Consider the following 112,606-nt stretch of genomic DNA (forward strand, 5'->3'; position numbering starts at 1 on the left):
CCGGGAAGACGATCTTGGCGACGTCGCCCGGGACGCCGGCGAGGTTGACCTTGATCGCCTCGTCGTCGCCCTCGCCCTCACCGGTGGTGTTGTCACCGGTGTGCTCGACCGAGCCGTCGGGGCTCTTGAGGTTGTTGAAGAAGACGAAGTTCGCGTCGCTGGCGACCTTGCCCTGGTCGTTGGTCAGGATCGCGCTGGCGTCGAGGTCGAAGTCGACACCGGTGGTGGTGCGAGCGTCCCAGCCCAGACCGACGATGACCGCCGTCAGGTTCGGTGCGGCCTTGGTCAGCGAGACGTTGCCGCCCTTGCTGAGGCTGACTCCCACGGGTCCTCCATTGGGTTCTGTGTGGGGCGGTGCCCCGTCGTGCGGTTGCTACCGGATCAACGTTTCGATCCTAGTGACGGGTTCCCGCCTGTAAACGGTTTTCGCAGGGAACTGCACGTATCGGACCGTGCAGAGGCCCTCAGAGGCTGTCGAGCGCCTTGATGTACTCGTTCAGGTCACGCGCGTCGGGCAGTCCGTTGACGACAGTCCAGCGCACGATGCCGTCCTTGTCGATGATGAAGGTGCCGCGGACCGCGCAGCCCTTGCCCTCGTCGAAGACGCCGTAGGCGCGCGAGGTCTCGCCGTGCGGCCAGAAGTCCGACAGCAGCGGGTACTCCAGGCCCTCCTGCTCGCCGAAGACCCGCAGGGTCGGCACGGAGTCGTTGGAGACGGCGAGGAGCTGGACGTCGTCGTTCTGGAAGCGCGGGAGCCGGTCGCGCAGCTCGCACAGCTCGCCGGTGCAGACACCGGTGAACGCGAACGGGTAGAAGAGCAGCACCACGGCCTTCTCCCCCCGGAAGTCGGAGAGCCGCACGGTGGCGCCGTGGTTGTCCTTGAGCTCGAAGTCCGGGGCCTTGTCGCCGACCTCGATCGCCATCTCTCGCATCCCTTCGTTCCCGCATCCCCGCGTTGGGCTGTTCGGGTGAGTCACAGCCTAGATCCTGACCGGGCGTACCCGGGTCCGTGAAACGCACGGAACGCACACACCCCGCCGACCGGGGTCACCTGGTCGGCGGGGTGTGGAAGCGTGTCCGCTCGGCAGCGGGCGCGGCTCAGCGCTTGGACTTGGCGGCGGTCTTGGGCGTCACCAGCTTGGTGGCGGCCCATTCCTTGCCGACGCTGACGCTCCTGGTCTGCGAGAGGCCGGCGGTCTCGGCGGCCTCGCTGATGTCGCTGGCCTCGACGTAGCCGTCACGGCCCGTCTTGGGGGTCAGCAGCAGGATCAGTGCGCCGTCCTCGACCAGCTCGGTGGCATCGACCAGCGCGTCCGTCAGATCGCCGTCGTCCTCGCGGAACCACAGCAGAACCGCGTCGGCGACATCGTCGTACTCCTCGTCGACGAGTTCGCCGACGAGTTCCTCGACGAGGTCACGGAATTGCTGATCGACGTCGTCGTCGTAGCCGATCTCCTGGACCACCTGTTCGGACTGGAAACCCAGCCGGGCGGCCAGGCTCTCCGCGTGGTCCGCGGTCGCGCTCACGGGGTGCCTCCTGCTCATGTTCGGTGAATGTCTTCGGCGGCGCGCGTACGCGCAGCATTGGGCGTAGTCCACACGGGCGCGGCGGATCGCGCAAGTACCCGGCCGCCGAGACCGTCGAAACGGTGACGATTACGGCCGTCTCGCCGCAACTTTCAGCGTGCCCGTGTGCACCTCTGGTGATTCATCCCACACCATTCCAGCTCATTCGCATCGCATGAGGACTTTCCTACCTGTTTGAGGGACGAACGGCCTCCCGGGGCCGGTGACCGGCCTGGGCGTAAGGTTGCGATTTGGTCGCACCCGCCACCCCGCACCGCGGACCGGACCCCTTCCGCACCTTGCCGGGTCTCCCCGCCGATCGCAGGGATTACCCAGTGGTACGGATGACGATTACGGCCGAGCGTAAGACCATGGGAGGCGGCGCCCCCCAGTTACGGCCTCAGTACGACGCCCCCGACAGCGAAGGAACAGCGTGGCTTCCGCATCCGATCGCAATCCGATCATCATTGGCGGCCTGCCGAGTCAGGTCCCGGACTTCGATCCGGAGGAGACGCAGGAGTGGCTCGACTCCCTGGACGCAGCGGTCGACGAGCGGGGCCGTGAGCGGGCCCGCTACCTCATGCTGCGGCTGATCGAGCGGGCGCGCGAGAAGCGCGTGGCCGTGCCCGAGATGCGCAGCACGGACTACGTCAACACGATCGCCACCAAGGACGAGCCGTTCTTCCCCGGCAACGAGGAGATCGAGCGCAAGGTCCTGAACGCCACCCGGTGGAACGCGGCCGTCATGGTCTCGCGCGCCCAGCGTCCCGGGATCGGCGTCGGCGGCCACATCGCCACGTTCGCCTCCTCCGCATCCCTCTACGACGTGGGCTTCAACCACTTCTTCCGGGGCAAGGACGAGGGCGACGGCGGCGACCAGATCTTCTTCCAGGGCCACGCCTCCCCCGGTATCTACGCCCGCGCCTACCTCCTGGACCGGCTCACCGAGCAGCAGCTCGACGCGTTCCGCCAGGAGAAGTCGAAGGCGCCGTACGGCCTCTCCAGCTACCCGCACCCGCGGCTGATGCCGGACTTCTGGGAGTTCCCGACCGTCTCGATGGGCCTCGGCCCGCTGGGGGCGATCTACCAGGCCCGGATGAACCGGTACATGGAGGCGCGCGGGATCGCGGACACCTCCAAGTCCCACGTTTGGGCGTATCTCGGCGACGGCGAGATGGACGAGCCGGAGTCGCTCGGCCAGCTGTCGATCGCCGCCCGCGAGGGCCTGGACAACCTGACCTTCGTCGTGAACTGCAACCTGCAGCGCCTCGACGGCCCGGTCCGCGGCAACGGCAAGATCATCCAGGAGCTGGAGTCGCAGTTCCGGGGCGCCGGCTGGAACGTCATCAAGCTGATCTGGGACCGCTCCTGGGACCCGCTGCTGGCCCAGGACCGCGACGGCATCCTGGTCAACAAGATGAACTCCACCCCCGACGGGCAGTTCCAGACGTACGCCACCGAGTCGGGCGCGTACATCCGTGAGCACTTCTTCGGCGGTGACCAGCGGCTGCGCGCGATGGTCGAGAACATGACCGACTACCAGATCCAGCACCTGGGCCGCGGCGGTCACGACCACAAGAAGGTCTATGCGGCGTACGCGGCGGCCAAGGCGCACAAGGGCCAGCCGACGGTGATCCTGGCCCAGACGGTGAAGGGCTGGACGCTCGGCCCGAACTTCGAGGGCCGCAACGCCACGCACCAGATGAAGAAGCTGACGGTCGACGACCTCAAGCGCTTCCGCGACCGCCTGCACATCCCGATCACGGACGCGCAGCTGGAGAGCGGCGCCCCGCCGTACTACCACCCGGGCCGCAATTCGCCCGAGATCCAGTACATGCACGACCAGCGCAACGCGCACGGCGGCTACGTGCCGACCCGTGTGGTGCGCGCCAAGCCGCTGCAGCTGCCGGACGAGAAGACCTACGCGGCGGCCAAGAAGGGCTCGGGCCAGCAGTCGATCGCCACCACGATGGCCTTCGTCCGCATCCTGAAGGACCTGATGCGGGACAAGGAGATCGGCAAGCGCTTCGTGCTGATCGCGCCCGACGAGTACCGCACCTTCGGTATGGACGCCTTCTTCCCGAGCGCCAAGATCTACAACCCGCTGGGCCAGCAGTACGAGGCGGTCGACCGCGACCTGCTGCTCGCGTACAAGGAGTCCCCGACGGGCCAGATGCTGCACGACGGCATCTCGGAGGCCGGCTGCACGGCCTCGCTGATCGCCGCGGGTTCGGCGTACGCGACGCACGGCGAGCCGCTGATCCCGGTCTACGTCTTCTACTCGATGTTCGGTTTCCAGCGCACGGGTGACCAGTTCTGGCAGATGGCCGACCAGCTCGCGCGCGGTTTCGTACTGGGTGCGACCGCCGGCCGGACCACCCTGACGGGTGAGGGCCTGCAGCACGCGGACGGTCACTCCCAGCTCCTGGCCTCGACCAACCCGGGCTGTGTGGCGTACGACCCGGCCTACGGGTACGAGATCGCGCACATCGTCCAGGACGGTCTGCGCCGGATGTACGGCCCCGAGGCCGAGGACGTCTTCTACTACCTGACGGTCTACAACGAGCCGATCCAGCACCCGGCGGAGCCGGAGGGCGTCGACGCTGACGGCATCCTCAAGGGCATCCACCGGGTCTCGCAGGGCACCTCGGGGACCATCGGGGCGCAGCTCATGGCGTCCGGCGTGGCGGTGCCGTGGGCGCTGGAGGCCCAGCGCATCCTCGCCGAGGAGTGGAACGTCCGGGCGGACGTGTGGTCGGCGACCTCCTGGAACGAGCTGCGGCGCGAGGCCGTGGAGGTGGAGGAGTACAACCTGCTCCACCCGGAGGAGGAGCAGCGCGTCCCGTACGTGACGCGGAAGCTCTCGGGTGCGGAGGGGCCGTTCGTGGCGGTCTCGGACTGGATGAGGTCCGTTCCGGACCAGATCTCGCGGTGGGTGCCCGGCGCGTACACCTCGCTGGGCGCGGACGGCTTCGGCTTCGCGGACACGCGCGGTGCGGCCCGGCGCTTCTTCCACATCGACGCCCAGTCGGTGGTGCTGGCGACGCTGACCGAGCTGGCCAAGGCGGGGAAGGTGGACCGCTCGCTGCTGAAGCAGGCCGTCGACAAGTACCAGCTGCTCGACGTGGCGGCGGCGGACCCGGGCGCGGCCGGCGGCGACGCCTGACCCCTGCCGGGGCCGGGTGGACGCCGCGTACGCGGTCCTGGGCGCGGGTCCCGGCTTCGGCCGGGGCCCGCCCCTCTTTATGCGTTGCCTACGATGCTCCGCATGAAGGAACCTTCCCGCCAGCTGCTGTGGGAGCGGCGGAGCCAGACCCCGCTGCTCGTCCTCGCCGTGGCCTTCGCCGTGGCGTACGCCGTGCCCATCGTCGCTCCGGACGCGAGCGCGCGGGTGCACGGCGCCTGCACCTACGTGGAGTGGACCGTGTGGGGGGCCTTCGCCGCCGACTACCTGGTGCGCCTGGTCCTCTCGGCGGACCGCGGGCGGTTCGTGCGGACCCACTGGCTGGACCTGGCGGCCGTGGTGCTGCCGCTCGTGCAGCCGCTGCGGCTGCTGCGGCTCGTGGCCACCTTGATGCTGGTGGGCCGGCGGGCCCGGATGGCCCCGCAGATCCAGCTGACGACCTACGTGGCCGGGGCGGTCGTCGGGCTGCTGATGTTCGGCTCGCTGGCCGTGCTGAGCGTGGAGCGGGACGCCCCCGACGGGAACATCAAGAACCTGGGCGACGCCGTGTGGTGGTCCTTCACCACGATGACGACGGTCGGGTACGGCGACCACTCCCCCACCACCGGTCTCGGCCGTGTCCTGGCGGTCGGGCTGATGCTGTCGGGGATCGCCCTGCTCGGTGTGGTGACCGCCAACATCGCCGCGTGGTTCATCTCCCGCTTCGAGCGCGACGACCAGGCGGAACGGCTCCAGCTGGCGGCGATCCGGGAGCTCCAGGCGGAGGTACGGGCGCTGCGCGGCGAGGTCGCCCGGCTGGGCGGCGCGGCGGAGCCGGCCGCCCCGCCGGTCTCCGCACCGCCGGCCTCCACCCAGCCGGCCGCCGCCGGGCCGGGCGCCCCGGCGCAGCGGGAAGCTACCGCTCCCACACCTTGAAGGCCCTTACCTGGTAGGGGGACTGGGGCAGCCAGACCCCGTCGCCCGGGTAGGTCTGGAACTCGCCGGTCTCCGCGCACTCCGCCGACTGGTAGGTGGTGACCGGGCGCCCGGTGCGGTTGACCAGTGACTGGGCGCTGGTGCCGGCGGGCAGGGCGGTGCAGCTGTTGATGTCGAGGGTGCTCAGCTCATGGGTCTGCCGGGCACCCTTGAAGTCCGGTTTCGCCCACAGGCACAGCTGTCCGCTCGCGCAGGCCCCGAGACCCGGCGGGCCCGCGGCGTGCGCCGTGCCGGCGGTGGTCGGGATCAGGGCGGTGAGGGCGAGGGCGGTCGCGGCGAGGACGGTGGTGAGGCGCGTGGTTCCACACGTACGCATGACGGGTCAACTCCTTGTGGACGGCGGGCGCCCGGACCGCTTCCGGTGCTCCGCCGACACCACGCTGACCTGCGGTGACGCTCGGGCGGAAGGGGCGCCGGGCGGGTCCACCCTGATAGGCGACAGCCTCGGCGGAACCGTCCGGCGGGCCTTCGGCACGTACGGAGTTGACCCGTCCGGGAGCCTTCGCGGCGGGCCCGTACCCGCCCCCGTGCGGCTGCGGCCGCCCCGCGCGGACGACCCGAACGTGTGATCCGGGGCCGGTCCGGCGCCCCTTCGCAAACGGCCCGGCACGGCTCGGCCAATCGGCCTCCGGGCCGTCGGCCACGGGTACTCTGACCGCCCACTCGGCGTCAGAAAGGAGCCCGGCGGTGGCGATCGACGAGCGGACGGCGCCGGCCGCGCCGGTGGCCGGACTGCGCGAACGCAAGAAGCGGCGCACCCGCAGCGCGCTCCTGCGCGCCGCGCTCGTGCTCTTCGTGTCCCGGGGGTACGAGCGCACCACCGTCGACGAGATCACCGCGGCGGTGGGCGTCTCCCAGCGCACCTTCTTCCGCTACTTCGCGAACAAGGAAGAGGTCGTCTTCGCCGTCCAGGACCTGGTGGAGTCGCACTTCGTCGGCGAGCTGCACGCACGGCCGGCGGCCGAGGGGCCCCTGGAGGCGCTCCGGGGCGCCGTGCTCGCCGCGTGGGACACGGTCGACGGCGCGCTCCGCGAGGTGGTCCCGGTCGACCTCTACATGCGCAGCTACCAGCTGATCGAATCCACCCCGGCCCTGCTCGCGGTGCACCTACGGCGTTCCACGGAGCTGGAGGAGCGGATCTCCCGGCTGATCGCCGCCCGCGAGGGCCTGGACGTGGACGCCGACCCGCGGCCACGGGTGGCCGTCGCCGCGGTCTTCGGAGTGATGAGGGTCACGGGGCGGCTCTGGGGGCGGGGGGACGACACGAGCGTGGAGGCGATCCGCCGGCTGACGGACACTTACCTCGACGGCATCGGCCCAGCTCTGGCGGGGCGCTGGGGCTGAGCCGCCCACAGAAGGCGACATTTGGGATCTTTCGCCCGGGGCTCGGCGACCGGCGGCCGGCCGCTCGCGTTGTCCCACGGTCGGGCGTGAACCCCGTCACCCGGCGCGCCACGCCCGGAATCGGTCTCCTACGCTGGTCCCAGTGAATCTGCCCGGCCTCGCCCACACCACCGCTCCAGGCGCCGACCCGCGCCCGGCCGCCCTGCGCACCCTGCTCGCGCTGGCGGTCGTCTTCATCATGCTGGCGACGACCGGCTGGACGGCTGTGCACCGCCCCGAGGGGGGCACGCCGCTGCGCGTCACCGCCCTCGACGCCTGGTCCAAGGCGCGGTTGGACGGCCGCCCGGTGCCGGCCGCGGACGCCCCGGTACGGACGGTGGCCCGCTTCTTCGCCGGCCTCGACGGCGCCCAGCGGGCCCGTCTCGCCGACGGCTACCCGCTCGTCGTCGGCAACCTCGACGGGGCGCCCGTCGCCACGCGCTACCGGGCCAACCAACACGGCCTGGAAAAGGCCCGCCTGGTCGAGGAGGCCCGCAGCCGCGACGTCGCACTGACCCCGGCCGACCGGGCCGAGGCCACCCGGCGGTCCCACCGCTTCGCCTCGCTCGCCGAACCCGGCCGGCAGATCCTCGCGTTCGACCCCACGGCCGGCGGCCGGGTGGCCGAGGTCTTCGGCGACCTCGACGGCGCCGAGCGGGTCTCGGTGATCGTTCCCGGCGTGGACACCGATCTCCTCACCTTCGAGCGCACCCAGCGCCGGCTGACCTCCCCGGTGGGCATGGCCGAGGCCCTGTACGAGGCCGAGCGGACGGCCGCGCCGAAGAGCCGGACGGCGGTCATCGCCTGGGCCGGCTACACCGCCCCCACCGGGGTCGGCATGGACGCCGCCACGGGCCGGATGGCCTTCGACGGCGCCGTCCGGCTGAAGGCCCTGACGGTGTCCCTGCCCGGGAACTCGAGCGTGGCGCTGTTCTGCCACAGCTACGGATCGGTGGTGTGCGGGGTCGCCGCGCACGAGCTGCCCCGGCGGGTGACGGACGTGGTGGTGGCGGGCAGCCCCGGCATGCGGGCGGAGAACGTCGCCGGTCTGCACACCACGGCGCGGGTCTGGGCGACGCGCGACGAGGGCGACTGGATCGCGGACGTACCGCACCTGGAGGTCGGGGGCGTGGGCCACGGTGCCGATCCGGTGTCCCCGGAGTTCGGCGCGCGACTGCTGTCCTCGGCCAGGGCGAAGAACCACACCGGCTATTTCGCGCCAGGTACGGATTCGATGACCAACTTCGCCAAGATCGGAACCGGTGCGTTCGGTTCCGTTGTGTGCGCGACCGGCGACGACGTGTGCCGACGGGGAATTTCCGGGACAGAGCAGGACTGACGCGCGTAGAGGCTCGGAAATCGGCCACCGCTTCGAGGGGGACGCACGGGGGTGGCTCCCTTTACGATGTGGCGCATGGGTGACGTACTGGCCGGAAACCATGCCGTCTGGGAGTTCGACTCGGACTCGGTGCTCATCCGCTTCGCACGGGGGATGCGAACGCCAAGACTGTGGCAAGCGCTGGGTTCGCGCCGGATCCCTCTGGAAGCGGTGTCCGCTGTGACCGTGACCGCCGGAAGGCGGGACACGGTGGTTCTGCGTGCCGTCCCGCGCCCGGGCGCGGATCCGCTGATGGAGGCCGCCGCCGGGCAGCTGAAGGAGGCGTGCGACCCGTACCGGATGGTGCTGCCGGGCGACCGGGCGACGTCCGCCGCCGCGTTCGCCGCCGCCGTGCGCGCGCAGCTCGGGCCGGACGCCGCCGAGCCGGCCCCGCGCTTCCTGGTCGACGTACCGCAGCCGCCGCTCCAGCTGAAGGCGCACGACGCGCGGGTGGGATTCGACGGCTCCTCGGTCGCCTTCCACTGGTCGCGCACCGGCGCCACCGGCACGAAGTGGAAGGCGGGCGACCAGCGCTACCCGCTGGCCGAGCTCACCGGCGTCGAGTGGCGCTCACCGGGCGGCACCGGCGGCCACCTGCGGCTGCTGCTGCGCGAGCCCCGGCAGACCCCGGCGGACCCCCGACCGGACCACGACCTCGCGACGGCCGTCTTCGGCGTGGGCTACGGGGCGGTGCACGAGTCGCTGCCGTTCGCCGCGGCCGTCCTCGCCGCCACGCGCACCCGCACCCCGGTCGCCGCCGCCCGCGGCCGCTCCGGCGACGAACGGCTGCGGCACCTGAGCGAGCTCTACGCGGCCGGCCTCCTGACCGACGGCGAGTACGCCGCCCTGAGGGATCGTTTCACCGCCGAGCCCGGGTAGCTCGGGCCGGTCGTGCGGGTCGGGCAGGTCGGGCAGGTCCTGCCGTGGACGGCTACCCCTCCCGGGCCGCCGACGTGGAGGTCATGTCCGGGTAGCGGTCCCCGGCGACCTGCGCGGCGATCGGCTCCAGCAGCGCCAGCTCCGCCGCGGTCAGGGTGATCCGGGTGGCCGCGGTGTTCTCGCGCAAACGCTCCGCCCGGCGGGTGCCCGGGATCGGGACCACGGTCAGCCCGTGCACCGCCGCACGCTGCTGCACCCAGGCGAGGGCGATCTGCGCGGGGCTCGCGCCCCGCTGCGCCGCGATCTCCCGGACCGGGGCCAGCAGCGCCGCGTTGGTCCTCGCGTTGTCGCCGGTGAACCGCGGCTGGTGGCGCCGGAAGTCGCTCTGCGACAGCTCCGCGGACGCGTCCGCGAAGGCCCCGGTCAGGAAGCCCCGGCCGAGCGGGGAGTACGGGACGAAGGCCACGTCCAGCTCCGCCGCCGCGGCCACGGCGCTGCGCTCCACGTCCCGGCTGAAGAGCGACCACTCCGACTGGAGCGCCGCGATCGGGTGCACGGCGTACGCCTCGCGCAGCTCCGCTCCGGTGACCTCGCTCAGCCCGAGGTGGCGCACCTTGCCCTCCCGCACCAGCTCCGCCATGGCGCCCACCGACTCGGCGAGCGGCACGGCCGGGTCGCGCCGGTGCATGTAATAAAGGTCGATGACATCCACGCCGAGCCGGCGCAGGCTGCCCTCGACTGCGGCGCGGACGTACGCGGGGTCGTTGCGGATGCCCCGGTACGCGGGGTCGTCGTTGCGCTCTATGGCGAACTTCGTCGCCAGCGTGATCTCGTCGCGGTGCGCGGCCACGAACGGGGCCAGGAACTCCTCGTTGCGGCCGCGGCCGTAGACGTCCGCCGTGTCGAAGAGGGTCACCCCGGCGGCCAGCGCCGCCTCCAGGGTCTCCCGGGCGGCCGCCTCGTCGGTGTCCCCGTAGAACTCGCTCATGCCCATGCAGCCCAGGCCCTGGATGCCGACCACCGGGCCGCCCTTGCCGAGCTCTGCCTGCTCCAGGGTCTCGCGGTACTCCGTCACGGCTGTCCCCTCCGGACCGTCTTCATCGTGTACATGTCGATCTTGTAATCCAGTACCGCCAGTGCGTCCGTCAGCTCCCCGATCCGCGCCCGCACCTCGCGCCGCGTCCGTTCCAGCAGCTCACGGCGTTCCTCGACGGTGTGTTCGCCCTCGCGGACCAGCTCGGCGTAGCGGACCATGTCGGCCACCGACATCCCCGTGGCGCGCAGCTTGCCCACGAAGCCCAGCCATTCGAGGTCCTTGTCGGTGAAGCGGCGCTGGCCCGAGTGGGAGCGGTCCACGTGCGGCATCAGACCGATCCGCTCGTACCAGCGCAGGGTGTGCTGGCTCAGACCGGTCCGGGCCTCCACCTCGCTGATCGTGTACCGCGTCTGCGTCAGGCTCAGGCTGTGGCTCTGGCTCTGGCTCATGGCCCCACGCTAAATCCCTTGAGTGCACTCCAAGCAAGTAGGCTCGGCCGCATGGACAGCAAGGAGGCCCTGAGCGGCATGGAAAGCCTGCGGATCATCGAGACCTGGCCCGTGGACACCGCCGCGGCGGCCGTCGTACGCGCCGACGGGAGCCTCGCCGGCTCGCACGGACCCGTCGACCACCGCTTCGCGCTGGCGTCGGTCACCAAGCCGCTGGCCGCGTACGCCGCCCTCGTCGCCCACGAGGAAGGGGCGGTCGAGCTGGACGAGCCGGCCGGGCCCGAGGGGTCGACGGTCCGTCACCTGCTCGCGCACACCAGCGGCCTGGCGTTCGACGAGCACCGCGCGATGGCCGCGCCCGGTACCCGCCGGCTGTACTCGAACGCCGGTTTCGAGGTGCTCGGCGACCACATCGCCAAGGCCACCGGCATCCCCTTCGCGGAGTACGTGCACCAGGCCGTCTTCGAGCCGCTGGGCATGGCGTCGACCACCCTGGACGGGTCGCCCGCCAAGGACGGCGTCTCCACCGTCTCCGACCTGCTGCGCTTCGCCGCCGAACTGCAGGCGCCCCGGCTGCTCGACGTGCGCACGGTCGCCGAGGCCACCTCGGTCGTCCACCCCGGGCTCAAGGGCGTCCTGCCGGGGTACGGGAGCCAGTCCCCCAACGACTGGGGCCTCGGCATGGAGATCCGCGACGGCAAGTCCCCGCACTGGACGGGCCTGACCTCCTCCCCGCGCGCCTTCGGCCACTTCGGCCAGGCCGGCACCTTCCTGTGGGTGGACCCGGACGCGCGCGCGGCCTGCGTGGCGCTGACCGATCGGCCCTTCGGCCCGTGGGCGGTCGAGGCCTGGACCCCCTTCACCGACGCGGTCCTGGCCGAACTCCGCTCGGTCTAGGTCGTCTCTTTCGGATCTTGTCGGTCGGGCCCGCGTCGTCCGGTGCCGTGGCCGGCAAGGCGGAGGGGCGCCCGTGTACTGGACGTACTCGGGCGCCTCGACAACGCGGCCGGGTGCGGTGCCGGGCGGCGCGGGCCCGGCAAGATCCGGAAGAGACGGCCTAGCGGACACGGCCTAGCCGGGCAGCTCCCAGATCAGCAGCTCCCCCGGGGACCCGGCGACGATCTCCAGTCCCTTCTCGGCGGTGATCCGCGCCGAGTCCCCCGGGCCCAGCTCGGCCCCGTCCAGGCGCAGGTCCCCGCGCACCACGTGCAGGTACACCCGCTCGGCGGCCGGTACGGCGACCCGCTCGCCCGCGCCGGGGCGCCGTACGTGCAGGGCCGCGCCGGCCGCGGAGACCTCGTAGGGCGTGCCGTCGGGGACGCCGCGCCGCACCTCGTACGAGGGATCGCCGCCCGCGGCGAGCGGCGAGAGCCACATCTGCACGAAGCGCAGCGGCCGGTCGCCGTCGTTGCGCTCCACGTGGCGCGCCCCGGATCCGGCGCTGAGCCGCTGCACGTCACCGGGCCGGACGAGGCTCGTCTCGCCGGTGCTGTCCTGGTGGGTGAGTTCGCCGTCGATCACCCAGGTCACGATCTCGGTGTGGCTGTGCGGGTGCTCGTCGAAGCCCGCGCCGGCCGCGAGGGTCTCCTCGTTGCAGGCCAGGACGGGACCGAAGCGCAGGTTGTCCGGGTCGTAGAAGGACCCGAAGGAGAAGGCGTGCCGGGTGCTGATCCCGGCCGCCGGGTCTCCTCCCTCGTACCGGTCGGCGCCGCGGCGTACATCAATCATGAGGGCCACGGTAGCCCCAGCCGTGGGACGGAGCCGGGCCCGGACACGGGACCGGACTCGGCGCAGCCTTCCCGATAAGGCAGTCTTGTCCCGTGCCTCAACCCGAACGTGAGCATTCGCCCGCCACACACGCCGCGCATCCCGCTCCCGCCCATCCGCACACCGCGACGCTGCGCCGCCTGGAGAAGTCCTCCGGCCGGCTCGCCGCCAACGCGATCGCGCGCATGGACGAGACCCTGCCGTGGTACCGGGCGATGCCACCCGAGAACCGCTCGTGGATCGGCCTGGTCGCGCAGGCCGGTATCGCCGCGTTCACCGAGTGGTTCCGGCATCCGGAGACTCCGCAGGCGATCTCCACCGACGTCTTCGGCACGGCTCCGCGCGAGCTGACGAGGGCGATCACCCTGCGTCAGACCGTCGAGATGGTCCGCACCACGATCGAGGTCATGGAGACCGCGATCGAGGAGGTGGCCGCCCCCGGGGACGAGTCGATCCTGCGCGAGGCGCTGCTGGTGTACGCCCGGGAGATCGCCTTCGCGACCGCCCAGGTGTACGCGCAGGCCGCGGAGGCCCGCGGGGCGTGGGACGCCCGGCTGGAGTCCCTGGTCGTCAACGCGGTGCTGTCCGGCGAGGCCGACGAGGGCGCGCTGTCGCGGGCCGCGGCGCTGGGCTGGAACTCCCCGGAGCACGTGTGCGTGGTGCTCGGCACCGCGCCGGAGGGCGACAGCGAGCTCACGGTCGAGGCCATCCGGCGGGCGGCGCGCCACCACAAGCTCCAGGTCCTCACCGGTGTGCTCGGGGACCGCCTGGTCGTCATCGCGGGCGGCAGCGACAACCCGATGCAGGTGGCGAAGTCCCTGATCGGGCCGTTCGCGGCGGGTCCGGTGGTGGCCGGCCCGGTGGTGCCCGACCTGCTGAACGCCACGAAGTCGGCGCAGGCCGCGGCGGCCGGACTGAAGGCCTGTACGGCGTGGCAGGACGCGCCGCGGCCGGTCCTGGCGGATGATCTCCTGCCGGAACGCGCGATCGCCTCCGATCCGGCTGCCAGGGAACAGCTGGTGGAGGAGATCTACAGACCGCTAGAGGAGGCGGGGTCGGCACTGCTGGAGACGTTGAGCGTCTATCTGGAGCAGGCGAGCAGCCTCGAAGGGGCGGCCCGGATGCTGTTCGTGCACCCCAACACGGTGCGCTACCGGCTGCGACGTGTGACCGACGTCACCGGATGGTCGCCGTCAGATGTCCGATCGGCGTTCACGCTGCGGATCGCCCTGATTCTGGGGCGTCTGGCCGACGGCGATGGCCAGTCCTAGACTTTTGTGGGACATCAACAATTACCCCGACGGTTCTTGGTCCCTGTCCCCACGGGCGGCAGGGACCATCCACAAGAGAGAGTGTGAGGGTGCTCGTACTCGTCGCTCCCGGCCAAGGCGCTCAGACGCCCGGCTTCTTGACTCCCTGGCTCGACCTCCCCGGTGCCGCTGACCGCGTCGCCGAGTGGTCCGACGCCATCAAGCTGGACCTTGCCCGCTACGGCACGACGGCCGACGCCGAGGAGATCCGCGACACCGCGGTCGCCCAGCCCCTGCTGGTCGCCGCGGGTCTGCTGTCCGCCTCCGCGCTGGGTTCCGCCTCGGTCTTCGGCGCCGTCGCCGGCCACAGCGTCGGTGAGATCACCGCCGCGGCCATCGCCGGCGTGCTGCCCGAGAAGGACGCGCTGTCGTTCGTCCGGACCCGCGGGCTGGGCATGGCGGAGGCCGCTGCCGTCACCGAGACGGGCATGGCCGCGATCCTCGGCGGGGATCCCGCCGTCGTCGTCGCGCACCTGGAGAAGCTCGGCCTGACCCCGGCCAACATCAACGGCGCGGGCCAGATCGTGGCCGCCGGCACGATGGAGCAGATCGAAGCCCTGCAGGCCGACAAGCCCGAGGGTTCCATGAAGGTCGTTCCCCTCAAGGTCGCGGGCGCCTTCCACACGCACCACATGGCCCCTGCGGTCGCCGAGCTGGCGAAGGCCGCCGAGGCTCTCGCCCCGGCGGACCCGGCCCTGAAGTACGTCTCGAACAAGGACGGCCTCGTCGTCACCACGGGCGCCGACGTCGTCGCCCGCCTGGTCGGCCAGGTCGCGAACCCGGTCCGCTGGGACCTGTGCATGGAGACGTTCGCCGAGCTGGGCGTCACGGGGATCATCGAGCTGTCCCCCGGCGGCACCCTGACGGGTCTGGCCAAGCGCGCGCTGAAGGGCGTACCGAGCGTGGCGCTGAAGACCCCGGACGATCTCGAGAAGGCCGCGGCGCTGGTCGCCGAACTGACGGCCTGAGAGAAGGAGCCCACACAGCATGTCCAAGATCAAGCCGGCCAAGGGCTCCCCCTACGCCCGCATCCTCGGTGTCGGCGGCTACCGCCCGACCCGTGTGGTGCCCAACGAGGTCATCCTCGAGACCATCGACTCCTCCGACGAGTGGATCCGCTCCCGCTCCGGCATCGCGACCCGGCACTGGGCCTCGCCCCAGGAGACCGTCGCCGCGATGTCCGTGGAGGCCTCGGGCAAGGCACTGGCCGACGCCGGTGTCGCCCCCGAGCAGATCGGTGCGGTGATCGTCTCCACGGTCTCGCACTTCAAGCAGACCCCGGCCGTCGCGACCGAGATCGCGCACCGGGTCGGCGCGGTCAAGCCCGCCGCCTTCGACATCTCCGCCGGCTGTGCCGGATTCGGCTACGGCCTGACCCTTGCCAAGGGCATGGTGGTGGAGGGTTCCGCGGAGTACGTCCTCGTCATCGGCGTGGAGCGGCTCTCGGACCTCACGGACCTGGAGGACCGCGCGACGGCCTTCCTGTTCGGCGACGGTGCCGGCGCGGTCGTCGTCGGCCCCTCGGACGAGCCGGCCATCGGCCCCACCGTGTGGGGTTCCGAGGGCGACAAGTCCGACACGATCAAGCAGACCGTGCCGTGGGACGAGTACCTCGGCAAGGACGCCGGAGAGAAGTTCCCGGCCATCACGCAGGAGGGTCAGGCGGTCTTCCGCTGGGCCGTCTTCGAGATGGCCAAGGTGGCCCAGCAGGCGCTCGACGCCGCCGGGATCACCGCGGAAGACCTGGACGTCTTCATCCCGCACCAGGCGAACATGCGGATCATCGACTCGATGGTGAAGACTCTGAAGCTGCCGGAGCACGTCACGGTCGCCCGTGACGTGGAGACCACCGGCAACACGTCGGCCGCCTCGATCCCGCTCGCCATGGAGCGGCTCCTGGCGACCGGAGCGGCGAAGAGCGGCGACACCGCGCTCGTCATCGGCTTCGGGGCGGGGCTCGTCTACGCCGCGACGGTCGTTACCCTCCCCTAGGGCCGGGATCCACATCCCGGTCTTTCTACCCAGTTACCCAGAGAAGGAGCGCCACATGGCCGCCACGCAGCAGGAGATCGTCGAGGGCCTCGCCGAGATCGTCAACGAGATCGCGGGCATCCCGGTCGAGGACGTCGAGATCGGCAAGTCCTTCACCGACGACCTGGACGTCGACTCCCTGTCCATGGTCGAGGTCGTCGTCGCCGCCGAAGAGCGCTTCGACGTCAAGATCCCGGACGAGGACGTCAAGAACCTCAAGACGGTCGGCGACGCCGCGGACTACATCCTGAAGCACCAGGCCTGAGCCTGACGAGCGTTTGTCGCCACCCGGCGGTGGCGCCGTGACAATTCAGCACCCTCTGAGACGTGGAGAAAGAATTCCTGTGAGCCCGACCAATCGCACCGTGGTCGTCACCGGTATCGGCGCAACCACTCCGCTGGGTGGCGACAGCGCTTCGACCTGGGAAGGTCTGCTCGCCGGCCGTTCCGGCGTCAAGCCCCTGGAGGGCGAGCGCTTCGCCGAACTCCCGGTACGCATCGCCGCCCCGGTCGCCGTGGACCCGAGTGAGGTCCTGCCCCGGCCGCTGGCCCGCAAGCTGGACCGCTCGGCGCAGTTCGCCGTCATCGCGGCCCGCGAGGCGTGGGCCGACGCCGGCTACACCGCCCCGGCGGGCGAGGACGAGTCCGTCGCGCCCGACCGCCTGGGCACCGTGATCGCCTCCGGCATCGGCGGCGTCACCACTCTCCTCGACCAGTACGACGTACTGAAGGAGAAGGGTGTGCGCCGGGTCTCCCCGCACACCGTCCCCATGCTCATGCCGAACGGCCCCTCGGCCAACGTCGGTCTCGAAGTCAACGCCCAGGCCGGCGTGCACACTCCGGTGAGCGCCTGCGCGTCCGGCGCCGAGGCCATCGGCTACGCCGTCGAGATGATCCGCACCGGCCGTGCCGACGTGGTCGTCGCGGGCGGCACCGAGGCCGCGATCCACCCGCTGCCGATCGCCGCCTTCGCCAACATGATGGCGATGTCGAAGAACAACGAGAGCCCCGAGACGGCCTCCCGTCCGTACGACAAGGGCCGTGACGGCTTCGTCCTGGGCGAGGGTGCGGGCGTCGTCGTCCTGGAGTCCGCCGAGCACGCCGCCAAGCGCGGCGCCCGCGTGTACTGCGAGGTGCTGGGCCAGGGCCTGTCCGCGGACAGCCACCACATCGCGCAGCCCGAGCCGACCGGCCGCGGTGTCGCCGCCGCGGTGCAGAACCTGCTCGACAACACGGGTCTCGACCCGGCCGAGCTGGTCCACGTCAACGCGCACGCCACGTCCACCCCGCAGGGTGACACGGCCGAGATCAAGGCCCTGCGCAAGGTCCTGGGCGACGACCTCGACCACATCGCGATCTCCGCGACCAAGTCGATGACCGGTCACCTGCTGGGCGGCGCGGGCGGTATCGAGACCGTCGCGACCGTGCTGGCGCTGTACCACCGTCTGGCCCCGCCGACGATCAACATCGACGCGCTCGACGACGACATCGACGCGGACATCGTCCGGGACGAGCCGCGCAAGCTGCCGGCCGACGGCCCGATCTCCGCGATCAACAACTCCTTCGGCTTCGGCGGCCACAACGTGACGCTCGCCTTCCGAAGCGTCTGATCCGTTCGACGTGTTCGACGTGAAGGGCCCCGCACGGCAGTCGCCGTGCGGGGCCCTTCACGTTCCGACCGGCCGTGGCGCAGGTCAGACCACCTGGTGGAGCCAGCGGACCGGGGCGCCCTCGCCGGCGTAGCGGAAGGGCTCCAGTTCGTCGTCCCAGGGCTTGCCGAGCAGTTTGGCGATCTCCGCCTCCAGGTCGGTCTCGCCGCGCGTGGACCGTGCCAGCGCGGCCCGCAGCCGGTCCTCCGGGATCAGGATGTCGCCGTGCAGGCCGGTGACGGCGTGGAAGATGCCGAGCTCCGGTGTGGAGCTGTAGCGCTCACCCTCGGCGGTCGGGCAGGGCTCCGCGGTCACCTCGAAGCGCAGCAGGTGCCAGCCGCGCAGCGCGGAGGCGAGTTTCGAGGCGGTGCCCGCTTCGGCCTGCCAGGAGAACTCGGCTCTCCAGGTGCCCGGGGAGGCGGGCTGCCGGATCCAGTCGAGGTTCACCCGCACCCCGAGCACGCCCGCTACGGCCCATTCCACGTGCGGGCAGAGCGCGCGCGGTGCGGAATGCACGTACAGAACTCCACGTGTCGTCACCGGGACCTCCAGTGGTGGACGAGGTCGGGAATAAACTCCAGAAAACGGACAGTATGTGACGTGATGTAATGTAACGGAAATTATTTGACATTGCGCAACGGGACCTGCGGCCGAAACGCCACGGGAAAAAGCTACCGTGCGCCAGGGGTCCCGGTGTGACGTACGGTCGCTCCGAGGCCGGTAAACACAGAGCTTTCACTCAGCAGGACCCCCCGAAGGACGTGGGGGCCACAAGGAGGGGTCCTTCCCATGCGCACCACCGCTCCCCGCCGCCGCGCGCGCCGTGCTCTCGCGGGTGCGGGCGCGACGGTCGCGCTGCTGACCGGGGCCCTGACCGGGTGCCAGTCGGGCGGGTCGGCCGACCCGGGCGAGCGCGGGGCGCAGTCCGCTCCCCGGTGGAACACCGCGCCCACCTCGATCGCCGCCACCGGCGACTCCATCACACGTGGTTTCGACGCCTGTTCGGTCCTCGCCGACTGCCCCGAGGTCTCCTGGGCCACCGGCAGCGACCCCGCCGTCCGCTCCCTCGCCGCCCGGCTCCTCGGGGACGCCGCGGTGCCCGGGCGCAGCTGGAACTACGCGGTGACCGGCTCGCGGATGGCGGACCTGCCGGGCCAGCTGACCGCGGCCGCCGCGCACAAGCCCGACCTGGTCACGGTGATGGTGGGGTCGAACGACGCCTGCCGGCCCACCGCTTCGTCGATGACCCCGGTGGCGGAGTTCCGGTCCGGGTTCGAGCAGGCCCTCGCGCAGCTGCGGGCCGCGTCCCCGGCCTCCCAGGTGTACGTCTCCAGCGTGCCGGACCTGCAGCGGCTGTGGGAGCAGGGCAAGGACCTCCCGATGGTGCGCCAGGTGTGGAAGCTGGGCATCTGCCAGTCGATGCTCGCCGATCCGCTGTCGCTGGCCACGGGGGCCACGGCCCGGCGCGAGCAGGTGCGGGCGCGGGTGGTCGAGTACAACGAGGTGCTGCGCGAGGTCTGCGGGAAGGACGCGCTGTGCCGTTACGACGGCGGCGCGGTGTTCCAGTACCCCTTCGCGGCGGAGCAGTTGAGCCGCTGGGACTGGTTCCATCCGGGCAAGGACGGGCAGGCGCGGCTGGCGGAACTGGCACACCGCCAGGTGACGACCGCCGAACCGCCGCGTTGACCTCCCCGTGCGCGCAGGGTCCGGGGGCGGGAGTCAGGGCCCGCCCCCGGACCGGCTTTCAGGGGTGATTTCCGGCCATACGGCGTGTCACGCGATGTCGAGCGTCGCGGTCAGCCGGGTGTCGCCGTGCGCGCGGCTCGCGCGGACCTCGTAGGCGCCGCCGATCCGCAGCCAGCCGCGGGCCTCCTCGTCCCAGATCTCGAAGGCCCGGGCGGGCAGCGGGATCTCGGTCTCGACGCTCTCGCCGGGGCCCGCGGCGACGCTCGCGAAGCCGGCCAGCCAGCTCGCCGGGCGCTCCACCGTCGTGCTCCGCGCGCCGTTGGACGCAGTCTCGACGGGTGCCAGGTAGACCTGGACGACCTCGCGGCCGGGCCGGGTACCGGTGTTGGTGACGCGGACCCGTACGGCGTCGGCAGTGGCCTCCAAGGACTCGTACGCCCAGTCGGTGTAGCCCAGGCCGTGCCCGAAGGGGTAGGCGGGGACGACGCCGTGCTTCTCGTAGGCCCGGTAGCCGATGCAGAGGCCCTCGCCGTACTCCAGGCGCCCGTCGGCGGGGACGACCTCGGTGACGGGCGCGTCCGCGAACCGGGCGGGCCAGGTGGTGGGCAGCCGCCCGCCCGGCTCCGCCTCCCCGAGGAGTACGTCGGCCAGCGCGGCCCCGCCCTCCTGCCCGGGGAACCAGGTCAGCAGGACGGCGGCGACGTCCTCGCGCCACGGGAGCTCCACCGGGGAGCCGGCGTTGACGACGACCACGGTGTTCGGGTTGACGGCGGCGACGGCCCGCACGAGGTCGTCCTGGCGGCCCGGGAGGGCGAGGTCGGCGCGGTCGAAGCCCTCGGACTCCACCCGCTCGGTGGTGGCGACGACCACGACGGCGGTGTCGGCGGCGCGGGCGGCCTCCACCGCCTCGGCGATCAGCTCGTCGGGGTCGCGCCGCGGGCCGAGGTGGAGCAGCGAGAACATGATCGCCTTGAGCGGCAGCGCGGTCACGTCGGGGACCTGGTAGGTCAGCGACACCTCGACGGGCTCGCCCTCGGTGAGGGTGACGCGGGCGCGCTCGCTGGGCGCCCCGAAGAAGGCCTCGAAGGGGTCGGCCTCGTCGCCCATCTCCTGGACGCCGCTCCACCGGTGCCGCCCGTCGACCGCGAGGGAGAAGGCGCCGAGCCCGCGGGTGCCGAAGGCGTGCTCACCGCTCTCGCGCGGCACGAACGTACCGCGGACCTCGATGCTCGCCATCGTCTCGTACGTGGCGCCGGCGGGCAGGTCGTCGCCGATCCACTGGACCTGGCCGGTGGGCAGGCCGCCCTCGCCGAGGACGGCCCCGGAGGCGTCGCGGCACACGGCGACGAGTTCGAACCCCTTGTCGGCGGGGGTGGGCTCCTCGGAGGGGTCGGCTCCGACGGCGTAGGTCAGGGCCCCTTCCGGGAGGGCCGCGGCGAGCCCGTCGAGCGGGGAGACGACCCGCTCGGGGAAGACGGTGGCACTGCCGCCGCCGAGCACCCGGGCGTCGCGCGCGGCGGCGCCGAGCAGGGCGACGGTGTGCCCGGCGGAGGCGTCCAGCGGCAGGGCGCCGTCCTCGTTGCGCACGAGGACGAACCCGCGGGCGGCGAGCTCGCGGGCCAGCGCCCGGCCGTCGACCGGGGCCGGGGCGGTCTCGACGACGGCGGGAGCGCCCTCCAGGGCCCCGACGCGGGCGGCGAGGCGCAGGACGTTGCGCACGGCGTCGTCGACGGCGGACTCGGGGACCTCCCCGGCGCGGACGGCCTCGGCCAGGGCGGGTCCGTAGACGGTGGTCGGGCCGGGCATGGCCACGTCCATGCCGCCCAGGATGTCGCCGGTGGTGGAGCGGGCGGCCATCCAGTCGGAGACGTTGGCGCCGTCGAAGCCCCACTCGCCGCGCAGGACCTCGTTCACCAGGTACCGGTGCTCGGTCATCGTCGTGCCGTTGACCTGGTTGTAGGCGGTCATGATGCCCCAGGGGTGGGCGTTGGCGACGATGGCCTCGAAGGGCGCGAGGTAGAGCTCGCGCAGCGGGCGCGGGGCGATGACGCTGTTGACGGTGAAACGGTCGGTCTCGGCGTCGTTGCCGACGAAGTGCTTGACCGTGGTCCCGACCCCCCCGTCCTGGACGCCGTTCACATAGCCGCTGCCGATGGCTCCGGTGAGGTACGGGTCCTCGGAGTAGCACTCGAAGTGGCGGCCGCCGAGCGGGGAGCGGTGCAGGTTGACGGTGGGCGCCAGCAGGACGTGGACGCCCTTGCGGCGGGCCTCCTGGGCGAGGAGCCGGCCGGCGCGGCGGGCGAGTTCCGGGTCCCAGGCGGCAGCGAGCGACGTCGGGGAGGGCAGGGCAACGGACGGGTCGTCGGCGGTCCAGCGCACGCCGCGCACCCCGATGGGGCCGTCGGACATGACCAGGGACTTCAGCCCGATGGCGGGGATCGCGGGCAGGGACCACATGTCCTGGCCCGCCAGCAGAAGGGCCTTGGTGTCGAGGTCGAGCTTGTCGAGCGCCGCCTCCACGGCGTCGTCCCGTATCTGATCGCGGACCTGATCGGCATCGGTCACGGCCGTGCCTCCTCGTCGAGAGCGGTGCGGTTGCGCGGTGCGGCGCTGTGCGGTGCCCCCATCGTGGACCCGCCGCCTGGTGAGCGGTAGGGTTTGTTATCTTTTCGTGATATGCGGATGTCGTACGGTCCTCCTACGGTCCTGCCGACGGGATTGCACGGAAGGGGTGCCATGGCGATGGCCAGGGCGAGAAGCGAGGAGCGCCGCGGGGAGATCGTCCGCGCCGCCGTCGAGGTGATCGCGGAGCGCGGCTACCGGGGCGCGTCCCTGGGCACGGTCGCGGAGCGCGTGGGCCTGACCCAGCAGGGGCTGCTGCACTACTTCCCGACCAAGGAGGCGCTGCTCGTCGCGGTGCTGGAGGAACGCGACCGGTGGGACACGGGCGGCGGTTCGCGCGCCGCGGCGGACACCTGGCGCCTGGACCTGCTGGCCTCGCTGGTGGACTACAACGCGATGCGCCCGGGCATCGTGCAGACCTTCTCGGCGCTGCTGGGCGAGAGCGTCACCGACGGGCATCCGGCCCGGGAGTTCTTCACCGAGCGCTACGCCCAGGTCCGGGCGGAGATGGCGGCGGTTCTGCGCGCCGAGTTCGGCGACCGCCTGCCCTCGGGCCTGACCCCGGAGCAGGCGGCCCCGCTGCTGACGGCGGTCATGGACGGACTCCAGTACCAGTGGCTGCTGGCCCCGGAGTCCGTGGACATGCCCGCCGCCTTCCGCGCCTTCCTGACCCTGCTGCGGGGCCCGGAGGCCTGAGGGCCTAGTCGACCTGGAGCTCGCCCATCCGGCTCCAGCCGGTCGCACCCTCGATGGTGGTGCTGACGATCTCGGGCGTACGGGTCACCATCGGGCGCATGGTCTCCAGCGCGGCGCTGAAGTGCTCGGAGGTGACGTGCGCCTCGGCGGCGTCGTCCTGGAAGGCCTCGACCAGCACGTAGGTGTTCGGCTCCTCCAGGCTGCGCGACCACTCGAACCACAGGTTGCCGGGTTCGGCGCGGGTGGCGCGGGTGAACGGCGCGACCTTGTCGGGCCAGGCGTCGACGTATTCGGGCTTGACGGGGAATTTCACCACAATGAAGATCACACCGGCATTTTATGCAGGTTGATCCATCCCGGGGGCGCACTCCCCCGCCCGCGGCCCCGGCCCTGCCTCCGGCCCCGGCCGGTCAGGGGCGCAGGGCGGAGAGGTCCCGGGCCGCAAGGTCCGGGCGGGACGTCAGCGCGGCGTGGACCGACTCCAGGACCGGCAGCGGCGCACGGGCCGTGGCCAGGGCCACGTCCTTCGCCGCCAGGGCGACCGGGAAGTGCGAGGCGTCGGCGTACGCACGCGCCACCGCGCCCGCCAGCGGTCCGCGGGCCAGCTGCGCGCGGACCAGTTCCTCCGGCAGACCCAGGGCTCCGCCCAGCCTCAGTGCCTCGGCCACCAGGGCCACCCCGCCGACCGCCGTGTTGATCAGCACCAGCTTCAGCGCCGCGCCCGAACCCGCCGGGCCGCACACCGTGACCTCGCCGAGGGTGTCGAGGACCCGCCGGACCGGGCCGGGCAGCGGGTCGCCGCCCGCCAGCACCCACAACTCCCCCGCCGCCGCCCGGTCGACGCTCCCCATCACGGGCGCGTCGGTCAGCGTCACCCCCTCCGGCAGCCGCCCGGCGAGCTCGCGCACCGCCTCCGGCCCCACCGTGGAGGTGTCGATCCAGTGGACGCCGGGGCGCAGGGCCGGCAGCACGCTCTCCGCGACGTCCCGCAGGGCCGCCGGGTCGGCCAGCATGGTGATGACGAGGTCCGCCGCCCGGACGGCCTCGGCGGGCGTGGCGGCGACCGTCGCGCCGGCCTCCGCCAGCGGCCGCGCCTTCTCCGGCGTCCGGTTCCACACCGTCAGCCCGTGTCCGTGGGCCAGCAAGTGACGGGCCATCGGGGCGCCCATGTTGCCGAGGCCGAGGAATGCGATCTGCTGCGCTGTGTCCATGCCCCGACGCTAGGCCCCGACCGTTCATGCAACAAGCGAATGTCTAGCATGGGTGCCATGCCGACTCCGCACAGCCTGTACGAGGTCTTCCTGCGCGTGGCCCGCCTGGCCTCCTTCACCGCCGCCGCCCGCTCCCTGGGCTACACCCAGTCCGCCGTCTCCCGGCAGATCCAGACCCTGGAGGACGAGTGGGGCGCCGCGCTCTTCGACCGGCTCCCGCGCGGCGTCCGCCTCACCGAGGCCGGCCGCGTCCTGCTCCCGCACGCCGAGGCCGTCGGCGAGCGCCTGCGCACCGCCCGCGCCGAGCTCGACGCGCTGCGCACCCTGGGCGCCGGCCGGCTGCGGATCGGCTCCTTCTCCACCGCGGACGCGGCGCTGCTGCCGCGCGCACTGGCCGCCTTCCGGGCCCGCCACCCCGCCGTCGCGCTCACCCGTACCGAGGGTCCCTCGGCCAAGCACCTCGCCCTGCTCTCGGCCGGGGAGCTCGACCTCGCCGTCGTCGCCGAGACCTCCGGGCGGCCGCCCCGGGACTGCACCCCGCACCACCTGCTCGACGAGCGCATGTACGTGGCCCTGCCGGGCGGCCACCGGCTCGCCGGACGCACCGGGCTGCGGCTGGCCGAACTGGCCGACGAGGAGTGGATCGCCGCCGGCACCCGCCCCGAGGAGACCCTCATGCACTCCGCGCTGGCGGGCGGTTTCCGCCCCCGTGCGGGCTTCGTCGCCGCCGACTGGATCGCCAAGCAGGGCTTCGTCGCGGCCGGGCTCGGCGTCACCCTCGTACCGGAGCTCGCCGCCTCCTCCGTACGTCCCGACCTCGTGCTGGTCCCGCTGCACCCGCAGGACGCCCCGCGCCGCGGGGTCTACGCGGCCACCCCGCGCGGGATCGCCCCCTCACCGGCCGCCGCGGCCCTGCTGACCCTGCTGAAGGAAACCGCGGACGGGTTGGCATCCTGACCGGGTGAAGATCGCCGCAGCACAGATGACGTGCGTCCCCGCCGATGTCCGCGCGAACGCCGCGCAGGCCGCCGCCCTCGCCGTGACCGCCCGTGAGCAGGGCGCCGCACTGGTGGTGTTCCCGGAGTTCACGCTCACCGGCTACGAGCTGGACGCGCTCGCCGCCGACCCCGGGCTGTGGACCGCCGCCGACGACCCCCGGCTGGACCCGCTGCGCGCCGCCGGGATCGCCACCGCGGTCAACGTGGCCCTGCCCGGCGACGGCCCGCGGCCCGCCATCGCGACGCTGGTCCACGACGCGGACGGCGCGCACGTGGCGACGTACCGCAAGCAGCACCTCTTCCGCCACGAGCAGGACGTCTTCGAGCCCGGAACCGCCGACGGGCGCTTCGAACTCCTCGGGGTCCGCTTCTCGCTGGGCGTCTGCTACGACAACCACTTCCCCGGGCTGCCGGGCCGGGGCGCGGCCGACGGCTGCCGGGTCCACCTGGCGAGCTCCCTGTACGGGACCGGCGACGGGATCCGCGAGCGCGCCACCGTGTATCCGGGGATCGCCGAGCGGGACGGTCTGTACGTCGTCCTCGCCAACCACGTGGGCCCGGCGGGACCGTGGACCGGCTGCGGCCGCTCGGCCGTGTGGGCCCCCGGCGGCACGCTGCTCGCCGAGGCGGACGACTGCACCCCTTCGGTGGTGACCGCCTCGGTCGGCCCCGCCCTCTGACGGGGCCGCCGGACGGGTGCGTCAGGCGGGCTCGGGGACCCGTCGGCGGCGGCCCGGACGCGGGGCGTCGAGGTCCGGGAGCCGGGCGGCGCCCCCGCGGTCGGGCAGCAGGGCGGGCAGCACGACGGCGACGGCCGCCACCGCGTACACGCAGGTCCAGAGGACCCAGCCGCCGGGCGGGGCCCAGTGCGCCGAGGTCGCCACCCACGAACCGTTCGTCCCGACGGCGAACCGGCGCAGCGTCCAGTAGAAGGCCGACAGGTTCGCCAGCGCGAGGCCGACGACGGACAGGCCCACCAGCCGTCGCCAGGGGAAGACCTGCTCCGGAGCGCGCGTGGCGCAGACGGCCACGGCCATCAACGGCAGGCCGACGGCGAAGGGCAGCAGGTAGCGGCCCTGCCACACCATGCCGATGCGCTCCGCCTGCGAGGCCTGCGCGGCCACCGGCACCATGACGACGGCCACCAGCATGCCGAGCATCGCCACGACCTCGCGCGCGCGGCCGTGCACGAGCGCCAGCACCACGACGGTGGCGAGCACCGCCATCCACACCAGGTACATGAAGGCCGGGGCGGGGGTGTCCAGCCAGCCGAAGAATCCGAGCATCTGCTTGATGTAGACCTCGGTGTTGCCGAGGGTCCTCTTCGCGGCGACGCCCGTGGTCAGCGAGTCGGGGATGTCGATCTTCGAGTTGTCGGGGTGCCTCGCCGCCCAGAGCAGCGCGCCGGCCGTCGCCAGGCCCAGCAGCACCGTCCAGAGCCACAGGGCCTTGCGGCGCAGCACCTGCCCCAGCAGTCCGCGCCGCTGCGTCAGCAGCAGGCAGAAGACGACCGCCCCGCCGAACCAGATCAGTCCGAGCGGCCGGATGTTGATCAGCACCAGGCCGCCGATGCCCAGCCGGGCCAGTCTGCGGTTCAACAGCACGGGGTCGGGCGACAGGACGATCGACAGCAGGGCCGTCCACACCAGGATCCCGGCGGCGATCTCGCCGCCGCTGGGGTTGACCATGCCGGACATGTAGAGCGTCATCGGGGTGGCCGCGGCGAACACGCCGAGCATCGCCAGCGAGCGCCGGCGCCATTCGGCGGCCGTGACCACCGCGCTGGCCAGCAGGGCCGAGCAGAGCAGCGCCGACATGAAGCGCATGAGGTACAGCCCCTTGGGGCCGTCCGCCAGCAGGCTCGGCCAGCCGGTCACCAGGTAGTAGCCCGGGTGGTAGCGTCCGGCCGCCGTGGTGGCCTGCGCGATCTTCTCGGACGTGCCGAGCGAGGGGGCGCAGGACGCGGGCTGCGCCTCGCGCCACGAGTAGCACTCGTGCACCGTGGGCAGGTTGCGGTACCACTGCGGGAGCTGCACGCCGGTCTCGGCGAAGTGCCCCTCGATGCCCGCCACCGTGTGCGGGACCATCACCTCGGTCCCGCCGATCTGCCCCCTGGCCACGGCGGCGGCACGGATGAAGTGCGCATGCTCGTCGGGGGAGCTGCCGAGGGGGCTGGCGGCCGCCCACGACCCCGTGAGCGTGAAGAACAGGGCGAAAGAGATCAGCCAGAGCCGCTTGGGTGTTCCCGCCGACCAGTCGGCCAGCCGCGTCAGTGCGGAAGTCATCGGTCCCCCGGAAGTCATCGGATGAAGCCGAGCCAGCTCTGGTCGCCGTCCTTGGAGCACGTGCCGCCGGGCGCGTACTTCGGGCAGCTCCCGTCCCGCTCCGTGATGGTGTGCGAGACCCAGGGCAGGATCCGGTACGTGTTCTCCTTGGCCGGCATGTAGCGGTCGGCCATCGAGGAGGAGACGGTGCCGAGGAGCAGCAGCAGGGCGCACAGGGCCCCGATCACGGCGCCTTCGCGACCGGGGAAGCCGGTGCCCGCCGTGTTCGCCGTACCCGTCCCCGTTCCGGCGTCGGGCTGCGACCGGCGCGCGGCGATCCGCAGCGAGACCAGGTGGACGACGAGCGCGCACAGCAGCAGCCCGCAGTAGAGCAGCTGGTTGTTGGTGCGGGTGTAGAGCTGGACGGTCTGCGTCTCGTACATGTGCGAGGCGATGTACATGCGCATCACCCAGGCGCTGATGAACATCGCGGCGATGGTGATGACCATCGGCTTGCGCATGCCCAGCCAGATCGCGGCGCCCACGCCGACGAAGGTGACCAGGGCGAACAGCCCGACCCCGCCGTACTCGCCGGGCAGCGGCCACTCACCGACCTTGCCGGGCATGTCCGTGCGCCACATGAGGTAGTACGCCGGGTCGGTGAAGTTGTCGAAGCGGAAGTTGTAGTCCTTGGTGGTCTGCCCCTCGGTCAGCATGACCATGAGGTAGCGCCCCGCGACCACGAGGAACGCCGCCAGGGACGCGCCGAGGAAGGCCGCGCCCTTGATCCGGCCGAGCCGGCCGTCCCGCCACGGGAAGTACAGCAGTGCGGCGAACAGCACGCCCGCCGCGCTCCACAGGAACCAGCCCGAGTAGGTGAGGAACATGACGCCGAGCAGCGCACCGAACCCCGCGCCCTTGAGCAGGAGCGGCCGCCAGCCCTGCGTGCCGCTGCGGCTCAGCGACACCACCATCGCGACCAGGACCGGGACCAGTACGACGAGGACGGTCTGGCTGTAGGGCTTGTAGGCGTCGATCAGCGCGAAGGCGGGTGCCACGCCGAAGGCGAGGGCCCGGACCGGGCCGAGCAGCATGCGCCAGCAGAGGTAGACCAGAGGTCCGAACGCCGCGGCGCCGAGGATCTGGAGGTCCTTGAAGGCGTACGCGGTATTGCCGCCGCGGAACCACTCGGCGTAGTGGCCGAGGGTGTAGAGGGGGGCCGGCGGGTAGACCGGGGAGCCGGAGGGGCGGCCGTTGGCCACCGCCTGGGCCCACTCGACGATGCGGCCGCTGTCTCCGTTGAGGCCGAACATCGGCCAGGGCGTCCCGTGGAGGGCGACGACCGCACCGGCGGCCACGAAGCCGCTGGCCAGGCCGGCGAGGGCGGCGGAGGCGAACCGCGTGGCCAGGTCGAAGTGCCGGCCCCTGCGCAGCCGCACGGCGAGCGCCACCGCGCCGATGAAGAGCAGACCTATGAGCGCGAACCGCAGCTGGATCGCGGCGAGACCGCTGACCTGCGCGATCCGGTCCAGGGGGTTGAGCTTGAAGCCGCGGGCGAGCAGCGGGAGCACGAGCGCCGCGGCGAAGGCGACGACGGCTTCGAGGAACAGGAACGTGCCGCGTGAGCCGATGCCGCGCCGGGCGGCCGGTATCGGGCGGGCGGGCGCGGCCGGTCCGCCCGGGGGCAGCAGGGTCGCCGTGCCCTCGGTACTGACTGTCACTGCTGTGTCCCTACTGCTGGTCGGTCCTCGGCCCGGTGGCCGGTCGTGGCTCGGCAAGCCGCTGCGCGACTCCGGCCCCCCGCCGAAGCTCCGGGCCAGGGCGAACTCAAGGGCAGTGAGAGACAGCCTTGGCACTTGCTGCCATGCATACTACGGGCCCCCCATGGGTAGGCGGGGGCCGGCAACCGATCTCCGGCCGGCTATGCCGTATCCGGGAGCAGGTGCCTCTTGCCCCACTCCCCCAACGGTCCCAGTGCCGCGTTCAGGTCCCGGCCCAGGACGGTCAGGGAGTACTCGACGCGCGGCGGGACCTCGTCGTACACCTCGCGGTGCACGATGCCGTCGGTCTCCAGCTCGCGCAGCTGGGCGGCGAGCACCTTCTCGGAGACTCCGGGGACGAGCCGGCGCAGCTCGCCGAAGCGGCGCGGACGCTGCTCCAGCATCCACAGGAGCGACACCTTCCATTTGCCGTCGATCACGGACATCGCCGCGGCGATCCCGCACTCGTCCGCACCGGGCCTCCGTGTCACCGCCATCGCACACCCTCCCCACCTGCTCGCTCACCTCGGGGTAACCACCCACTCCGAAGTGCGTACTTGAGCACCGCACTGCCTGCAACCAGGCTAAACGCCATGACCGACACCACACCGCGGAAATCGCTCACCCTGCTCGGACTCGGCGACATGGGCACCGCCCTCGCCCGCACCTGGCTCGCCGCCGGGCACTCCCTGACCGTCTGGAACCGCACTCCCGCCAAGGCCGGACCGCTCGCCGCCGAGGGCGCCGTCGTCGCCCCGACCGCAGCTGCGGCGGTCGCCGCGAACGGGCTGGTCGTGACCTGTCTGCTGGACGACGCCAGCGTCCGCTCCACCCTGGACGGCATCGACCTGACCGGCAAGGACCTCGTCGACCTCACCACCGGCACCCCGGCGCAGGCCCGCGCCCGGGCGGCCTGGGCCGAGGCCCGCGGCGCCCGGTACACGGACGGCGGGATCATGGCCACACCCACGATGATCGGTGTGCCGGAGGCCGGCGGGTACGTCTTCTACAGCGGCTCGCGCGCCCTCTTCGACACCCACCGCGCGACGCTGGAGGTCCCGGTCGGGGCCCGCTTCGTCGGGGAGGACCCCGGGCACGCCGCCCTGCACGACGTGGCGCTGCTGAGCGCGATGTACGGGCTGTTCGCCGGCGTCTCGCACGCCTACGCGCTGACCGAGGGCGAGGGCATCGCCCCCAAGGACCTGGCTCCGCTGCTGTCCGAGTGGCTGGGCGCGATGGGCTTCTTCATCGGCAACGCCGCGGAGCGGCTGACTTCGCGGGACTTCACCACCGGGGTGGTGTCCAACCTGGCCATGCAGGTCGCGGCGAGCGGCACCCTGCTGCGGACCGCCGAGGAGCAGGGGGTCAGTGCCGAGCTGATCTCCCCCTACCTGGACCTGATGCGCCGCCGGCTGACGGCGGACCCGGCAGCCCACGGCGGGGAGGACACGGCCGGAGCCCTCCTGCTGCTGAAGAAGGACCGCTAGGTCCTGTCGGGGGAAGGTGCGGCGGTTACGGGAAGCCGGCGGCGGCGGTCCGAAGCCTGCGGGTGCGGCCTCGGCTGCCGGGGTCTCGTCGGTGCGCATCAGGTCGCGCGCCATCAGCGTGGCTCCGGCCACCGCCCCGGGCATCAGGAGCACCGCGACGAGCGGCACCAGGAACGCCAGCACCAGCGGCACGCCGAAGCCCAGCACCAGCAGCCGCCGGGACCGCAGCAGCACCAGCCGCTCGGGCAGCTCCATCTTGCGGCGCTGGAGGGCCACGGAGGTGAGCTCCTGGGTCAGGAAGTATCCGGAGACGCAGAACCCGAGCACCGGGACCACCGTCTGGCCGATCACCGGGACGAAGCCGAGGGCGAAGAGCCCGATGCCGTACAGCGCGACCCGCCCGAGCACCTTGACGCTGTCCCGGGCCGAGATCCACAGCTCCCGCCAGAGCGGGAGGCCGGAGTCCGGGACGTCGCCGCCCTCGCTGCGGTCGACCTGCTCCGAGAGGGACTCGTAGAAGGGCTGGCCGATCAGCAGGGTGACGGCGGTGAAGGTGATCACCGCGAGGAAGAGCCCCAGGCCGAAGAACAGCGCGGTGAGGAAGCCGCGGAAGAGGCCGATCCACGGCGCGGACCAGTCGTCCGCGAAGGGGGTCGCCCAGGCGGTCAGGTCGTCGGCGCCGTAGCCGAGCCCGACAAGGGCGCCGACGTAGAGGGCGAACGAGACGAGCCCGGGCAGCAGCCCGAAGCCCAGCCACCGGCCGTGTCGCAACACCCATCGCTGTCCGGCCAGCAGGTACCGGAAGCCCCCCGCAAGATCGTGCATGGCGTCAGTCTACGGCGAAGGCCGCACCCCGTTCGGGGTGCGGCCTTCGCTGTGCGGCTGCCGGATCAGACGGCGAGCTCGACGGTGATGTTGCCGCGGGTGGCCTTGGAGTACGGGCAGACCTCGTGGGCCTTCTCGATGAGCTCCTTGGCGGTGGCGGCGTCCACGTTCGGGATCACGGCGGAGATCTTGACGATCAGGCCGAAGCCCTCGTCGTTCTTGCCGATGCCGACCTCGGCGGTGACCGTGGAGCCGGAGATGTCGGCGTTCACGTTCTTGGCGACGACGCCCAGGGCACCCTGGAAGCAGGCGCTGTAGCCGGCGGCGAAGAGCTGCTCCGGGTTGGTGCCGGCGCCGGAGCCACCGAGCTCCTTGGGCGGGTTCACGACGACGTCGAGCTGGCCGTCGTTGGTGGCGACGCGGCCGTCACGGCCGTTCTCGGCGGTGGCCACGGCGGTGTACGCGACGTCGGACTGCTGGATGGACATGAAGAATGTTCCTCCTGGTAATCGCCGCGACTCGCGCCCACGGTCACGACGGTTGTGGGGTGAGCCTAACCGGTGAAGGAAACGATCATCTTTCCGGTGTTCTCTCCGCGGAGCATGCCGAGGAAGGCGGAGGTCGCGTTCTCGACGCCCTCGACGACCGTCTCGTCGTAGCGCAGCTCACCGGAGCGCAGCCATCCGGCCACGTCCTGGACGAACTGCTGCTGCAGTCCGGCGTGGTCGCTGACGAGGATGCCCTGGAGGCGCAGCCGCTTGCCGATGACCTGCACCAGGTTGCGCGGGCCGGGCGCGGCCTCGGTGTCGTTGTACTGGGCGATCGCACCGCAGAGGGTGGCGCGGCCGTGCATGTTCATGGAGGAGATGGCGGCCTCCAGGTGGTCGCCGCCGACGTTGTCGAAGTAGACGTCGATGCCCTCGGGGGCGGCGGCCCGCAGCTGCTCGGCGACGGGGCCGTTCTTGTAGTTGAAGGCGGCGTCGAAGCCGTACTTCTCCGTGAGGAGCGTCACCTTCTCGTCCGAGCCGGCGGAGCCGATCACCCGGGACGCGCCCTTGATCTTCGCGAACTGGCCGACGAGGCCGCCGACCGCACCCGCGGCGCCGGAGACGAAGACGGAGTCGCCCTCCTTGAAGGAGGCGACCTCGAAGAGCCCGGCGTAGGCGGTCAGGCCCGGCATGCCGAGGACGCCGAGGTAGGCGGAGAGGGGGGCGAGGGAGGCGTCGACCTTGGTGGCGTGCTTCGCGTCGAGCTCCGCGTACTCGCGCCAGCCCAGGCCGTGCAGGACGTGGTCGCCGACGGCGAAGCCCTCGGCGTCGGAGGCGACGATCTCGCCGACCGCGCCGCCGTCCATCGGGCGGTCGAGCTGGAAGGGCGGGACGTAGGACTTCACGTCGTTCATCCGGCCGCGCATGTACGGGTCCACGGACATGTGCAGGTTGCGCACGAGGATCCGGCCGGCGGCGGGCTCGGCGTTGACCGGCACCTCACGCAGGGCGAAGTCCTCGGCGACGGGCCAGCCCTGCGGGCGACGGACGAGGTGCCACTCGCGGCTCACGGCGGGAATCTCAGACATTGCGGCGCTCCTGGTAAGAACGAATTGCTTCACTAGGTGAAACAACCATGCGCCTGGATATTTCATGTTGTCAAGTAAATGGGTACTCTGGATCCATGCCCAGTCGTCGTGTAGACCCAGTGACCGTCGAGGTCGTCGAACTCATCGGTGACGTCGTGAGCCGGTACCACATGGAGTACGAGCACGCGGCCGCCAGCCATCAGCTGACCGGCGCCCAGGCCAAGGTGCTGAACCTGCTCTCCCTGGAGCCGACGCCCATGCGTCGCATAGCGCAGAAGCTCCGGTGCGAGCCTTCGAACGTGACGGGCATCATCGACCGGCTGGAGAGCCGCGGCCTGGTGGAGCGCCGTCCGGACCCGGCCGACCGGCGGGTCAAGCTGGCCGCCCCCACCGAGGAGGGGCTGCAGACGGCGGAGCGGCTGCGCGAGTCGCTGGACTTCGCGCGCGAGCCCCTGGCCGGGCTGTCGGCGGCGGAGCGGGCCGTGCTGCGGGACCTGCTCAAGCGGATGCTGGCCTAGTCAGTCGCCCCAGCACAGCATGCCCAGGAAACCGCAGTCCTTGGTCGGTGTGGGCGTGGGCTTCGGCGGGGGCGGGGGTGCGGGCGAGGTCGTCGCGCTGCCGGAAGCGCCCTGGGAGGGCTGCCCCGTCCCGCCCTGAACGGATTTCCCCGGGCCGGGGGTGGCGGACGCCTGCCCCGACGTCGTGGGAGCGGGGGCGGAGTCCGTCGGTCCGGGCTGACCGGCGCCCCCGGTGGGCGCCCCGCTCCCGGACTTCTTCGTGGTCGAGCCGCCGGCCTTCGCGGTGGCCTTGCCGGAGCCCGTGGGCGCTCCGGCCGTCGGCGCCTGCGACAGCGGAGCGGGATCCTTGGGCGCGTCGTCCACCAGGACGACGTCGGAGGCCCGGTCGGTGCGCTCCCCGTCGGCGGCCATGCTCACCACCATCAGGGAGCCCGCGGTCGCGAGCAGCACGCCGAGGGAGAGGATCAGCACGGTGCGGCGGCGCCGCCGGTGCGTGACCCGGCGGCGGGCGCCGGCCCTGCGCTCGTTCGGGGCGGAGAGCACCACGAGCGAGTCCGCGTACACGTCGGCCAGGGCGGCCGGCGGATCGGCGGCGGGCCCCTCGACGACGGGCGGCACGGGCGGCGCCGGCGGCCCGGCGGCAGCGGGCGCGGCGGGTATCAGGTACTCGGCAGGCGTTCCGCATCCGGCGCACGCCAGCGCGCCGTTGAGGTGCCTCCGGCAGGCGTGGCAATAGTTCATGGCGCCCGCAGGCTACGCGGTGTGCGGCAACATCCGGATCCCGAGAACGTAAGGATCCTGTGTGGAATCGTTCCTTCCATGACATCTTTCGGGCCGGCAGGGTTCCAGTTGGTGCTACTGCGGCGGATGGCCGACTTCCAGCCGGACCTGGCCGACGAGGCCCGCCGCCGGCTGGGCGCCTCGCTCGCGGACCAGCGGGAGGCGAACAAGCGCTGGCAGGCCATGGTGCGCTCGCCCCGCTCCCGCGGAGCGCTGACCCGGTACCGCTCGGTGCTCGGCCCGCCCGAGTCCGCCGAGCACCGCACGATCGGCGACCTGGAGTGCGAGGCCCTGCTGTGGCCGCTGCCGCTCTGGCCGGACCTGCGCTTCGAGGTGCTGGCCGCACCGGACGGGGCGGTGTGGAACGAGTGGCTCGTACGGGCCCCGGGCGCGCGGGGGCCCGTACTCCGGTCGCCGGACGACCTGCTGCCCTGGTCGGCGACGGTGGACGAGGTGGCGCGGGACTTCGCGCCGGTGCGGCCGATGGAGGGCACCGCGCCGACGCGCTGGCGTCTCGCCTTCACCGGGCAGGGCCGGCCCTGCGTGGCGGAGTTCACCTACGGCCTGCTCCAGCGCGTCGGCCCTCAGACGTGACGGTAGGCGCCCCGGGCGGTGCGGGTGATCCGGCGGACCTTCGACAGGGCGTACCCGGCCGTCACGTACCCCGCGCCGACCGACAGGGGTCCGAGCCCGGCCAGGACCAGCAGGGCCGACGACCCCAGTGGGTCGCGGGGCCGCTCCCGCCCGGGGCCCGGGCAGGAGGCCGGCGGGCCGCCGGCCGGTCCCGGGCAGGCGGCGGGCGCCAGGACGACCGTGCTCTCCGGGCCCAGTTCGAGGACCGGCTCGTTGCCCCTGCTCACGGCCTGCTGCGCGAGCAGGAGAACGACGGCGAGCAGCGCCGTCCCGGCCACCATGAACACCCCGCCGTAGAGGCAGGTGAGGCGCAGACGGGTGACGGGACGCCGCGGCGGCGCAGGCCGCTCGTCGGCGGCGCGGGCGCGGACCCGGTCCGGCATCGGCACTTCCCCCCTCAGGACGCGGCGGCCTCCCCCACTGTCGCCCGTACCCCCTAAGCAGGGCGTCAGCGCCGGCCGCCCGCGCCGACCGCCCGCGCCGGCCGCCGCCGCGCCCGGGACGCGCGCCTACGACGCGAGGAAGGCGCGCACTCCGGCCGAGGTGCCGTCGTCGCCGAGCAGGTCGTTGTGCTCCAGGCAGCCGACCGGCGTGTTGGCGGCGCCCGCGAGCGGGACGCTGTCGTCGGGGTTGACCACCTCGTCGCAGTTCGACCAGAAGGTCGCGTACTTCACCGCGCCCGGGGTCGGATCGCCGCTGCCCAGGTTCTTCACCACGTACGACCCGGGGGTCATGTCACGGCAGGCCTGGTCCCACAGGGCGCAGGCCCAGGCGGTGGAGGTGCCGCGGTTGGGGCCGGCCAGTGAGACCCAGTGGTCGACGGTGGCCGTGCCCCCGCCGAACTTGACGTACCAGCGGCTCACCAGCGAGCCGAAGGAGTGCGCCACGACGTCGACCTTGGCGGCGCCGGTGTCCCTGCGGACCTGTTCGACGTAGGCACCGAGCCGCCCGGCGAGGACCTCGTTGACGGACTGATGGGTGTCGTAGCCGAAGGAGAAGAGCTCTGCGTCGCTGTACCCGTCGGCGCGCAGGTCGGCGCGGAGGGCTCCCCACACACCCGGGTCTGCGTTGTATCCGTGGACGAGGACCACCGGACTGCGCGGTGATGACCGGTCAGGGGCGGGCACCGGGCCCCGGTCGGAGGCACGGGCCGCGGCGGGCGCCGTGAGAGACGCCAGGCAGAGCGCCAGGAGTGCGATCAGTCCCTGTCGGGCCGTCAGCATCGGTTCCCCCATACCTTGTTACGCGCGAGTAGCGCGTGCAGTGCGGGCATGGTGCTGCCTGTCGGTACAGAAATCCACCCCCATGCAGCCGCGACACACCCACGGCCGGAGCATTCCAACGGGCGGATAGCCCCTAATGCCCGAGATGATATGTAAAGCGACCGGCACTTCCGCCGGTCCCTTTGCGTCAGCGCTCTCGGGAGGTACTGCCGTGACCGTCAGTCTTGAGCAGTTGCGCCGCTGCCACGTCGCCGTCGACCTGGGGGCGGCCAGGACCCGCGTGTACGTCAAGGGCGCCGGCCTCGTGGTCGACGAACCCAGCGTCGCCGCGGTCAACACGCGCACCGGCGCACTCATCGCCGTCGGAACCTTCGCCGAGCGGATGACCGGCCGCACGCCCGACTACATCCGGGTCGTGCGCCCCGTCTCCGGCGGCACCGTCGTCGACATCGAGATGGCCCAGCGGATGCTGCGCCACCTCCTCGGCGAGAAGCTGCGGCGCGCCCTGCGGCGCAAGCCGCGGCTGCGGGCCGCCGCCTGCACCCCGCACGACGCGGACCCGCTCGCCCAGCGCGCGGCCGTGGAGACCCTGGTCGGGCTCGGGGCCCGGCGCGTCGAACTCGTCGACACCCTGATCGCGGCGGCCGTCGGCTGCGGACTGCCCGTGGAGCAGCCGACCGCGACGATGATCATGGTGTGCGGGGCCGCGGCCACCCAGGTGGCCGTCCTCTCCCTCGGTTCGATCGTCACCGCCGAGCGGATCCCCGTCGGCGGCGAGGCCATCGACCACGCCGTCGTCCAGCACCTGCGCCACGCGCACGAGCTGATGCTGCCCAGCCAGGCCGTCCGGCCGCTCCAACTGGCCCTGCACGGCAACGGCCTCACCTCCGAGGGGCCGGCCTCCACCCTCATCCACGGCCGCGACGTGGCCACCGGCCTGGCCCGTTCCGTCCACGTCGACACCGCGGCCGTGCGGGACGCCATCCACACGCCGCTCACCGCGGTCCTCGACGGGATCGGCAAGGTCCTGCGGGACTGCCCGCCCGACCTGGTCGCCGACCTGACGGACCGGGGAATCATGATGGTGGGCGGCAGCGCCCTGCTGCCGGGCCTGGACCAGATGCTGCGGGACGCCACCGGAATGCCCGTCGCCATCGCCGAACGGCCCGACGTGTGCGCCGTGATGGGACTCGGCGCGATGCTCGAAGGGAAGATCGCCCCGATGGTCCTCAACCCGCTGGCCGGATGACGGACGAAGGGCACGGGAGGCCCGCCGGCCGGTCCGACGAGGACGCGCCGGGCCTTCCCGTGCTGTTGGAGGCCGTGCTGAGCGTCGGCTCCGAACTGGAGCTGCGCGCCACCCTCCAGCACATCGTGGATTCGGCGGCCGAGCTGTGCTCGGCCCGGTACGGCGCGCTCGGGATCCTCGACCCCGAGCGCGTCCTGGTGACCGCACTGTTCACGGCAGGGCTGACCGAGGAGCAGCGGGCGGCCGTCCCCCACCTGCCGGACGGCCGCGCCGGCCTGCTCGGAGTCCTCGCCCGGGACCCGCGCCCGCTGCTCCTGGACGACCTCACCCAGGACCCGCGGGCTGCCGGTCTCCCGCCCGGCCACCCGCCCATGCACAGCTTCCTCGGCGTCCCGATCCGGGTCCACAACGAGGTCTTCGGCAACCTCTACCTCACCGAGAAGCACGGCGGCGGCCCCTTCACCGAGGAGGACCTCGCCCTGGTGCGCGTCCTGGCCGCGCAGGCGGGCATAGCGATCGGCAACGCCAGGCTCTACGAGACCGCGCGCCGCCGGGAGCGCTGGATCGAGGGGGCCGCCGCCGTGACGACGACCCTGCTGGCGGGACGTCCGGCCTCCGACGCCCTGATGTGCGTGGCGGAACGGGCCCGGCTGCTCGCCGACGCCGCGGCCGGGGTGGTGCTCCAGCCGACTCCCGAGGGCGGCATGGAGATCGTGGCCGCCTCCACCCAGGGGGATCCCGGGGACCTGGTCGGGACGGCCATCGCCCCCGGATCACCGGTCCTGGAACAACTCCTCGGCGGCGAACCCGTCTTCATCGACGACTCGGCCACCGATCCCCGGATGACCACCCGCGTCCGGATGCGGTTCGGGCCGAGCATGATGCTCCCACTGCAGAGCGGCGGCCAGCTGATCGGCACCCTGGCCCTGCCGCGCGCCCGGGGCGGCCCGGCGTACGACGCGGTGGACCGGCTGCTGGCCTCGCAGTTCGCCTCCCAGGCCGCGCTGGCCCTCGTACTGGCGGACGCCCAGCACGACCGGGAGCAGCTCGCGGTGTACGAGGACCGTGACCGGATCGCCCGGGACCTGCACGACCTGGTGGTCCAGCGGCTCTTCGCCACCGAGATGATGCTGGAGAGCACCCGGCGGCGCGCCGCGAACGCCCCCTCCGGGGACACGGTCGGCGACGAACTCACCCGCGCCGTCGACGAGCTGGACTCCACCATCCAGGAGGTCCGCACCGCCATCTTCGCCCTCCAGCAGCCGCCGACCGACGCCCCGGCCACCTTCCGGGGCCGGGTCCTGCGCGAGACGGGCGGCGCGGCGGTCCTGCTCGGCTTCCAGCCGTCGGTGCACTTCGCGGGCGCGGTGGACGCCCTGCTCCCGGCGGCCGTGGCGGCCGACCTTCTGACGGCCCTGCGCGGCGCCCTGGCCGCGGCGCACCGGCGCAGCGGGGTCACCTCGATCGAGGTGGTGGTGGACGCGTCCCCGGCCCGGGTCCGGCTGACCGTGACGGACGACGGAAGTACGCAACGGGGAGCGCGGGACACGACGGTGACCTGGGAGTCGGCACTCTGACGGCGGCGGCGCGGCGCGTACCGGGACCCTCAGGGCCGGCCGGGGCGCTCGGCGGCGCGCAGGGCGATCCGGGTGTTCGACTGGGCCACCCCCGCCTCCCGTTTCAGACGGCGCAGCAGCGCGTCGAGCGCGGCGGGATCCGCGGCGCGGGCCCGTACGAGGTAGTCGTGCGCCCCCGTCACGTGGACGACCTCGGTGATTCCGGGGAGCCCCGCGACCTGACGCTCGAACTCCTCGTTGGTGGTGTCCTGGCGCAGGGTGACGTCGATGAAGACGACGAGACCGCCGGCGGTGTCGGCGGCCGGGTCCACCACGACGGTGAACCCGCGGATCACGCCGTCCCGGCGCATCCGCCGCACCCGGTCGGCGGTGGCGTTGGCGCTGAGGCCCACGCGGACACCGAGATCCCGGTACGAGATCCGCGCATCCTGCAGCAGGATGCCGAGGATTTCCCTGTCGAGGCGGTCCATGCCGCGATTCTCGCAGTCCAGCCCGGTATTCGCGCTCGCACCTTGGGGGTGAGGGCTGAACCTCGCCCGTATGAGCGAACTGATGACACCGGCCCTGGCGGGTGCCGCCGCCGGTCTGGGCGTGGCGATGCCTATGGGTGCGATGAGCGTGCTGCTGCTCCAGGAGGCGATGCGGCACCGGCGCACGGCGGTGGCCGCGGCCCTGGGCATCGCGGTCGTCGACCTCGGCTACGCGGCCCTCGCCACCGCCGTCGGCCCCTGGGTGGCCTCCCACGTCTCCCCCGTCGAGGCGTGGGTCCGGCTGGCCTCGGCGGCGATCCTGCTCGCCATCGCGGCCCACGGCCTCGCCGGGGCCCGCCCCGAGGGAGCGCCTCCCGTACCACCGCCGGACCCCGCCGCCGCACCGGGCACCACGCGGACCGCCACCGACCTGCGCCCGGCCAAGGCCTTCGCCCGCTACGTCGCCCTCACCGCGATCAACCCCACCACCGCCCTCTACTTCGCGGCCCTCACCACCGCCCAGGGCGCGAGCCTGCGCACCGGCCCGGCCGGGGCGGCCTTCCTCGTCGGCGTCGGCGCGGCCTCCCTGCTCTGGCAGCAGTCCCTCGTCGCCCTCGGCTCCCTCGCGGGCGCCCGCATCTCCGCCACCGCCCGTATCTGGACCTTCCGCCTTGGCTACGGCCTGGTCGCCGCCTACGCGGTGAAGATCGCCCTCCCGCTCCCCTGACGGACGCCGGTCCCGGCAAAGCGTTTGCCCGGGCGGCGGACAGCCTGGAGACTCGCCTGCCGTGAACATGGGGATCTCCGGCTTCGAACCGTCCTACCTGGTCGGGATCGACGCCGTACGGCAGGCACACGGCCCGCGTCTCGCGGCGCTCGCCGGCAGGCGGCTGACGGGCTTCGCCCTGGTGCGTTTCGCCGAGGACGGCGATTGGTACGCCGACTGCCCGGTGGTGCTGGACTTCGAGGGCACCCGCGTGGAGATCTGCCACCGCACGTTCGACGAACTCTCCCTCGGCTGGAGCACGATCCACACCTCGGCGGCGATCACCGGCTGGGAGTGCTCAGAGCTGACGCCGCAGTGGTCCCACCGCGACGAACGCCTCGAAGCGTTCGCCGGCCACCGGCTGCTCGACGTCGCACTGCTCGAGTGGCGGCCGACGGGCCGTGACCTGGCGGACGGAACCGTCGCGCTGGAGTTCGTCTTCGACGCGGGGCGCCTGCGGATCGCCAACGGGCTCGACGAGAACAGCATCGAGGTGGGCCCGACTCCGCCCGGATTCGTCCGGTACAGGCCGGTGCCCCGACGGTGTTCATGAGATCGTCACGCACCCGGTCCGCGTGATGCGCGATGGTGGACCGGTGGACGGTGAAGAGACCCGGGTGCGGGCGTGACGTGGTCGACCGGGCTGCTCGGGTTCGCCGCCGGGCTGCTGATATCCGTGGTCACCGCACCCGTGGGGGTCTCAGGAGCGGTCTTCCTGCTGCCCGTCCAGGTCAGCGTCCTGGGTGTGCCGAGCCCGGCGGTGACGCCGACCAACCTCCTCTACAACGTCGTGGCCGGCCCCGGAGCCCTGCTGCGCCACCACAGGACGGGGAGCCTGAGGGGGCCGCTCACCCGCCTGCTCATCGCCGGGACCGTGCCCGGCGTCGTCCTCGGCGCGGTGATCCGCGTGTTCGCCGTCCCCGGCCCGCGCGTCTTCCGCCTCCTCATCGCCGCCCTGCTGCTGCCGCTGGGGCTGTGGCTGCTGCTGCGCACGCTGCGCCCGTCGCCGGCCCGCACTCCCCGCCCGCCCTCGCCCCGCGCCACGACCGTCCTGGCCCTGACGGTCGGCGTGGCCGGGGGCGTCTACGGGATCGGCGGCGGCTCCCTGCTCGGCCCCGTTCTGGTCGGCCGCGGGGCGCCGGTCGCCGTCGTCGCGCCCGCCGCCCTGGCCGCCACCTTCGTCACCTCGGTCGTCGGCGCGGCCACGTACGCGCTGCTCTCCCTCACCGCCACCGGCGCCGTCGCCCCGGACTGGTTCCTCGGGCTGTCCTGCGGGGCCGGGGGCCTGGTCGGCGGGCACCTCGGCGCCCGGCTCCAACCCCGCCTCCCCGAGACCGTGCTCCGGCTGCTGCTCGCCGCCCTGGCCACCGGCATCGGGGCGCTGTACGCCGTCCGGTTCCTGGCATGACGCGCCGCGGCCGGCCGGGAATCGCCGCCGAAGTCCTCCCGCCCGGACGGGAATTCGACCGCGCCCCCTAGGGTGAAAGGGTGACGACCCGCCTCTCGGCCCGCGCGGCCATCGCCTCCGTGACCGATCCCGGCAGCTTCGCCGAACTGCCCGCCCCCCGACGGGAGTCCCCCGCCGACGGCCCGCTGGGCTGGGCCGGCTACGACGCCTCCCGCGCCCGCGCCGCCGGGCGCACCGGCGAGCAGGAGTCCGTCGTCACCGGCACCGCCCGCCTCGGCGGCCGCGAAGCGGTCCTGATCTCCTTCGAGTTCGGCTTCCTGGGCGGCTCCCTGGGACAGCGCACCGGGGACCGGCTCGAAGCCGCGTACACCCACGCCCGCGAGCACCGCCTCCCCCTCGTCTCGCTCATCGCCACGGGCGGCTCCCGGATGCAGGAGGGCATGCTCGCGCTGACCCAGCTGCAGCGCGTGGCCCGCCAGAGCGTCCTGACCCGTGCCGCCGGGCTCCCCCAGCTCGCCGTCCTGCGCGATCCGACCACCGGTGGCGGCTGGGCCACCCTCGGGGCCGGCGCCGACGTGGTCCTCGCGCTGCCCGGCGCCCAGGTCGGCTTCGCCGGGTCCCGGGTGCGTCCGGCCGACGCCGACCCGGCGGCGTACTGCGCCGAGGGGCAGTACGCCGCCGGCCACGTGGACGCCGTGGTCCCCGCCGCCCACCTGCCGGGCACCCTCGCGAACTGGCTCCGCGTCCTGGCCGCGCCCCGCTCCGGCGGGCCGGTCGAGCCGCCGGCCGCGCTGGCCGACGCGAGCCCGCCCGCCACCGGCTGGGACGCGGTACGGCAGGCCCGCGACCCCGCCCGGCCGCGCGCCGAGGCGTACCTGGACGCGTACTTCGAGCTCCGCCTGCACCTCTCCGGGGACCGGGCCGGCGGCACGGACCCGGGGATGCTGTGCGGGTTCGGGCTGCGGGAGGGCCGGGCCGTGGCCTACGCCGCCCAGTGCGGGACGGCCACCCGCCCGGCGGGATACCGCACGGCCGCCCGCGTGGTCCGCCTCGCGGACCGGCTCGACATCCCCGTGCTCACCCTCGTGGACACCCCGGGCGCGGCCAACGACGCCGCGGCGGAGCACGCGGGCGCCGGCGCGGCCATCGCCGACACCTTCGCCGCGCTGGCGGCGGCCACCGTCCCCGTCACCACCCTCCTGATCGGCGAGGGCGGTTCGGGCGGCGCCCTCGCGCTGGCCGCCCCGGGGAACACCTGGGTCACCCCGGACAGCTACTTCTCGGTCATCGCCCCGGAGCTGGCCGCGGCCATCCTCAAGCGCCCCCCGTCGGCCGCCCCGGCCACCGCGGACGAGCTCCGCATCCGCCCCCAGGACCTGGTGGCCCTGGGCGTCGCCCGCGGCATCGTCGGCCCGGCCGCCGACCGGGCCCCGTCGGCGCAATAGCGCCGACCGGGCGTGTCCGACGGAGCGCTATGCTCCGCGCCTGTGGAAGACATGGTCATACAACAGCCCCAGCAGCACGCCCAGGTCACGGGCGACGTCGTCCTGCGCTTCACGGGCAGTGTGGAGAAGGACGAGCTCCGCGAAGGGCTGAAGGCCGCGGGAACGTTTCGGCGGCTGCGTTGGCTCGCCGCCGCAGGCGCGCTCTTCATCGCGCTCCTGGGGGTACGCGTCGACGCCGAGGGCGGCTCGGTCAACATCGGCCTCGCGGTCGCGGCCACCGTCTACGCGACGGTGTTCGCCCTGATCGCCCCCCGACAGATCGTCACGCACGCCCTCCGGGCCCAGCGGGCCCACGAGGGCGCCGACTGCGTCGTCGACGGCACGGGTATCGCGGCCGTCCTCGACGGCGCGGACGTCAAGCGCCTGGCCTGGGCCGAGATGACGCGGTACCACGAGACCCCGGGCCTCTACGTCGTCATGGGCAGGACCGGCCGCAAGAGCTGGGGCGCTGTCCTGCCCAAACGACTGCTGACCGCACCCGGAGAGGCCGAACTCCTCGGCGCGGTCCTCGACTCCCGACTGCGCCGCGGCTAAGCGCCGGCGGCTCGGCAGCCGCACGTCCATCCGGTAGAGCCTCGTCACCTGCTGGGCCAGATCGTTGCCGGGTGAAGCCCCGATCCAGGCCGATCAGCCGGCCGTCCCGGGTGGCGGCGAGCTCGACGAGGCCGTGCCCGGCGCCCACCGGGTAGGCCTACTGCCGTCCCAGCCGGAACTCGCCGTCACGGCCGCGCTCCCAGGTCTGGATCCCCTGGAGCATGCCCCCCTGGGCGTCCTTGCCGTCGCCGGCAAGCGGCCCTCGACGCCCGCGACCAGCGTGCGCCCGCCGGGGAGCAGGGTCAGCGACCCGAAGGTCTGGTGCGCGGCGGCCCGCCCCTGCGGGGCGAGGCGGAAGGCGTCCGGGGCCGGCAGCGTGCCCAGCACCTGCCCGGCCCGGCTGTATTGGAAATAAAGAGGAAGGCAACGAACCCGCCGACTCCCCTTTACACCGAGCCTGATCGGGCGAACCGGGCCGGGCTGGTCCCCACGTGCCGGGCGAAGTGCCGCGCGAGGTGGGCCTGGTCGTAGAAGCCGGACTCCGCGGCCGCCTCCGCCGGTCCCGCCCCCGCGAGCAGCAGGCCCCGCGCGAGCGCCACCCTCCGCCCCGTCAGGTACGCGTGCGGCGGCAGCCCGTAGGCCGTGCGGAAGCTCCGGATCAGATGGGTGGGATGGGGGTGGGGGTGGCCGAGCCGCGCCGACGCCTCCTCCAGCGTGATCCCCTCCACCACCCGCGCGTCCAGCAGCTCGCGCAGCCGTACGGCCAGCCGCGCGCCCGGCACCGGCCCGGCCGCCGGCTGCTCCCCTCGACCGGCCAGTCGGCCGTGCAGCCGCTCCCGTACGAAGGCCAGCCGCGACTGGGCCTCCAGGGGGTCCCGTTCCGCGAGCGCCAGGTGCAGCGCGTGCACGCGCTCGCGCAGGGCGGGATCCACCAGCAGCGGGGCGTCCACGGCGGCCCCGGTGAGCCGTTCGGGCAGCACCGAGGTGTCGAGGTACAGCACGCGCTTGCGGAAGCCCGCCTCGGTCACGGTCCGCCCGTCGTGGGCCACCCCGGGCGGCAGCAGGACCACCGCGTCCGAGACCCCGGCGCCGTGCCGTTCCCGGTCGAGGGCGAAGTCCACCCGTCCGCCGTCCACGATCATCAGGGCCCAGGTGTCGTGCACGTGCACCGGGTAGGCGTGGTCGGTGAACCGGGCGTGGAAGACCTCGGCGATGCCCGGCACCGGCGGCCGCCAGGCACTGACGGTGCTGCGCGGGCGTATCGCGGCCATGTCAGGAACGTACAAGACCGCGCAGCGCCCCCGCCGCCAGGCTGTCCGTATGACGACACAGAAGATCGACATCGCCGGGAAGCTGGCCGGTTTCACCGAGCAGTGGGCGCCGCGCCGCATCGCCCGCGTCAACGACTACGAGGTCAAGGTCGCCAAGGTCCGGGGCGAGTTCGTGTGGCACACCCACGACGACACCGACGAGCTCTTCCTCGTCGTCGCCGGCACCCTGACGATCCGCCTGCGGGGCGGGGACGGGGACGTGGTCCTGGGCCCCGGCGAGATGTACGTCGTCCCGCGCGGGACGGAACACTGCCCGGCGGCGGACGAGGAGGCCCACATCCTGCTCTTCGAACCGTCCGGCACCACCAACACCGGCACCGCGGGCGGTACCCGCACCCGAGAACCGGTGGACGCGTAGAGCCGGCCGACCGGCGTCAGGCCTGCGGGGAGCGGGCGTCGTAGTGGGCGAAGTTCCGCCAGCGCAGGGCGAGCAGGCCCACCACCAGTACGCAGGCCAGGCCGCCGCACGTGACGGCGACGGCCGGGGAGGTCAGGTCGGCGGCGGTCCCGGCGAGGAAGTCCCCGAGCCGGGGGCCGCCCGCGACGACCACGATGAAGACGCCCTGGAGGCGCCCGCGCATGTCGTCCGGCGTCGCGGCCTGGAGCATGGTGGTGCGGAACACCATCGAGACGGTGTCCGCGTACCCGGCCAGGGCCAGGAAGAACAGCCCGAGCCAGAGGTTCCGCGTGAGCCCGAACACCGCGATGGCCAGTCCCCATGCCGCGACCGCGAGCAGGATCGCCAGCCCGTGCCGCCGGACCCGGGCCTGCCAGCCGGAGAACAGCCCGCCCAGCAGCGCCCCGGCGGCGATCGCGGCCACCATCAGGCCGACCGTCTTCGCGTCGTCGCCGTACCAGAGCACGGCGATGGCGGGGAACAGCGCCTTCGGCTGCGCCAGCACCATGGCGGCCATGTCGGTGAAGAAGGTCATCCGGATGTTGGGCCGGGTGCCGAGGAAGCGCAGCCCGTCGGCGACCGAGGCCCTCCCCCGCACTCCCTCGGCCCGGTCCGGCTTCATGGACGGCAGCCGCCACATCGCGTAGAGCGCGGCGCTGAAGGTCACGGCGTCGATCAGGTACGCCCACTCGTACCCGCCGACGGCGACGACCAGTCCGCCCAGCGCAGGGCCGACCATCGTCCCGAAGGTCATGGTCACGGAGTTCAGGGCATTGGCCGCGGGCAGCTGTTCCGCCGGCAGCAGCCTCGGGATCATGGCGGACCGCGCGGGTCCGGCCAGCGCCCCGCAGACCGCCTGGAGCGCCACGACGGCGTACAGGAACCAGACCCGGTGGAAGCCGAGCAGCGCGGCCGCGGCGAGCGCGACGGACAGGACGGCGGCGCCGAGGGAGCTGTACAGGCCGAGCTTGCGCCGGTCGACGGTGTCGGCGATGGCCCCGCCGTACAGGCCGAAGACGACGAGCGGGACGAGGGAGAAGAGGCCGACCAGCCCGACCGAGAAGCTGGAGCGGGTGATGTCGTAGACCTGGAGCGAGATCGCCAGGGTGGTCATGGCCTGGCCGACCCAGGAGATCGTTCCGCCGAACCACAGTCTCCGGTAGTCCGCGGACGTGCGCAGCGGGGTGAGGTCGGCGAATATTCGCCGCCGGGGGCGGGTCGGCGCACTGGTACGAGTCACATCGGATGATAAGCATCGGCCCGTCGGCGGCCCCAGGACGCCGTCCGCCTTCATCGCACACCGGCAACAGTCGCCCCACCCTGCTCCGGGCTCCCGGCGCAGGCGGCTCGTTACCGGTAACTCGCCACTATCACCGGACATTTGACCGAATCGTCGTGCGCTTCCCGCCAGGTGTTCGGCTCATGATGAAAAGACTCGTATGTCCAGGGAGGCGTAGTGATCGAACCTGGCAACAGCACCACGAGCACCGGCACGACGCAGAACACGGTGCGCCCCACCGTGCCCCTCACCGTCGGCGTCGAGGAGGAGTTCCTGCTCGTCGACGCCCGCACGCTCCGGGTGGTCCCCGCCGCCCCGCAGGTCCTGGCGACCGCCGCCGGGCTGCCCGGCGAGATGCACCCCGAAGGCACCCGCTACCAGGTGGAGATATCCACCCCGATCGCCGACTCGGCGGCCTCGCTGCGCGCCGAACTCGTCGCGCTGCGGCGCACCCTCGGCCGGGCGGCCCGCGCCCACGGCTGCCGGCTCCTGGCCGCCCCCTCACCGGTCGTCGCGGTGGAGGGTCCGCTGCACCTGACGGACGACGAGCCGCGCCAGCGCGAGCAGCACCGCCGCTTCGGCGCGCTCACCGACACCCTCGTCAGCTGCGGCCGCCACGTCCACATCGGCACGCTCGACGTGGACACGGCGGTGGCGGTGTCCAATCGGATCAGACCATGGCTGCCCACGCTGATCGCGCTGGCCGCCAACTCGCCGTTCTGGGGCGGCCGTGACACCGGTCACTGCAGCTGGCGGGCGATGGCCTGGTCCGGTTGGCCCTCGGCGGGCCTGCCTCCGCAGTTCACGTCCACGGCCCACTTCCGGCGCTCGGTGCAGACCCTGCTCGGCTCCGGGGCCGCCCTGGACACCAAGATGGTCTATTGGGACCTCCGGCCTTCCGGGCACTGGCCGACGCTGGAGTTCCGCGCGCCGGACATGTCCCCGGACGTCGACTCGGCGGTCCTCCAGGCGGAACTGGCCCGGGCGCTGGTGGCCACGGCGCTGCGCGAGACCGCCGAGCGGCGCCCGGAGCCGGCCGTACGGGACGACGTACTGCGCCTCGCGCGCTGGCGGGCGGCCCACGACGGCCTGGAGGGCTTCGGCCTCGACCCGTACACGGGCACGGAACTCCCCGCGGCCGACCTCGCGGAGGCCCTGCTGGACCTGGTCGCCCCGGAACTGGCCGCCGCCGGCGACCTGGACCACGCGGCCAAGACCCTGGCCGGGCTCCTGCGCGACGGCTCGGGCGCCCACCGCCAACGCACGGCCTACGCCCGCCGCCAGGACCTGACGGACGTACTGCGCCAGCTCGTGGACGAAACGGAGGACTTCTGACCGCCGCCCCGACGACGCCGCGGTCCGGATCCATGCCCCGCCCAGCGCGGATCCGGCTCCGGTGCGCCGCGACACGGCGGCCATACGGGAAGCACCCCGGAAGCGTTCCGGCAGCAGTGGGGGGCTTCCCCGGCCGGCATCCCGCCGGGTCTCCTGATCCGTGTCCGCCCGTCGCGGACGGCGCTCTCCGTCCCGCTGGTCAGTGCCCCCGGCTCCCCGGGTTCTTCTGTGCCGGCCTGCCCCGGAAACGTCGAAGCCGCAGGTGCGATCGTTTCTGCACCTGCGGCTCGCAGTGGGGCGGGTGGGACTCGAACCCACGGCCGACGGATTATGAGTCCGCTGCTCTAACCGGCTGAGCTACCGCCCCTTCACGGCGTGGCGCGTACATCTGTGCGCGCCGTCTGCCGCAGCATAGCCGCTCATACGATCTCCTGCTTCGGATGCCTCGCATGATCGGCTTCGCCTGTTCAGAGAGACCGCGCTGAGGCCTGCCCGGTTCCCGGAAAGTGGGGACAAAGAAAGAAGAGGGCCCCGTAGGGCCCTCTTCTCTTCCTGCTCCCCCGGCTGGACTCGAACCAGCAACCCTCCGGTTAACAGCCGAATGCTCTGCCAATTGAGCTACAGGGGACTGCGCTCCCCCGACTGGACTCGAACCAGTAACCTGCCGGTTAACAGCCGGCTGCTCTGCCAATTGAGCTACAGGGGATTGCTGCGGTGCATCGAACAGCCCACCTCCGGCCTTGCCGGGGGGCGAGCGCCCGCTGCGAGACATAGATTAGCGCAAGCAGGGGGGTGCTCCGCCAATCGGTATCGCCAGCGGGCCGGGCACCACACGACGAAGGGTGACAGGCATGCGGTACAAGGTCACGTTCGTGGTCGGACTGGCCCTCGGGTACGTGCTCGGGACCCGGGCCGGGCGCGAGCGCTACGAGCAGCTGAAGAAGTCCGCCCGCCAGATCGCGCAGAACCCGGCGGTGCGCAACGCCGCCGAGACCGCGGGCCACACCGGGCGGGAGTACGCCGGGAAGGCCTTCGCCGTGGTGAGCGAGAAGGTCGGCGACGCCGTGCCGGACTCGCTCGCCGGACGGGTGCGCGGACTGCGCGGCCGGACCGGCGGCGGCATCGCCGACGACGACTGGGGCACCAGCAACACCTGACGCCTCACGGGCCACGGCCGGAGCCCCTGGGACCGAGGAGGTTTCAGGGGCTCCGGGACGTCGACACCGGCCCCGCGTGCGGCAGAATCTCCCGCATGGGGATAGTCGCCGGGCTGGACAGCTCTTCCGCCTTCACACGCATCGTCGTCTGTGACACCGAGACCGGCGCCGTGCTGCGCCAGGGGTACGCGCCCCATCCGCAGCCCGTGGGTGAACCCGACGGCGCCAGCCCCCACGAGACCGATCCACAGGCCTGGCTGCTCTCGCTCGGCGAGGCCGCCGGCGGCGGGATCCTGGAGGGGGTCCAGGCCATCGGCGTCTCCGCGCAGCAGCACGGCCTGCTGCCGCTGGACCCGCAGGGCGCGCTGGTGCGCCCGGCCCTCGTCGGCAACGACAAACGCGGCCAGGTCGCGGCGGCCGAACTCACGGAGGCCTTGGGCGGGCGGCACGCCTGGGCCGAGGCGGTGGGCTCGGTCCCCCACTCCGCCCAGCCCGTCGCGAAGCTGGCCTGGCTGGCCCGCACCGAGCCCGAGGCGGCCCGGCGGGTGGCCGTGCTGATGTCCCCGCACGACTGGCTGGTCTGGCAGCTCCTGGGCCGCCCGGCCCGCCGCACCACCGACCGCGGCGGCGCCTCCGGAACCGGCTACTGGTCGGCGGCCGCCGGAGCCTGGCGGCCCGACCTGGTCGAGCTGGCGCTCGGGCACCGGGCGCTGCTGCCCGAGGTGCTCGGCCCGGCCGACGCGGCCGGGACCACGCCCGAGGGGCTGCTGATATCCGCCGGGACCGGCGAGACCATGGCCGCGGCCCTCGGCCTGGGGCTGGGCCCCGGCGACGCGGTGGTCTCGCTGGGCGCCTCCGGTTCGGTGATGGCGGTGCACCACGAGGCGCTGTCGGAGCCGGGCGGGCTGATCACCTCCCTGGCCGACGCCACCGGCATGCACCTGCCCGTGGTGAACACCTCGAACGCCGTACGGGCCCTGCGCGGCACCGCCGAGATGCTCGGCACCGATCTGGAGGGGCTGTCCGACCTCGCGCTGAAGTCGACGCCGGGCGCGCACGGCCTCGTACTCCTGCCGTACCTGGAGGGTGAGCGGACGCCGAACCTGCCGCACTCCGCCGGCACCCTCACCGGGCTGCGCCGGGACTCGATGAAGCCGGAGCACCTGGCCCGTGCGGCCTTCGAGGGCATGCTGTGCGGCCTGGTGGACGCCCTGGACGTGCTGCGCTCGCGCGGGGTCGAGATCCGCCGGGTGTTCCTGCTGGGCGCGGCCGCGGAACTGCCCGCCGTGCAGGCCGCGGCCCCCGGGCTGTTCGGGACGCAGATCGTCGTGCCGGCTCCGGCGGACTACGCGGCGCTGGGCGCGGCCCGCCAGGCGGCCTGGGCCCTCGGTGTGGCGCACGGCACGCTGGCCCCGCACACCCCGCCGGTCTGGCCGGCCCCCGCGGCGCAGGTCTTCGAACCGGGCGAGGACTTCCCGGCGTGGCAGGGCGTGCGCCAGCAGTACATCGCGACGCGGGAGCAGATCCACCCCGGGGCCTTCTGACCCGGACCCGCGCCGGTTCCGGCCCTGCCGCGGTGGTCGTAGGACCCCCGCGGCGGGGCTGGTCCTTTTGACCGGCCTTTGCGAAATCCGGTGGGGATCCGTGGGCCGATTGGCCGAAGATGGGTTGAACCCCCTCGATTGCCGACCGGAGCCTGCGCGTGCTCATACGACTTCTGCGGACCCACCTGGGCCCGTACCGGAAACCCATCGCGGCGCTGGTCCTGCTGCAACTGCTGCAGACCAGCGCCAGCCTCTACCTGCCCACACTCAACGCCGACATCATCGACAACGGTGTCGTCAACGGCGACACCGGCTACATCCTGCGCTTCGGCGCGCTGATGCTCGGCGTCTCGCTCGTCCAGCTCGTCGGCAACGTCGGGGCCGTCTACTACGGCGCCCGCACGGCCGCGGCCGTCGGCCGCGACGTCCGCGCCGCCGTCTTCGACCGGGTGCAGAGCTTCTCCGCGCGGGAGCTCGGCCAGTTCGGCTCCCCGTCACTGATCACCCGTACGACGAACGACGTCCAGCAGGTCCAGATGCTGGTGCTGATGACCTTCACGCTGATGGTCTCCGCGCCGATCATGTGCGTCGGCGGCATCGCCATGGCGCTCTCGCTGGACGTGGAGCTGTCGGGCGTCCTGCTGGCCGTGGTGCCCGTGCTCGGGATCTCGGTCGGCGCCATCGTCTTCCGGACGCGGCCGCTGTTCCGCCAGATGCAGGAGCGCCTGGACACCGTGAACCGGGTGCTGCGCGAGCAGATCACCGGCAACCGGGTGATCCGCGCCTTCGTCCGCGACGACTACGAGAAGGACCGCTTCCGCGAGGCAAACGCCGACCTCACCGGGGTCTCGCTGGCCGCGGGCAAGCTGCTGGCCCTCATGTTCCCGACGGTGATCGTGGTCGTGAACATCTCCAGCGTCGCCGTCATCTGGTTCGGCGCGATGCGCGTGGACAGCGGCGGCATGGAGATCGGCCAGCTGACGGCCTTCCTGGCCTATCTGATGCAGATCGTCATGTCCGTGATGATGGCCACCTTCATGTTCATGATGGTGCCCCGCGCCGAGGTCTGCGCCGAACGCATCCAGGAGGTGCTGGACACCGAGTCCAGCGTCGTCCCGCCCGCCCACCCGGTGCGCGAACTCGCCCGCAGCGGACTCCTGGAGCTGCGCGGCGCCGACTTCCGCTACCCGGGCGCCGAGGCCCCGGTCCTGCGCGGCGTGGACCTGGTGGCCCGCCCCGGCGAGACCACGGCGGTGATCGGCTCCACCGGAAGCGGCAAGTCCACACTGCTGGGCCTGGTGCCGCGGCTGTTCGACGCGACCGGCGGCGAGGTGCTGGTCGACGGGGAGGACGTACGCGCCCTCGACCCCGAACTGCTGGCGAAAACGGTCGGCATGGTGCCGCAGAAGCCCTACCTGTTCTCCGGCACCGTCGCCTCCAACCTGCGCTACGGGCGCCCCGACGCCAGCGACGAAGAGCTGTGGCAGGCGCTGGAAGTGGCCCAGGCCAAGGAGTTCGTCTCGGCGTTGGAGGGCGGCCTGGAGGCCCCCGTCACCCAGGGCGGCACCAATGTCTCCGGCGGTCAGCGCCAGCGCCTCGCCATCGCCCGCACGCTCGTGCAGCGCCCGGAGATCTACCTCTTCGACGACTCCTTCTCGGCCCTGGACTACGCGACGGACGCGGCGCTGCGCGCGGCGCTCGCCCGGGAGACCGAGGACGCGACCGTGGTCATCGTCGCCCAGCGGGTCGCCACGATCCGCGACGCCGACCGGATCATCGTCCTGGACGAGGGGCAGGTCGTGGGCGAGGGACGCCACCACGAGCTGATGGCCGGCAACGAGACCTACCGGGAGATCGTGCTCTCCCAGCTGACGGAGGCGGAGGCCGCATGAGCGGGCCCGGAGGACGGATGATGATGGGGCCGGCCCAGCGGTCCCTGGACTTCAAGGGATCGGGCAAACGGCTGCTGGGCCAGATCGCACAGGACCGGGCCAAGCTGTGGGGCATGGTCCTGGCCGTCGTCGGCAGTGTCGCCTGCGCGGTCGTCGGGCCGAAGATCCTCGGCGAGGCGACCGACCTGGTCTTCGCGGGCATCGTCGGCCGGGAGATGCCGGCCGGTGTGACCAAGCAGCAGGCGCTGGACGGGATGCGCGCCCGGGGCGACGACGGCATGGCGGACATGCTGTCCGGCACCGACTTCACCCCGGGCCGGGGCATCGACTTCGGCGCGGTCGGGGTCGTGGCGGTCTGGGCGCTGGTGGTCTTCACCCTGGCGGGCCTGCTGATGCTGGTCGCGACCCGGCTCTCGAACCACGTCATGAACGGCACCCTCTACCGGATGCGCGAGGAGCTCCAGGCGAAGCTGTCGCGGCTGCCGCTGTCGTACTTCGACCAGCAGAAGCGCGGCGAGGTGCTGAGCCGGGCCACCAACGACATAGACAACATCGGCCAGACGCTGCAGCAGACGATGGGTCAGCTGCTGAACTCGCTGCTGACGATCGTCGGCGTGCTCGCCATGATGTTCTGGATATCGCCGCTGCTGGCGCTGGTCGCGGTGGGGACCGTACCGGTCTCGGTCTACGTCGCCGCGAAGATCGGCAAGAAGTCGCAGCCGCAGTTCGTGGAGCAGTGGAAGACGACCGGCACGCTCAACGCCCACATCGAGGAGATGTACTCGGGGCACAACCTGGTCAAGGTCTTCGGCCGGCAGAAGGAGTCCGCGGCGCTCTTCGCCGAGCAGAACGAGGCGCTGTACCGGGCCTCGTTCAAGGCGCAGCTGGTCAGCGGCATCATGCAGCCGGTGATGTTCTTCATCTCGAACATCAACTACGTGCTGATCGCGGTGGTCGGCGGGCTGCGGGTCGCCTCCGGCACCCTGTCGATCGGTGACGTGCAGGCCTTCATCCAGTACTCGCGGCAGTTCTCGATGCCGCTGACGCAGGTCGCGTCGATGGCGAACCTCGTGCAGTCCGGCGTCGCCTCGGCGGAGCGGGTCTACGAGCTGCTGGACGCGCCGGAGCAGGAGCGCGACGCCGACGTGCCGGAGCGTCCGCAGGAGCTGCGCGGCCAGGTCACCTTCGACAAGGTGGCCTTCCGCTACGAGCCGGACCGGCCGCTGATCGAGAACCTCTCGCTCTCGGTGGAGCCGGGCCACACGGTCGCGATCGTCGGGCCGACGGGCGCGGGCAAGACGACCCTGGTCAACCTGCTGATGCGGTTCTACGAGGTCACGGGCGGCGAGATCGCCCTGGACGGGGTCGACATCGCCAAGATGACCCGCGACGAGCTGCGCGGCGGCATCGGCATGGTGCTCCAGGACACCTGGCTGTTCGGCGGCACCATCGCGGAGAACATCGCCTACGGTGCTTCGCGCGAGGTCACTCGCGCCGAGATCGAGGAGGCGGCGCGGGCGGCGCACGCGGACCGGTTCGTCCGGACGCTGCCGGACGGCTACGACACCGTGCTGGACGACGAGGGCGCGGGCGTCAGCGCGGGCGAGAAACAGCTGATCACCATCGCCCGGGCGTTCCTGTCGGACCCGGTGATCCTGGTCCTGGACGAGGCGACGAGCTCGGTGGACACCCGTACCGAGGTGCTGATCCAGAAGGCGATGGCGCGGCTCGCGCACGGCCGTACGTCCTTCGTGATCGCGCACCGGCTCTCCACGATCCGCGACGCCGACCTGATCCTGGTGATGGAGAGCGGCTCGATCGTGGAACAGGGCACGCACGAGGAGCTGCTGGCGTCGGGCGGCGCCTACGCCCGCCTGTACGCGGCGCAGTTCGCCCAGGCGGTCGCCGAGGTCGACTAGGCCGTCCCTCCCGCGGGCGGCACGGCCGGGCGGCACGGCGCGGGGGCGCTCGGGTACGGGGACGTACTCGGGCGCCCGAGCAGCACCCGGGGATCCGCTGCGCGGTGGCGGCGTCGCTAGCATGACGCCATGGCATCGGACGTGGTGATACGCCCTGCTCGGGCGGAGGACGAACGCGAGTTGGTGGAGCTGCTCCGCTCGGCCTGGTCGCGCGTGAGCGAACCGGGCCCCGAGCGTCCGGCCGACGCGGCCCTCTTCGACGAGCGGCACCCCGTGGAGGACTTCCTCGTCGCGGAACGCGGGCGAAGGATCGTGGGGTACATCGCCCACGCCCCGGCGAGCCCCCTCGAATCGAACCGGCACGTCCGTCACATCCAGGGACTGGCGGTGCTCGGGTCCGCCCGCGGCAGCGGGATCGGTCAGGCCCTCGTGGAGGCCGTCTGTGCCGCCGCCCGGGCCGGCGGTGCCCGCCGCATGAACCTGCGCGTGCTCGGCCACAACCTGCCGGCGCGGCAGCTGTACCTGCGATGCGGTTTCGCGGTGGTCGGTGTCCTGCCCGAGGAGTTCCTGCTCGACGGGGCCTATGTCGACGACGTCTGGATGAGCCGGAGCCTGGCCGACCTCCACGAGCCCGCGCAGCCGTAGCCGCGGCCGCAGCCTGCCGGGGTGGTGCCGACCGGGCGGGGGCGCCTGGCGGGGCGCCCCCTCTTCCGTCGGTCCGTCGGTCCGTCAGTCCGTCAGTCCAGGTAGCCGCGGAGCTGGTCGGCGAAGGCGTGGTCGCGCAGCTTGTTGAGGGTCTTGGACTCGATCTGGCGGATCCGCTCGCGCGTCACGCCGAAGATCCGGCCGATCTCCTCCAGGGTGCGGGGGCGTCCGTCGGCGAGCCCGTACCGCAACTGCACGACCTTGCGCTCGCGTTCGCCGAGGGTCGACAGGACCGCTTCCAGGTGCTCGCGCAGCAGGAAGAAGGCGGCCGACTCCACCGGGGATGCGGCGTCCCCGTCCTCGATGAGGTCGCCGAGCGCGACGTCGTCCTCCTCGCCGACGGGGGCGTGCAGGGAGACCGGCTCCTGGGCGAGGCGCAGCACTTCCAGGACCCGCTCGGGGGTCAGCTCCAGGTGGACGGCGACCTCCTCGGCGGTGGGCTCGTAGCCCCGTTCCTGGAGCATGCGGCGCTGTACGCGGACGACGCGGTTGATCAGCTCGACGACGTGGACGGGCACCCGGATCGTCCGGGCCTGGTCGGCGAGGGCCCGGGACATCGCCTGCCGGATCCACCAGGTGGCGTAGGTGGAGAACTTGTACCCGCGGGCGTAGTCGAACTTCTCGACGGCCCGGATCAGCCCGAGGTTCCCCTCCTGGACCAGGTCGAGCATGGTGAGCCCGCGGCCGACGTACCGCTTCGCGACGGAGACGACCAGCCGCAGGTTCGACTCGATGAGGCGGCGCTTGGCCATGCGCCCCATGACGACCAGCCGGTCGAGGTCGACGGCGAGCTGGGAGTCGAGGTCGGGGGTGGTGCCGAGCTTCTCCTCGGCGAACAGCCCGGCTTCGACGCGCCGCGCCAGGTCGACCTCCTCGGCGGCGGTGAGCAGCGGGATCCTGCCTATCTCGCGCAGGTACTGCCGGAACAGGTCGGCGGAGGGTCCCGCTCCGCCGCCGCTCCCGTCGCTGTCCCGCCTGCGCTGCACAGGCACCGGCTCGATCAGCTCCAGTACCTCGGGCTCTTCGTCCACGGCTTTGGCCTCCGAGGACTCGCTCGCGTTCACGGTCAGGGTCCGGGTCTGCACGGGGGCGACCTCCAGGGCTCCGAGGACGGGGGCACCGCATTCAGTGTGGGGTAAGACACATCGCTGCCACGAGGGGCGTGCGAGCACTTTCTGAGTCCGGTGCGTGACCGATGGTTACCCCCTGCCGGGAACCCCGATGCGGATCGGACGCATGTCCGAGATGATCGGCTGCAGGCATGAGTACGAAACCCACGTGACGGTGCGCTGCGCGGACGCGGCGGAGCCGGCGCGGCTCGACGCCTGGGCCGCTGCGCGGGAGTTGAAGGTGACCCACATCCGGCTGGCGCGGGGGCGGATGGTGTCGCAGCCGATGCTGACCCTGCGGAACCGCACGGGCCACGAGCTGCTGGTTCCGCAGCTGCGGGCGGCCGGCTTCGATCCGGTGCGGGTCAAGGTGCCCTGGCCCGGCTGGTGGAGGCCCTGCGTCCGACGTTCGAGGCGTCTCCGGGCTAGGCCGGCTCGACGCGGACCGCGCAGACCTTGAACTCCGGCATGCGGGAGGTGGGGTCGAGCGCCGGGTTGGTCAGGGTGTTGGCGCGGCCCTCGCCGGGCCAGTGGAAGGGCATGAAGACCGTGTCCGCGCGGATGGTGTCCGTGATGCGGGCCGGGGCCACCGCGCGGCCGCGGCGGGAGGTGACTGCCAGGGGGCTGCCGTCGACCGCGCCGAGGCGGGCGGCGAGGCGGGGGTGGAGTTCGACGAAGGGACCGGGGGCGGCCTCGTTGAGCTCGTCCACCCGGCGGGTCTGGGCGCCGGACTGGTACTGGGCGACCACGCGGCCGGTGGTGAGCAGGAGCGGGTAGTCGGCGTCGGGGATCTCGGCGGCGTCGCGGTGGGCAACGGGGACGAAGCGGGCCCGGCCGTCCTCGGTGGCGAAGCGGTCGAGGAAGAGGCGCTCGGTGCCGGGCGAGCCTTCGGGGCAGGGCCAGAAGACGCCCTGTTCGGCCTGGATGCGGTCGTAGGTGATGCCCGAGTAGTCCGCCGGGCCGCCGGCCGAGGCACGGCGCAGTTCGCCGAAGACCTCCTCGGGATCGGTGGGGAAGCCCTTCTCGACGCCGAGGCGGGCGGCGAGCCCGTGCAGGACCTCCAGGTCGCTGCGGACGCCCGGGGGCGGGGTGAGGGCGCGGCGGCGCAGCAGGACGCGGCCCTCCAGGTTGGTGGTGGTGCCGGTCTCCTCCGCCCACTGGGTGACGGGGAGGACGACGTCGGCGAGGGCGGCCGTCTCGGAGAGGACGACGTCGGCCACGGCGAGGAAGTCCAGTGAGCGGATCCGGTCCTCGACGTGTGCGGCGCGCGGCGCCGAGACCACCGGGTTGGAGCCCATCAGGAGGAGGGACTTCACCTCGGTGCCGAGGGCGTCGAGGAGTTCGTAGGCGCTGCGGCCGGGGCCGGGGAGGCTGTCGGGGTCGACGCCCCAGACCCCGGCGACGTGGGCGCGCGCGGCCGGGTCGGTGAGCTTGCGGTAGCCGGGGAGCTGGTCGGCCTTCTGCCCGTGCTCGCGGCCGCCCTGTCCGTTGCCCTGGCCGGTGAGGCAGCCGTAACCGGAGAGGGGGCGGCCGGCCCGGCCGGTGGCCAGGCACAGGTTGATCCAGGCGCCGACGGTGTCGGTGCCCTTGGACTGCTGCTCCGGGCCGCGTGCGGTCAGCACCATCGCGGAGTCGGGGGCGCAGAAGAGTCCGACCGCCTCGCGCAGGGCCGGGACGGGGACGCCGGTGATGCGTTCCACCAGCTCGGGCCAGTGGGCCATGGCGGCGGCCCGGGCCGCTTCCCAGCCGGTGGTGCGGGCGGCGATGAACTCCTCGTCGGTGCGGCCTTCGGCGACCACGAGGTGCAGGAGGCCGAGGGCGAGGGCGAGGTCGGTGCCGGGGCGGGGGGCCAGGTGCAGGTCGGCCTGTTCTGCGGTGCGCGTGCGGCGCGGGTCGATGACGATGAGGGTGCCGCCGTTGGCCTTGAGCTCGGTGAGGTAGCGCAGGGCGGGCGGCATGGTCTCGGCCAGGTTCGAGCCGACGAGGACCACGCAGCCGGTGCGGGGGATGTCCTCCAGCGGGAAGGGCAGGCCACGGTCGAGCCCGAAGGCCTTCTGGTGGGCGGCGGCCGCCGAGGACATGCAGAAGCGGCCGTTGTAGTCGATCTGCGAGGTGCGCAGGGCGACGCGGGCGAACTTGCCGAGCGCGTACGCCTTCTCGTTGGTGAGACCGCCGCCGCCGAAGACGCCGACGGCGTCCGGTCCGTACGCGCGGGCCGTGCGGGCGAGGCCTGCGGCGACGGTGTCGAGGGCCTCCTCCCAGGTGGCGGGTTCGAGCCGCCCTGCGTGGGTGCGGACGAGCGGCTCGGTCAGGCGCACCCGGGAGGAGAGCACGGCGGGAGCGGTGCGGCCCTTGCCGCACAGCGCGCCCCGGTTGACCGGGAAGTCGGCGCGCTCCTCCACCGTCACGCCTGCGCCGCTCGGCTCGGGGCGCAGGTTCATCCCGCACTGCAGCGCGCAGTAGGGGCAGTGCGTGGCGGTGGCGGCGGGTGCTCCCGGGGTGTGCATGCGGTCCAGCGTGCGTCGGCGGTGTTACACGGGCCGCCGTCTCCGGTTACACCTCCCGTACGGCTCCCTCAGCAGCGCCCGGCCCCGCCGGTGAGGCGGCGCCCGCCCCGCGCCGCAGCGGGGGCCGGTCAATGATCTCGACGTACACGATCCGGCAGTCGACGACATCGATGTTCAGGAGGCCGCGCTCCGGGATGAGGCTCTTGCCCCGGGTGGGGCACGCCGATTCACGTGCCTCGCGCCGCGCGGCGGGCCGGTGCGGCGCAGGGCCGGGCGGTGGGCTGCGTCAGCGGCCCGTCAGGTGTTTCACCGTCAGGCCCGCGGTCCAGCCGCCGTCGACCGCGAGCTCGGCGCCCGTCATGTAGGCGGCGGCGTCGGAGAGGAGGAACGCGACTGCGGAGGCCACCTCCTCGGGGACGCCGACGCGGCCCATGGGGGCGCCCGGGTAGTTGCCCTCGCCCGCCCGGATGCCGATCGGGGCGGTCATGGGGGTCAGCGTCATGCCGGGGTGCACGGAGTTCACGCGGATCCCGGCCTCGGCGAGCTCCACCGCGCCGATCTTCGACAGGCCGCGCACACCCCACTTGGAGGCGCCGTAGCCCGCGGTGAGCGCGAGGCCGGTCAGGCCTGCGGCGGAGGAGATGTTGACGATGGACCCGCCGCCGTTCGCGCGGAGCAGCGGGATCGCGGTCCTGATCCCGATGAACACGCCGACCAGGTTGATCTCGACGACGCGGCGGAAGCTCTCGACGCTCTCGTGCTCCAGCAACTGGCCGGAGGCTATGCCGGCGTTGTTCACGAGGCCGTCGATCCGGCCGAACTCGGCGACCGCGTACTCCAGCGCCGCCGCCCAGTCGTCCTCGCTCGTCACGTCGTGCCTGATGAAGCGCGCCGCGTCGCCCAGCCTGGCTGCGGTCCCGGCAGCCTCCGCCTCCAGCACGTCGGTGATCAGTACCCGGCCGCCGCCGTCGACGACGGCCCGCGCCGCCGCGGCGCCCAGACCTCGGGCTCCGCCGGTGACGACGACGACCTTGCCGCTCAGATCCACTCCAGCCACGCTCACGCCCCTGACGCTCGTACCGACCGATCAGGCATATGACTAATCGGCATATGAAGCGGTGCGTCAGTCTGCCAGAGCAGCCAGGGCCCGCGTCACCCCTTCCTCCTTCGGACCCAGGAACCGCGGGGAGGGCTTGAGGGCCGCGTCCAGCGCCGCCTTGCCCGATGCGAAGAACTCGCGCGTCTGGCCGTAGTACCAGGTGGCGTCGTGCACGTCGGCCACCCCGACCCCGTACGAGTCCAGGCCCGCCGCCTGGCACAGGGCGACGGCCCTGCGTATGTGGAAGCCCTGGGTGACCAGCACGGCCCGCTCGACCCCGAAGATCTCCTTGGCCCGCACACAGGAGTCCCAGGTGTCGAAGCCGGCGTAGTCGCTGACGATCTGCGTGTCCGGGACCCCGTGCTCGGTCAGGTACCTGCGCATGGCGTCGGGCTCGTCGTACTCCTTGCGGCTGTTGTCCCCGGTGACCAGCACCACTCTGACCTTGCCCGTGCGGTACAGCTCGGCCGCGGCGTCGAGCCGGTCGGCGAGATAGGGCGTGGGCCGCCCCCGCCACAGGCCGGCCCCGAACACCACCGCCACGTCGGCGGCCGGCGCGTCGGCCGTCGTCCGCAGCCGGTCGGCGGCCGACGCGTGCGTCCACGCCGACGGCAGCAGCGCCAGCGCACAGGCCGCCATGACGGTCTGCACCGCCAGCCGTCTGCCCCGGACTCCCCGCAGCCGCCGCGGCCGTCCCGGCAGCCGGTCCGCCACCGCCCGCACCCAGGCCCCTGCCCTCGCCCGGACCCTCGGCCCCGCCACCGCCCGCGCCCGCGCCCAGCCCTTGATCTCCATGACCGCCCCTCCCGCACACCGCCCGCACACACCGTTCGCACACATTGACGATCACCGCTGTGCCCGGAGTTCCGGCACCGCCCCCTTTCACCCGTACGAACGACCGAGTGAGCACCCCGCAAACACCCGTCACCCCGGCGCAACGCACCCGCAATCTGCAGCCCGCAGGATCGGTTCATGACGGAGCCGGTGCACCCTCCCGACAGCCTCGCCCTCACCTCCCTCCCTTCCCTCGCCTCCCTCCCGTTCGGCAGCGCGGCCGAACTGCTGACCCGGATCACCGCCCAACTCGGCACGCAGCTCAGCGGACTGCGACCGCCCCGCACCCGCCCCCTCGGAGACCGCCCATGCAGCAGCCCGCCCTCGTCGCCGTGGCCCACGGCAGCCGCGACCCCCGCGCCCTGCACACCGCCCTGGCCCTCCTCGAACGGGTCCGCGAGCTCCGCCCGCGGCTCGACGTCCGGCTCGGCCACATCGAACTGAACGAGCCGCTGCTCGACGACACCCTGCGCGGGACGTCCGGCGCGGCCGTGCTCGTCCCGCTGCTGCTCGGCCGGGGGTACCACGTCAAGCGCGACCTCCCCGCGGCCGCGGCCCGGGCCGCCCACCTGCGCACCCGCGTCGCCGCCCCGCTGGGCCCGCACCCGCTGCTCGTCGAGGCCCTGTACGAACGGCTCCTGGAAGCCGGCTGGACCCCCGGCACCGCCGTGGTGCTCGCCGCCGCCGGCTCCCGCGACCCCGACTCGGCGGCCGACACCCGCCGCACCGCCGCGCTGCTCGCCGGCCGCCTCGGCGGTGTCCCGGTGGTGCCCGCCTACGCCTCGGCCGCCGCGCCCGACGTCCCCGAGGCCGTCCGGGCCCTGGCCGCCCGCGGACACCACCGGACGGCCGTGGCCTCGTACTTCGCCGCTCCCGGCCGCTTCGCCACCCAGACCGCCGCCGCCTCGCCCGGCCCCGCGTCCGCCCCGCTGGGCGACCACCCGGCCCTGGCCCGCCTGCTGCTGCGCCGCTACGACGAGGCCCTGGGCCGTCCCGCCGCCCTCCCCCGGCCGGAACTCGTCTCCGCCTGATCCCGGTTTGTCAGTCGTTGCGGTTACCGTCTTGTCATGGAAGGCACCGCGCACGCCCCCGCAGACGACCTCTACTCGCCCTACGACCCCGCCGACACCGAGCGCTGGGCCGCCGAGCCCGACAAACGCCCCGGCCGCACCGCCTTCCAGCGCGACCGGGCCCGCGTGCTGCACTCCGCCGCTCTGCGCCGCCTCGCCGGGAAGACCCAGGTGGTCACGCCGGGCACCCGCTCCTACGACTGGGACGCCAGCCCCCGCACCCGCCTCACACACTCCCTCGAATGCGCGCAGGTCGGACGGGAGCTCGGCGCCGCGCTCGGCTGCGACCCCGACCTCGTCGAAGCCGCCTGCCTCTCCCACGACATGGGCCACCCGCCCTTCGGCCACAACGGCGAGGAGGCGCTCAACGAGTTCGCCAAGGACTGCGGCGGCTTCGAGGGCAACGCACAGTCGCTGCGCCTGCTGACGCGGCTGGAGCCCAAGCGGTTCGTGCCCGACCCGGCGACCGGGCAGCCGGTCAGCGTCGGCCTCAACCTCACCCGGGCCTGCCTGGACGCCGCCACCAAGTACCCGTGGGCCCGCGGCGGCCACCCGACCGACCCCGACTCGGTGAAGTTCGGGGCGTACGAGGACGACCTGCCGGTCTTCGAGTGGCTGCGCCTCGGCGCGCCCGCCGACCGCAAGTGCTTCGAGGCCCAGGTCATGGACTGGGCCGACGACGTCGCCTACTCCGTCCACGACTTCGAGGACGGCCTGCACGCCGGGCACCTCGACCCGAACCTCCTCTTCGCCGAGCCCGAGCGGGCGGCGATCTGGCAGGTCGCCATCGGCCGGTACGTCCCCGCCGACACCTCCCCCGACGAGCTGCGGGCCGCCCTCGACCGGCTGATGGAGCAGGAGTGGTGGCCGCACGGGTACGACGGTTCCGCCATCGCCCAGAGCCGCCTGAAGGACGCCACCAGCCAGCTGATCGGCCGCTTCTGCCTGGCCGCCGAAGGAGCCACCCGGGAGGCGTACGGCTCGGGCCGCCTCACCCGGTACGGCGCCGAACTGGTGGTCCCGCGGGACGCGCGCAACGAGTGCGCGGTCCTCAAGGCCGTCGCCGACCTGTACGTCATGCAGCGCGACGAGCAGGAGCGCATCCGGGCCGACCAGCGCATCGTCCTGGCCGAACTGGCCGAGGCGCTCAGCACCCGCGCCCCCGAGGGCCTGGACCCGCAGTTCCGGGCCATCTTCGACGCCGCCGCGGACGACAGGGCCAGGAAGCGGGCCGTCATCGATCAGATCGCGTGTCTCACCGACGCTTCCGCGCGTTCCCTGCACGCACGCCTCACCCGGCGCACCCGACGCGCCGAAGGGTGAGCCGATCGAGCCACTCCCCCTTCACGCGGCAGGCTCAGTGCGGGACGCTCGCATGTGGTCGCATGTGGCGTAGAGGTTATGAGGAGGCATCAGGTGGTCGACGCACACCGGACATTCGTCATCGTCGGCGCGGGGCTCGCCGGGGCGAAGGCGGCCGAAACGCTGAGGGCCGAGGGGTTCACGGGGCGGGTGATCCTGATCGGCGACGAGCGTGACCATCCGTACGAGCGCCCCCCGCTGTCCAAGGGCTACCTGACGGGCAAGGAGGAGCGCGAGAGCGTCTTCGTCCACGAGCCGTCCTGGTACGCGGCCTCCGACATCGAGCTGCACCTCGGCCAGCCGGCCGTGCACCTCGACCGGGAAGCCAAGAGGGTGGTCCTCGGGGACGGCACGGTCGTCCACTACGACAAGCTGCTGCTCGCCACCGGCGCCGAGCCGCGCCGCCTGGACATCCCCGGCACCGGACTGGCCGGCGTGCACCACCTGCGCCGGCTCGCGCACGCCGAGCGGCTCCGCCACGTCCTGGCGGGCCTCGGCCGGGACAACGGCCACCTGCTGATCGCGGGCGCCGGATGGATCGGGCTGGAGGTCGCCGCCGCGGCCCGCGGGTACGGCGCCGAGGTGACCGTCGTCGAACCGGAGGCCACCGCGCTGCACGCGGTGCTCGGCCCCGAGATCGGCCGGCTCTTCGGCGACCTGCACGCCGACCACGGGGTGCGCTTCCACTTCGGCGCCCGGCTGACCGAGATCATCGGCCAGGACGGCATGGTGCTGGCCGCCCGCACCGACGACGGCGAGGAGCACCCCGCGCACGCGGTGCTCGCCGCGATCGGGGCCGCGCCGCGGACGGCCCTCGCCGAGACCTCCGGACTGGCCCTGGTCGACCGGGAGCACGGCGGCGGGATCGCCGTGGACGCCTCCCTGTGCACCTCCGACCCGGACGTCTACGCGGTCGGCGACGTGGCGGCGGCCCACCACCCGGTGCTCGGCACCAGGCTGCGGGTCGAGCACTGGGCCAACGCGCTGAACGGCGGACCGGCCGCCGCCCGGGCGATGCTGGGGCACGACGTCGCCTACGACCGGGTGCCGTACTTCTTCTCGGACCAGTACGACGTGGGCCTGGAGTACTCGGGATACGCCCCGCCCGGCGGCTACGACCAGGTGTTGATCCGCGGCGACGCCGGCAAGCGGGAGTTCATCGCCTTCTGGCTCTCCGAGGGGCGCGTCCTCGCCGGAATGAACGTGAACGTGTGGGACGTCACCGAGCACATCCAGGCTCTGATCAGGTCAAAGGCGCCCGTGGACCGCGAGGCCCTTTCGGACCCATCGGTTCCGCTTGCCTCGCTGATCCCGGCGGAGGGGGCCTGACGGGTTTGTCCGCGCCCGGCCGTAGACTTCACGGGTGGCAGGACGGATCAATGACGACGACGTGAAGGCGGTACGGGACGCGGTCCCGATCGACGCCGTGGTCTCCGACTACCTCCAGCTGCGCAACGCGGGCGGAGGCAACCTCAAGGGCCTGTGCCCCTTCCACGACGAGAAGTCCCCTTCCTTCCAGGTGAGCCCCAGCAAGGGCCTCTACCACTGCTTCGGCTGCCAGGCGGGCGGGGACACCCTCGACTTCGTCATGAAGATCGACCACCTCTCCTTCTCGGAGGCGGTCGAGCGCCTGGCCGGCCTGGCCGGGATCACCCTGCGCTACGAGGAGGGCGGCTACACCGCCGGCACCAGCGGCCGCGGTGAGCGCATCCGGCTGGTCGAGGCACACCGGGAAGCCGCCCGGTTCTACGTCGACCAGCTGGACGGCCCCGAGGCCGAGATCGGCCGCAAGTTCCTGGCGGAGCGCGGCTTCGACCAGGCCGCGGCCGCCCACTTCGGCGTCGGCTACAGCCCGGCCGGGTGGGACCACCTGACCCGCTTCCTGCGCGGCAAGGGCTTCACCGACAAGGAGCTGATCACCTCCGGGCTCGCCCAGGACAGTCGCAGCGGCAAGCCGATCGACCGCTTCCGCGGCCGGCTGATGTGGCCGATCCGCGACACCAGCGGCGAAGTCGTCGGCTTCGGCGCGCGCAAGCTGCGCGACGACGACAACGGGCCGAAGTACCTGAACACCCCCGAGACGGCGATCTACAAGAAGTCCCAGGTGCTCTACGGCATCGACCTGGCCAAGAAGGAGATCGCCAAGACCTCCCGGGCCGTGGTCGTCGAGGGCTACACGGACGTGATGGCCTGCCACCTGGCCGGCGTCACCACCGCCATCGCGACCTGTGGCACCTCCTTCGGCGGTGACCACATCAAGATCCTCCGCCGCCTGCTGATGGACAACGCCACCGCCGAGGTGATCTTCACCTTCGACGGCGACGCGGCCGGGCAGAAGGCGGCTCTGCGGGCCTTCGAGGACGACCAGAAGTTCGCGGCCGAAACCTCGATCACCATCGCCCCCGGCGGGATGGATCCCTGCGACCTGCGCCTCGCGCAGGGCGACGCGGCCGTCGCCGGCCTGGTGGAGGCCCGCACCCCGCTGTTCGAGTTCGCACTGCGGCACATCGTCTCCCGGCACAACCTGGAGAACCCGGCGGGACGGGCGGCCGCGCTGGCCGAGGCCGCTCCGGTCGTCGCGAGCATCAAGGACCTGTCGATCCAGCACGAGTCGGCGGTCCAGCTGGCGGGCATGCTGGGCATCCTCGACGAGCAGTTCGTCGTCAAGCGGGTGGCGCAGCTCGCACGATGGGCGCGCGAGCGCGGCAACCAGCCGCAGCAGCAGGGCCGGGGCCGCACCCAGCAGTCGGCCCCCGCGCCGACGCCGCCGCCGGCCGGCGGCGGCGGCCCCGCCCTCAACCTGCGCAGCCCCGCGCACCGCACCGAGCGCGAACTGCTCAAGCTGGCGCTCCAGCGTCCCGCCCTGGTCTCCCCCGCGTTCGACGCGTACGGGATCGACGAGTTCACCGCCCCGCCCTACGCCGCGGTCCGCCAGGCCATCCAGGACGCGGGCGGCGCCTCGCAGGCCGACGACGGCTACCTGGCCCGCGTGCGCGACGCCGCGCCGAACGACACCGTCCGCGCGATGGTCACCGAGCTGGCGGTGGAAGCCATCCACGCCAAGACCGTGGACGAGGTCTACGCAGGGGTCCAGCTCGTCCAGGTCCGCCTGCGTGCCGTCGACCGCCGGGTACTGGAGGTCCAGGGCACCATGACCCGCCTGGGTCCGCAGGCCCCGCCGGAACAGCACACCGCCGTCCAGGAAGAGCTGTGGGTGCTCCAGCAGTACGGTCAGCGCCTGCGCAACCGCGGGGCGGAAGGGCTCTAGCCCGTCCCTTCCGGACCCTGCCCGACCCGCCCTACCCCAAGGGGTGCCGGGACGGCTCGGCGGAACGGTTGAACCAGTCGCCCCCGGCTATCTCCGCCCCCCTCTCCCGCAGGTCGCGGGCGATCAGCGGGGACGCCAGGTAGACCCAGGCGCGCACCGCGGTGCCGTCGGGGCGCAGGGCCTCACGGGCGAACCGGTCGTAGACGTTCCCCGGCCGCCCCGGGCCCTCGTACTCCTCCAGCCGGTCGAGCTCGGCCAGCAGCTCCCGGTACGTGCCGGGCTCCGCCGTGATCAGCTCCCCGACGACGGCGGTGCCCGGCCGGTGGACCGCGTAGGGATAGCCCGGGCCGTCGTAGAGGACCGCGTCCGGCAGGGTTGCGGGCTCCTCGGAGGCCGTGCGGCCGCGGAGGAACAGGCCGTGGTTGACCTCACCGGGGCGCAGGGTCCCGTACACGAAGAACGGCAGCTCGGCGGTGGTCATCTCGTGGGGCCGTTCGACCGATGTCACGGAGCCCTCCCTCGGGTATGGCGCAGCGCTCCGCGGCCGGGCCGAAAGTCCCGACTTCGCTGCGTGCCACCACCGTACGCACCGCTGTTACACAACGTCCCGCTGCCCGTGACCCGGGCCGTTTAGCGTCGGACCACACCCCCCTCCGACCTCACGGTTCTACGTCCATGACCCCTTCGTGCCGCCGCTTCGCCGCCGTCCTGCTGTGCCTGTGCGCACTGGCCGCCGGCGGCTGTTGCGCACCCGACGGGGGGCTCGGGGTTGGAACGCCCGCGCCCCCCGTGTCCCCTCAGCCGCATCCCGAACCACTCTGGCCGGCCTGGACCTCGGCGCCGGGCGCCGCGGTGGGACGTCAGGAGCCGGCGCCGACGCCTTTGAAGAACGCCCCCGCGCCGGGCCCCGACGGACTCCTCGGGGTGGACCCGGCGCAGGTCGCGCGCGCCTGCCCGCGCATGCGCCCGTACCTCGGCAGGGGCTCCATCCAGGAGCCGGGACGGGCCGGTATGCGTCCGCCCGTCCACCGGGACCTGACCGGTGACGGGAGGCCGGAGCTGATCGTCGCGGCCGACACGGCGACGGGCCGCTCGGCGCTGAGCGTCTACGCGGTGGCCGGGGACAGCATCGTCTCCGTCCTGTTCACCATCGGACGGCAGCTGGCCGCCGAGACCATCGGCAACGACCTGCTGGTCCGCATCGCCGCCGACGACGGCTCGGAGCAGGCCGTCCGCTACCACTGGGACGGGCACCGGATGACGGTCGTCAACGACGAGCGGCGCTTCCGCAAGTCCGGCCCCGACTGCGACGCCGAGGGGACCGGGGCGGCCCGGCACCCGACCGACGGAGGGGTGAAGTCCCCGTGAGGCGGCTCCCGGCGTCCTGGCGCAGGCTGTCGCAGGCCCTCGGCCTGCGCTGGAAGATCGCCGTGCTGCTGGCCGTCGGCTGCTCGCTGGTCGCGGTCGCCATCGGGTTCCTGATCCACGGGGCGCGCGCCCGCCAGATCGGCGAGGCGGCACGGGCGGGCGCCACCGCCCAGCTGATCACCGTACGGAAGGTGTACGAGCTGACGGGCCGGCTCGACCGCGACTACGTCGGCGAGGCCGACGCCCGGATCGACTGCCCGCAGCTGCCCGACGCGCTGCGGACGGCGGCGCTCGACGGGCAGCGCACCACCTACCTCGACATGTCCGGGCCGGACCCGGCCGTCTGGGCGGCCCGCCCGATCGGGGGCAGACACGTGCTGTCCGTACGCCTCTCGCTGGGCGACGAGCGTGCCGAGCTCGCCGAACTGGACCGGCATCTGGTGGCGTACGGGGCTTCGGTCGTGGCGCTCGCGGCGCTGGGCGGGGCGCTGCTGGCCAGCCGGCTGAGCAGGGACCTGCGGACGGCGGCCGAGACGGCTCGCCGGATCAGCGCGGGTGACCTGGACGCGCGCATCGGCCCGTCGGGGCGGCCGGGGGCGCGGGACGAGGTCGCCGAACTGTCCTCGGCGGTCGACACGATGGCGGCCAGTCTGCAGCAGCGGCTGGAGGCGGAGCAGCGATTCACCGCGGACGTGGCGCACGAGCTGCGCACACCGCTGACCGGGCTGCACACCGCGGCCGAGCTGCTGCCTCCGGGACGGCCGACGGAGCTGGTCCGGGACCGGGTCGCGGCGCTGCGGACGCTGACCGAGGACCTGCTGGAGGTGGCCCGGCTCGACGCGAACCGGGAGGAGCCGCAGTGGGAGGCGCTCCCGCTGGGGCCGCTGGTGGAGTCGATCACGCGCCGGTCGGGGGTGGCCGCGGAGGTCCTCGGGGCGTGGGAGCCGGCTCGCGTGCGCACGGACGTACGGCGGCTGGAGCGGATCCTGGCGAACCTGCTGGCCAACGCCCGGCGGCACGGCGGGGATCCGGTCCTGGTGGCGGTGTCGGGGACGGCCGTGACGGTGCGGGACGCGGGGCCCGGATTCCCGGACCAGCTGCTGCGGGAGGGGCCGCAGCGGTTCCTGACGGGAGCGCCCGAGCGCGGGCAGGGCACGGGGCTGGGTCTGACGATCGCCCTCGGGCAGGCGCAGGTCATCGGTGCTCGGGTCAGGCTCGCCAACCCGCGTGCCGGGGGTGCGGCGGCCACGGTGACGCTCCCGCCGGCCTGACGCGGCGCCCCGGCGGCCGTCGCGGCCCGGCGGCCGTCGTGGCCGGGCGGCCGTCCGGGGCATCCGGTCACCCGGACGGCGCGGGTGGCCCGGATGGCTCCACACTCGGCGTGACCTGCGCGGACGAACCGCGGCAGGCCGTGACACGGCATACCTGACGGGACATCAGCAGGCGCGTTCCGAGCGGGCCGGGTTTCCTCGGATACACGACCCCGTGTCTTCAGGGAGAGTCCCATGCGCCGACGTACCGCACACGTGCTGACCGCGACCGCGTTGACCGCCGTCGCGTTCACCGGCCCGGTCGCCGGCGCGGTCGCCGCCGCGGACCTCGGCATGGTGGGCTTCGCACCTGGGGACTTCGCCGCACTGGAGGTCTGGCCGAAGTCGGCCGCCCCCGGCGCGACCGTCACCGTGAACACCACCGCCTGCGGCCCGGGCAGCCACGCCGACGGCGATGCCACCACGGTCGGCGGCGGCCGGTTCAAGCTGGTCCCGGGCACCCACAAGGAGGTGGTCGTGGGCCAGTTCCAGGTGGCCCGCGGCACCCGGCCCGGCACCTACGGCATCGGCGCGACCTGCGCGAACGGCAAGTTCGCGACCGGCGATCTGGTGGTCACCGAACGCGGCCCGCAGGGCCACGTCAACTCCGGGGTGGGCGGTGGCACGACCACCACGACCGACCCCGCCAAGATCGCGGCGGGAGCGGCCGTACTGGCCGCGACCGCCGTAGGCGGTACCTGGCTCCTGCGTCGCCGGGCGAGCGGCACGCGGAGCTGACGGACGCCCACCGCGGCTGCTGCCGCGGTCCGACCGGTACCGTCCCCCGTCGCCCGCCCCGCGAGGTCCCCCCGTTCGCGGGGCCGGGCGACGGCCAGTCACCTCGGACGAGAGGCGGAGGGGTTCTCCATGGCCGGCGACTTCCGCCCGACCGCCCGCCACGGGGGACTCGTCGCGCTCGCCGCCTGCATCGGCATCTGGCTCGTGACCAGCGGTTCCCGGGAGCCGGTGGGGCCACCGCTGCCCTCCCCCGCCGAGGCCCTGACCGCCGCCGGGGTCGTCGGCCCCGGCATCGCCCCACTCCCCGGCTCGCCGCCCGGCAGGATCAGGATCCCCTCCATCCGGGTGGACGCCCCGCTGGTCGGGCTCGGGCTGGACCGGGGCGGCCACCTCGAAGTGCCCCCGCCCGACCGGCGGGACCTCGCCGGCTGGTACCGCGAGGGCACCACCCCGGGCGCCACCGGCACCGCCGTGATCGCCGGGCACGTGGACGACTCCGCCGGGCCGGGGGTCTTCTACCACCTGGGCGCGCTGCGCCGGGGGACCGCGATCGAGGTCACGCGCGCGGACGGGCGTACGGCCGTGTTCACGGTCCACGCGGTCGAGGTCCACGACGCCAAGACCTTCCCCGACACCCGCGTGTACGGCCCTTCGCCGCGCGCCGAGCTACGGGTGATCACCTGCGGCGGCGGGTTCTCACCGCGTACGGGCTACCGAGGCAACGTCGTCGTCTTCGCCCACCTCACCGGGACGTACTGAACGGCGCCGGCCGGTCAGCCCCACTGCTCCAGGCCGAGCTTGACCACCAGTGCGCCGACGACGGTCAGCAGCACCCCGCGGACGAAGCCGCTGCCCTTCTGGAGCGCCATCCGGGCACCGATCATGCCGCCGGCCAGGTTGAACACCGCCATCAGCGCGGCCAGCTGCCACAGCACCATGCCCTGGTAGGCGAACATCGCGAGCGCCCCCGCGTTGGTGCAGCAGTTGACGATCTTGGCGGTGGCGGAGGCGGTGACCAGGTCGAGGTGGAGCAGGGCCGTGAGTGCGAGCACCAGGAAGGTGCCGGTGCCGGGCCCGATGAGGCCGTCGTAGAAGCCGATGCCGAGGCCGGCGAGCCCGATGGCCAGCAGCACCCGGGCGCGGCTGACGGGCGAGGTGGAGGGGGCGGTGCCGAAGCCGGGCCGGAAGAGCACGAACCCGGCGACGACCACGAGCACCACCATGATCATCGGACGGAGGGCGTCCTTGCTGATGCCGCCGGCGAGCGCGGCGCCACCCATCGATCCCGCGAGCGCCGCCAGGCCGATGCGGACGGCCAGCTTCACGTCCACCGGGGCCTTGCGGACATACGTCACGGCCGCACCGGCGGTGCCGACGATCGCCACCGCCTTGTTGGTGCCGAGGACGGTTGCGGGGTGCGCGTTGGGCAGGCCCAGCAGGAGCGCGGGCAGGAGCAGCAGGCCGCCGCCGCCCACCACCGCGTCGATCCAGCCCGCCGCGGCAGCCGCCACGCACAGCACGATGATCATGGTCGTTGATATGTCAGGCACGAACCGACCCTATGGAGACGTTGGGTGCAGTGACCATTCAATTCGCGGAAACTTGCGCAAAGGTTGAGCTTTGCCGGGCCGGAACCCGGTCCGGAGCCACCGGAGCGGCCGGGTCCACGACCGCCGTGAGCACGGTGGCGGCCAGCACGCTGGCCGCCCCCAGCCCCGCCGCGAGCCGTCCGGCCGGGGGTACGAGGGCCAGCGCGGCCAGCGCGGCCCGCACCGGCGAGGGTCTGCGGGGCTTGCGGTGCCGGGCGGCCGCCGCCGGGACCTGTACCGGGGCCGGGGCCGGGGCCGGGACGCCGACGGGCACGGACAGGGCGACGTGCAGCGGGTGACGCATGGGCGGGAACTCCTCGGGGACGCGGGGGCCATGGATGCGGGGGGGGGACGGCGGGGGACGGGGGTGCGCGGACCGGGCACACCGGCGCGGCTCAGAAGCTGAAGCACTCCGAGTGGATCCGCCCGGCCGGCACCCCGGCCCGCAGCAGCGCACCCCGGGTCGCCTCGGCCATCCCCGGCGGCCCGCACAGGTAGACGTCGTGCTCGGCGAGGTCGGGCACCAGCGCGGTCAGCGCCTGCGGGGCCAGCGGGTCGTAGGCGGCGCCCGACGGACCGAGCAGGTAGTGCAGCCCGGCCCGCCGCTCGGCGGCGATGGCCTCCAGCTCGACCCGCAGCACCAGGTGCTCCTCGGCGCCGGCCCGGTAGAGCAGGGTGATGTCCCCGGGACCGCCCGGCAGCGTCTCGAACAGGGCCCGCATCGGGGTGATCCCGACCCCGCCCGCGATCAGCAGCACCTTGCTCCGGGTCCGCCGGGCCGCGGTCAGCGCCCCGAACGGCCCGGTGGCGAGGACCCGCGTACCGGGACGCAGCCGGCGGATGCGGCGGGAGTGGCCGCCGAGCCCCTTCACGGTGATCCGCAGCGTGTCCCCGCGGACCGGCGCGGACAGCGAAAACGGCAGCGCGGCCGCCCACAGCCCCCGCTGCAGGAACCGCCAGCGCAGGAACTGGCCCGGCTCCGCGCGCAGCTCCGCCAGGTGCTCGCCCCGGACGACGACGGAGACGACCCCGGGCCCCTCGAAGCGGACCTCCGCCACCCGCAGCGCGTGCCGCAGGGCCTGCCGTACGGGCACCACGGCCCGGTACCAGACCAGCAGTACGGCGACCACGGTGTGGGCGAGCGCCCAGAACCAGGCCGCCGCAGCGAGGTCGGGCCCGGCGAGCTGGTGCCCGAAGCCGAGCGCGGCGGCGAGGTATACGAGCAGGTGCACCCCGCGCCAGGTTTCGTACGACATCCGGCGGCGTACGGCCCGGGCGGAGGTCGCACCGACCGCGGCCAGGAGGACGGTCCCGGCCGCGGCGGCGGCTATGGCGGGGTAGCCGAGCAGCTCCCGGACGGCACGGACCAGGTCGGCTCCCGTGTGCACGGCGTACCCCAGCAGGGCGAAGAGTCCGTGCCCGAAGCAGAGGAGCAGGACATGGCGGCCGCCGAACGCGTGCCAGCGGGCGAGCCGGTCGGCGCCGACCCCGTGCTCGACCGCGGGCACCCGGGCCATCAGGAAGAGCAGCACCAGCACCCCGTAACCGGCGAGCAGACCGGTCAGGTGCGCGGCGGTGGCGAAGAGCGCGTCGGGCCGCGCCGAGGGCCGGACCTGCACCGCCCAGAGCAGGACCACCACCCCCGCCCCGCCCAGGATCCCGCTCCTGACCCGCACCGCCGCATCTCGCATGCGGATCACGCTAAGGGCCCCCGGAGCGGCCGCGATGACCTTTAAGGCGGCCTTGAGGAAGGCCTCACCGACCCTTAAACCGGGCGCTGAGGTCGGCGTTCCGTCCGGGTAACAGGAGCGATGCGGCGGGGAAACAGCGGCCGCGCACCCTCATGGCATGACCTCGGAAAAGCGTGTGGTGGTGATCGGCGGCGGCCTCGCGGGCCTGCGGCTCGCGGACCGGCTGGGCCCGGCCGCGGCGGTGACCGTCCTCGGCGAGGAGTCCCGCGTCCCGTACAACAGGGTCCTGCTCGCCGAGGTCCTGGCCGGCCGGTACGCGCCGGAGGTGACCGCCCTCCCGGCCCCCGGCCCGGCGCTGCGGCGCGGGGTCCGGGCCGTGCGCGTCGACCGGGCGGAGCGGGCCGTGCACTGCGACGACGGCACGGTGGCCCCGTACGACACGCTGGTGCTGGCCACCGGTTCGAACGCGGTGCTCCCGCCGCTGCGCGGGCTGTTCGAGCCGGAAGGACGGGATCTCCCGGACGGGGTCCACGCCTTCCGCACGATGGACGACTGCCTGGCCCTCTCGGCGGCGGTACGCCCCGGAGTGCGGGCCGTGGTCATCGGCGGCGGCCTGCTGGGCGTCTCGGCCGCCCGGGCACTCGCCGCGCGCGGGGCGGTGGTGGTCCTGGCCCAGCAGGGCGAGCGCCTGATGGAACGCCACCTGGACGCCGACGCCTCGGCCCTGCTGGCGACCCACCTGACCGAGCTCGGTGTGGAGATCCACACGGAATGCCGGGTCCGCGGCCTGACGACGACCGCTTCAGCCCCGTCGGCGTTCGAGGCGCGGGGGTCCGGCGGAGCCCGCGGCAACGGCGCCGCACCCGGGCAGCGGCGGGTCACCGGCGTCGAACTCGCCGACGGCTACCGGCTGGAGGCCGACGTCGTCGTCCTCGCGTGCGGCGTACGCCCCCGCACCGGCCTCGCCAAGGCCGCCGGCCTGGACGTCCGCACCGGCATCGTGGTCGACGACCACCTGCGCACCAGCGACCCCCGCATCCACGCCATCGGTGACTGCGCCGAGCACGCCGGGCAGGTGTACGGCCTGGCCGGCGCCGCCCTGGAGCAGGCCGATGCCCTCGCCGCGGTCCTCACCGGGGCTCCCGCGCCGTACACCGGCACCCGCGCCCTGACCCGCCTCACCCTCGGCGGATCCGGCAACGGCTCCCTCGACCTCGCCGCCTTCGGCGAGACCACCCCCCGCCCCGGCGACGACGTGGTCCGCCTCGCCGACGCCACCCGGCGGACCTACCGCAAGGTCGTCCTGCGCGGCGACCTCCTCGTGGGCGGGGTGCTGCTCGGCGAGCTCTCCACGGTGGGCGCCCTCGCCCGCACCTGGGAGGGCGGGGAACCACCGCACGACCTGTTCCACCTGCTCACCGACGACGGAGGCCACTGACATGACCGAGCCCTCGCCCACGATCGTGCTCATCGGGCACGGCATGGTCGGCCAGCGCTACCTCGAAGCGCTCGCCGAGCGCGGGATCACCGCCACGCACCGGATCACCGTGCTCTGCGAGGAGCCCCGGCCCGCCTACGACCGCGTGCACCTGACCTCGTACTTCTCCGGCAGCACCCCCGAGGACCTGTCCATGACGCCCGCCGGGTTCATGGACGAGCACGGCATCTCCCTCCACCTCGACGACCCGGCCGAGCACATCGACCGGGCCGCCCGCACCGTCACCTCCCGCTCGGGGCGGGTGTTCCCGTACGACGTGCTGGTCCTGGCCACCGGCAGCTACCCCTTCGTGCCTCCCGTCCCCGGCAAGGACGCCCCCGGCTGCTTCGTCTACCGCACCATCGAGGACCTCCTCGCCATCGAGGAGTACGCCAAGGACAAGACCACCGGCGCGGTCGTCGGCGGCGGACTCCTCGGGCTGGAGGCCGCCGGCGCCCTCCAGGGACTCGGCCTCGCCGCCCGCATCGTCGAGTTCGCCCCTCGCCTGATGCCCGTCCAGGTCGACGAGGGCGGCGGCGCGGCCCTGCTGCGCACCATCGAGTCCATGGGCCTCACCGTCCACACCGGTGTCGGCACCCAGGAGGTCGTCACCGGCGAGGACGGCCGGGTCAGCGGGATGCGGCTCTCCGACGGCTCGACCGTCGACACCGAGCTCGTCGTCTTCTCCGCCGGCGTCCGCCCCCGCGACCAACTGGCCCGCGACGCCGGACTGGACGTCGGTGAGCGCGGCGGTATCGCGGTCGACGCCCGCTGCCTGACCTCCGACCCGCACGTCTACGCCATCGGCGAGTGCGCCCTCGCCGTCGACGGCCGCGTGTACGGGCTGGTCGCCCCCGGCTACGAGATGGCCGAGACCGCCGCCGACGACCTGCTGGGCCGCGAGAAGCAGTTCACCGGAGCCGACCTCTCCACCAAGCTGAAGCTGCTCGGCGTGGACGTGGCCTCCTTCGGCGACGCCCACGGCACCACCCCCGGCAGCCTCGACGTCGTCTGGTCCGACTCCCGCTCCGGCGTCTACAAGAAGCTGGTGGTCTCCCCCGACGGCGTCCTCCTCGGCGGGGTCCTGGTCGGCGACGCCGACTCCTACGGCCTGCTGCGCCCGCTCACCGGCAGCGTCCCGCCCGTCGCACCCGAGCAGCTGGTCCTGCCCGCGGGCGTCGGGGCGCCCGTCGCGCTCGGCCCGTCCGCCCTCCCCGACCACGCGGTGATCTGCTCCTGCCACAACGTCACGAAGAAGGTCATCACCGCCTGCTCCACCCTGCCCGAGGTCAAGAAGTGCACCAAGGCGGGCACCGGCTGCGGCTCCTGCGTCAAGGTGATCGGGCAACTGCTCCCGGCCGCCGCCGACAAGGGGCTGTGCGGCTGCTTCCCGTACACCCGCGCCGAGCTCTACGAGATCGTCCGCACCCGCCGGCTCACCTCGTACGACGAGATCCTCGACGGCCACGGCCGCCCCGAGGCCCGCGGCGGCGACGGCTGCGAGGTCTGCAAGCCGGCCGTCGGCTCGATCATCGCCTCGCTCGCGGCCACCCTCGGCGCAAGCGGCTACGTCCTGGACGGGGAGCAGGCCGCCCTGCAGGACACCAACGACCACTTCCTCGCGAACATGCAGCGCAACGGCTCGTACTCGGTCGTGCCGCGGATTCCCGGCGGTGAGATCACCCCCGACAAGCTGATCGTGATCGGCGAGGTGGCCCGCGACTTCGGCCTCTACACGAAGATCACCGGCGGGCAGCGCATCGACCTGTTCGGCGCGAGCGTGGACCAGCTCCCGCGGATCTGGGCGCGGCTCGTCGACGCCGGCTTCGAGTCCGGGCACGCCTACGGGAAGGCCCTGCGGACGGTGAAGTCCTGCGTGGGGCAGACCTGGTGCCGCTACGGCGTTCAGGACAGCGTGCGGATGGCCATCGACCTGGAGCTGCGCTACCGGGGGCTGCGCGCCCCGCACAAGCTCAAGTCGGCGGTGTCCGGCTGCGCCCGCGAGTGCGCGGAGGCGCAGAGCAAGGACTTCGGGGTCATCGCGACGGCGAGCGGCTGGAACCTCTACGTGGGCGGCAACGGCGGCGCCACCCCGCGCCACGCCGACCTCCTCGCCCAGGACCTGTCGGACGCGGAACTGATCCGGCTGATCGACCGGTTCCTGATGTTCTACGTCCGCACCGCCGACCGGCTGGAGCGGACCTCCACCTGGCTGGAGCGGCTGGAGGGCGGCCTGGACCACCTGCGGGACGTGGTCGTGCACGACTCGCTGGGGCTGTGCGCGGAGCTGGAGTCCCTGATGGCCGACCACGTGGCGCACTACCGGGACGAATGGGCCGAGACGCTCCAGGACCCGGAGCGGCTGCGCAGGTTCGTGTCCTTCGTGAACGCGCCCGGCGCCCCCGACCCGACCGTGAAGTTCGTCCCCGAGCGTGACCAGGTCAAGCCCGACCTGGCCGTCCTGACCATAGGAGGTGCCGTCCGATGACCGTGGAACTGCAAGTGGCGCAGGGCTGGCTGACGGTGTGCGAGCTCTCGGCGCTCGTCCCCGGGCGCGGGGTCGCGGCGCTGCTGCCCGACGGGAGCCAGGCCGCGGTGTTCGTCGACCGGGCGGGCCGGGCGTACGCCATCGGCAACCAGGACCCCTTCACCGGCGCGCAGGTGCTCTCGCGCGGCCTGGTGGGGGCGGCGGCGGGCCGGCCCTTCGTGGCCTCTCCGCTGCTCAAGCAGCGCTTCGACCTGGAGACGGGGCGCTGCCTGGACGACGAGGAGGTGGTGGTCCGCACCTACCCGGTGCGGACCGCCGCGACCTCCTGACCGCCAGGGGTGAGCCGGCCGGTCAGTCCTGCTTCTGGATCACGGCCGGGTCCATCCACATGATCTCCCAGGTGTGGCCGTCGAGGTCGTCGAAGGCACGGCCGTACATGACGCCGTGGTCCTGGGCCGGGCGGGGTTCGGTGGCTCCGGCCGCCACGGCCCCGTCCACCAGCTCGTCGACGGCGGCGCGGCTCTCGGCGCTCAGACAGAGCAGGACCTCGGACGTCTTCGTGGCGTCCGCGATCTCCTTGTGCGTGAAGTCCTTGTAGCGGGCCTCGGTCAGGAGCATCGCGACGATGGTGTCGCTGATGACCATCGAGGCGCAGTTCTCGTCGGTGAACTGGGCGTTGAAGGAGTAGCCCAGCTTGCCCCAGAAGGCCTTGCTGGCGTCCAGGTCCTTGACGGGCAGGTTGACGAAGATCATGGTCGCGGACATCGGGGTCCCTCTCTCTTGCTGCTCGGTACTCGGCGCTCGGTCGGTGCTTTCGAGAGGTAGACCGCGGGGCCGCGGGAAACTCATCGCTGCTCGCGAAGTTTTCTGAGTTTTTCTTCCGGGCCGACGAAAGCGCAGGTCAGGCCGCCGAGCGCAGCTCCAGCGCCGCAAGGGGGACGAAGCCGGTGGTGCCCTCGCCCCGCAGGTCGGCGTCCGGGCCGGCGAGGCGCCGGTGGAGCGTCAGCGCGATCCGCTCGCCCTGGGCCTTGGCCCGGTCGGCGTTCGGCCCGCTGTGCAGTCCGTCGATCGTCGCGTGCCACAGCTGCACCCAGCGGCCGAAGTCTGCGGCCGTCAGGGCGCGCACCGAGTGCAGCGCGGCGTGCGGGGCGAAGGCGTTGCGCCGGTACGGGGCGGTGCGGAAGAGGGCCCGCTCCCAGAAGTCGGTGATCCGGGGCAGGTGGACGTCCAGGTCCGTGCCCGCGATGCGGGTGAAGAACGGGCCGATCCGCGGGTCGGCGAAGGCGGCCGTGTAGAAGCGCCGCAGCACGACGTCGAGGTCGGCGCGGCCCGAGATGTCGGCGGCGAAGCGGTTCATGCCTCCACGGTCCTCCTCCGCACGGCGCCTTCCCAGGGCACAAGGTCCCGCCATGGGCCAATTCTCGCCACCGTGTGCGGACACGTCCTAAACCCCGATGGCCGAGACAGGCCGGAACTGGTCGGTGTGATCCGCCGGGCGCACCGCGGCGCCGGCGCCGGATTCCGGGAGTCTTCGCGGACGCGGCGCTGTGCGAACGCCGTCGGCCGCGCGGAGACCCGGCCCACGGGAATCCGGCCGCGGCGCCACGGCGGAGGCCGGGAAGTCCTTCGGGAAAGAAAGCCCGGGCGTCCCCGTCCCGGAAATCCGCGCCGAAGGATTGAACGCCGACCGGTCGCTCGGGCGTAATGAGGATTTGGCGCCACGTCAACTGGCGTCTCCTAGGTTCCTCGACGCGTGCGACCCCGCGTCCGACCGGCCGCGGGGCCTTCCTCCCACAGGAGTGACCGTGGAACGTCGTACCTTCCTGCGCGGCGCAGTGATCGGTTCGTCGGCCGCCGCCTTCGGCGGCACGTTGATGCACGGGGCGGCCTACGCGGCCCCCGCCCAGCCCGGCGCCGGCCCCTACGGGGCGCTCGGCGCGGCAGACTCCAACGGCATCATGCTCCCGAGCGGTTTCACCAGCCGGGTGATCGCCCGCTCGGGCCAGACCGTCAGCGGTACCTCGTACACCTGGCACAGCGCCCCCGACGGCGGCGCCTGCTACACCGACGGCTCGGGCTGGATCTACGTGTCCAACTCGGAGATCAACCCCTCCGGCGGCGCGAGCGCGGTGAAGTTCAACTCCTCCGGCACCGTCACCGGCGCCTACCGGATCCTCTCGGGCACCCGGCAGAACTGCGCGGGCGGGAAGACCCCGTGGAACACCTGGCTGTCCTGCGAGGAGGTCGACCGCGGCTTCGTCTACGAGACCGACCCGTACGGCGTGAACGCGGCCGTCCAGCGCCCGGCGATGGGCCGCTTCAAGCACGAGGCGGCCGCGGCGGACCCGGTCCGGCAGGTGATCTACCTGACGGAGGACGAGAGCAGCGGCTGCTTCTACCGCTTCATCCCCACCACCTGGGGCAACCTCTCCTCCGGCACCCTGCAGGTCCTCAAGGCGGGAACGGCCACCTCCGGCTCCTTCACCTGGCAGAACGTCCCGGACCCGGACGGCTCCCCGACGGCGACCCGCAGCCAGGTCTCCGGCTCCAAGAAGTTCAACGGCGGCGAGGGCTGCCACTACGCCAACGACACCGTCTGGTTCACCACCAAGGGCGACAACCGGGTCTGGCAGCTCAACCTCACGAACAGCACGTACGAGCTGGCCTACGACGACTCGCTCGTCCCCGGCGGCGCCGCCCCGCTGACCGGCGTCGACAACGTCACCGGCTCCTCGTACGGCGACCTTTACGTCGCGGAGGACGGCGGCAACATGGAGATCTGCGTGATCACCCCGGACGACGTGGTGGCGCCCTTCCTGCGGATCACCGGACAGTCCTCCTCGGAGATCACCGGCCCGGCCTTCTCGCCCGCCGGCAACCGGCTCTACTTCTCCAGCCAGCGCGGCACGAGCGGCAGCTCCTCCGGTGGCATCACCTACGAGGTGACGGGCCCGTTCCGCACCTGACGGGCGCTCCCGGCGGCCCCCGGCCCTTCCCGGGCCGGGGGCCGCCGACGTGTCACGAGGCCACGGCCCCGCCCTTGAGGAGCGCGGCTCCCAGCGGGGTGACGGTGTGCAGGACCGCGTTGCCGCGGCGCAGGGTGGTGACCAGGCCCGCCTCGCGCATCACGCAGGCGTGCTGGCTCGCGGAGGCCAGCGAGACACCGGCCCGGCGGGCCAGCTCGCTGGTGGTGGCGCCGTCCCCTATCGCCCGCAGCACGACCGAGCGGGTGTGCCCGACCAGCTTGCCCAGGGTGCGCTGGCGCTGCTCCTCCGCGGGCCGGGTGGCCTCGCCGCCGCCGGGTGCGGATGCCAGCTGCGCGGCGGCCGGGTAGACCAGCACCGGTGGCAGCTCCGGGTCGTGCAGCGTCACCGCCGTGCGCCGGCAGAAGAAGGACGGCTGGAGCAGCAGCCCGCGCCCCCGCAGCCGCACGTCGCGGTCCACGGGATAGTCGCACTCCAGCACCGGGGCCCGCCAGCGCAGCATGGGCGGCAGCGAGGCCAGCAGCTCGTCGGCGCCGCCGTCGAGCAACGCGCGGCCGCGTGCCGCCCGTTCGGCTTCTATCTGGGCCTGTATGTGGGTCCAGTACGGCTCCACGGCGGCCCGGTGGTAGGCGCGCAGCTCGCCCATCAGCCTCGGGAGCTGCTTCGTCCCGCCCTCCATGAAGTCCCGCAGCCGCGGTGTCGTGGGCGCTCCCGCGCCCAGCAGCTGGAGCTCGCGGCGCATGCGCTCGGGACGGATCCCGCGCAGCGCGTCGAGGCCCACGTCCCACCCGTACTGCCCCTCCACAGGGGTCAGAAAATCGGGGAAATAACCGCGACTCGGTATGAGCATACCGAGCGTGCGTGTTTCACTATTCAACCTGCTCCGGGTTTCCGTACGCCATTCACCGAACAACCGGGCGTCACGCCGGTCTCTTAAGCGGTGAAAGCTGAGAATCGTTTCCCACAACGCATCGGGACGCCCTGCCATCCGTACGCGTGCCAGGTCCACTCCAGTGAAATGGATACGCAGCACCGAACCCCCACCTGTGCAACCGCAATCCCCCCGCCCCATGAGTATGCACGCCGTCACACGTGGTCACCACGCCCTTTCGGCCACAGTTGAAACCCCTTTCGGCAGGGGCGTGACAACCGAAATCCTGTACTCCGCCGGGCACACTCCGGTGCGACCGAAACGCTCCGCGAAGGCCGTGGGGGGCTTTGCGGGGCCTGGCGGTCGGTCGCACTGGGAAGCGCCGACGTGCCCGGCAGAATGACAGCGGCGGTGGACGGGTGGGGATCCGTCCACCGCCTGCTGGCGTAAAGACTTGTTGAACAAAAAAATTGAGGCGCGCCCGCCCCCGGGCAGTCAGGGAACCCGGGGACAGGCGCGGTCTATGGGGCCCCTGTGGGGGCCGGCGGGTCAGCGGCTGTCGCTGCCCTTCGCCTCGGCGGCCGCACGACCGGCCTCCAGGCGCGCCACCGGAATCCGGAAGGGCGAGCAGGAGACGTAGTCGAGGCCGACCTCGTGGAAGAAGTGGACGGACTCGGGGTCACCGCCGTGCTCGCCGCAGACGCCGAGCTTGAGGTCGGGACGGGTGGCCCGGCCCAGCTTGGCCGCGTGCCGGACCAGCGAACCGACGCCGTCCTTGTCGATGGTCTCGAAGGGCGAGACCCCGAAGATGCCCTTCTCCAGGTACGCGGTGAAGAAGCTGGCCTCGACGTCGTCGCGGGAGAAGCCCCACACCGTCTGGGTCAGGTCGTTCGTACCGAAGGAGAAGAACTGCGCGGCCTCGGCGATCTGGTCGGCGGTCAGCGCGGCGCGCGGCAGCTCGATCATGGTGCCGATGGAGAGCTTGAGGGTGGTGCCGGTGGCGGCCTCGACCTCGGCGATGACCGCGTCGGCCTCCTCGCGGACGATCTCCAGCTCCTGGACGGTGCCCACGAGCGGGATCATGATCTCGACGCGGGGGTCGCCCTTGGCGTTCTTGCGCTCGGCCGCGGCCTCGGCGATCGCCCGGACCTGCATGGCGAACAGGCCGGGGATGACCAGGCCCAGGCGGACACCGCGCAGACCCAGCATCGGGTTCTGCTCGTGCAGCTTGTGGACGGCCTGGAGCAGGCGCAGGTCGTTCTCGTTGGCGTCCTTGCGGGACTCGGCGAGGGCGACGCGCACCGACAGCTCGGTGATGTCGGGCAGGAACTCGTGCAGCGGCGGGTCGAGCAGGCGGACGGTGACGGGAAGGCCGTCCATCGCCTCGAACAGCTCGGTGAAGTCCTTCTTCTGGAGCGGCAGCAGGGCACTGAGTGCCTCGTCGCGCTCGCCGTCGGTGTCGGCGAGGATCAGGCGCTCGACCATCTCGCGGCGCTCACCGAGGAACATGTGCTCGGTGCGGCACAGGCCGATGCCCTGGGCGCCGAAGCGGCGGGCGCGCAGCGCGTCCTCGGCGTTGTCGGCGTTGGCGCGGACCCGCAGGCGGCGGACACGGTCCGCGTAGGCCATGATCCGGTGCACGGCGGCGACGAGCTCGTCGGCGTCGTCGGCTCCGGCGTGCATGCGGCCCTCGAAGTACTCGACGACCGGGGACGGTACGACGGGTACCTCACCGAGGTAGACCTTGCCGGTGGAGCCGTCGATGGAGACGACGTCGCCCTCTTCGATGACCGTGTCGCCGACCGTCATGCGGCGGCGCTTGGTGTCGACGTCGAGCTCCTCGGCGCCGCAGACGCAGGTCTTGCCCATGCCGCGGGCGACGACGGCCGCGTGGGAGGTCTTGCCGCCGCGCGAGGTCAGGATGCCCTCGGAGGCGATCATGCCGTCCAGGTCGTCGGGGTTGGTCTCGCGGCGGATCAGGATGACCTTCTCGCCGGAGCGGGACCACTTGACGGCCGTGTAGGAGTCGAAGACGGCCTTGCCGACCGCCGCGCCCGGGGAGGCGGCGATGCCGCGGCCGAGCAGGGTGGTCTTGGCGCCCTCGTCGAAGCGCGGGAACATCAGCTGGGCCAGCTGGTGGCCGCTGACGCGCTGGAGGGCCTCGGCCTCGTCGATCAGGCCCTGGTCGACGAGCTGGGTGGCGATGCGGAAGGCGGCGCCGGCGGTGCGCTTGCCGACCCGGGTCTGGAGCATCCACAGCTGGCCGCGCTCGATCGTGAACTCGATGTCGCAGAGATCCTTGTAGTGGGTCTCCAGCGTCGTCATGATCGTCATGAGCTGGTCGTACGAGGCCTTGTCGATGGACTCCAGGTCCGCGAGCGGCACGGTGTTGCGGATGCCCGCGACGACGTCCTCGCCCTGGGCGTTCTGCAGGTAGTCGCCGTAGACGCCCGCGTGGCCGCTGGCGGGGTCGCGGGTGAAGGCGACGCCGGTGCCGGAGTCGGGGCCCAGGTTGCCGAAGACCATGGAGCAGATGTTGACCGCGGTGCCCAGGTCGCTGGGGATGCGCTCCTGGCGGCGGTAGAGCTTGGCGCGGTCGGTGTTCCACGAGTTGAAGACGGCCTCGACGGCGAGGTCCATCTGCTCGCGGGCGTCCTGCGGGAACTCGCGGCCGGCCTCCTTCGCCACGATCTTCTTGAAGACCTTGACGAGCTTCTTCAGGTCGGCAGCGTCGAGGTCGGTGTCGACCGTGACCTTCTTGGCGGCCTTGGCCTCGTCGAGGGCGTCCTCGAAGAGCTCGCCCTCGACGCCGAGGACGGTCTTGCCGAACATCTGGATGAGGCGGCGGTAGGAGTCCCACGCGAAGCGCTCGTCACCGGCCTGGGAGGCGAGGCCGGTGACCGACTCGTCGGAGAGGCCGATGTTCAGGACGGTGTCCATCATGCCGGGCATCGAGAACTTGGCGCCGGAACGCACGGAGACCAGCAGCGGGTCGTCCGACTGTCCGAGCTTCTTGCCCATCTTCGACTCGAGGGCCGCAAGGTGGGCGCTGACCTCGTCGCGCAGCGCGGCCGGGGCCGTGCCGCTGTCGAGGTAGACCTTGCAGGCCTCGGTGGTGATGGTGAAGCCGGGAGGGACCGGCAGACCCAGGTTGGTCATCTCGGCGAGGTTGGCTCCCTTGCCGCCGAGAAGGTCCTTGAGGTCGCGGTTGCCCTCGGTGAAGTCGTAGACGAACTTCTGATCTTTGTTTTCCGACACGGGTCTCGACTCCTCGAGGCTCGGTGGCTGCCCTGACGGCCAGGAACATACCCAGATCGAAGGCTTCTGGGTACGTCCACTTGGCCGTCATACGGCTGTAACCACCCGTGCGCCAGCAGATCGAAAGTAACTCAAGGGTAACCAGAAAGCACCAAGAGCGTTCAGATCCCGAAGGGTGAGGGGGCTCCTGAGGCTTGTTTACGCTCGAATGAGCGATCATCGATACATTTGCGTTCAAGTCTTGAACGAACAAAGGGTGGCACCCAGTGCCACCCTTTGAAAGTCTTATCCACGACTTAGCTGCTCATCTGAGCGAAACCTCTCCCATGCGTGGCGTATATCACGCACCACGGAGGGCGATTTGTCAGCCTCCGGAGGTGTCCAGTTCCGCGTCCTCGCTCACGCCCGCGCAGTCGTACGGGTCCTTCAGCCAGCCGTCGGGCAGGACAACTCGGTTGTTTCCGGACGTCCGGCCGCGCGGGCCGTCGGCGCTCTCCGGCCACGCTTGATCCAGATCGAGCTCGCTCAGATGAGCGTTCAACTCGGCCAGCGACGAGGTGACCGCGAGCTTCTTGCGCATCTCGGAACCGACCGAGAAGCCCTTGAGGTACCAAGCGACGTGCTTACGGAAGTCGATCACGCCGCGCGTCTCGTCGCCGATCCACTCCCCCAGCAGCTGGGCGTGTCGGTGCATGGTCTGCGCGACCTCGCGCAGCGTGGGCTTGTGGAAGTCCTCGGGGCGCCCCTCGAAGGCCGCCACCAGGTCGTTGAACAGCCACGGCCGCCCCAGGCAGCCGCGGCCCACGACCACGCCGTCGCAGCCGGTCTCGCGGACCATGCGCAGCGCGTCCTCGGCGCACCAGATGTCGCCGTTGCCGAGGACCGGTATCTCCGGCACGTGCTCCTTGAGCCGCGCGATGGCGTCCCAGTCGGCGGTGCCGCCGTAGTGCTGTGCGGTGGTCCGCCCGTGCAGGGCGATGGCGGTGACCCCCTCCTCGACGGCGATGCGGCCGGCGTCGAGGTAGGTGAGGTGGTCGTCGTTGATGCCCTTGCGCATCTTCATGGTCACCGGCAGGTCGCCGGCCCCGGCGACGGCCTCGCGCAGGATCGCGCGCAGCAGGTTGCGCTTGTACGGCAGCGCGGAGCCGCCACCCTTGCGGGTGACCTTGGGGACGGGGCAGCCGAAGTTGAGGTCGATGTGGTCGGCGCGGTCCTCCTCGACGATCATGCGGACCGCCTTGCCCACCGTCGCCGGGTCGACCCCGTACAGCTGAATCGACCGGGGCTTCTCGGTCTCGTCGAAGTGGATCAGCTGCATGGTCTTCTCGTTGCGCTCGACCAGGGCGCGGGTCGTGATCATCTCGCTCACGAACAGCCCCTTGCCGCCCGAGAACTCCCGGCAGAGGGTACGGAACGGGGCATTGGTGATGCCGGCCATGGGCGCGAGCACCACGGGGGGCTGCACGGTGTGCGGGCCGATCGCGAGAGGCGGGGGGAGCGTGGTCATCCGCCCATTGTCCCGCATGCCGAGGGGGTCGTGCGGACGTAGCATCGGCGCATGATCGAGCCGAGTCACCGGCAGCGCATGATCGTACTGTCGATCTGCTGCATGAGCCTGCTCATCGTCAGCCTCGACAACACCGTGCTCAACGTCGCGCTCCCGTCGATGCGCCGCGAGCTCGACGCCTCGGTGGCGGGGCTCCAGTGGACCATCGACGCGTACACGCTCGTCCTGGCCTCGCTGCTGATGCTGGCGGGCTCCACGGCCGACCGGATCGGCCGGCGCAAGGTGTTCGTCGCGGGTCTGCTGGCCTTCGGCCTCGGCTCGCTGCTGTGCTCGCTCGCGCCGAGCCTCGACTGGCTCATCGTCTTCCGGATGGTGCAGGCGGTCGGCGGCGCGATGCTCAACCCGGTCGCGATGTCGATCATCACCAACACCTTCACCGATCCGGCCGAGCGGGCCCGGGCCATCGGCGTGTGGGGCGCGGTGGGGGGCGTCTCGATGGCGGCGGGCCCCCTGATCGGCGGGGTGCTGGTGGACACCGTCGGCTGGCGGTCGATCTTCCTGATCAACCTGCCGATCGGCCTGGCGGCGCTCGTGCTGACCCTGCGCCACATCCCCGAGTCCCGGGCGGCCCGGCCCCGGCGCCCGGACCCGCTGGGCCAGGTGCTGGTCATCGCGCTGCTGGGCAGCCTGACGTACGGGATCATCGAGGCGCCCGCCGCCGGCTGGCGCTCGCCGCTGATCATGGGCTGCGCGGTGGTGGCCGTCGCCTCCTTCGTCGGGCTGCTGGTGCACGAGCCAAGGTGCGCGGAGCCGCTGATCGATCTCCGGTTCTTCCGGAGCGCGCCCTTCAGCGGCTCGACGATCATCGCGATCAGCGCCTTCGCCGGGCTGGCGGGCTTCCTCTTCCTGAACACCCTCTACCTCCAGGACGTGCGGGGGCTCAGCGCCCTGCATGCCGGGCTGTACCTGCTGCCGATGGCCGGCCTGACCGTGGTGTTCGCGCCGCTGGCGGGGCGGCTGGTGGGCAGTCGGGGGCCGCGGATCTGCCTGCTGATCGCGGGGGTGGCGATGGCCGCGAGCGGGCTGCTGTTCGCCCTGTTCGAGGCGGAGACGTCCAACCCGCTCCTCTTCACCGGGTACATGCTGTTCGGGCTCGGCTTCGGCATGGTGAACGCGCCGATCACGAATACGGCGGTGTCCGGGATGCCCCGCTCGCAGGCGGGTGTCGCGGCCGCCATCGCCTCCACCAGCCGGCAGACGGGCGGCACGCTGGGCGTGGCGGTCATCGGCTCGGTGCTGGCGGCGGGGCTGGCGAGCGGCGCCGATTTCTCCGGAGCGGCCCAGCCGGCCTGGTGGATCATCACGCTGTGCGGGCTGCTCGTACTGGTCGTGGGCGCGGCGACGAGCGGCAGCTGGGCCCGCGGGACGGCGGAGCGCACGGCCCGCACCCTGGAGGGGACCAGCGGGCCCGCGGCGGCCGTGGGGTCCCCGCGCAGCTAGTGCCGCCGTGGGTCGGCGACGGGCGGCCGGCGGCGGGCGGCCGGGGCGGGTCCGGGCGGGCCCCTACTCGCCGCAGTCGAAGTCGTCGGCCGAGGTGTTGACCCGGTCGAGAAGGGCGCGCAGATGGTCGCGCTCCTGGGCCGACAGGCCCGCGAACATGCCGTTCTCGACCTCGTCGAGGGCGGCGTTCGTCTTCGCCAGGGCGGTCTGCCCGGCGGGGGTGATGCCCACGTTGTGCCGGCGGCGGTCGGCGGGGTCGCGGCGGCGTTCGGCGAGGCCTTCGCCCTCCAGGTCGTTCAGGATCCCGACGAGCACGCTCGGGTCGACCTCCAGCCGGTCGGCGAGCGCCCGCTGGCTGATGGGGCCGCCTTCCAGGTGCATCAGTGTCATCGCGTGCCGCGGGGTGAGCCCGGCCGCGCCGAGGGCGTGCTTCATGCGGGTCTGGGTGACCGCGCCGTGCCAGGCCAGCAGCAGGCCCAGTCGCTGCGGGGGGTGCGATCCGTCCTGGTCTGCCGTCATGGTCCACATCGTAGCGCCCGAGAAATGATTGCGATCAGCATATCGTTGATGTTATTCAATGATCTGACATTGCCAATCGTTGGAGCTCGCCATGTTCATCGCCTACGCCGCCGTCGGCGGCCTGCTCGCCCTCGTCCTGACCGCTTCCGCCACCCTCACCCTGCAGCGCAACGACCAGATCGTCGCGAACATGCAGAAGGTCCAGGTCCCCGACTCCTGGCTGCCACGGCTGGCCGCCCTCAAGGCCGCCGGCGCCCTAGGGCTGGTCGCCGGCCTGTGGGTCACTCCGCTGGGCGTGGCCGCCGCGGCCGGCGTGACCCTCTACTTCATCGGCGCGGTCATCAGCCACCTCCGGATCAAGGACTACGAGCTCGCACCGGCGGCCGTCCTCGCACTGGTCGCGGCGGTGGCGCTGGCCCTGCGCATCCTCGCCTGACACTGACGAGTGACAGATATTGAAATCTGTCACTCGTCATGTCATTCTCGTTCCATGACGAAGAACGAGAGCATCGACACGACCACCGCCCGCACCACCGTCGCCTCCCGGCGTCTCGGCAGCGCCGGCCCCTCCGTCTTTCCGCTGGGGCTGGGCTGCATGGGGATGTCCGCCCTCTACGGGGAAGCCGACCGCGCCGAGTCCGTCGCGACAATCCACGCTTACCTGGACGCCGTCCCCGAGGGGGCGAACGCGCTGCTCGACACCGGCGACTTCTACGGGATGGGCCACAACGAGCTGCTGATCGCCGAGGCCCTGCGCACGGCACCCGCGGCGGCCCGCGACCGGGCGCTGACCAGCGTGAAGTTCGGTGCACTGCGCACCGTCGAGGGCGGCTTCACCGGCTACGACGGCCGACCGGCGGCCGTCAGGAACTTCCTCGCCTACTCCCTGCAGCGGCTCGGCCGGGACCACATCGACGTCTACCGGATCGCCCGCGTGGACCCGGACGTGCCCATCGAGGAGACCGTCGGGGCCATCGCCGAAGCGGTCCAGGCCGGGCACGTGCGCCACATCGGGCTCTCCGAGGTCGGCGCCGACACCCTGCGCCGGGCCGCCGCGGTGGCCCCGATTTCCGACCTCCAGATCGAGTACTCGCTGATCTCCCGCGGGATCGAGCAGGAGATCCTGCCGACCGCGCGCGAGCTCGGCATCGGCGTCACGGCGTACGGGGTGCTGTCCCGCGGCCTGATCAGCGGCCACTTCACCCGCGACCGCACGCTGGCCCCGGGCGACTTCCGCGGGATGAGCCCCCGCTTCCAGGGCGAGAACCTCGACCGGAACCTCGGCCTCGTCGACGCCCTGCGCAAGGTCGCCGACGACAAGGGTGTCAGCGTCGCCCAGAGCGCCATCGCCTGGGTGCTCTCACGCGGTGAGGACATCGTGCCTCTGGTGGGAGCCCGGCGCCGGGACCGCCTCACCGAGGCACTGGGTGCCATGGACATCACGCTCAGCCCGGCGGACCTCGCGGCCATCGAGGAGGCCGTCCCCGCCGGTGCGGCGTCGGGCGACCGGTATCCGGCGGCGCAGATGGCCCACCTCGACAGCGAGCACTGAGCGAACGGTACGGTCGTACCCATGCCACCCGCTGCCGCCGAGCCCCTCACCCCCGAGCGCATCCTCGAGACCACCGAGGAAGTGCTGCGCCGCTTCGGCCCCACCAAGGCGACCGTGGTGGACGTGGCGCGCGCCCTGGGCGTCAGCCACGGCAGCGTCTACCGGCACTTCCCCTCGAAGGCCGCGCTGCGCGAAGCGGTCACCGACCGCTGGCTCGCCAAGAGCGTCGTCATGCTGGAGCAGATCACCTCGGCCCCCGCCGGGAGCGCGCCCTCCAAGCTGGAGGCCTGGCTGGAGGCGCTGTTCGAGGCCAAGCGCCACAAGGCCGGCGACGATCCGGAGCTGTTCGCGACGTACACGGTGCTCCTCGCCGAGAACAGCGGGACGGTGGAGCAGCATCTGACCGAGCTGATCGACCAGTTGGGCCGGATCATCGCCCAGGGAGTCGCCGACGGCTCGCTCGCGGCACCCGACGTTCCGGCCGCCGCCCGTGCGGTCTTCGACGCCACCGGCCGTTTCCACGACCCGCAGTACGCGGCGGAGTGGTTCTCCCCCACCATCGCCGCGGAGTTCGAGGCGGTCACCGCTCTGGTGATCCGGGGCCTGCGCGCCTGACGTACGCCGGATCATCCCGAACAGGCCGCCCGGCACGGCTTTGTGATCATTTTGGGTGCGCCACGCTTGTCCGCGCTCAGTCAAGATTCATACGGTTCCCCCACCGGCTCATCAGGCACGTCACGGGGGATCCATGTCCGCACCAGAAGTTCAGACACAACGACCCGCACCTCCGGCACGCAAGGGCGGCGCCGCCGCCCTCGGCTGGATCCTGACCATCGGGCTCAACGTGGTCGCGCCGATCATCACGTACCACCAGCTGCGCGACCACGGCTGGAGCGAGTTCGCGGCGCTCCTGCTCAGCAGCGCATGGCCCGTGCTCGACAGCGCGATCAGCCTGGCCTGGCGCCGCAAGCTCGACGAGTTCGCCGTCGTCACCCTGGTCTTCCTGGTGATCACGGCGGTGGTCTCGCTGATCGGCGCGCACTCGGCCCGCGCCCTGCTGATCAAGGACTCCGGTGTGACCGGGCTGTTCGGCCTGCTCTGCCTGGCCACCCTGCTCGCGCCGCGGCCGCTGATGTTCTACTTCGGGCGCAAGTTCGCCACCGACGGCACTCCCGCGAGCACGGCCTGGTGGAACGGCCTGTGGCAGTACGAGGGCTTCCGCCGGACGATGATCGTGATGACCACCGTCTGGGGCGTGGTGTACCTCGTCGAGGCGGGGGTGCGGATCGCCCTGGCCTTCGTCGTGGACACCGACACGATGGTCGTGGTCAGCCCGGTCATGATCTACACGGTGCTCGGCTGCCTGGGCGTGTGGACCGCGATGTACGGCAGGCGCTCGCAGGCCGAGGGCGAGAGGCGGGCCGCCGAGGCGGCGGCGGCCGGGGCCGGGGCCCCGGCGTCCTGAGCGCGGCCTGCACGACAACGACCGGTGGCCCGGTGCGCAGTGTGCGCACCGGGCCACCGGTCGTCGTGTGCGGCGCTCGTCAGCAGCCGAGCAGGCGGCTGCCGAGGTAGGTCTGGATCTGGTCCAGGGAGACGCGCTCCTGCTTCATGGTGTCGCGCTCGCGCACGGTCACCGCGTTGTCGTCCAGGGTGTCGAAGTCGACGGTGACGCAGAACGGCGTGCCGATCTCGTCCTGGCGGCGGTAGCGGCGGCCGATGGCGCCCGCGTCGTCGAACTCGATGTTCCAGAACTTGCGCAGGTCGGCGGCGAGGCCCTTGGCCTTCGGCGACAGCTGCGCGTTGCGGGACAGCGGCAGGACGGCGACCTTGATCGGGGCCAGGCGCGGGTCGAGGCGCATCACGGTGCGCTTCTCCATGACGCCCTTGGCGTTGGGGGCCTCGTCCTCGTTGTACGCGTCGAGCATGAAGGCGAGCATGGCGCGGTTGACACCGGCCGCCGGCTCGATGACGAACGGGGTGTAGTGCTCCCCGGCCTCCTGGTCGAAGAAGCGGAGGTCCTGGCCGGAGGCCGCGGAGTGCGCCTTGAGGTCGTAGTCGGTGCGGTTGGCGACGCCCTCGAGCTCGGAGAACTCACTGCCGCCGAAGTTGAAGCGGTACTCGATGTCGGCGGTGCGCTTCGAGTAGTGGGACAGCTTCTCCTTCGGGTGCTCGAACCAGCGGATGTTCTCCTCGCGGATGCCGAGGTCGCGGTACCAGTTCCACCGCTCCTGCATCCAGTACTCCTGCCACTGCTCGTCCTCGCCCGGCTTGACGAAGAACTCCATCTCCATCTGCTCGAACTCGCGGGTGCGGAAGATGAAGTTGCCCGGCGTGATCTCGTTGCGGAAGGACTTGCCCATCTGCGCGATGCCGAAGGGCGGCTTCTTGCGCGAGGTGACCTGGACCTGGGCGAACTGCGTGAAGATGCCCTGGGCGGTCTCGGGGCGCAGGTACGCCTTGGAGCCGGTGTCCTGGGTCGGGCCGAGGTGGGTCTCCAGCATGCCGGAGAACTGCTTGGGCTCGGTGAACTGGCCCTTCACACCGCAGTTGGGGCAGTTGATGTCGGCCAGGCCGTTCGCGGGGACGCGGCCGTGCTTGGCCTCGTACGCCTCCTCGAGGTGGTCGGCGCGGTGGCGCTTGTGGCAGGAGGTGCACTCGGTCAGCGGGTCCGAGAAAGTGGCGACGTGGCCGGAGGCCACCCAGACCTCGGGGGCCAGGATCACGGACGAGTCGAGACCGACGACGTCCTCACGCCCGGTGACCATCGCCTTCCACCACTGGCGCTTGATGTTCTCCTTGAGCTCGACACCCAGCGGACCGTAATCCCAGGCGGCCTTGGAGCCGCCGTAGATCTCACTGCAGGGGAAAACGAAGCCACGGCGCTTGCTCAGGCTGACGATGGTGTCGATCTTGTCGGCGGCCACGGTGCTCTCTTCATTACGAGGACGAACGGCGAAGTCTTTAGGTTACCGGCGCCCGCACCCCCCCTTTCAAATCGGTTCCCCTTCCACGCCTGGCCGCCCGCCCCTCCCACCTGGGTTTTTGACAATCGTTTCCATCTTTGATGAAAATGGATGTCATGAACGTACGACGCCTCATACCCACCGCCGCCCTTGCCGGCGCCGTCGCCCTCGGTGCCACGGCCCTGACCGCCTGCTCCGGAGCGGGTGCCGTCGGCAGCAAGGACGGCAAGCTCGGCGTGACGGCGTCGTTCTACCCGCTCCAGTTCGTCGCCGAGCAGATCGGCAAGGAGCACGTGAAGGTCGACGGCCTGACCAAGCCGGGCGTCGAGCCGCACGACCTGGAGATCACTCCCAAGCAGACCGCGCAGCTCGGCGAGGCCGACGTGGTCCTCTACCTCAAGAACCTCCAGCCCGCCGTCGACAAGGCCGTCGCCCAGTCCGGCGTGAAGAACATCGTCGACGCCGCCACCCTCACCACGCTGGAGGCCCACGGCGCCTCCGGCCACGACCACGGCGCCGAGCCGGGCCACGGCGAGGAGGGCCACGCGCACGAGGAGGGCGACGAGCACGCCGGCGGGCAGGCCGGCGGCCACGAGGACCACAGCCACGGCGAGAGCGGCACCGACCCGCACGTCTGGCTCGACCCGGTCAAGTACGCGGAGATCGCCAAGGGCGTGGGCGCGGCCATGGAGAAGGCCGACCCCGACCACGCGGCGGACTACAAGAAGAACACCGACGAACTGGTCGGCAAGCTGGGCGCGTTGGACACCGAGTTCAAGGACGGCCTGAAGAACACGGCCTCCAGGACCTTCATCACCACCCACTCCGCCTTCGGCTACCTCGCCGAGCGCTACGGCCTCGACCAGGAGGGCATCGCCGGCGTCGACCCCGAGTCCGAGCCGAGCCCGGCGCGCATGAAGGATCTTCAGGCGGTCGCGAAGAAGGACAATGTCACCACCGTGTTCTTCGAGACGCTGGCCAGCGACAAGACGGCCAAGACCCTCGCGACGGACACCGGCCTGAAGACCGACGTCCTCGACCCGCTCGAGGGCATCACCGACAAGTCCCAGGGCACCGACTACTTCGAGGTCATGCGGTCCAACCTGAAGAACCTCCAGAAGGCACTCGGAGCCAAGTGATGACAGCAGCAACGGAGGCGCGAGCCATGCAGTCACCGCCCCGACCGGCCGACGACCGGCCCGTCATATCCCTGCGCGGGGCCAAGGCCTCGCTCGGCTCGCGCCCCGTGCTGCGCGGAATCGACCTCACCGTCCACCGCGGGGAGGTCGTCGCCCTGCTCGGCGCCAACGGCTCCGGCAAGTCCACGGCCGTCCGCGCCGTGGTCGGCCAGGTCCCGCTGACCGACGGCTCCCTCAGCCTCTTCGGCACGGACTTCAAGCGCTTCCGCGACTGGTCGCGCATCGGCTACGTCCCGCAGCGCACCACCGCGGCCGGCGGCGTCCCGGCCACCGTCCGCGAGGTCGTCTCCTCCGGGCGGCTCGCCCGCACCCGCTTCGGGCTCCTGCGCAAGGCCGACAGGTCCGCCATCGAGCACGCCCTGGCTCTCGTCGGCATGGACGCGCACGCCGACGTCTCGGTGGACGCCCTCTCCGGCGGCCAGCACCAGCGCGTGCTCATAGCCCGGGCGCTCGCCGTCGAACCCGAACTGCTGATCATGGACGAGCCGATGGCGGGCGTGGACCTCGCCAACCAGGAGGTCCTGGCGAACGCCCTGCGCGCACAGGTCGCGGCCGGCTCCACCGTCCTGCTCGTCCTGCACGAGCTGGGCCCGCTGGAGCCCCTGATCGACCGCGCCGTCGTCCTGCGCGACGGCTGCGTCGTCCACGACGGTCCGCCCCCGGAGGCCGTCGGCCAGCACGCCCTGCCCGGCCACGACCACGTACACCCCCACGCGGCGCACGACGCCGAGCCCCTGCGGACGGGACTGCTGAGCTGATGGACATCCTCGACTACGCCTTCATGCAGCGAGCGCTGATCGCGGCCGCCCTGGTCGGCATCACGGCCCCCGCCATCGGCACGTACCTCGTCCAGCGCCGCCAGGCGCTCATGGGCGACGGCCTCGGCCACGTCGCCATGACCGGTGTCGCCCTCGGCTTCGTCCTCCAGACCAGCCCGGTCTGGATGGCCACCCTCGTCGCCGTCGTCGGCGCCGTCGGCATGGAGCTGATCCGCGCCCGCGGCAGGACCAGCGGGGACGTCGCCCTCGCCATGCTCTTCTACGGCGGCCTCGCCGGCGGCGTCATGATCATCAACCTGGGTGGCGGGCAGACGGCCAGCCTCCTGGGCTCCATGTTCGGCTCGATCACCACGGTCGCCGCCGAGGACGTGACCGCGATGGCGATCCTCGCCGCGTTCGTCCTCGCCGTCGCCATCGGCCTGCGCAGGCAGCTCTTCGCCGTCTGCCAGGACGAGGAGTTCGCCCGGGTCACCGGACTGCCCGTGCGCGCCCTGAACCTGCTGATCGCGGTCACCGCCGCGGTCACCGTCACCGTCGCCATGCGCATCGTCGGCCTGCTGCTGGTCAGCGCGATGCTGGTGATCCCCGTCGCCGCCGCCCAGCGGCTCACCCGCAGCTTCGCCACCACGCTGGGCCTGGCCATGGCCATCAGCGTGACCGTCTCCCTGACCGGCACGGCTGCCACCTACTACATCAACGTGCCCTCGGGCGCGACGATCGTGCTGCTCGCGATCGGCGTCTTCGTGGCGCTGACCGCCCTCTCCGCTCCCCTGGCCCGCCGACGGGCCAGAGCCGCGCTGGCGGCCGAAGAGGTCTGCACGCGGGACGATGTGAAGGTCTAGCGGGCTGGCACAATGGCCGCAGGCCTATACGAGGAGGAACCGGTGGCGACTGCGCCTGGCGAGATGAATACCGCGCCAGTACGAGGACGATCCACCCGCCAGCGGGCCGCAGTGGCGGCGGCGCTGGACGAGGTGGACGAGTTCCGCAGCGCCCAGGAACTCCACGACATGCTCAAGCACCGTGGCGACTCCGTGGGCCTGACCACCGTCTACCGCACCCTGCAGTCCCTGGCGGACGCGGGCGAGGTCGACGTGCTGCGCACCAGTGACGGCGAGTCTGTCTACCGCCGCTGCTCCACCGGCGATCACCACCACCACCTGGTCTGCCGCAAGTGCGGCAAGGCCGTCGAGGTGGAGGGCCCGGCCGTGGAGAAGTGGGCGGAGTCCATCGCCGCCGAACACGGATACGTGAACGTCGCCCACACGGTGGAGATCTTCGGCACCTGCGCCGACTGCGCCGCCGCGGGCTGACCGGTCGGGCCCGGCCGGAGCCTGACCCGGAGGGCGCCTAGATCCGCCTCAGGTTCGCGTCCAGGATCGCCCGCAGTCGGTCGATGTCGGCGGGCTCCTCGGCTCCCCGCTTCGGCACCGCTGCGAGGCAGCTCGCACGCGGGCCCCCGAGCAGGACGAAGAGGTCCGGCGTCTCGGCGTAGTGCGTGAAGAGCTTCCAGTCGGCCGTGTACGACATGGTCTCGCCCGTCGTCGCGGCGCCCCGGTCGTCGACCACCGTGCGGCACTGCCCGTACGAGGCCCACACCGCGTGAAGCCGACGCGCCATGCCGCGCCGACTCCGTACGACTCCGAGGACTCCGGCACCGAGCCCCAGCACCGCGCCGGTCACGACGGCGACCGGCAGCAGCCCGCGGAACAGCGCGAACACCACCACGGGGGCAGTGGTCGCCAGGGGAAGCAGGAGCGTCTCCACACGCCCGGCTCCCGTCCGCCGGGCACGCACCCGGACGACGCCCTGAAGGTCGGCGAGCGTCAGCTCGTAGACGAAGGCGGCCTGCTCGGTCCGCTGTGCATGATCCCCATCCGTGTTCATGACAGCGGACCCTACCGGCGGGGCGGAATCCGGCGGTCACCCGCCTGCGTCAGGCAGTGGATTCCGGCTGGTTGGGGACGGCGCCGCCGAAGCGGCGGTCGCGCTGGGCGTACTCCAGGCACGCGGCCCAGAGGTTGCGCCGGTCGAAGTCCGGCCACAGCACGTCCTGGAAGACCATCTCGGCGTACGCGCTCTGCCAGAGCAGGTAGTTGGAGGTCCGCTGCTCGCCGCTGGGGCGCAGGAAGAGGTCCACATCCGGCATGTCCGGGTAGTAGATGTACTTGGCGAAGGTCTTCTCGTTGACCTTCGACGGGTCGAGCCTGCCCGCCGCCACGTCCCGGGCGATGGCCTGGGCCGCGTCGGCGATCTCCGCGCGGCCGCCGTAGTTCACGCAGAAGTACAGGGTCATGGCGTCGTTGTCGACGGTCTGCTCCTGCGCGACCTGGAGCTCCTGGACGACCGACTTCCACATCTTCGGCATGCGGCCGACCCAGCGGATGCGGATGCCCAGCTCGTTCATCTCGTCGCGGCGGCGCCGGATGACGTCGCGGTTGAAGTTCATCAGGAAGCGGACCTCGTCGGGCGAGCGCTTCCAGTTCTCCGTCGAGAAGGCGTACAGGGAGAGGTTCTTCACGCCCATCTCCAGGCAGCCCTTGAGCACGTCGAGCACGACGCCCTCACCGACCTTGTGCCCCTCGGTGCGCGGCAGGCCGCGCTCCTTGGCCCAGCGGCCGTTGCCGTCCATGACGACGGCGACGTGGTTGGGGACCAGCTCGCCGGGGATCTTCGGCGGGACCGCGCCGGAGGGGTGCGGCTCGGGAACCTTGTACTCCCGGCGAGAGCGTCCCAGAATCCCGCGTCGTGCCATGTGCCCAGCTCCTATTTCTCGACGTATCGCAGGGAGCGTAGCCCGCGCTCCAGATGCCAGTGCAAATAGGCGGAGACCAGCCCGCTACCCTCCCGCACGTGACGCGCCTCACACGCGTCGGCATGCCCCCAGTCGCCCGTCAGCAGGGCGCTGAGCAGGGCGATGGCCTCCGACGAGGGTACGACGCTGCCGGGCACCCGGCAGTCCCCGCATATGACCCCGCCCGCGGCGACGGAGAAGTGCCGGTTGGGGCCGTGGATCCCGCACTTCGCGCAGTCCTCGAAGCTGGGCGCGTAGCCGTTGACGGCGAGGGACCGCAGCAGGAAGGCGTCCAGGATGAGGTGGGGTTCGTGTTCGCCGCGCGAGAGCGTGCGCAGGGCTCCCACCAGCAGCAGGTACTGCTGCACGGAGGGCTCGCCCTCGTTCTCGGTGAACCGCTCGGCGGTCTCCAGCATGGCGGTGCCGGCGGTGTAGCGCGCGTAGTCGGTGACGATGCCGTTGCCGTACGGGGCGATGATCTCGGTCTGGGTGCAGAGCGGGAGGCTGCGGCCGACCAGGTCGCTGCCTCGGGCGAAGAACTGCACGTCGGCGTGGGAGAAAGGTTCCAGCCGGGCGCCGAACTTGGACTTCGTGCGCCGCACCCCGCGCGCGACGGCCCGCACCCTGCCGTGGCCCCGGGTCAGCAGTGTGATGATGCGGTCCGCCTCACCCAGCTTCTGGGTGCGCAGCACGATGCCGTCGTCGCGGAACAGACTCATGCGCCCATTGTCCCGCACCGCTTGTGGTGACCAGGACGGCCAAGCAGGCCAGGGCGGTTGCGGCCGCGGTGCGGCCGAGTGCGCGCATGCGCATGTGCGGGTCCGTTCGTCCGGGAAGGTGCTGGCTTCGTGGGGGGCTCCGCGCGGAGCGAAGATGATCTCAAGAAGCCGGCGGCGCTGCGCCGTAACGGTTTTCCCGTACGGGGACCCGCGCAGGGACAGCGATGACCCCTCGCCCGGACCGGGGTCCGGGCGAGGGGTCAGCACCCCTTGGGAGGGTCAGGGAGCGGACGGGGACGGCGAGGGGTCGGCGTCCTCCGCCTTCTCGGCTGCGGGGGCGGGGGCGGCGGCCTGGGCCGGCACCGCCGCGGGGGCCTCGGTGGCCGTGGCGCCGGTGCCGGGCGCCGTGTCGACCTCGGCCTCGGCGAGGGCCTGGGCTCCGGCCGCCGGGACGTCGTGGGCGTTGTCCTTCGCCGGGCCGTTGAAGATGAGGTTGAGCACGATGGCGGCCGTGGCACCGAGGGTGACACCGCTGTTGAGCAGCGAGGACAGGTCCGCGTCCATGTGCTTGGTGAAGAAGACCGGGACGGTCGCCGGGAGCAGGGCGAAGGCGAGGGAGACGCCGACGATCAGCGCGTTCTTCTCCTCCTTCAGGTCCACCTTGCCCAGGGTCTGGATACCGGCCAGGGCGACCATGGCGAACATGACGGTCGCGGCGCCGCCGAGGACTCCGTGCGGGACGGCGGCGACGATCGCGGCGGCCTTGGGCAGCATGCCGAGGATGATCATGAAGACACCCGCGGCGACGACCACGAACCGGCTCTTCACCTTCGTCATCCGCACCAGGCCGACGTTCTCGGCGAAGGCGACGTACGGGAAGGAGTTGAGGACACCGCCGAGGGCGGTGGCGGCGCCGTCGGCGCGCAGGGCGCGGGCCACGGTCTCGCTGTCGACCTCCTTGCCGACGATGTCGCCGACGGCGTAGGTGTCACCGGTCGTCTCGACCATGGTGATCAGCATGACGATGAGCATCAGGACGATCGGGAACCACTCGAACTTCGGGACTCCGAAGTGGAAGGGCGTGGTGACGCCGATCCAGTCGGACTTGCCGACGTCGCCGAACTTGGCGTCGCCGAGGAGGAAGGCGACCCCGGTGCCGACGACCAGGCCGAGGAGGATCGCGATGCTGGACAGGAACGGCCTGCCGAGCTTCATCAGGATCAGGATGAAGAGCATCGTGCCGCCGGCGTAGGCGAAGTTCTCGGGCTCGCCGAAGTCGGGGCTGCCGAGGCCGCCGGCCGCGTCGTTGAGCCCGACCGGGATCAGGACGATGCCCAGGACGGTGATCACCGTTCCGGTGACGACGGGCGGGAAGAGCCGCATCACCATCCGGAACGCCTTGGCGGGCAGCCAGGCGAAGGCGAAGGTGGCGATACCGGCGGTGATGACCGCGCCGTAGATGACCAGCAGGGCGGCCGTTCCGCCGCCCGCGCCGAGACCTATGGCGATCATCGGGGACACGGCGGTGAAGGTCACGCCCTGGATCAGCGGCAGTCGCGCGCCGATCCGGCCGATGCCCCAGGCCTGGATGATCGACGCGATACCGCAGGTGAAGAGGTCCGCGTTGATCAGGTAGACCAGCTGTTCAGGGCTCAGCTTGAGCGCGCTGCCCACGATGATCGGGACGATCACCGCGCCGGCGTAGAAGGCGAGTACGTGCTGGAAGCCGTACAGCGCGAGCTTGGGGACGGGGAGCACCTCGTCGACCGGGTGCGTGCTCTGCTTTCCTTCGGTGGAAAGCCCAGCGGCGACACGTGCCATCTCAGCCTTGCCCTTCAAGGTAGGTAAGTGAGAGGAGATCTGGTTATCCCTGGGCGAAGTGGGTCGTTAACCCGTTGGTTCGCCAGGGTTTTCAGTACGTTCACGTGGGTCGAAGTCCCGCTGTGCGGGGCGGCGGCTTCTCGGCGTGTGACCGGAATTGAACGCCTGTGGGAGGCCTCACAGATATCGTCGACTTCTACAAACTGTTGACTCCCGCTGGCTCCAGATCTGTAGATTTCTCCAGTGGTGGAGGATCCGCCGCAGGGGTATGGGCCGGGCCTTCCCGCAGAGGGCGCTCCGGCCACGCGAGTGCGAAGCGCACCGGCCTTGAGCTGCCACGACGTGCTTTGCGGTCCTTCGGCGACGCAAAAAAGAAGGGCCCGTTGCGCCACCCCTGCGGGTGGCCCGAACGGGCCCGGAGCTGTCGACTCCGCTGTTCACAAAGTGTTCACCAGGCGAGATTTCGGCCTTCGCGAGGCCGGATCGTTACGTCGGATCGAGGAGTTCCGGACGGTTTCGGCGCCGCGGACGCCGGTTCAGGGCGCGCGCACCGCCGACAGCAGCCGCGCCACCTCGTCCGCGCCGATCCGCAGCGCGGCTCCGACGGTCGCGAGCACCTCGCGCTCGGCCGGGATGTACGGGCCGTCCGCGAGGGCGATCCGGGCGCCCTGGAGCAGGATCGATTCGCGGCCCGGGCCGGCCAGGTGCGGGGCGAGCGGCTCCAGGGCCTCGTGGAGCTCTATCGACAGCGCCGCCCCGCAGCACTCCGGGATGTCGTACAGCCCGAGCCGGCCCTCGTCCGAGGACAGCGCCTCCACGAGGGACTCCAGCTGCTCCTCGGTGCAGTCCTGGAAGCCGGCGGCCCGTACGGCGCACACGGCGGCCTCCAGGGCGCTGCGCGAGGCCGTCCCGCCCGCTGTGAGCACCGCGAGCGCCACGGTGTGCACGGCGTCCCGCAGGAGCGCGGTGAACCGGGTGGTGGTGAGGTGGTCGAGGACGTCGGTGCCGAACCGCTCCCGGCAGCCCTGGCACTCCACGACGGGCCCCGCCTGCCCGCGCGGCAGCAGCGGCACCCCGAGGACGGTGAACCGGCGGCGGCCGGTGCGCCTGCGGTAGTTGCGGTCCCCACCGCAGTCCGGGCAGAAGAACTCCCCGTCACCCACGGTGCTCCAGGTGGTACGGATGCCCCAGACCGTCAGCTTCCGGCCGTCCCCACCCCGAACTGGCAGCACGTCGCACCTCCGTGGTCGTCCGGCAGCATCGCCGGGTTGGCGTGATGTTAGCCACATCGGTGAGGATGCGTCAGTCGTGCGACAAGACAACATGTCCCGCGCGCGGGACTTGGCCGATCTGCGCCCCCGGTTCCGCTTAGGGTCTGCCGCATGAACGAGAAGTCGTGTCTGGTGACCGGGGCCGCGAGCGGGATCGGCCGGGCCACCGCCGTGCTGCTCGCCCGCTCCGGAGCCCGGGTGACCGCGGCCGATATCAACGGCCCCGGGGTGGAGGCGCTGCGTACGGATCTGGCCGCCGAGGGCCATTCGATCACCGTGGTCGGCGGTGACGTCTCCGATCCGGACGACAACCGGGCGATGGTCGCCGCCGCGGTGGAGGCCTACGGACGCCTCGACGTCGCCGTGGCCAACGCCGGGGTGCTCCCTCTTTCGGATGTACGCGAGACCACCCCGCAGGACTGGGACCACGTCATGGCGGTCGACGGCCGCGGGATGTTCCTCACCTGCAAGTACGCCATCGAGGCGATGACCGCGCAGCCGCGGCCGGGCGGGGCGCTGGTCTGCGTGTCCTCGATCTCGGGGGTGGCAGGGCAGGCGCGCCAGGCGGCGTACGGGCCTGCGAAGTTCGTCGCGTCGGGGCTGACCAAGCACCTCGCGGTCGAGTGGGCGGCGCACGGGATCCGCGTCAACGCGGTGGCTCCCGGAACGATCCGAACGGAGCGGGTGATCGCGCTGCAGGACGAGCCGGGAGGGCCCGAGTACCTGGCGGAGGTCACAGGGGCGCACCCGATGGGCCGGCTCGGCGAGCCGGAGGAGGTGGCCCGGGTCATCGCCTTCCTCGCCTCGGACGCGGCCTCGTTCGTGACGGGCGTGGTCCTGCCGGTGGACGGCGGCTATCTGGCCCGCTGACCCTCTCCGTGGCCCGGAGCCCCCGGAGGGGGTCGGCGGGTACGACGGAACCCCGCCCCCGGAAGGAGGAGCGGGGTTCACGTGCGAGTGGTCAGCGGCCCGCGCGGTTGACGGCGGAGATGACCGCCTTCAGGGAGGCGCGGGTGGTGTTGGCGTCGATGCCGATGCCCCACAGGACCCGGCCGTCGATCGCGCACTCGATGTAGGAGGCGGCCACGGCGGAAGCGCCCTCGCTCATGGTGTGCTCGGTGTAGTCCAGCAGGCGGGCGTCGACGCCGATGCCGGCCAGCGCGTCGAAGAAGGCGGAGATCGGGCCGTTGCCGGTGCCGTTCAGGACCGTCTCCACGCCGTCCACGACCGCCTCGACGGTCAGCGTGTCCGTGCCGTCCTTGTCGGTGGCCGTCGAACCGGAGCGCAGCTGGATGCGGCCCCACGGGTTCTCCGGGTTCGGCAGGTACTCGTCGGAGAAGACGTCCCAGATCGCCTTCGGCGTGACCTCGCCGCCCTCGGCGTCGGTCTTGGCCTGGATGATGCGCGAGAACTCGATCTGCATGCGGCGCGGCAGGTCCAGCTTGTGGTCGTTCTTCAGGACGTACGCGATACCGCCCTTGCCGGACTGCGAGTTGACCCGGATGACCGCCTCGTAGGAGCGGCCGACGTCCTTGGGGTCGATCGGCAGGTAGGGAACGGCCCACTCGATGTCGTCGACGGTCTTGCCCCGGGCGGCCGCGTCGGCCTCCATGGCGTCGAAGCCCTTCTTGATGGCGTCCTGGTGGGAGCCGGAGAAGGCGGTGTAGACCAGGTCGCCCGCGTAGGGGTGGCGCGGGTGGACCTCCATCTGGTTGCAGTACTCGCTGGTGCGGCGGATCTCGTCGATCTGCGAGAAGTCGATCTGCGGGTCGATGCCCTGGGAGAACAGGTTCATGCCCAGCGTGATCAGGTCGACGTTGCCGGTGCGCTCGCCCTGCCCGAACAGACAGCCCTCGATGCGGTCGGCGCCGGCCATCAGGGCCAGCTCGGCGGCGGCGACGGCGGTGCCGCGGTCGTTGTGCGGGTGCACGGAGATGCAGATGTGCTCGCGGCGGGTCAGGTTGCGGGCCATCCACTCGAAGCGGTCCGCGTGGGTGGACGGCGTCGAGCGCTCCACGGTGGCGGGCAGGTTCAGGATGATCTCGCGGCCTTCGGACGGCTGCCAGACGTCACAGACGGCCTCGCAGACCTCCAGGGCGAAGTCCAGCTCGGTGTCGGTGAAGATCTCCGGGCTGTACTGGTAGCCGAAGGTGGTCTCGGGGCCCAGCAGCTTCTCGGCGTACTCCATGACCAGGCGGGTGCCGTCGACGGCGATCTGCTTGATCTGCTCCTTGGAGCCGCGGAAGACGACCCGGCGGAAGGTCGGCGCGGTCGCGTTGTACAGGTGCACGGTGGCGCGCTTGGCGCCGACCAGGGACTCGACGGTCCGCTCGATCAGGTCCTCGCGGGCCTGGGTCAGTACGGAGATGGTGACGTCGTCCGGGATCGCGCCCTCTTCGATGATGGACCGCACGAAGGCGAAGTCGGTCTCGCCGGAGGACGGGAAGCCGACCTCGATCTCCTTGTAGCCCATGCGCACCAGCAGGTCGAACATCTCGCGCTTGCGGGCCGGGGTCATGGGGTCGATCAGCGACTGGTTGCCGTCCCGCAGGTCGGTGGACAGCCAGCGGGGGGCCTTGGTGACGCGGACGCCGGGCCAGGTGCGGTCCGGGATGTCCACCTGTTCGTACTGTCCGTACTTGTGGATCGGCATCCCGGAGGGCTTCTGGGTGTGGGTCGCGTTCGTGATGGGCGTGGGGCGACCGACAAAAGGCTGCTGGCTCATGGCGTTGGGCTCCTCGCGTGTCCGCGGTAGTTCGCTGGGACGGCCGACGGCGGTAGTGAAAACCGCAACACCAAACTCCGCGGGGAGGGGGCCGGCCTACGACTACAGACCCTCGCCGCGGCAGCTAAGGAGAAGCAGCCCGAAACGCATGATGGACCGAGCCTAGCCGAGCCGCGCCGTATCGCGAGGACCTGTTCCAGTATGCAAGACCCGCACGTCCGATTTGCACCAAATGTGAGCCAAGCCTCGTTCCCGCCGTCCAGGTCGGGGCAATCCCCCGAAGCCGCCGCGTTCCGGCCGTGCGAAAACACCAGGCACGTTTCTGCAGCGGGGGAAGGTGACACAACCGAATGAATCATGGTTGCAGCTAGTGACACCGAAGTGACTCGGTGCCACATTGCCGGGCATGGATGCCTCCCACACTCACCGCCACCCCGTCTTCTGCACGGTCGTGCCGCCGCACCTCCTCGACAAGGCCGCCCTGTCCGGGGACACCCGGCGCGCCGACCTCGCCCAGCGCACCCTCGAACGCGACTCCCTGCTGCGCACCAGGCGCCGGGTCACCGCCGTGCGCGGGATCGTGCCCACCCTCGCCGCACCGGCGGGCGACGATCCGCAACGGACGATCTTCGACGCCCAGCACCGTACGCAGCTGCCGGGGACGAAGGTCCGCGAGGAGGGCGACCCGCCGAGCAAGGACGCCACCGTGAACCGCGCCTACGCGGGGCTCGGGGCGACGTACGAACTGTTCCTGAAGGGCTTCGGGCGCCGCTCGATCGACGACTCCGGACTCCCGCTGGACGCCACCGTCCACTACGGCGAGGACTACAACAACGCCTTCTGGGACGGCCAGCAGATGGTCTTCGGCGACGGGGACGGGGACCTCTTCCTCGACTTCACCGTGTCGGTGGACGTCATCGGGCACGAGCTGACCCACGGCGTCACCCAGTACACGGCGAACCTGCGCTACCGCGGCCAGTCGGGCGCCCTGAACGAGTCGATGTCCGACGTCTTCGGCTCCCTGATCAAGCAGTACTCGCTGGAGCAGACGGCCGACCAGGCCGACTGGCTGATCGGGGCCGGCCTCCTCGGCCCCAACGTGACCGGGGTCGCCCTGCGCTCGATGAAGGCGCCGGGCACCGCGTACGACGACGACGAGCTCGGCAAGGACCCGCAGCCGGCCACCATGGACGACTACGTGAACACCCACAGCGACAACGGCGGTGTCCACATCAACTCCGGCATCCCCAACCACGCCTTCTACATCGCGGCCACCGAGCTCGGCGGCAAGGCCTGGGAGCGGGCCGGACAGATCTGGTACGACACCCTGACCGGCGGGGACCTCACCCCGAAGGCCGACTTCTCCGACTTCGCCCGGCTGTCCACGGCGGCCGCCGCCACCCGGTACGGGGACGGCGGGGCCGAGCACCAGGCACTCCAGAAGGCGTGGTCGGCCGTGGGCGTACCCGTAGCGGGGTAGAGCCCTCCCATGCGGATTCTGGTGGTACGCACGGGCGGCTTCGCGGGCATCGAGCGACGGGCCGAGGTGGACACGTCGGGCCTGCCGGACGAGGACGAGTGGCGGGCCCTGGCCCAGCTCGCGCTGCGGCCCGGCCCGCCGGGCGACCCGGCGGACCGGGTGCGGGACGGCTTCTCGTACCGGATCACGGTGGACGGGCGGACGGTCTCCTGCGCCGAGCCGCGCCTGTCGGAGGCCCAACGGGCGCTGATCTCACGCGTCCTGAAAGAAGGTGCCTGAGCACCGGCCCTTTGCTTGGATGGCCGGATGACCAATCCCATGATCGATTCGACGCTGTCCGAGCTGGAGCGGTACTACGACGCGGTGCCGCGGGTGGGCGGCGCCCGGGCCGAGGACTTCGGTCCCCTGACCCTGTTCGTCCAGGAGGGCGCGGGCTGGCCGTACTACGCGCGGCCCGCGCTCGGCGGCCCCGACGCGGCCGCCGCCGACGTGGAGCGGGTGCTCGCCCGCCAGCGCGAGCTCGGCGTGCCGGAGGCCTTCGAGTGGGTCGCCGAGACCAGCCCCGCGCTGCGCGCCGCGGTGGAGGAGGCTGGACTCCACGTCCACGCGCATCCGCTGATGGTGCTGGAGGCCGCCGAGGAGCTGCCCCCGCACCCGGAGGTGCGGCTGCTCGACGCCGAGGACCCCCTGCTGGCGGCCGCACTGACGGTCCCGGCGCTGGCCTTCGCCGAGCCGGGGACCGCGGTGGGCGAGGCCGGACCGGCACAGCTGTCGGCCGCCCTGGCGGACCCGTCGGTGGAGGCCCGCCGGGCGAGCGTCTCCGCGAAGCTCGCGGCGGGCACCTCGGGGATGGCCGCGGCCGTCCGCGACGGCGTGGTGCTGTGCTCGGGCATGTTCAACCCGGTCGGGGACGTCGCCGAGGTCGTGGGCGTCGGCACCCTGCCGTCCGCCCGCCGCCAGGGCCTGGCCCTCGGGGTCACCGCGGCCCTCGTCGCGCAGGCCCGTGCACAGGGCGCGCGTACGGTCTTCCTCTCGGCGGGCGACGAGGACGTGGCACGGATCTACGGCCGCGCCGGATTCCACCGGGTGGGCACGGCCCTGATCGCGGAGCCGCCGGCGGCCGGCGCGTAGCGGATTTGCCGGGACGGCAACAATGTTTGCCGACGGGGGCGGGGCGGGCGCAGCATCGGGGGTACGAAGACCCCGAGCGGAAGAGGCTCCCATGCCGAAGCACGACCACGCGCACGCGCACGCCCACGCCCACGCCCACGCCCACGCCCACGCCCACGCCCACGCCCACGCCCCTCAGAACGCGCACGACAACGAGAGCGAGCCCGTCGCCGGCGGCGCCGAGTTCTGGGACGGGCGCTACAGCGAGAGCACGCGCATCTGGAGCGGCAACCCGAACGCCCTCCTGGTCCGCGAGGCCGAGGGCCTCGCCCCCGGCCGGGCACTCGACCTCGGCTGCGGGGAGGGCGCCGACACCGTCTGGCTGGCCCGTCGCGGGTGGCGGGTCACCGCCACCGACATCTCGAAGGTGGCCCTCGGCCGGGCGGCCGAGCACGCCGCCGACGCCGGGGTCGGAGAGCTCGTCGACTGGCAGCAGCACGACTTCTCGCAGTCGTTCCCCGAGGGGGAGTTCGACCTCGTCTCTGCGTGTTTCCTGCACAGCTACGGGGACTTCCCGCGCGAGCGGATCCTGCGCCGGGCCGCCTCCGCGGTGGCACCCGGCGGGATCCTCCTCGTGGTGGGCCACGCGGGAGGGCCGTCGTGGAACCCGGAGGCCCTCGCGGACATCCACTTCCCCACCCCGGAGGAGGTCCTCGCGCAGCTGGAGCTGCCGGAGGGCAGCTGGGAGGTCCTGACCGCGGCGGAGCACGTCCAGGCCATGACGGACCCCGAGGGCCGGCCCGGGACCCGGCCCGACAACGCGCTGAAGGTGCGGCGCGTCGCCTAGAGCGGGTCCGGGTCCGCGTCCGGGTCCGGGCGGCCGGTCAGAAGCCGAGCTTGCGCAGCTGCTTGGGGTCCCGCTGCCAGTCCTTCGCGACCTTCACGTGGAGGTCGAGGAAGACGGGGGTCCCGAGCAGCGCCTCGATGTGCTTGCGCGACTTCATCCCGACCTCCTTCAGGCGGGAGCCCTTCGGGCCGATGATGATGCCCTTCTGGCTCGGCCGCTCGATGTAGACGTTGGCGTGGATGTCGAGCAGCGGACGGTCCGCAGGACGGTTCTCGCGCGGGATCATCTCCTCGACGACCACGGCGATGGAGTGCGGGAGCTCGTCCCGTACGCCTTCCAGCGCGGCCTCGCGGATCAGCTCCGCGACCATGACCATCTCGGGCTCGTCGGTGAGGTCGCCCTCGGGGTAGAGCGGCGGGCTCTCCGGCAGCAGGGGCGCGATCAGGTCGGCCAGCAGCTGGACCTGGCTGTCGCCGACCGCCGAGACGGGGACGATCTCGGCCCACTCGAAGCCCAGCTCCTCGGCGAGCCGGTGGACGGCGATGAGCTGCTCGCCCACCACCTTCGACTCGACGAGGTCGGTCTTGGTGATGATGGCGATCTTGGGGGTCTTCTTGATCCCCGCGAGCTCCTTGGCGATGAACTTGTCGCCGGGGCCGAGCTTCTGGTCGGCCGGCAGGCAGAAGCCGATCACGTCGACCTCGGCCCAGGTGGTGCGCACGACGTCGTTGAGGCGCTCGCCGAGCAGGGTGCGCGGCTTGTGCAGACCGGGCGTGTCGACGAGGACGAGCTGCGCGTCGGGGCGGTGCACGATGCCGCGGACGGTGTGGCGGGTGGTCTGCGGCCGGTTGGAGGTGATCGCGACCTTGGTGCCCACGAGTGCGTTGGTGAGGGTCGACTTGCCGGCGTTGGGACGGCCGACGAAGCAGGCGAAGCCCGCACGGTGCGGGGCGGTGGACTCGGGGGAACGATCGCTCATACGGGCCATTCTCCCCGATGCGGCTCCCAGCGCCGACCAGACCAGTGCGGCGAGGGCGAGCAGTGTCGTCAGCGGCGGGTGCACGGCGTAGGCGGCACGGCCCTGAGCTGTGGTTCCGTCGGACCGCGCGCGCACCGTCACCCGGGCCCATTCCGCGGCGGGCGGACCGTCCCAGCGGGCCTGCAGGCGCACTTCCTGACCCGGCAGCAGTTCGGCGGGCAGCCCGGTGAGCCCGCGGTCGAGCAGCCGGCGGCCGAGCGCCCCGGAGGCGGTGAGGGTGGCCCGGGGCCGGAGGGTGACGTTGCCGGTGTTGTGGAGCGTGTACGAGATCTCCGCGGCGGCGCCGCGCCGGTGCACGGTGACGTCCCGGACGGCCAGGGCGGGCGCGGTGGGGCCGGTCACCCGCAGGTACAGCCGGGCGGCGACGGCCTGCTGCACCCCGATCCCCCGGGCGTCGGCGGTCGCAGCGGGGAGTCGTTCTTCGAGGGCCACGACGGCGCCGGGGTGGTCCCCCGGTTCCGCACGGTCGGGGACGGCGAGGGTGAAGCCGACGCGGACCGTGCCCCCGGCCGGGACGGTGACCCGCTCCCGGTCGAGCTTCGTCCACGCCGCGGCGGCCCGGCGCGGCTCGTCGGGCCCGCGCAGGGCGAAGCCGCCGTCGCGGGCGGTGTTGTGGGCGTCGGCGGCGTAGAGGCGGAAGGTGCGGGGGCGGTCGGTCCGGTTGGTGACGGTGACGGCGTCGGCGACGCTCTGGCCGGGCGCGGCGGCGAGGTAGAAGTACGGGCGCCGGCCCGCGGCGTTCGCGGCGGGCAGGACGGACCACTGCCCGTTGTCCACGGCCCCCGCCGTCCCGGCGGGCAGCAGTGCGAGGCCCGGCGCGGCCAGGGCCGTGGCGAGGAGCGCGGCGAGCCGGACGCCGCGCCGCGATCGCCGGCCGGGCTGGATCAGGGTCACGACAGGGTCAGCGTGAGGACCGCCGTGTAGGCGCCCGGCGGGGTGTACGGCGGCACGTGCAGGGTGACGGCTGCGTCGATGGTGAAGGTGCCGCCGACCAGCGGGGCGTCCGGGGCGGAGGCCAGGAGGGCGCCCTCCGGGCCGACGACGCCCGCGCTGCCCGGCGTACAGGGGCTCTGGCTTCCGGGTGCCGCCACGCACGAGGGGGTCCAGGACAGGGACGCGCCCGGGATGCGGATCCCGCCCGGCCCGGTGAAGTCGGTGACCTTCCCGGTCAGGGACCAGCCGGCCGGGCCGCCACGGGCGTCGGTGACGGTCACGGTGCCGATCCTGCCGGGGGCGGCGCCTCCGTCGCCGTACGGGACCGCGCCGAGCGTGATGTCCTCGCCCGCCTGGGTCATGCCGAGCGCGCCCGGCTCGACGGTGGCGGTGACCTTCTGCGTGCCGGACGCCGGCGGGGCGGCGTGGACGACCGTGTACGCGGCAGGGCCGGAGCCCTGCCGCGCGGACCAGGCGGCGCCCTCGTAGGCCACCACCGCGGTGGTGGCCCGGTCCGTGACCGGCAGCTCGACGACGGTCGTGCCCAGGCCGTCGGCGGTGGCGCTCACCCGGTCGGCGGTCTCGGCGGCGCCCGCCCGCCCGGCGACGGTCACGGCGGCGCCCGGAGGGAAGCCCGCGGCGGTGACCCGGACCTTGGCTCCGGGCTGTCCGTGGGCGGTGGCGAGGAAGACGCTGCGCAGGTTGGCCGTGGGCAGTTCGGCGGCGGTGAGGCGGGCGGAGACGGGTGCGGCGGCCGGGGCGGCGGCGGTGCAGGAGGTGTCGAGGTCGAGCAGGTGGCCGGTGTGCAGGGTGTAGGCGCCCGGGGCCAGGGTGATCTCGCCGGGCGCGGTGACGGTGAAGGTGCCGGTCATGGTGACGGCGGGCAGGGGCGCGCCGGCCGGGACGGGGTCGTTGCGCTGGGCGCCGACGACGGTCACCTCGCCGCTCTGGGCGCCCGCCAGGACGATCCGGCCGGTCGGGGTGAGCGTGTCGGCGGGGAGTTCGCCGCCGACCGGGTTCCGGGCCGGGGTCCCGATCACCTGGTAGGTCACGGTGACGGTGTCGCCGACCCGGGGTGCCGGGTCGTCCACGGTGATCCGGGCGGTGGTCTGCCCGTCGGCGGGCGGGATTCCGGCTTCCTGGGGCGCCAGGCACTGCGTGGGGAAGTCCACCTGTCCCGGGGGCGTCTCGCCCTCGGCCGCGGCGGGTGCGCCGAGGGCACCCCCGGCCGTGGCCGCCAGTGCGGCCATGCCGACGGCTGCCGACCATCTCCGGTTCCGCGCCCGTGTTCGCACTGCCCGCCCCCTGGGTTCCCTCGCGCCGAGCCCCGCGCAGGGGGCCATTCACGAGCGGGCGGCGGGAGAAGTCAATGCACGGGCCCGGCAGCAACTGATGGCCCATCAGGAGATGGGAGCGTGGCACCGCCTCCCCCGGTGGCACGGAAGGTGCGCCGGTAGGCCGTCGGGCTCACCCCCAGTGCCGCCTGCACGTGCTTGCGCAGGGACTGGGCCGTCCCGAAGCCGCTCTCCCGCGCGACCTGTTCCATCGACAGCTCCGTCTGCTCCAGCAGCCGCCGCGCCCGCTCCACCCGCCGGCCGGTGATCCACTGGCCCGGGCTGATGCCCGCCTCCTCGCGGAAGCGGCGCGTGAAGGTCCGTACCGACATGGCCTCCTGCCGGGCCATGTCGGTGAGCCGGAGCGGCTCGTGCAGCCGGTCCAGCACCCAGGCGCGGGCCGCGGTGGTGGTGGCGAGCTGCGGCTCCGGCACCGGGCGGTCGACGAACTGCGCCTGCCCGCCCTCGCGGTGGGGCGGTACGACGGTCCGCCGGGCGGCCTCGTTCGCGACGGCCGCACCGTGGTCACGGCGCACGATGTGCAGGCACAGGTCGATCCCGGCGGCCACGCCCGCCGAGGTCAGCACGTCCCCGTCATCGGTGTAGAGCACGTCGGGGTCCACCTTCACGGCGGGGAAGAGCTGTTGGAAGTGCTCGGCGGAGGCCCAGTGGGTGGTGGCCCGCCGGCCGTCCAGGTAGCCGGCGGCGGCCAGCACGTAGCCGCCCGTGCAGATGGAGACGAGCCGGGTGCCGGGCCGGATGTGCGCGAGGGCCGCAGCGAGCTCGTCACCCAGCCTGCCCTCCTCGTGGACCGGTCCCAGCTCGTACGAGGCCGGCACGACCACCGTGTCGGCGGTGGCGAGCAGCTCGGGGCCCTGCGCGACCTGGATGGCGAAGTCGGCGTCCGTGGGGATCGGGCCGGGGGCCGTCCCGCACGTGAGGATCTCGTACAGCGGCCGCCCGGCCCGGTCCTTGGCACGGCCGAAGATCCGGTGGGGGATGCCGAGCTCGAAGGGCAGCAGCCCGGGAAGGGCCAGGACGACGACGCGGTGCGGCGCAGGTTCCATGGCCCGATCGTATCGAAGCATGACAGTCAGGCCACTGTCGTACGGTGTCCCGCCGGCCCGAAGCTTCTCGCGTGACCCAGACAGCCCCCACCCCCGACACCCTTCCCGCCCCCACCCCCCGGCGGGCCGGACGCGTCCACCGCGCCTGGTACGTCGCCGCCGTCGCCTTCGTGACGATCATCGGCGCCGCCGGTTTCGCCTCCCTGCCCGGACTGCTCATCGAGCCGTTGCACGAGGAGTTCGACTGGTCGCGCGGCACCATCGGGGTGGCCGTCTCCGTGAACCTCGCCCTCTACGGCATCACCGCGCCCTTCGCCGCGGCGCTGATGGACCGCTTCGGCATCCGCAGGGTCGTGGCGTTGGCCCTGACCGTCATCGCGGGCGGTGCGGTGGCCACGGTGTGGATGACCGAGCCCTGGCAGCTGGTGCTGTGCTGGGGCGTGCTCGTCGGGCTGGGCAGCGGCTCGATGGCCCTGGCCTTCGCCGCGACGGTGACGGGCCGCTGGTTCACCGCCCGGCGCGGCCTGGTCACCGGCATCCTGACCGCCGCCGGAGCCTCAGGACAGCTGGTCTTCCTGCCGCTGCTGGCGTGGCTGGTGGACCGCCACGGCTGGCGCCCGGCGACGGTGACGGTCGCCGTGGCCGCGCTGGCCGTCGTGCCGTTCGTCTGGCTGCTGCTGCGCGACCACCCCGCGGACGTGGGGCTCGCGCCGTACGGCGGCACCTACGCGCCCAAGCCCGCCCCGGCCGTGGGTGCGGCGAGGCGGGCGCTGAAGGTCCTCGCCGACGCGGCCCGGACCGGCCCCTTCTGGCTCCTCGCGGGCACCTTCGCGATCTGCGGGGCCTCGACGAACGGGCTGGTGCGGACGCACTTCGTGCCGGCGGCGCACGACCACGGCATGCCGGTGACGGCGGCGGCCGGGCTGCTGGCGGTGATCGGCGTCTTCGACGTGGTCGGCACGATCGCCTCGGGCTGGTTCACGGACCGCTACGAGGCCCGGCGGCTGCTGGCCGTCTACTACGCCCTGCGCGGGGTGTCGCTGCTGTTGCTGCCGATCCTGCTGGCGCCGTCGGTGCGTCCGCCGCTGGTCTTCTTCATCGTCTTCTACGGCCTGGACTGGGTCGCGACGGTCCCCCCGACGATCGCCCTGTGCCGCGAGCACTACGGGGACGACGGCGCGATCGTCTTCGGCTGGGTGCTCGCCTCGCACCAGATCGGCGCGGCGGCGGTCGCCTTCCTGGGAGGCCTGGCCCGGGACCTCACGGGCTCGTACGACGTGGTCTGGTACGCCTCGGGAGGCCTGTGCGCGACGGCGGCCCTGATGGCGATGGTCATCCGCCGTCGGCCTCCCGGCGGAGCGGCCGGACTCCCCGGCGGAGCGCGCCCCGCATGACGGCGCCGGCGCCCCGCCGCGCCGAACCCGATCCCGGCGGGGCACATCCAGCCTCGCCAGGGGGCACCTCCCA

General features: G+C 72.5%; 104 protein-coding genes, 3 tRNA genes and 3 pseudogenes (1 of these 110 only partly in view). 59 read left to right on the forward strand and 51 right to left on the reverse strand.

Annotated features, from left to right (window positions below):
• The 3 genes from E6U81_RS15505 to E6U81_RS15515 all read right to left on the reverse strand — a co-directional run.
• Positions 1-325, reverse strand: partial view of a TerD family protein gene (locus tag E6U81_RS15505; RefSeq protein ID WP_030657021.1) — the 5' portion only. Its footprint begins 251 nt before the window's first position; only the first 325 of its 576 coding nucleotides appear in the window; it begins with the start codon at positions 323-325; its stop codon lies beyond the left edge, outside the window.
• 139 nt (positions 326-464) lie between these two features.
• Positions 465-923 (reverse strand): peroxiredoxin, encoded by a 459-nt coding sequence (locus tag E6U81_RS15510; protein ID WP_136230672.1) that lies wholly within the window; start codon positions 921-923, stop codon positions 465-467.
• Positions 924-1,098: 175 nt separating this feature from the next.
• Positions 1,099-1,527 carry a DUF3052 domain-containing protein gene (locus E6U81_RS15515; protein WP_206309940.1) on the reverse strand — a complete coding sequence of 143 codons (429 nt, stop codon included), beginning with the start codon at positions 1,525-1,527 and terminating at the stop codon, positions 1,099-1,101.
• A gap of 472 nt (positions 1,528-1,999) precedes the next feature.
• On the opposite strand from E6U81_RS15515, the gene aceE reads away from it, so the two are divergent.
• Positions 2,000-4,732, forward strand: coding sequence for a pyruvate dehydrogenase (acetyl-transferring), homodimeric type (aceE, locus tag E6U81_RS15520; protein ID WP_136230674.1), 2,733 nt, complete (start codon positions 2,000-2,002; stop codon positions 4,730-4,732).
• Between the two features lie 102 nt (positions 4,733-4,834).
• The gene (locus E6U81_RS15525; protein ID WP_240803831.1) at positions 4,835-5,665 is read left to right on the forward strand and encodes a potassium channel family protein; all 831 of its coding nucleotides are present in this window, start codon (positions 4,835-4,837) and stop codon (positions 5,663-5,665) included.
• Here E6U81_RS15525 and E6U81_RS15530 read toward each other — a convergent pair.
• Positions 5,646-6,041 (reverse strand): peptidase inhibitor family I36 protein, encoded by a 396-nt coding sequence (locus E6U81_RS15530; RefSeq protein ID WP_136230675.1) that lies wholly within the window; start codon positions 6,039-6,041, stop codon positions 5,646-5,648. The genes E6U81_RS15525 and E6U81_RS15530 overlap by 20 nt on opposite strands.
• A 371-nt stretch (positions 6,042-6,412) precedes the next feature.
• Between E6U81_RS15530 and E6U81_RS15535 the strand changes: the two genes are divergently transcribed.
• The 3 genes from E6U81_RS15535 to E6U81_RS15545 all read left to right on the forward strand — a co-directional run bounded on the left by E6U81_RS15535 (position 6,413) and on the right by E6U81_RS15545 (position 9,365).
• Positions 6,413-7,069: a TetR family transcriptional regulator gene (locus tag E6U81_RS15535; protein WP_240803832.1), complete on the forward strand. Its 657-nt coding sequence runs from the start codon at positions 6,413-6,415 to the stop codon at positions 7,067-7,069.
• Positions 7,070-7,307: 238 nt separating this feature from the next.
• Positions 7,308-8,447, forward strand: a complete 1,140-nt coding sequence (locus E6U81_RS15540) for an alpha/beta hydrolase (RefSeq protein ID WP_136230819.1) — start codon at positions 7,308-7,310, stop codon at positions 8,445-8,447.
• A 66-nt stretch (positions 8,448-8,513) separates the two neighbouring features.
• Positions 8,514-9,365 (forward strand): DUF4429 domain-containing protein, encoded by an 852-nt coding sequence (locus tag E6U81_RS15545; protein ID WP_136230820.1) that lies wholly within the window; start codon positions 8,514-8,516, stop codon positions 9,363-9,365.
• A gap of 52 nt (positions 9,366-9,417) precedes the next feature.
• On the opposite strand, the gene E6U81_RS15550 is transcribed toward E6U81_RS15545, so the two are convergent.
• Positions 9,418-10,440, reverse strand: coding sequence for an aldo/keto reductase (locus E6U81_RS15550; protein WP_240803833.1), 1,023 nt, complete (start codon positions 10,438-10,440; stop codon positions 9,418-9,420).
• Positions 10,437-10,850 carry a MerR family transcriptional regulator gene (locus tag E6U81_RS15555; RefSeq protein ID WP_136230676.1) on the reverse strand — a complete coding sequence of 138 codons (414 nt, stop codon included), beginning with the start codon at positions 10,848-10,850 and terminating at the stop codon, positions 10,437-10,439. Before E6U81_RS15555 ends, E6U81_RS15550 begins: the two co-directional genes overlap by 4 nt.
• Before the next feature lie 78 nt (positions 10,851-10,928).
• Here E6U81_RS15555 and E6U81_RS15560 point away from each other — a divergent pair, with 78 nt between their 5' ends.
• On the forward strand, positions 10,929-11,747 hold the full coding sequence (locus E6U81_RS15560) for a serine hydrolase domain-containing protein (protein ID WP_136230822.1): 819 nt from the start codon (positions 10,929-10,931) through the stop codon (positions 11,745-11,747).
• 174 nt (positions 11,748-11,921) lie between these two features.
• Here E6U81_RS15560 and E6U81_RS15565 read toward each other — a convergent pair whose 3' ends face one another.
• Positions 11,922-12,578: a pirin family protein gene (locus E6U81_RS15565; RefSeq protein WP_136230677.1), complete on the reverse strand. Its 657-nt coding sequence runs from the start codon at positions 12,576-12,578 to the stop codon at positions 11,922-11,924.
• 92 nt (positions 12,579-12,670) lie between these two features.
• Between E6U81_RS15565 and E6U81_RS15570 the strand changes: the two genes are divergently transcribed.
• From E6U81_RS15570 to fabF, 5 genes are all read left to right on the forward strand, one after another.
• Positions 12,671-13,888 carry a helix-turn-helix domain-containing protein gene (locus E6U81_RS15570; RefSeq protein WP_031145927.1) on the forward strand — a complete coding sequence of 406 codons (1,218 nt, stop codon included), beginning with the start codon at positions 12,671-12,673 and terminating at the stop codon, positions 13,886-13,888.
• Positions 13,889-13,977: 89 nt separating this feature from the next.
• Positions 13,978-14,895 (forward strand): ACP S-malonyltransferase, encoded by a 918-nt coding sequence (locus E6U81_RS15575; protein WP_136230678.1) that lies wholly within the window; start codon positions 13,978-13,980, stop codon positions 14,893-14,895.
• Positions 14,896-14,914: 19 nt separating this feature from the next.
• A complete protein-coding gene (locus E6U81_RS15580) occupies positions 14,915-15,919 on the forward strand; it encodes a ketoacyl-ACP synthase III (protein WP_031145922.1) in 1,005 nt (334 codons plus the stop codon).
• 55 nt (positions 15,920-15,974) lie between these two features.
• On the forward strand, positions 15,975-16,223 hold the full coding sequence (locus tag E6U81_RS15585) for an acyl carrier protein (protein WP_136230679.1): 249 nt from the start codon (positions 15,975-15,977) through the stop codon (positions 16,221-16,223).
• Between the two features lie 79 nt (positions 16,224-16,302).
• The gene (gene fabF, locus E6U81_RS15590) at positions 16,303-17,568 is read left to right on the forward strand and encodes a beta-ketoacyl-ACP synthase II (protein ID WP_136230680.1); all 1,266 of its coding nucleotides are present in this window, start codon (positions 16,303-16,305) and stop codon (positions 17,566-17,568) included.
• Between the two features lie 84 nt (positions 17,569-17,652).
• Here fabF and E6U81_RS15595 read toward each other — a convergent pair whose 3' ends face one another.
• Positions 17,653-18,147 carry a DUF3145 domain-containing protein gene (locus tag E6U81_RS15595; RefSeq protein ID WP_136230681.1) on the reverse strand — a complete coding sequence of 165 codons (495 nt, stop codon included), beginning with the start codon at positions 18,145-18,147 and terminating at the stop codon, positions 17,653-17,655.
• Positions 18,148-18,396: 249 nt separating this feature from the next.
• Here E6U81_RS15595 and E6U81_RS15600 point away from each other — a divergent pair, with 249 nt between their 5' ends.
• A complete protein-coding gene (locus tag E6U81_RS15600) occupies positions 18,397-19,293 on the forward strand; it encodes an SGNH/GDSL hydrolase family protein (protein WP_136230682.1) in 897 nt (298 codons plus the stop codon).
• An 87-nt stretch (positions 19,294-19,380) separates the two neighbouring features.
• Here the strand turns inward: E6U81_RS15600 and E6U81_RS15605 are convergent, their stop codons facing one another.
• A complete protein-coding gene (locus E6U81_RS15605; protein WP_136230683.1) occupies positions 19,381-21,858 on the reverse strand; it encodes a glycoside hydrolase family 3 C-terminal domain-containing protein in 2,478 nt (825 codons plus the stop codon).
• Between the two features lie 177 nt (positions 21,859-22,035).
• On the opposite strand from E6U81_RS15605, the gene E6U81_RS15610 reads away from it, so the two are divergent.
• On the forward strand, positions 22,036-22,611 hold the full coding sequence (locus tag E6U81_RS15610; protein WP_136230684.1) for a TetR/AcrR family transcriptional regulator: 576 nt from the start codon (positions 22,036-22,038) through the stop codon (positions 22,609-22,611).
• A gap of 4 nt (positions 22,612-22,615) precedes the next feature.
• Here the strand turns inward: E6U81_RS15610 and E6U81_RS15615 are convergent, their stop codons facing one another.
• The gene (locus tag E6U81_RS15615; protein ID WP_031145911.1) at positions 22,616-22,939 is read right to left on the reverse strand and encodes a putative quinol monooxygenase; all 324 of its coding nucleotides are present in this window, start codon (positions 22,937-22,939) and stop codon (positions 22,616-22,618) included.
• Positions 22,940-23,021: 82 nt separating this feature from the next.
• A complete protein-coding gene (locus E6U81_RS15620) occupies positions 23,022-23,822 on the reverse strand; it encodes an NAD(P)-dependent oxidoreductase (protein WP_136230685.1) in 801 nt (266 codons plus the stop codon).
• Positions 23,823-23,879: 57 nt separating this feature from the next.
• Here E6U81_RS15620 and E6U81_RS15625 point away from each other — a divergent pair, with 57 nt between their 5' ends.
• Together E6U81_RS15625 and E6U81_RS15630 are read left to right on the forward strand one after the other, a co-directional pair.
• The gene (locus E6U81_RS15625) at positions 23,880-24,779 is read left to right on the forward strand and encodes a LysR family transcriptional regulator (protein WP_136230686.1); all 900 of its coding nucleotides are present in this window, start codon (positions 23,880-23,882) and stop codon (positions 24,777-24,779) included.
• A 4-nt stretch (positions 24,780-24,783) separates the two neighbouring features.
• The gene (locus tag E6U81_RS15630) at positions 24,784-25,500 is read left to right on the forward strand and encodes a carbon-nitrogen hydrolase family protein (RefSeq protein ID WP_136230687.1); all 717 of its coding nucleotides are present in this window, start codon (positions 24,784-24,786) and stop codon (positions 25,498-25,500) included.
• A gap of 21 nt (positions 25,501-25,521) precedes the next feature.
• Here E6U81_RS15630 and E6U81_RS15635 read toward each other — a convergent pair whose 3' ends face one another.
• From E6U81_RS15635 to E6U81_RS15645, 3 genes are all read right to left on the reverse strand, one after another.
• Positions 25,522-27,105: a DUF2142 domain-containing protein gene (locus E6U81_RS15635; protein ID WP_168714637.1), complete on the reverse strand. Its 1,584-nt coding sequence runs from the start codon at positions 27,103-27,105 to the stop codon at positions 25,522-25,524.
• A gap of 14 nt (positions 27,106-27,119) precedes the next feature.
• On the reverse strand, positions 27,120-28,805 hold the full coding sequence (locus tag E6U81_RS15640; protein ID WP_136230689.1) for a hypothetical protein: 1,686 nt from the start codon (positions 28,803-28,805) through the stop codon (positions 27,120-27,122).
• Positions 28,806-29,005: 200 nt separating this feature from the next.
• On the reverse strand, positions 29,006-29,341 hold the full coding sequence (locus tag E6U81_RS15645; protein ID WP_136230690.1) for a helix-turn-helix domain-containing protein: 336 nt from the start codon (positions 29,339-29,341) through the stop codon (positions 29,006-29,008).
• A gap of 96 nt (positions 29,342-29,437) precedes the next feature.
• Here E6U81_RS15645 and E6U81_RS15650 point away from each other — a divergent pair, with 96 nt between their 5' ends.
• Entirely contained in the window at positions 29,438-30,331 is an 894-nt protein-coding gene (locus tag E6U81_RS15650; RefSeq protein ID WP_136230691.1) for an NAD(P)-binding domain-containing protein, read from the forward strand.
• Positions 30,332-30,427: 96 nt separating this feature from the next.
• Here the strand turns inward: E6U81_RS15650 and E6U81_RS15655 are convergent.
• From E6U81_RS15655 to E6U81_RS15665, 3 genes and pseudogenes are all read right to left on the reverse strand, one after another.
• A pseudogene (locus tag E6U81_RS15655) lies at positions 30,428-31,156 on the reverse strand (EI24 domain-containing protein); the annotation flags it as partial.
• A gap of 65 nt (positions 31,157-31,221) precedes the next feature.
• Complete coding sequence (locus E6U81_RS15660; protein ID WP_030657091.1) at positions 31,222-31,644, reverse strand: organic hydroperoxide resistance protein; 423 nt, start codon at positions 31,642-31,644, stop codon at positions 31,222-31,224.
• Between the two features lie 65 nt (positions 31,645-31,709).
• Positions 31,710-32,732, reverse strand: a complete 1,023-nt coding sequence (locus E6U81_RS15665; protein WP_136230692.1) for an NADP-dependent oxidoreductase — start codon at positions 32,730-32,732, stop codon at positions 31,710-31,712.
• Between the two features lie 95 nt (positions 32,733-32,827).
• Between E6U81_RS15665 and E6U81_RS15670 the strand changes: the two genes are divergently transcribed.
• The gene (locus E6U81_RS15670) at positions 32,828-33,250 is read left to right on the forward strand and encodes a MarR family transcriptional regulator (RefSeq protein WP_136230693.1); all 423 of its coding nucleotides are present in this window, start codon (positions 32,828-32,830) and stop codon (positions 33,248-33,250) included.
• On the opposite strand, the gene E6U81_RS15675 is transcribed toward E6U81_RS15670, so the two are convergent.
• Positions 33,251-33,991 (reverse strand): hypothetical protein, encoded by a 741-nt coding sequence (locus E6U81_RS15675; RefSeq protein WP_136230694.1) that lies wholly within the window; start codon positions 33,989-33,991, stop codon positions 33,251-33,253. It abuts the gene before it with no gap.
• 78 nt (positions 33,992-34,069) lie between these two features.
• Between E6U81_RS15675 and E6U81_RS15680 the strand changes: the two genes are divergently transcribed.
• Positions 34,070-34,624, forward strand: a complete 555-nt coding sequence (locus E6U81_RS15680; RefSeq protein ID WP_136230695.1) for a hypothetical protein — start codon at positions 34,070-34,072, stop codon at positions 34,622-34,624.
• On the opposite strand, the gene E6U81_RS15685 is transcribed toward E6U81_RS15680, so the two are convergent.
• A complete protein-coding gene (locus E6U81_RS15685) occupies positions 34,615-35,046 on the reverse strand; it encodes a hypothetical protein (RefSeq protein WP_136230696.1) in 432 nt (143 codons plus the stop codon). The genes E6U81_RS15680 and E6U81_RS15685 overlap by 10 nt on opposite strands.
• Before the next feature lie 126 nt (positions 35,047-35,172).
• A complete protein-coding gene (locus E6U81_RS15690) occupies positions 35,173-35,886 on the reverse strand; it encodes a triacylglycerol lipase (RefSeq protein ID WP_136230697.1) in 714 nt (237 codons plus the stop codon).
• Positions 35,887-36,097: 211 nt separating this feature from the next.
• Here E6U81_RS15690 and E6U81_RS15695 point away from each other — a divergent pair, with 211 nt between their 5' ends.
• Positions 36,098-37,135: a rod shape-determining protein gene (locus E6U81_RS15695; protein WP_031145880.1), complete on the forward strand. Its 1,038-nt coding sequence runs from the start codon at positions 36,098-36,100 to the stop codon at positions 37,133-37,135.
• Positions 37,132-38,712 carry a GAF domain-containing protein gene (locus E6U81_RS15700; RefSeq protein ID WP_136230698.1) on the forward strand — a complete coding sequence of 527 codons (1,581 nt, stop codon included), beginning with the start codon at positions 37,132-37,134 and terminating at the stop codon, positions 38,710-38,712. The genes E6U81_RS15695 and E6U81_RS15700 overlap by 4 nt, the downstream gene beginning before the upstream one ends.
• Positions 38,713-38,741: 29 nt before the next feature.
• Here the strand turns inward: E6U81_RS15700 and E6U81_RS15705 are convergent, their stop codons facing one another.
• Positions 38,742-39,182: an Lrp/AsnC family transcriptional regulator gene (locus tag E6U81_RS15705; protein WP_136230699.1), complete on the reverse strand. Its 441-nt coding sequence runs from the start codon at positions 39,180-39,182 to the stop codon at positions 38,742-38,744.
• A 70-nt stretch (positions 39,183-39,252) separates the two neighbouring features.
• Here E6U81_RS15705 and E6U81_RS15710 point away from each other — a divergent pair, with 70 nt between their 5' ends.
• The 5 genes from E6U81_RS15710 (at position 39,253) to E6U81_RS15730 (ending at position 43,395) form a co-directional block, all read left to right on the forward strand.
• Positions 39,253-39,909 (forward strand): LysE family transporter, encoded by a 657-nt coding sequence (locus tag E6U81_RS15710; protein WP_136230700.1) that lies wholly within the window; start codon positions 39,253-39,255, stop codon positions 39,907-39,909.
• 67 nt (positions 39,910-39,976) lie between these two features.
• Positions 39,977-40,501, forward strand: a complete 525-nt coding sequence (locus tag E6U81_RS15715; protein WP_206309946.1) for a hypothetical protein — start codon at positions 39,977-39,979, stop codon at positions 40,499-40,501.
• Positions 40,502-40,573: 72 nt separating this feature from the next.
• Entirely contained in the window at positions 40,574-41,356 is a 783-nt protein-coding gene (locus E6U81_RS15720; RefSeq protein WP_136230702.1) for a sulfite exporter TauE/SafE family protein, read from the forward strand.
• 80 nt (positions 41,357-41,436) lie between these two features.
• Entirely contained in the window at positions 41,437-42,801 is a 1,365-nt protein-coding gene (locus E6U81_RS15725) for a carboxyl transferase domain-containing protein (RefSeq protein ID WP_206309942.1), read from the forward strand.
• Between the two features lie 42 nt (positions 42,802-42,843).
• Positions 42,844-43,395 (forward strand): hypothetical protein, encoded by a 552-nt coding sequence (locus E6U81_RS15730; RefSeq protein ID WP_136230703.1) that lies wholly within the window; start codon positions 42,844-42,846, stop codon positions 43,393-43,395.
• Positions 43,396-43,841: 446 nt separating this feature from the next.
• Here the strand turns inward: E6U81_RS15730 and E6U81_RS15735 are convergent, their stop codons facing one another.
• Positions 43,842-44,666, reverse strand: coding sequence for an AraC family ligand binding domain-containing protein (locus tag E6U81_RS15735; protein ID WP_136230704.1), 825 nt, complete (start codon positions 44,664-44,666; stop codon positions 43,842-43,844).
• Positions 44,667-44,715: 49 nt separating this feature from the next.
• Between E6U81_RS15735 and E6U81_RS15740 the strand changes: the two genes are divergently transcribed.
• Positions 44,716-45,084 (forward strand): cupin domain-containing protein, encoded by a 369-nt coding sequence (locus tag E6U81_RS15740; protein WP_136230705.1) that lies wholly within the window; start codon positions 44,716-44,718, stop codon positions 45,082-45,084.
• 16 nt (positions 45,085-45,100) lie between these two features.
• Here E6U81_RS15740 and E6U81_RS15745 read toward each other — a convergent pair whose 3' ends face one another.
• Positions 45,101-46,363, reverse strand: a complete 1,263-nt coding sequence (locus tag E6U81_RS15745; protein ID WP_240803834.1) for an MFS transporter — start codon at positions 46,361-46,363, stop codon at positions 45,101-45,103.
• A gap of 216 nt (positions 46,364-46,579) precedes the next feature.
• Between E6U81_RS15745 and E6U81_RS15750 the strand changes: the two genes are divergently transcribed.
• Complete coding sequence (locus tag E6U81_RS15750; protein WP_136230707.1) at positions 46,580-47,737, forward strand: glutamate--cysteine ligase; 1,158 nt, start codon at positions 46,580-46,582, stop codon at positions 47,735-47,737.
• 293 nt (positions 47,738-48,030) lie between these two features.
• Here E6U81_RS15750 and E6U81_RS15755 read toward each other — a convergent pair.
• The 3 genes from E6U81_RS15755 to E6U81_RS15765 all read right to left on the reverse strand — a co-directional run bounded on the left by E6U81_RS15755 (position 48,031) and on the right by E6U81_RS15765 (position 48,443).
• Positions 48,031-48,104, reverse strand: a tRNA-Ile gene (locus E6U81_RS15755).
• Between the two features lie 188 nt (positions 48,105-48,292).
• A tRNA-Asn gene (locus tag E6U81_RS15760) sits at positions 48,293-48,365 on the reverse strand.
• 5 nt (positions 48,366-48,370) lie between these two features.
• A tRNA-Asn gene (locus E6U81_RS15765) sits at positions 48,371-48,443 on the reverse strand.
• Positions 48,444-48,588: 145 nt separating this feature from the next.
• Here E6U81_RS15765 and E6U81_RS15770 point away from each other — a divergent pair.
• The 5 genes from E6U81_RS15770 (at position 48,589) to E6U81_RS15790 (ending at position 54,894) form a co-directional block, all read left to right on the forward strand.
• Positions 48,589-48,894 carry a YtxH domain-containing protein gene (locus E6U81_RS15770; RefSeq protein WP_136230708.1) on the forward strand — a complete coding sequence of 102 codons (306 nt, stop codon included), beginning with the start codon at positions 48,589-48,591 and terminating at the stop codon, positions 48,892-48,894.
• A gap of 95 nt (positions 48,895-48,989) precedes the next feature.
• A complete protein-coding gene (locus E6U81_RS15775) occupies positions 48,990-50,438 on the forward strand; it encodes an FGGY family carbohydrate kinase (RefSeq protein ID WP_136230709.1) in 1,449 nt (482 codons plus the stop codon).
• A gap of 158 nt (positions 50,439-50,596) precedes the next feature.
• Positions 50,597-52,330 carry an ABC transporter ATP-binding protein gene (locus tag E6U81_RS15780; RefSeq protein ID WP_136230710.1) on the forward strand — a complete coding sequence of 578 codons (1,734 nt, stop codon included), beginning with the start codon at positions 50,597-50,599 and terminating at the stop codon, positions 52,328-52,330.
• A complete protein-coding gene (locus E6U81_RS15785) occupies positions 52,327-54,249 on the forward strand; it encodes an ABC transporter ATP-binding protein (protein ID WP_136230711.1) in 1,923 nt (640 codons plus the stop codon). The genes E6U81_RS15780 and E6U81_RS15785 overlap by 4 nt, the downstream gene beginning before the upstream one ends.
• A gap of 129 nt (positions 54,250-54,378) precedes the next feature.
• Positions 54,379-54,894, forward strand: a complete 516-nt coding sequence (locus E6U81_RS15790) for a GNAT family N-acetyltransferase (RefSeq protein WP_136230712.1) — start codon at positions 54,379-54,381, stop codon at positions 54,892-54,894.
• 92 nt (positions 54,895-54,986) lie between these two features.
• On the opposite strand, the gene E6U81_RS15795 is transcribed toward E6U81_RS15790, so the two are convergent.
• The 4 genes from E6U81_RS15795 to E6U81_RS15810 all read right to left on the reverse strand — a co-directional run bounded on the left by E6U81_RS15795 (position 54,987) and on the right by E6U81_RS15810 (position 60,308).
• Positions 54,987-56,024 carry an RNA polymerase sigma factor gene (locus E6U81_RS15795; protein ID WP_346766151.1) on the reverse strand — a complete coding sequence of 346 codons (1,038 nt, stop codon included), beginning with the start codon at positions 56,022-56,024 and terminating at the stop codon, positions 54,987-54,989.
• 464 nt (positions 56,025-56,488) lie between these two features.
• The gene (locus E6U81_RS15800) at positions 56,489-58,570 is read right to left on the reverse strand and encodes a molybdopterin oxidoreductase family protein (RefSeq protein ID WP_136230713.1); all 2,082 of its coding nucleotides are present in this window, start codon (positions 58,568-58,570) and stop codon (positions 56,489-56,491) included.
• Positions 58,571-58,856: 286 nt separating this feature from the next.
• Positions 58,857-59,633: a glucose 1-dehydrogenase gene (locus E6U81_RS15805; RefSeq protein ID WP_168714638.1), complete on the reverse strand. Its 777-nt coding sequence runs from the start codon at positions 59,631-59,633 to the stop codon at positions 58,857-58,859.
• 60 nt (positions 59,634-59,693) lie between these two features.
• Entirely contained in the window at positions 59,694-60,308 is a 615-nt protein-coding gene (locus tag E6U81_RS15810; protein WP_240803846.1) for an ElyC/SanA/YdcF family protein, read from the reverse strand.
• Between the two features lie 333 nt (positions 60,309-60,641).
• Here E6U81_RS15810 and E6U81_RS15815 point away from each other — a divergent pair.
• The 4 genes and pseudogenes from E6U81_RS15815 to dnaG all read left to right on the forward strand — a co-directional run bounded on the left by E6U81_RS15815 (position 60,642) and on the right by dnaG (position 66,203).
• A pseudogene (locus E6U81_RS15815) lies at positions 60,642-61,534 on the forward strand (sirohydrochlorin chelatase).
• Between the two features lie 36 nt (positions 61,535-61,570).
• Entirely contained in the window at positions 61,571-62,896 is a 1,326-nt protein-coding gene (locus E6U81_RS15820; RefSeq protein ID WP_136230716.1) for a deoxyguanosinetriphosphate triphosphohydrolase, read from the forward strand.
• Between the two features lie 93 nt (positions 62,897-62,989).
• On the forward strand, positions 62,990-64,264 hold the full coding sequence (locus E6U81_RS15825; protein WP_031145826.1) for an FAD-dependent oxidoreductase: 1,275 nt from the start codon (positions 62,990-62,992) through the stop codon (positions 64,262-64,264).
• Between the two features lie 34 nt (positions 64,265-64,298).
• Positions 64,299-66,203: a DNA primase gene (gene dnaG, locus E6U81_RS15830; protein WP_136230717.1), complete on the forward strand. Its 1,905-nt coding sequence runs from the start codon at positions 64,299-64,301 to the stop codon at positions 66,201-66,203.
• Between the two features lie 31 nt (positions 66,204-66,234).
• Here dnaG and E6U81_RS15835 read toward each other — a convergent pair whose 3' ends face one another.
• Complete coding sequence (locus E6U81_RS15835; RefSeq protein WP_136230825.1) at positions 66,235-66,684, reverse strand: gamma-glutamylcyclotransferase family protein; 450 nt, start codon at positions 66,682-66,684, stop codon at positions 66,235-66,237.
• 371 nt (positions 66,685-67,055) lie between these two features.
• On the opposite strand from E6U81_RS15835, the gene E6U81_RS15840 reads away from it, so the two are divergent.
• From E6U81_RS15840 to E6U81_RS15855, 4 genes are all read left to right on the forward strand, one after another.
• The gene (locus tag E6U81_RS15840; RefSeq protein ID WP_206309943.1) at positions 67,056-67,571 is read left to right on the forward strand and encodes a hypothetical protein; all 516 of its coding nucleotides are present in this window, start codon (positions 67,056-67,058) and stop codon (positions 67,569-67,571) included.
• Positions 67,568-68,842, forward strand: a complete 1,275-nt coding sequence (locus E6U81_RS15845) for a HAMP domain-containing sensor histidine kinase (protein WP_240803836.1) — start codon at positions 67,568-67,570, stop codon at positions 68,840-68,842. The genes E6U81_RS15840 and E6U81_RS15845 overlap by 4 nt, the downstream gene beginning before the upstream one ends.
• Before the next feature lie 234 nt (positions 68,843-69,076).
• Positions 69,077-69,619, forward strand: coding sequence for a hypothetical protein (locus E6U81_RS15850; RefSeq protein ID WP_063834909.1), 543 nt, complete (start codon positions 69,077-69,079; stop codon positions 69,617-69,619).
• A gap of 129 nt (positions 69,620-69,748) precedes the next feature.
• Positions 69,749-70,378 (forward strand): class F sortase, encoded by a 630-nt coding sequence (locus tag E6U81_RS15855; RefSeq protein WP_136230718.1) that lies wholly within the window; start codon positions 69,749-69,751, stop codon positions 70,376-70,378.
• Between the two features lie 14 nt (positions 70,379-70,392).
• Here the strand turns inward: E6U81_RS15855 and E6U81_RS15860 are convergent, their stop codons facing one another.
• The 3 genes from E6U81_RS15860 to E6U81_RS15870 all read right to left on the reverse strand — a co-directional run bounded on the left by E6U81_RS15860 (position 70,393) and on the right by E6U81_RS15870 (position 72,899).
• Complete coding sequence (locus tag E6U81_RS15860) at positions 70,393-71,169, reverse strand: TSUP family transporter (RefSeq protein WP_136230719.1); 777 nt, start codon at positions 71,167-71,169, stop codon at positions 70,393-70,395.
• Positions 71,170-71,206: 37 nt separating this feature from the next.
• Positions 71,207-71,512 carry a hypothetical protein gene (locus E6U81_RS15865; RefSeq protein ID WP_136230720.1) on the reverse strand — a complete coding sequence of 102 codons (306 nt, stop codon included), beginning with the start codon at positions 71,510-71,512 and terminating at the stop codon, positions 71,207-71,209.
• Positions 71,513-71,603: 91 nt separating this feature from the next.
• On the reverse strand, positions 71,604-72,899 hold the full coding sequence (locus E6U81_RS15870) for a ferredoxin reductase family protein (RefSeq protein WP_136230721.1): 1,296 nt from the start codon (positions 72,897-72,899) through the stop codon (positions 71,604-71,606).
• 157 nt (positions 72,900-73,056) lie between these two features.
• On the opposite strand from E6U81_RS15870, the gene E6U81_RS15875 reads away from it, so the two are divergent.
• Genes E6U81_RS15875 through nirD form a run of 3 tightly spaced genes read left to right on the forward strand, consistent with a single transcriptional unit; the run spans position 73,057 to position 77,193 of the window.
• Positions 73,057-74,337 carry an FAD-dependent oxidoreductase gene (locus E6U81_RS15875; RefSeq protein ID WP_136230722.1) on the forward strand — a complete coding sequence of 427 codons (1,281 nt, stop codon included), beginning with the start codon at positions 73,057-73,059 and terminating at the stop codon, positions 74,335-74,337.
• A 1-nt stretch (position 74,338) separates the two neighbouring features.
• Entirely contained in the window at positions 74,339-76,864 is a 2,526-nt protein-coding gene (gene nirB, locus E6U81_RS15880) for a nitrite reductase large subunit NirB (RefSeq protein WP_136230723.1), read from the forward strand.
• A complete protein-coding gene (gene nirD, locus E6U81_RS15885; protein WP_030761150.1) occupies positions 76,861-77,193 on the forward strand; it encodes a nitrite reductase small subunit NirD in 333 nt (110 codons plus the stop codon). Before nirB ends, nirD begins: the two co-directional genes overlap by 4 nt.
• A 22-nt stretch (positions 77,194-77,215) precedes the next feature.
• Here nirD and E6U81_RS15890 read toward each other — a convergent pair whose 3' ends face one another.
• Both E6U81_RS15890 and E6U81_RS15895 read right to left on the reverse strand, forming a co-directional pair.
• Complete coding sequence (locus E6U81_RS15890; RefSeq protein WP_136230724.1) at positions 77,216-77,629, reverse strand: VOC family protein; 414 nt, start codon at positions 77,627-77,629, stop codon at positions 77,216-77,218.
• 136 nt (positions 77,630-77,765) lie between these two features.
• Positions 77,766-78,221, reverse strand: coding sequence for a group III truncated hemoglobin (locus E6U81_RS15895; RefSeq protein ID WP_136230725.1), 456 nt, complete (start codon positions 78,219-78,221; stop codon positions 77,766-77,768).
• A 448-nt stretch (positions 78,222-78,669) separates the two neighbouring features.
• On the opposite strand from E6U81_RS15895, the gene E6U81_RS15900 reads away from it, so the two are divergent.
• Positions 78,670-79,830, forward strand: coding sequence for an alkaline phosphatase PhoX (locus E6U81_RS15900; protein WP_136230726.1), 1,161 nt, complete (start codon positions 78,670-78,672; stop codon positions 79,828-79,830).
• A 52-nt stretch (positions 79,831-79,882) separates the two neighbouring features.
• On the opposite strand, the gene E6U81_RS15905 is transcribed toward E6U81_RS15900, so the two are convergent.
• The 3 genes from E6U81_RS15905 to dusB all read right to left on the reverse strand — a co-directional run bounded on the left by E6U81_RS15905 (position 79,883) and on the right by dusB (position 85,484).
• Positions 79,883-80,881, reverse strand: a complete 999-nt coding sequence (locus E6U81_RS15905) for a helix-turn-helix domain-containing protein (protein WP_136230727.1) — start codon at positions 80,879-80,881, stop codon at positions 79,883-79,885.
• A 387-nt stretch (positions 80,882-81,268) separates the two neighbouring features.
• The gene (gene ppdK / locus E6U81_RS15910; RefSeq protein WP_136230728.1) at positions 81,269-83,977 is read right to left on the reverse strand and encodes a pyruvate, phosphate dikinase; all 2,709 of its coding nucleotides are present in this window, start codon (positions 83,975-83,977) and stop codon (positions 81,269-81,271) included.
• A gap of 364 nt (positions 83,978-84,341) precedes the next feature.
• A complete protein-coding gene (gene dusB / locus E6U81_RS15915) occupies positions 84,342-85,484 on the reverse strand; it encodes a tRNA dihydrouridine synthase DusB (RefSeq protein WP_240803837.1) in 1,143 nt (380 codons plus the stop codon).
• A 51-nt stretch (positions 85,485-85,535) separates the two neighbouring features.
• Here dusB and E6U81_RS15920 point away from each other — a divergent pair, with 51 nt between their 5' ends.
• On the forward strand, positions 85,536-86,984 hold the full coding sequence (locus E6U81_RS15920) for an MFS transporter (protein ID WP_136230729.1): 1,449 nt from the start codon (positions 85,536-85,538) through the stop codon (positions 86,982-86,984).
• A gap of 63 nt (positions 86,985-87,047) precedes the next feature.
• Here the strand turns inward: E6U81_RS15920 and E6U81_RS15925 are convergent, their stop codons facing one another.
• Entirely contained in the window at positions 87,048-87,503 is a 456-nt protein-coding gene (locus E6U81_RS15925; protein ID WP_240803838.1) for a MarR family winged helix-turn-helix transcriptional regulator, read from the reverse strand.
• Positions 87,504-87,594: 91 nt separating this feature from the next.
• Here E6U81_RS15925 and E6U81_RS15930 point away from each other — a divergent pair, with 91 nt between their 5' ends.
• From E6U81_RS15930 to E6U81_RS15945, 4 genes are all read left to right on the forward strand, one after another.
• Complete coding sequence (locus tag E6U81_RS15930; protein WP_136230731.1) at positions 87,595-87,939, forward strand: DoxX family protein; 345 nt, start codon at positions 87,595-87,597, stop codon at positions 87,937-87,939.
• A 54-nt stretch (positions 87,940-87,993) separates the two neighbouring features.
• Entirely contained in the window at positions 87,994-89,055 is a 1,062-nt protein-coding gene (locus tag E6U81_RS15935) for an aldo/keto reductase (RefSeq protein ID WP_136230732.1), read from the forward strand.
• A gap of 21 nt (positions 89,056-89,076) precedes the next feature.
• Positions 89,077-89,670, forward strand: coding sequence for a TetR family transcriptional regulator (locus E6U81_RS15940; protein WP_136230733.1), 594 nt, complete (start codon positions 89,077-89,079; stop codon positions 89,668-89,670).
• 133 nt (positions 89,671-89,803) lie between these two features.
• Entirely contained in the window at positions 89,804-90,520 is a 717-nt protein-coding gene (locus E6U81_RS15945) for a VC0807 family protein (RefSeq protein WP_136230734.1), read from the forward strand.
• 79 nt (positions 90,521-90,599) lie between these two features.
• On the opposite strand, the gene E6U81_RS15950 is transcribed toward E6U81_RS15945, so the two are convergent.
• On the reverse strand, positions 90,600-91,982 hold the full coding sequence (locus E6U81_RS15950) for a glycine--tRNA ligase (RefSeq protein WP_136230735.1): 1,383 nt from the start codon (positions 91,980-91,982) through the stop codon (positions 90,600-90,602).
• Positions 91,983-92,137: 155 nt separating this feature from the next.
• Here E6U81_RS15950 and E6U81_RS15955 point away from each other — a divergent pair, with 155 nt between their 5' ends.
• The 4 genes from E6U81_RS15955 to E6U81_RS15970 are packed head-to-tail and all read left to right on the forward strand — an operon-like array spanning position 92,138 to position 95,312.
• Positions 92,138-93,160 carry a metal ABC transporter substrate-binding protein gene (locus E6U81_RS15955; protein ID WP_136230736.1) on the forward strand — a complete coding sequence of 341 codons (1,023 nt, stop codon included), beginning with the start codon at positions 92,138-92,140 and terminating at the stop codon, positions 93,158-93,160.
• 26 nt (positions 93,161-93,186) lie between these two features.
• Positions 93,187-93,978, forward strand: coding sequence for a metal ABC transporter ATP-binding protein (locus E6U81_RS15960; protein WP_136230828.1), 792 nt, complete (start codon positions 93,187-93,189; stop codon positions 93,976-93,978).
• Positions 93,978-94,841 carry a metal ABC transporter permease gene (locus tag E6U81_RS15965; RefSeq protein ID WP_136230737.1) on the forward strand — a complete coding sequence of 288 codons (864 nt, stop codon included), beginning with the start codon at positions 93,978-93,980 and terminating at the stop codon, positions 94,839-94,841. The genes E6U81_RS15960 and E6U81_RS15965 overlap by 1 nt, the downstream gene beginning before the upstream one ends.
• Positions 94,842-94,883: 42 nt before the next feature.
• Positions 94,884-95,312, forward strand: coding sequence for a transcriptional repressor (locus E6U81_RS15970; RefSeq protein WP_078626133.1), 429 nt, complete (start codon positions 94,884-94,886; stop codon positions 95,310-95,312).
• A 37-nt stretch (positions 95,313-95,349) separates the two neighbouring features.
• Here E6U81_RS15970 and E6U81_RS15975 read toward each other — a convergent pair whose 3' ends face one another.
• The 5 genes from E6U81_RS15975 to E6U81_RS15995 all read right to left on the reverse strand — a co-directional run bounded on the left by E6U81_RS15975 (position 95,350) and on the right by E6U81_RS15995 (position 100,565).
• Positions 95,350-95,886 carry a YcxB family protein gene (locus tag E6U81_RS15975; protein ID WP_136230738.1) on the reverse strand — a complete coding sequence of 179 codons (537 nt, stop codon included), beginning with the start codon at positions 95,884-95,886 and terminating at the stop codon, positions 95,350-95,352.
• Positions 95,887-95,935: 49 nt separating this feature from the next.
• Positions 95,936-96,754, reverse strand: a complete 819-nt coding sequence (locus tag E6U81_RS15980) for an isoprenyl transferase (protein WP_136230739.1) — start codon at positions 96,752-96,754, stop codon at positions 95,936-95,938.
• A gap of 11 nt (positions 96,755-96,765) precedes the next feature.
• Entirely contained in the window at positions 96,766-97,512 is a 747-nt protein-coding gene (recO, locus tag E6U81_RS15985) for a DNA repair protein RecO (protein ID WP_136230740.1), read from the reverse strand.
• A 279-nt stretch (positions 97,513-97,791) separates the two neighbouring features.
• Complete coding sequence (locus E6U81_RS15990) at positions 97,792-99,333, reverse strand: nucleobase:cation symporter-2 family protein (protein ID WP_168714639.1); 1,542 nt, start codon at positions 99,331-99,333, stop codon at positions 97,792-97,794.
• Between the two features lie 536 nt (positions 99,334-99,869).
• Entirely contained in the window at positions 99,870-100,565 is a 696-nt protein-coding gene (locus E6U81_RS15995; protein ID WP_136230742.1) for a TerB family tellurite resistance protein, read from the reverse strand.
• 150 nt (positions 100,566-100,715) lie between these two features.
• Between E6U81_RS15995 and E6U81_RS16000 the strand changes: the two genes are divergently transcribed.
• Positions 100,716-101,474: an SDR family NAD(P)-dependent oxidoreductase gene (locus tag E6U81_RS16000; protein WP_136230743.1), complete on the forward strand. Its 759-nt coding sequence runs from the start codon at positions 100,716-100,718 to the stop codon at positions 101,472-101,474.
• A 91-nt stretch (positions 101,475-101,565) separates the two neighbouring features.
• Here E6U81_RS16000 and leuA read toward each other — a convergent pair whose 3' ends face one another.
• Positions 101,566-103,329: a 2-isopropylmalate synthase gene (gene leuA, locus E6U81_RS16005; protein ID WP_136230744.1), complete on the reverse strand. Its 1,764-nt coding sequence runs from the start codon at positions 103,327-103,329 to the stop codon at positions 101,566-101,568.
• 406 nt (positions 103,330-103,735) lie between these two features.
• On the opposite strand from leuA, the gene E6U81_RS16010 reads away from it, so the two are divergent.
• From E6U81_RS16010 to E6U81_RS16025, 4 genes are all read left to right on the forward strand, one after another.
• Positions 103,736-104,809, forward strand: a complete 1,074-nt coding sequence (locus tag E6U81_RS16010) for a M4 family metallopeptidase (RefSeq protein WP_136230745.1) — start codon at positions 103,736-103,738, stop codon at positions 104,807-104,809.
• A gap of 9 nt (positions 104,810-104,818) precedes the next feature.
• Positions 104,819-105,088, forward strand: a complete 270-nt coding sequence (locus E6U81_RS16015) for a protealysin inhibitor emfourin (protein WP_030840943.1) — start codon at positions 104,819-104,821, stop codon at positions 105,086-105,088.
• 27 nt (positions 105,089-105,115) lie between these two features.
• Complete coding sequence (locus E6U81_RS16020; RefSeq protein WP_240803839.1) at positions 105,116-105,940, forward strand: GNAT family N-acetyltransferase; 825 nt, start codon at positions 105,116-105,118, stop codon at positions 105,938-105,940.
• 91 nt (positions 105,941-106,031) lie between these two features.
• Positions 106,032-106,766, forward strand: a complete 735-nt coding sequence (locus E6U81_RS16025) for a class I SAM-dependent methyltransferase (RefSeq protein WP_136230746.1) — start codon at positions 106,032-106,034, stop codon at positions 106,764-106,766.
• Positions 106,767-106,803: 37 nt separating this feature from the next.
• On the opposite strand, the gene era is transcribed toward E6U81_RS16025, so the two are convergent.
• The 4 genes and pseudogenes from era to E6U81_RS16040 form a co-directional block, all read right to left on the reverse strand.
• A complete protein-coding gene (gene era, locus E6U81_RS41020; RefSeq protein ID WP_168714643.1) occupies positions 106,804-107,754 on the reverse strand; it encodes a GTPase Era in 951 nt (316 codons plus the stop codon).
• Positions 107,755-108,249: 495 nt separating this feature from the next.
• Positions 108,250-108,699, reverse strand: a pseudogene (locus tag E6U81_RS41025) (DUF916 domain-containing protein); the annotation flags it as partial.
• Positions 108,696-109,988: a beta-xylosidase gene (locus E6U81_RS16035; protein WP_136230748.1), complete on the reverse strand. Its 1,293-nt coding sequence runs from the start codon at positions 109,986-109,988 to the stop codon at positions 108,696-108,698. The pseudogene E6U81_RS41025 and the gene E6U81_RS16035, both read right to left, overlap by 4 nt.
• A 116-nt stretch (positions 109,989-110,104) precedes the next feature.
• Positions 110,105-111,139: a helix-turn-helix domain-containing protein gene (locus E6U81_RS16040; protein WP_136230749.1), complete on the reverse strand. Its 1,035-nt coding sequence runs from the start codon at positions 111,137-111,139 to the stop codon at positions 110,105-110,107.
• 71 nt (positions 111,140-111,210) lie between these two features.
• On the opposite strand from E6U81_RS16040, the gene E6U81_RS16045 reads away from it, so the two are divergent.
• Entirely contained in the window at positions 111,211-112,533 is a 1,323-nt protein-coding gene (locus tag E6U81_RS16045) for an MFS transporter (protein ID WP_136230750.1), read from the forward strand.
• Positions 112,534-112,606: the final 73 nt, after the last annotated feature.

The organism is Streptomyces sp. A0592 (genome assembly GCF_004795115.1).
Lineage (GTDB): Bacteria > Actinomycetota > Actinomycetes > Streptomycetales > Streptomycetaceae > Streptomyces > Streptomyces erythrochromogenes.

Coding starts and splice junctions, on each gene's coding strand:
- E6U81_RS15510 (WP_136230672.1), bottom strand. CDS start 923: ATGGCGATCGAGGTCGGCGACAAGGCCCCGGACTTCGAGCTCAAGGAC.
- E6U81_RS15525 (WP_240803831.1), top strand. CDS start 4,835: ATGAAGGAACCTTCCCGCCAGCTGCTGTGGGAGCGGCGGAGCCAGACC.
- E6U81_RS15530 (WP_136230675.1), bottom strand. CDS start 6,041: ATGCGTACGTGTGGAACCACGCGCCTCACCACCGTCCTCGCCGCGACC.
- E6U81_RS15540 (WP_136230819.1), top strand. CDS start 7,308: ATGCTGGCGACGACCGGCTGGACGGCTGTGCACCGCCCCGAGGGGGGC.
- E6U81_RS15545 (WP_136230820.1), top strand. CDS start 8,514: ATGTGGCGCATGGGTGACGTACTGGCCGGAAACCATGCCGTCTGGGAG.
- E6U81_RS15555 (WP_136230676.1), bottom strand. CDS start 10,850: ATGAGCCAGAGCCAGAGCCACAGCCTGAGCCTGACGCAGACGCGGTAC.
- E6U81_RS15560 (WP_136230822.1), top strand. CDS start 10,929: ATGGAAAGCCTGCGGATCATCGAGACCTGGCCCGTGGACACCGCCGCG.
- E6U81_RS15565 (WP_136230677.1), bottom strand. CDS start 12,578: ATGATTGATGTACGCCGCGGCGCCGACCGGTACGAGGGAGGAGACCCG.
- E6U81_RS15580 (WP_031145922.1), top strand. CDS start 14,915: ATGTCCAAGATCAAGCCGGCCAAGGGCTCCCCCTACGCCCGCATCCTC.
- E6U81_RS15585 (WP_136230679.1), top strand. CDS start 15,975: ATGGCCGCCACGCAGCAGGAGATCGTCGAGGGCCTCGCCGAGATCGTC.
- E6U81_RS15600 (WP_136230682.1), top strand. CDS start 18,397: ATGCGCACCACCGCTCCCCGCCGCCGCGCGCGCCGTGCTCTCGCGGGT.
- E6U81_RS15610 (WP_136230684.1), top strand. CDS start 22,036: ATGGCCAGGGCGAGAAGCGAGGAGCGCCGCGGGGAGATCGTCCGCGCC.
- E6U81_RS15620 (WP_136230685.1), bottom strand. CDS start 23,822: ATGGACACAGCGCAGCAGATCGCATTCCTCGGCCTCGGCAACATGGGC.
- E6U81_RS15625 (WP_136230686.1), top strand. CDS start 23,880: ATGCCGACTCCGCACAGCCTGTACGAGGTCTTCCTGCGCGTGGCCCGC.
- E6U81_RS15635 (WP_168714637.1), bottom strand. CDS start 27,105: ATGACTTCCGCACTGACGCGGCTGGCCGACTGGTCGGCGGGAACACCC.
- E6U81_RS15645 (WP_136230690.1), bottom strand. CDS start 29,341: ATGGCGGTGACACGGAGGCCCGGTGCGGACGAGTGCGGGATCGCCGCG.
- E6U81_RS15650 (WP_136230691.1), top strand. CDS start 29,438: ATGACCGACACCACACCGCGGAAATCGCTCACCCTGCTCGGACTCGGC.
- E6U81_RS15660 (WP_030657091.1), bottom strand. CDS start 31,644: ATGTCCATCCAGCAGTCCGACGTCGCGTACACCGCCGTGGCCACCGCC.
- E6U81_RS15665 (WP_136230692.1), bottom strand. CDS start 32,732: ATGTCTGAGATTCCCGCCGTGAGCCGCGAGTGGCACCTCGTCCGTCGC.
- E6U81_RS15670 (WP_136230693.1), top strand. CDS start 32,828: ATGCCCAGTCGTCGTGTAGACCCAGTGACCGTCGAGGTCGTCGAACTC.
- E6U81_RS15675 (WP_136230694.1), bottom strand. CDS start 33,991: ATGAACTATTGCCACGCCTGCCGGAGGCACCTCAACGGCGCGCTGGCG.
- E6U81_RS15680 (WP_136230695.1), top strand. CDS start 34,070: ATGACATCTTTCGGGCCGGCAGGGTTCCAGTTGGTGCTACTGCGGCGG.
- E6U81_RS15685 (WP_136230696.1), bottom strand. CDS start 35,046: ATGCCGGACCGGGTCCGCGCCCGCGCCGCCGACGAGCGGCCTGCGCCG.
- E6U81_RS15690 (WP_136230697.1), bottom strand. CDS start 35,886: ATGCTGACGGCCCGACAGGGACTGATCGCACTCCTGGCGCTCTGCCTG.
- E6U81_RS15700 (WP_136230698.1), top strand. CDS start 37,132: ATGACGGACGAAGGGCACGGGAGGCCCGCCGGCCGGTCCGACGAGGAC.
- E6U81_RS15705 (WP_136230699.1), bottom strand. CDS start 39,182: ATGGACCGCCTCGACAGGGAAATCCTCGGCATCCTGCTGCAGGATGCG.
- E6U81_RS15710 (WP_136230700.1), top strand. CDS start 39,253: ATGAGCGAACTGATGACACCGGCCCTGGCGGGTGCCGCCGCCGGTCTG.
- E6U81_RS15715 (WP_206309946.1), top strand. CDS start 39,977: ATGGGGATCTCCGGCTTCGAACCGTCCTACCTGGTCGGGATCGACGCC.
- E6U81_RS15735 (WP_136230704.1), bottom strand. CDS start 44,666: ATGGCCGCGATACGCCCGCGCAGCACCGTCAGTGCCTGGCGGCCGCCG.
- E6U81_RS15740 (WP_136230705.1), top strand. CDS start 44,716: ATGACGACACAGAAGATCGACATCGCCGGGAAGCTGGCCGGTTTCACC.
- E6U81_RS15770 (WP_136230708.1), top strand. CDS start 48,589: ATGCGGTACAAGGTCACGTTCGTGGTCGGACTGGCCCTCGGGTACGTG.
- E6U81_RS15775 (WP_136230709.1), top strand. CDS start 48,990: ATGGGGATAGTCGCCGGGCTGGACAGCTCTTCCGCCTTCACACGCATC.
- E6U81_RS15785 (WP_136230711.1), top strand. CDS start 52,327: ATGAGCGGGCCCGGAGGACGGATGATGATGGGGCCGGCCCAGCGGTCC.
- E6U81_RS15790 (WP_136230712.1), top strand. CDS start 54,379: ATGGCATCGGACGTGGTGATACGCCCTGCTCGGGCGGAGGACGAACGC.
- E6U81_RS15800 (WP_136230713.1), bottom strand. CDS start 58,570: ATGCACACCCCGGGAGCACCCGCCGCCACCGCCACGCACTGCCCCTAC.
- E6U81_RS15810 (WP_240803846.1), bottom strand. CDS start 60,308: ATGGCGGCCTGTGCGCTGGCGCTGCTGCCGTCGGCGTGGACGCACGCG.
- E6U81_RS15820 (WP_136230716.1), top strand. CDS start 61,571: ATGGAAGGCACCGCGCACGCCCCCGCAGACGACCTCTACTCGCCCTAC.
- E6U81_RS15835 (WP_136230825.1), bottom strand. CDS start 66,684: ATGACCACCGCCGAGCTGCCGTTCTTCGTGTACGGGACCCTGCGCCCC.
- E6U81_RS15850 (WP_063834909.1), top strand. CDS start 69,077: ATGCGCCGACGTACCGCACACGTGCTGACCGCGACCGCGTTGACCGCC.
- E6U81_RS15855 (WP_136230718.1), top strand. CDS start 69,749: ATGGCCGGCGACTTCCGCCCGACCGCCCGCCACGGGGGACTCGTCGCG.
- E6U81_RS15865 (WP_136230720.1), bottom strand. CDS start 71,512: ATGCGTCACCCGCTGCACGTCGCCCTGTCCGTGCCCGTCGGCGTCCCG.
- E6U81_RS15870 (WP_136230721.1), bottom strand. CDS start 72,899: ATGCGAGATGCGGCGGTGCGGGTCAGGAGCGGGATCCTGGGCGGGGCG.
- E6U81_RS15875 (WP_136230722.1), top strand. CDS start 73,057: ATGACCTCGGAAAAGCGTGTGGTGGTGATCGGCGGCGGCCTCGCGGGC.
- nirB (WP_136230723.1), top strand. CDS start 74,339: ATGACCGAGCCCTCGCCCACGATCGTGCTCATCGGGCACGGCATGGTC.
- nirD (WP_030761150.1), top strand. CDS start 76,861: ATGACCGTGGAACTGCAAGTGGCGCAGGGCTGGCTGACGGTGTGCGAG.
- E6U81_RS15890 (WP_136230724.1), bottom strand. CDS start 77,629: ATGTCCGCGACCATGATCTTCGTCAACCTGCCCGTCAAGGACCTGGAC.
- E6U81_RS15895 (WP_136230725.1), bottom strand. CDS start 78,221: ATGAACCGCTTCGCCGCCGACATCTCGGGCCGCGCCGACCTCGACGTC.
- dusB (WP_240803837.1), bottom strand. CDS start 85,484: ATGACCACGCTCCCCCCGCCTCTCGCGATCGGCCCGCACACCGTGCAG.
- E6U81_RS15920 (WP_136230729.1), top strand. CDS start 85,536: ATGATCGAGCCGAGTCACCGGCAGCGCATGATCGTACTGTCGATCTGC.
- E6U81_RS15925 (WP_240803838.1), bottom strand. CDS start 87,503: ATGACGGCAGACCAGGACGGATCGCACCCCCCGCAGCGACTGGGCCTG.
- E6U81_RS15930 (WP_136230731.1), top strand. CDS start 87,595: ATGTTCATCGCCTACGCCGCCGTCGGCGGCCTGCTCGCCCTCGTCCTG.
- E6U81_RS15935 (WP_136230732.1), top strand. CDS start 87,994: ATGACGAAGAACGAGAGCATCGACACGACCACCGCCCGCACCACCGTC.
- E6U81_RS15940 (WP_136230733.1), top strand. CDS start 89,077: ATGCCACCCGCTGCCGCCGAGCCCCTCACCCCCGAGCGCATCCTCGAG.
- E6U81_RS15945 (WP_136230734.1), top strand. CDS start 89,804: ATGTCCGCACCAGAAGTTCAGACACAACGACCCGCACCTCCGGCACGC.
- E6U81_RS15955 (WP_136230736.1), top strand. CDS start 92,138: ATGAACGTACGACGCCTCATACCCACCGCCGCCCTTGCCGGCGCCGTC.
- E6U81_RS15960 (WP_136230828.1), top strand. CDS start 93,187: ATGCAGTCACCGCCCCGACCGGCCGACGACCGGCCCGTCATATCCCTG.
- E6U81_RS15965 (WP_136230737.1), top strand. CDS start 93,978: ATGGACATCCTCGACTACGCCTTCATGCAGCGAGCGCTGATCGCGGCC.
- E6U81_RS15975 (WP_136230738.1), bottom strand. CDS start 95,886: ATGAACACGGATGGGGATCATGCACAGCGGACCGAGCAGGCCGCCTTC.
- E6U81_RS15980 (WP_136230739.1), bottom strand. CDS start 96,754: ATGGCACGACGCGGGATTCTGGGACGCTCTCGCCGGGAGTACAAGGTT.
- recO (WP_136230740.1), bottom strand. CDS start 97,512: ATGAGTCTGTTCCGCGACGACGGCATCGTGCTGCGCACCCAGAAGCTG.
- E6U81_RS15990 (WP_168714639.1), bottom strand. CDS start 99,333: ATGGCACGTGTCGCCGCTGGGCTTTCCACCGAAGGAAAGCAGAGCACG.
- E6U81_RS16000 (WP_136230743.1), top strand. CDS start 100,716: ATGAACGAGAAGTCGTGTCTGGTGACCGGGGCCGCGAGCGGGATCGGC.
- leuA (WP_136230744.1), bottom strand. CDS start 103,329: ATGAGCCAGCAGCCTTTTGTCGGTCGCCCCACGCCCATCACGAACGCG.
- E6U81_RS16010 (WP_136230745.1), top strand. CDS start 103,736: ATGGATGCCTCCCACACTCACCGCCACCCCGTCTTCTGCACGGTCGTG.
- E6U81_RS16015 (WP_030840943.1), top strand. CDS start 104,819: ATGCGGATTCTGGTGGTACGCACGGGCGGCTTCGCGGGCATCGAGCGA.
- E6U81_RS16020 (WP_240803839.1), top strand. CDS start 105,116: ATGACCAATCCCATGATCGATTCGACGCTGTCCGAGCTGGAGCGGTAC.
- E6U81_RS16025 (WP_136230746.1), top strand. CDS start 106,032: ATGCCGAAGCACGACCACGCGCACGCGCACGCCCACGCCCACGCCCAC.
- era (WP_168714643.1), bottom strand. CDS start 107,754: ATGGCCCGTATGAGCGATCGTTCCCCCGAGTCCACCGCCCCGCACCGT.
- E6U81_RS16035 (WP_136230748.1), bottom strand. CDS start 109,988: ATGGCCGCACTGGCGGCCACGGCCGGGGGTGCCCTCGGCGCACCCGCC.
- E6U81_RS16040 (WP_136230749.1), bottom strand. CDS start 111,139: ATGGAACCTGCGCCGCACCGCGTCGTCGTCCTGGCCCTTCCCGGGCTG.